The 113,694-nt window shown below is 67.6% G+C and carries 106 protein-coding genes, 1 tRNA gene and 2 pseudogenes (2 of these 109 cut by a window edge); 59 read left to right on the top strand and 50 right to left on the bottom strand.

Annotation, left to right across the window (positions count from 1 at the left end; all coding sequences use genetic code 11):
- From V1457_RS23330 to V1457_RS23315, 4 genes are all read left to right on the top strand, one after another.
- Positions 1-574: the final stretch of a proton-conducting transporter membrane subunit gene (locus V1457_RS23330; protein ID WP_338596834.1), read on the top strand. Its footprint begins 1,292 nt before the window's first position; 574 of the gene's 1,866 nt are visible here — the last part of the coding sequence; its start codon lies off the left edge, out of view; the stop codon is at positions 572-574.
- 3 nt (positions 575-577) lie between these two features.
- Positions 578-2,083: an NADH-quinone oxidoreductase subunit M gene (locus V1457_RS23325; protein WP_338596833.1), complete on the top strand. Its 1,506-nt coding sequence runs from the start codon at positions 578-580 to the stop codon at positions 2,081-2,083.
- 5 nt (positions 2,084-2,088) lie between these two features.
- Positions 2,089-3,504: an NADH-quinone oxidoreductase subunit N gene (locus V1457_RS23320; RefSeq protein WP_338596831.1), complete on the top strand. Its 1,416-nt coding sequence runs from the start codon at positions 2,089-2,091 to the stop codon at positions 3,502-3,504.
- A 62-nt stretch (positions 3,505-3,566) separates the two neighbouring features.
- On the top strand, positions 3,567-4,166 hold the full coding sequence (locus V1457_RS23315; RefSeq protein WP_338596830.1) for a methyltransferase domain-containing protein: 600 nt from the start codon (positions 3,567-3,569) through the stop codon (positions 4,164-4,166).
- Positions 4,167-4,322: 156 nt separating this feature from the next.
- On the opposite strand, the gene V1457_RS23310 is transcribed toward V1457_RS23315, so the two are convergent.
- The 4 genes from V1457_RS23310 to V1457_RS23295 all read right to left on the bottom strand — a co-directional run bounded on the left by V1457_RS23310 (position 4,323) and on the right by V1457_RS23295 (position 7,912).
- Complete coding sequence (locus V1457_RS23310) at positions 4,323-5,699, bottom strand: MFS transporter (protein WP_338596828.1); 1,377 nt, start codon at positions 5,697-5,699, stop codon at positions 4,323-4,325.
- On the bottom strand, positions 5,696-6,676 hold the full coding sequence (sbnA, locus tag V1457_RS23305) for a 2,3-diaminopropionate biosynthesis protein SbnA (RefSeq protein WP_338596827.1): 981 nt from the start codon (positions 6,674-6,676) through the stop codon (positions 5,696-5,698). The genes V1457_RS23310 and sbnA overlap by 4 nt, the downstream gene beginning before the upstream one ends.
- Positions 6,677-6,917: 241 nt before the next feature.
- Positions 6,918-7,400, bottom strand: coding sequence for a hypothetical protein (locus tag V1457_RS23300; protein WP_338596826.1), 483 nt, complete (start codon positions 7,398-7,400; stop codon positions 6,918-6,920).
- 272 nt (positions 7,401-7,672) lie between these two features.
- A complete protein-coding gene (locus V1457_RS23295) occupies positions 7,673-7,912 on the bottom strand; it encodes an SHOCT domain-containing protein (RefSeq protein WP_338596825.1) in 240 nt (79 codons plus the stop codon).
- Positions 7,913-8,450: 538 nt separating this feature from the next.
- Here V1457_RS23295 and V1457_RS23290 point away from each other — a divergent pair.
- The 3 genes from V1457_RS23290 to V1457_RS23280 all read left to right on the top strand — a co-directional run bounded on the left by V1457_RS23290 (position 8,451) and on the right by V1457_RS23280 (position 10,956).
- On the top strand, positions 8,451-9,407 hold the full coding sequence (locus tag V1457_RS23290; RefSeq protein ID WP_338596824.1) for an NlpC/P60 family protein: 957 nt from the start codon (positions 8,451-8,453) through the stop codon (positions 9,405-9,407).
- A 104-nt stretch (positions 9,408-9,511) separates the two neighbouring features.
- A complete protein-coding gene (locus V1457_RS23285; RefSeq protein ID WP_338596823.1) occupies positions 9,512-10,294 on the top strand; it encodes a DUF3105 domain-containing protein in 783 nt (260 codons plus the stop codon).
- Between the two features lie 8 nt (positions 10,295-10,302).
- Entirely contained in the window at positions 10,303-10,956 is a 654-nt protein-coding gene (locus tag V1457_RS23280; RefSeq protein WP_338596822.1) for a DUF305 domain-containing protein, read from the top strand.
- A gap of 39 nt (positions 10,957-10,995) precedes the next feature.
- Here V1457_RS23280 and V1457_RS23275 read toward each other — a convergent pair whose 3' ends face one another.
- Both V1457_RS23275 and V1457_RS23270 read right to left on the bottom strand, forming a co-directional pair.
- The gene (locus tag V1457_RS23275; RefSeq protein ID WP_338596820.1) at positions 10,996-11,970 is read right to left on the bottom strand and encodes a M48 family metalloprotease; all 975 of its coding nucleotides are present in this window, start codon (positions 11,968-11,970) and stop codon (positions 10,996-10,998) included.
- Positions 11,967-12,326, bottom strand: a complete 360-nt coding sequence (locus tag V1457_RS23270; protein ID WP_338596818.1) for a BlaI/MecI/CopY family transcriptional regulator — start codon at positions 12,324-12,326, stop codon at positions 11,967-11,969. Before V1457_RS23270 ends, V1457_RS23275 begins: the two co-directional genes overlap by 4 nt.
- A gap of 557 nt (positions 12,327-12,883) precedes the next feature.
- Here V1457_RS23270 and V1457_RS23265 point away from each other — a divergent pair.
- A pseudogene (locus V1457_RS23265) lies at positions 12,884-14,002 on the top strand (IS701 family transposase); the annotation flags it as partial.
- Between the two features lie 374 nt (positions 14,003-14,376).
- Here the strand turns inward: V1457_RS23265 and V1457_RS23260 are convergent.
- A complete protein-coding gene (locus V1457_RS23260) occupies positions 14,377-14,511 on the bottom strand; it encodes a hypothetical protein (RefSeq protein WP_338596817.1) in 135 nt (44 codons plus the stop codon).
- 469 nt (positions 14,512-14,980) lie between these two features.
- Between V1457_RS23260 and V1457_RS23255 the strand changes: the two genes are divergently transcribed.
- On the top strand, positions 14,981-15,754 hold the full coding sequence (locus V1457_RS23255; RefSeq protein WP_338596815.1) for an enoyl-CoA hydratase-related protein: 774 nt from the start codon (positions 14,981-14,983) through the stop codon (positions 15,752-15,754).
- 145 nt (positions 15,755-15,899) lie between these two features.
- Here V1457_RS23255 and V1457_RS23250 read toward each other — a convergent pair whose 3' ends face one another.
- From V1457_RS23250 to V1457_RS23225, 6 genes are all read right to left on the bottom strand, one after another.
- Positions 15,900-16,808, bottom strand: a complete 909-nt coding sequence (locus tag V1457_RS23250) for a M48 family metalloprotease (RefSeq protein ID WP_338596814.1) — start codon at positions 16,806-16,808, stop codon at positions 15,900-15,902.
- Positions 16,809-16,846: 38 nt separating this feature from the next.
- Positions 16,847-17,221, bottom strand: coding sequence for a BlaI/MecI/CopY family transcriptional regulator (locus tag V1457_RS23245; RefSeq protein ID WP_338596812.1), 375 nt, complete (start codon positions 17,219-17,221; stop codon positions 16,847-16,849).
- Between the two features lie 68 nt (positions 17,222-17,289).
- Positions 17,290-18,084 (bottom strand): cytochrome c biogenesis CcdA family protein, encoded by a 795-nt coding sequence (locus tag V1457_RS23240; protein ID WP_338596810.1) that lies wholly within the window; start codon positions 18,082-18,084, stop codon positions 17,290-17,292.
- Complete coding sequence (locus tag V1457_RS23235) at positions 18,081-18,683, bottom strand: TlpA disulfide reductase family protein (protein ID WP_407074715.1); 603 nt, start codon at positions 18,681-18,683, stop codon at positions 18,081-18,083. Before V1457_RS23235 ends, V1457_RS23240 begins: the two co-directional genes overlap by 4 nt.
- 627 nt (positions 18,684-19,310) lie before the next feature.
- The gene (locus V1457_RS23230; protein WP_338596806.1) at positions 19,311-21,317 is read right to left on the bottom strand and encodes a cation-translocating P-type ATPase; all 2,007 of its coding nucleotides are present in this window, start codon (positions 21,315-21,317) and stop codon (positions 19,311-19,313) included.
- Complete coding sequence (locus tag V1457_RS23225) at positions 21,314-21,715, bottom strand: metalloregulator ArsR/SmtB family transcription factor (protein WP_338596804.1); 402 nt, start codon at positions 21,713-21,715, stop codon at positions 21,314-21,316. The genes V1457_RS23230 and V1457_RS23225 overlap by 4 nt, the downstream gene beginning before the upstream one ends.
- A gap of 469 nt (positions 21,716-22,184) precedes the next feature.
- Between V1457_RS23225 and V1457_RS23220 the strand changes: the two genes are divergently transcribed.
- Positions 22,185-22,400, top strand: a complete 216-nt coding sequence (locus V1457_RS23220) for a hypothetical protein (protein WP_338596802.1) — start codon at positions 22,185-22,187, stop codon at positions 22,398-22,400.
- Between the two features lie 137 nt (positions 22,401-22,537).
- On the opposite strand, the gene V1457_RS23215 is transcribed toward V1457_RS23220, so the two are convergent.
- On the bottom strand, positions 22,538-23,269 hold the full coding sequence (locus V1457_RS23215) for a class I SAM-dependent methyltransferase (RefSeq protein WP_338596800.1): 732 nt from the start codon (positions 23,267-23,269) through the stop codon (positions 22,538-22,540).
- 403 nt (positions 23,270-23,672) lie between these two features.
- On the opposite strand from V1457_RS23215, the gene V1457_RS23210 reads away from it, so the two are divergent.
- The gene (locus V1457_RS23210; protein WP_338596798.1) at positions 23,673-24,980 is read left to right on the top strand and encodes an aminotransferase class V-fold PLP-dependent enzyme; all 1,308 of its coding nucleotides are present in this window, start codon (positions 23,673-23,675) and stop codon (positions 24,978-24,980) included.
- Between the two features lie 432 nt (positions 24,981-25,412).
- Here the strand turns inward: V1457_RS23210 and V1457_RS23205 are convergent, their stop codons facing one another.
- The gene (locus tag V1457_RS23205) at positions 25,413-26,252 is read right to left on the bottom strand and encodes a metalloregulator ArsR/SmtB family transcription factor (protein ID WP_338596796.1); all 840 of its coding nucleotides are present in this window, start codon (positions 26,250-26,252) and stop codon (positions 25,413-25,415) included.
- 104 nt (positions 26,253-26,356) lie between these two features.
- Between V1457_RS23205 and V1457_RS23200 the strand changes: the two genes are divergently transcribed.
- From V1457_RS23200 to V1457_RS30665, 3 genes and pseudogenes are all read left to right on the top strand, one after another.
- Positions 26,357-27,691 carry an NAD(P)-binding domain-containing protein gene (locus V1457_RS23200; protein ID WP_338596794.1) on the top strand — a complete coding sequence of 445 codons (1,335 nt, stop codon included), beginning with the start codon at positions 26,357-26,359 and terminating at the stop codon, positions 27,689-27,691.
- Between the two features lie 42 nt (positions 27,692-27,733).
- Positions 27,734-28,918: an MFS transporter gene (locus V1457_RS23195; protein ID WP_407074794.1), complete on the top strand. Its 1,185-nt coding sequence runs from the start codon at positions 27,734-27,736 to the stop codon at positions 28,916-28,918.
- A 124-nt stretch (positions 28,919-29,042) separates the two neighbouring features.
- A pseudogene (locus V1457_RS30665) lies at positions 29,043-29,183 on the top strand (Tn3 family transposase); the annotation flags it as partial.
- A 44-nt stretch (positions 29,184-29,227) separates the two neighbouring features.
- Here V1457_RS30665 and V1457_RS23190 read toward each other — a convergent pair.
- From V1457_RS23190 to V1457_RS23180, 3 genes are all read right to left on the bottom strand, one after another.
- Positions 29,228-30,448, bottom strand: a complete 1,221-nt coding sequence (locus tag V1457_RS23190) for an MFS transporter (protein WP_338596789.1) — start codon at positions 30,446-30,448, stop codon at positions 29,228-29,230.
- A 112-nt stretch (positions 30,449-30,560) separates the two neighbouring features.
- Positions 30,561-33,020, bottom strand: a complete 2,460-nt coding sequence (locus tag V1457_RS23185) for a cation-translocating P-type ATPase (protein ID WP_338596787.1) — start codon at positions 33,018-33,020, stop codon at positions 30,561-30,563.
- Entirely contained in the window at positions 33,017-33,238 is a 222-nt protein-coding gene (locus tag V1457_RS23180; protein ID WP_338596785.1) for a heavy metal-associated domain-containing protein, read from the bottom strand. Before V1457_RS23180 ends, V1457_RS23185 begins: the two co-directional genes overlap by 4 nt.
- A 112-nt stretch (positions 33,239-33,350) precedes the next feature.
- Between V1457_RS23180 and V1457_RS23175 the strand changes: the two genes are divergently transcribed.
- Positions 33,351-33,785: a heavy metal-responsive transcriptional regulator gene (locus tag V1457_RS23175; protein ID WP_338596783.1), complete on the top strand. Its 435-nt coding sequence runs from the start codon at positions 33,351-33,353 to the stop codon at positions 33,783-33,785.
- A 93-nt stretch (positions 33,786-33,878) separates the two neighbouring features.
- Here V1457_RS23175 and V1457_RS23170 read toward each other — a convergent pair whose 3' ends face one another.
- The 5 genes from V1457_RS23170 to arsD form a co-directional block, all read right to left on the bottom strand.
- Positions 33,879-34,949, bottom strand: a complete 1,071-nt coding sequence (locus tag V1457_RS23170) for an ArsO family NAD(P)H-dependent flavin-containing monooxygenase (protein ID WP_338596781.1) — start codon at positions 34,947-34,949, stop codon at positions 33,879-33,881.
- Between the two features lie 47 nt (positions 34,950-34,996).
- The gene (locus tag V1457_RS23165; protein ID WP_338596779.1) at positions 34,997-35,245 is read right to left on the bottom strand and encodes a DUF2180 family protein; all 249 of its coding nucleotides are present in this window, start codon (positions 35,243-35,245) and stop codon (positions 34,997-34,999) included.
- Between the two features lie 55 nt (positions 35,246-35,300).
- The gene (locus V1457_RS23160; protein ID WP_338596778.1) at positions 35,301-36,767 is read right to left on the bottom strand and encodes an arsenic transporter; all 1,467 of its coding nucleotides are present in this window, start codon (positions 36,765-36,767) and stop codon (positions 35,301-35,303) included.
- Between the two features lie 75 nt (positions 36,768-36,842).
- Positions 36,843-38,642, bottom strand: coding sequence for an arsenical pump-driving ATPase (arsA, locus tag V1457_RS23155; protein ID WP_338596777.1), 1,800 nt, complete (start codon positions 38,640-38,642; stop codon positions 36,843-36,845).
- Between the two features lie 2 nt (positions 38,643-38,644).
- The gene (gene arsD / locus V1457_RS23150) at positions 38,645-39,022 is read right to left on the bottom strand and encodes an arsenite efflux transporter metallochaperone ArsD (RefSeq protein WP_407074713.1); all 378 of its coding nucleotides are present in this window, start codon (positions 39,020-39,022) and stop codon (positions 38,645-38,647) included.
- A 202-nt stretch (positions 39,023-39,224) separates the two neighbouring features.
- Here arsD and V1457_RS23145 point away from each other — a divergent pair, with 202 nt between their 5' ends.
- From V1457_RS23145 to trxB, 3 genes are all read left to right on the top strand, one after another.
- A complete protein-coding gene (locus V1457_RS23145) occupies positions 39,225-39,590 on the top strand; it encodes a metalloregulator ArsR/SmtB family transcription factor (RefSeq protein WP_338596775.1) in 366 nt (121 codons plus the stop codon).
- A 97-nt stretch (positions 39,591-39,687) separates the two neighbouring features.
- Positions 39,688-40,365: an arsenate reductase ArsC gene (locus V1457_RS23140; protein ID WP_338596773.1), complete on the top strand. Its 678-nt coding sequence runs from the start codon at positions 39,688-39,690 to the stop codon at positions 40,363-40,365.
- Positions 40,362-41,366, top strand: coding sequence for a thioredoxin-disulfide reductase (trxB, locus tag V1457_RS23135; RefSeq protein WP_338596771.1), 1,005 nt, complete (start codon positions 40,362-40,364; stop codon positions 41,364-41,366). Before V1457_RS23140 ends, trxB begins: the two co-directional genes overlap by 4 nt.
- A 329-nt stretch (positions 41,367-41,695) precedes the next feature.
- On the opposite strand, the gene V1457_RS23130 is transcribed toward trxB, so the two are convergent.
- The 4 genes from V1457_RS23130 to V1457_RS23115 all read right to left on the bottom strand — a co-directional run bounded on the left by V1457_RS23130 (position 41,696) and on the right by V1457_RS23115 (position 45,212).
- Positions 41,696-42,136, bottom strand: a complete 441-nt coding sequence (locus V1457_RS23130; protein ID WP_338596770.1) for an NUDIX domain-containing protein — start codon at positions 42,134-42,136, stop codon at positions 41,696-41,698.
- Positions 42,133-43,389: a DegT/DnrJ/EryC1/StrS family aminotransferase gene (locus V1457_RS23125; protein WP_338596768.1), complete on the bottom strand. Its 1,257-nt coding sequence runs from the start codon at positions 43,387-43,389 to the stop codon at positions 42,133-42,135. Before V1457_RS23125 ends, V1457_RS23130 begins: the two co-directional genes overlap by 4 nt.
- On the bottom strand, positions 43,386-44,378 hold the full coding sequence (locus V1457_RS23120) for a Gfo/Idh/MocA family oxidoreductase (protein ID WP_338596766.1): 993 nt from the start codon (positions 44,376-44,378) through the stop codon (positions 43,386-43,388). Before V1457_RS23120 ends, V1457_RS23125 begins: the two co-directional genes overlap by 4 nt.
- Positions 44,379-44,777: 399 nt before the next feature.
- On the bottom strand, positions 44,778-45,212 hold the full coding sequence (locus tag V1457_RS23115) for a hypothetical protein (protein ID WP_338596764.1): 435 nt from the start codon (positions 45,210-45,212) through the stop codon (positions 44,778-44,780).
- A 518-nt stretch (positions 45,213-45,730) separates the two neighbouring features.
- Between V1457_RS23115 and V1457_RS23110 the strand changes: the two genes are divergently transcribed.
- From V1457_RS23110 to V1457_RS23080, 7 genes are all read left to right on the top strand, one after another.
- Positions 45,731-46,924: a hypothetical protein gene (locus tag V1457_RS23110; RefSeq protein ID WP_338596762.1), complete on the top strand. Its 1,194-nt coding sequence runs from the start codon at positions 45,731-45,733 to the stop codon at positions 46,922-46,924.
- Positions 46,925-46,977: 53 nt separating this feature from the next.
- Positions 46,978-47,394, top strand: coding sequence for a hypothetical protein (locus V1457_RS23105; protein ID WP_338596760.1), 417 nt, complete (start codon positions 46,978-46,980; stop codon positions 47,392-47,394).
- A gap of 167 nt (positions 47,395-47,561) precedes the next feature.
- Positions 47,562-47,894, top strand: a complete 333-nt coding sequence (locus V1457_RS23100) for a hypothetical protein (RefSeq protein WP_338596759.1) — start codon at positions 47,562-47,564, stop codon at positions 47,892-47,894.
- 18 nt (positions 47,895-47,912) lie between these two features.
- Positions 47,913-48,218: a pore-forming ESAT-6 family protein gene (locus V1457_RS23095; protein ID WP_338596758.1), complete on the top strand. Its 306-nt coding sequence runs from the start codon at positions 47,913-47,915 to the stop codon at positions 48,216-48,218.
- A 60-nt stretch (positions 48,219-48,278) separates the two neighbouring features.
- Positions 48,279-48,620: a DUF6507 family protein gene (locus V1457_RS23090; RefSeq protein ID WP_338596756.1), complete on the top strand. Its 342-nt coding sequence runs from the start codon at positions 48,279-48,281 to the stop codon at positions 48,618-48,620.
- 164 nt (positions 48,621-48,784) lie between these two features.
- On the top strand, positions 48,785-49,918 hold the full coding sequence (locus V1457_RS23085; protein WP_338596755.1) for a hypothetical protein: 1,134 nt from the start codon (positions 48,785-48,787) through the stop codon (positions 49,916-49,918).
- A gap of 27 nt (positions 49,919-49,945) precedes the next feature.
- Entirely contained in the window at positions 49,946-50,500 is a 555-nt protein-coding gene (locus tag V1457_RS23080; protein WP_338596753.1) for an SMI1/KNR4 family protein, read from the top strand.
- Between the two features lie 72 nt (positions 50,501-50,572).
- Here the strand turns inward: V1457_RS23080 and V1457_RS23075 are convergent, their stop codons facing one another.
- From V1457_RS23075 to V1457_RS23065, 3 genes are all read right to left on the bottom strand, one after another.
- Complete coding sequence (locus tag V1457_RS23075) at positions 50,573-50,881, bottom strand: hypothetical protein (RefSeq protein WP_338596752.1); 309 nt, start codon at positions 50,879-50,881, stop codon at positions 50,573-50,575.
- 123 nt (positions 50,882-51,004) lie between these two features.
- On the bottom strand, positions 51,005-51,412 hold the full coding sequence (locus V1457_RS23070; protein ID WP_338596750.1) for a helix-turn-helix transcriptional regulator: 408 nt from the start codon (positions 51,410-51,412) through the stop codon (positions 51,005-51,007).
- 245 nt (positions 51,413-51,657) lie between these two features.
- Positions 51,658-52,092: a helix-turn-helix transcriptional regulator gene (locus tag V1457_RS23065; protein WP_338605083.1), complete on the bottom strand. Its 435-nt coding sequence runs from the start codon at positions 52,090-52,092 to the stop codon at positions 51,658-51,660.
- Between the two features lie 197 nt (positions 52,093-52,289).
- Between V1457_RS23065 and V1457_RS23060 the strand changes: the two genes are divergently transcribed.
- The 14 genes from V1457_RS23060 to V1457_RS22995 all read left to right on the top strand — a co-directional run bounded on the left by V1457_RS23060 (position 52,290) and on the right by V1457_RS22995 (position 65,844).
- Entirely contained in the window at positions 52,290-52,517 is a 228-nt protein-coding gene (locus tag V1457_RS23060) for a hypothetical protein (protein WP_338596748.1), read from the top strand.
- Positions 52,518-52,778: 261 nt separating this feature from the next.
- Complete coding sequence (locus V1457_RS23055) at positions 52,779-53,855, top strand: hypothetical protein (protein WP_338596746.1); 1,077 nt, start codon at positions 52,779-52,781, stop codon at positions 53,853-53,855.
- Positions 53,855-54,157, top strand: a complete 303-nt coding sequence (locus V1457_RS23050; protein WP_338596744.1) for a hypothetical protein — start codon at positions 53,855-53,857, stop codon at positions 54,155-54,157. The genes V1457_RS23055 and V1457_RS23050 overlap by 1 nt, the downstream gene beginning before the upstream one ends.
- Complete coding sequence (locus V1457_RS23045) at positions 54,154-54,969, top strand: hypothetical protein (protein ID WP_338596742.1); 816 nt, start codon at positions 54,154-54,156, stop codon at positions 54,967-54,969. Before V1457_RS23050 ends, V1457_RS23045 begins: the two co-directional genes overlap by 4 nt.
- Before the next feature lie 3 nt (positions 54,970-54,972).
- Positions 54,973-56,376 carry a hypothetical protein gene (locus V1457_RS23040; RefSeq protein WP_338596740.1) on the top strand — a complete coding sequence of 468 codons (1,404 nt, stop codon included), beginning with the start codon at positions 54,973-54,975 and terminating at the stop codon, positions 56,374-56,376.
- Positions 56,376-57,884 (top strand): SCO6880 family protein, encoded by a 1,509-nt coding sequence (locus V1457_RS23035; RefSeq protein ID WP_338596738.1) that lies wholly within the window; start codon positions 56,376-56,378, stop codon positions 57,882-57,884. The genes V1457_RS23040 and V1457_RS23035 overlap by 1 nt, the downstream gene beginning before the upstream one ends.
- 185 nt (positions 57,885-58,069) lie before the next feature.
- Entirely contained in the window at positions 58,070-59,392 is a 1,323-nt protein-coding gene (locus V1457_RS23030) for an ATP-binding protein (protein WP_338596735.1), read from the top strand.
- On the top strand, positions 59,392-60,489 hold the full coding sequence (locus V1457_RS23025; protein ID WP_338596734.1) for a C40 family peptidase: 1,098 nt from the start codon (positions 59,392-59,394) through the stop codon (positions 60,487-60,489). The genes V1457_RS23030 and V1457_RS23025 overlap by 1 nt, the downstream gene beginning before the upstream one ends.
- Complete coding sequence (locus V1457_RS23020) at positions 60,486-62,360, top strand: TraM recognition domain-containing protein (protein ID WP_338596732.1); 1,875 nt, start codon at positions 60,486-60,488, stop codon at positions 62,358-62,360. Before V1457_RS23025 ends, V1457_RS23020 begins: the two co-directional genes overlap by 4 nt.
- Positions 62,357-63,007: a hypothetical protein gene (locus V1457_RS23015; RefSeq protein WP_338596730.1), complete on the top strand. Its 651-nt coding sequence runs from the start codon at positions 62,357-62,359 to the stop codon at positions 63,005-63,007. The genes V1457_RS23020 and V1457_RS23015 overlap by 4 nt, the downstream gene beginning before the upstream one ends.
- Positions 63,004-63,690 (top strand): GGDEF domain-containing protein, encoded by a 687-nt coding sequence (locus V1457_RS23010; RefSeq protein ID WP_338596728.1) that lies wholly within the window; start codon positions 63,004-63,006, stop codon positions 63,688-63,690. The genes V1457_RS23015 and V1457_RS23010 overlap by 4 nt, the downstream gene beginning before the upstream one ends.
- A complete protein-coding gene (locus tag V1457_RS23005) occupies positions 63,687-64,049 on the top strand; it encodes a WhiB family transcriptional regulator (RefSeq protein ID WP_338596726.1) in 363 nt (120 codons plus the stop codon). The genes V1457_RS23010 and V1457_RS23005 overlap by 4 nt, the downstream gene beginning before the upstream one ends.
- A gap of 152 nt (positions 64,050-64,201) precedes the next feature.
- Positions 64,202-64,756, top strand: a complete 555-nt coding sequence (locus V1457_RS23000) for a hypothetical protein (protein WP_338596724.1) — start codon at positions 64,202-64,204, stop codon at positions 64,754-64,756.
- Positions 64,753-65,844, top strand: coding sequence for an MAB_1171c family putative transporter (locus V1457_RS22995; protein WP_338596723.1), 1,092 nt, complete (start codon positions 64,753-64,755; stop codon positions 65,842-65,844). Before V1457_RS23000 ends, V1457_RS22995 begins: the two co-directional genes overlap by 4 nt.
- A gap of 159 nt (positions 65,845-66,003) precedes the next feature.
- Here V1457_RS22995 and V1457_RS22990 read toward each other — a convergent pair whose 3' ends face one another.
- The 3 genes from V1457_RS22990 to V1457_RS22980 all read right to left on the bottom strand — a co-directional run bounded on the left by V1457_RS22990 (position 66,004) and on the right by V1457_RS22980 (position 74,457).
- Positions 66,004-67,962, bottom strand: coding sequence for a hypothetical protein (locus V1457_RS22990; protein ID WP_338596721.1), 1,959 nt, complete (start codon positions 67,960-67,962; stop codon positions 66,004-66,006).
- Positions 67,963-68,132: 170 nt separating this feature from the next.
- The gene (gene mobF / locus V1457_RS22985) at positions 68,133-73,172 is read right to left on the bottom strand and encodes a MobF family relaxase (protein ID WP_338596720.1); all 5,040 of its coding nucleotides are present in this window, start codon (positions 73,170-73,172) and stop codon (positions 68,133-68,135) included.
- A 349-nt stretch (positions 73,173-73,521) separates the two neighbouring features.
- Positions 73,522-74,457, bottom strand: coding sequence for a hypothetical protein (locus V1457_RS22980; protein WP_338596718.1), 936 nt, complete (start codon positions 74,455-74,457; stop codon positions 73,522-73,524).
- Between the two features lie 836 nt (positions 74,458-75,293).
- Here V1457_RS22980 and V1457_RS22975 point away from each other — a divergent pair.
- Complete coding sequence (locus V1457_RS22975; RefSeq protein WP_338596716.1) at positions 75,294-75,899, top strand: hypothetical protein; 606 nt, start codon at positions 75,294-75,296, stop codon at positions 75,897-75,899.
- A 60-nt stretch (positions 75,900-75,959) separates the two neighbouring features.
- Here the strand turns inward: V1457_RS22975 and V1457_RS22970 are convergent, their stop codons facing one another.
- The 8 genes from V1457_RS22970 to V1457_RS22935 form a co-directional block, all read right to left on the bottom strand.
- Entirely contained in the window at positions 75,960-76,385 is a 426-nt protein-coding gene (locus V1457_RS22970) for a hypothetical protein (RefSeq protein WP_338596714.1), read from the bottom strand.
- Positions 76,386-76,635: 250 nt separating this feature from the next.
- The gene (locus V1457_RS22965; protein ID WP_338596713.1) at positions 76,636-77,133 is read right to left on the bottom strand and encodes a hypothetical protein; all 498 of its coding nucleotides are present in this window, start codon (positions 77,131-77,133) and stop codon (positions 76,636-76,638) included.
- A 90-nt stretch (positions 77,134-77,223) separates the two neighbouring features.
- Entirely contained in the window at positions 77,224-77,691 is a 468-nt protein-coding gene (locus V1457_RS22960) for a single-stranded DNA-binding protein (protein ID WP_338596712.1), read from the bottom strand.
- A 121-nt stretch (positions 77,692-77,812) separates the two neighbouring features.
- The gene (locus V1457_RS22955) at positions 77,813-78,718 is read right to left on the bottom strand and encodes a bifunctional DNA primase/polymerase (RefSeq protein ID WP_338596710.1); all 906 of its coding nucleotides are present in this window, start codon (positions 78,716-78,718) and stop codon (positions 77,813-77,815) included.
- Between the two features lie 136 nt (positions 78,719-78,854).
- Complete coding sequence (locus tag V1457_RS22950) at positions 78,855-80,417, bottom strand: hypothetical protein (RefSeq protein ID WP_338596709.1); 1,563 nt, start codon at positions 80,415-80,417, stop codon at positions 78,855-78,857.
- Positions 80,418-80,501: 84 nt separating this feature from the next.
- The gene (locus V1457_RS22945) at positions 80,502-81,491 is read right to left on the bottom strand and encodes a DUF4192 domain-containing protein (RefSeq protein WP_338596707.1); all 990 of its coding nucleotides are present in this window, start codon (positions 81,489-81,491) and stop codon (positions 80,502-80,504) included.
- A gap of 389 nt (positions 81,492-81,880) precedes the next feature.
- Entirely contained in the window at positions 81,881-82,465 is a 585-nt protein-coding gene (locus V1457_RS22940; RefSeq protein ID WP_338596705.1) for a hypothetical protein, read from the bottom strand.
- Positions 82,466-82,507: 42 nt separating this feature from the next.
- Positions 82,508-83,077: a hypothetical protein gene (locus V1457_RS22935; RefSeq protein ID WP_338596702.1), complete on the bottom strand. Its 570-nt coding sequence runs from the start codon at positions 83,075-83,077 to the stop codon at positions 82,508-82,510.
- A 289-nt stretch (positions 83,078-83,366) separates the two neighbouring features.
- Here V1457_RS22935 and V1457_RS22930 point away from each other — a divergent pair, with 289 nt between their 5' ends.
- From V1457_RS22930 to V1457_RS22905, 6 genes are all read left to right on the top strand, one after another.
- On the top strand, positions 83,367-86,573 hold the full coding sequence (locus V1457_RS22930; protein ID WP_338596700.1) for a hypothetical protein: 3,207 nt from the start codon (positions 83,367-83,369) through the stop codon (positions 86,571-86,573).
- A 243-nt stretch (positions 86,574-86,816) separates the two neighbouring features.
- A complete protein-coding gene (locus tag V1457_RS22925; protein WP_338596699.1) occupies positions 86,817-87,593 on the top strand; it encodes a Crp/Fnr family transcriptional regulator in 777 nt (258 codons plus the stop codon).
- Positions 87,594-87,644: 51 nt separating this feature from the next.
- Positions 87,645-88,610 (top strand): hypothetical protein, encoded by a 966-nt coding sequence (locus V1457_RS22920; RefSeq protein WP_338596698.1) that lies wholly within the window; start codon positions 87,645-87,647, stop codon positions 88,608-88,610.
- Between the two features lie 6 nt (positions 88,611-88,616).
- A complete protein-coding gene (locus V1457_RS22915; protein ID WP_338596696.1) occupies positions 88,617-90,866 on the top strand; it encodes a hypothetical protein in 2,250 nt (749 codons plus the stop codon).
- A gap of 296 nt (positions 90,867-91,162) precedes the next feature.
- A complete protein-coding gene (locus V1457_RS22910) occupies positions 91,163-91,639 on the top strand; it encodes a hypothetical protein (protein ID WP_338596694.1) in 477 nt (158 codons plus the stop codon).
- Positions 91,640-92,428: 789 nt separating this feature from the next.
- A complete protein-coding gene (locus tag V1457_RS22905; protein WP_338596693.1) occupies positions 92,429-93,478 on the top strand; it encodes a site-specific integrase in 1,050 nt (349 codons plus the stop codon).
- A 191-nt stretch (positions 93,479-93,669) separates the two neighbouring features.
- Here V1457_RS22905 and V1457_RS22900 read toward each other — a convergent pair whose 3' ends face one another.
- From V1457_RS22900 to V1457_RS22890, 3 genes are all read right to left on the bottom strand, one after another.
- A complete protein-coding gene (locus V1457_RS22900) occupies positions 93,670-94,725 on the bottom strand; it encodes a site-specific integrase (RefSeq protein WP_338596691.1) in 1,056 nt (351 codons plus the stop codon).
- Entirely contained in the window at positions 94,722-95,189 is a 468-nt protein-coding gene (locus tag V1457_RS22895; RefSeq protein WP_338596689.1) for an AbrB/MazE/SpoVT family DNA-binding domain-containing protein, read from the bottom strand. The genes V1457_RS22900 and V1457_RS22895 overlap by 4 nt, the downstream gene beginning before the upstream one ends.
- A 125-nt stretch (positions 95,190-95,314) precedes the next feature.
- Positions 95,315-95,400: transfer RNA gene (locus V1457_RS22890), tRNA-Leu, on the bottom strand.
- Between the two features lie 120 nt (positions 95,401-95,520).
- On the opposite strand from V1457_RS22890, the gene V1457_RS22885 reads away from it, so the two are divergent.
- The 4 genes from V1457_RS22885 to V1457_RS22870 all read left to right on the top strand — a co-directional run bounded on the left by V1457_RS22885 (position 95,521) and on the right by V1457_RS22870 (position 99,303).
- Complete coding sequence (locus V1457_RS22885) at positions 95,521-96,873, top strand: M20/M25/M40 family metallo-hydrolase (protein ID WP_338596687.1); 1,353 nt, start codon at positions 95,521-95,523, stop codon at positions 96,871-96,873.
- Between the two features lie 49 nt (positions 96,874-96,922).
- Positions 96,923-97,933, top strand: coding sequence for a tyrosine-type recombinase/integrase (locus tag V1457_RS22880; protein WP_200072577.1), 1,011 nt, complete (start codon positions 96,923-96,925; stop codon positions 97,931-97,933).
- Positions 97,934-98,090: 157 nt separating this feature from the next.
- Complete coding sequence (locus V1457_RS22875) at positions 98,091-98,270, top strand: hypothetical protein (protein WP_200072576.1); 180 nt, start codon at positions 98,091-98,093, stop codon at positions 98,268-98,270.
- Positions 98,271-98,319: 49 nt separating this feature from the next.
- A complete protein-coding gene (locus tag V1457_RS22870; RefSeq protein WP_338596684.1) occupies positions 98,320-99,303 on the top strand; it encodes an MsnO8 family LLM class oxidoreductase in 984 nt (327 codons plus the stop codon).
- Positions 99,304-99,313: 10 nt separating this feature from the next.
- Here V1457_RS22870 and V1457_RS22865 read toward each other — a convergent pair whose 3' ends face one another.
- From V1457_RS22865 to V1457_RS22850, 4 genes are all read right to left on the bottom strand, one after another.
- On the bottom strand, positions 99,314-100,621 hold the full coding sequence (locus V1457_RS22865; RefSeq protein WP_338596682.1) for a BTAD domain-containing putative transcriptional regulator: 1,308 nt from the start codon (positions 100,619-100,621) through the stop codon (positions 99,314-99,316).
- Complete coding sequence (locus V1457_RS22860; protein WP_338596680.1) at positions 100,612-101,079, bottom strand: winged helix-turn-helix domain-containing protein; 468 nt, start codon at positions 101,077-101,079, stop codon at positions 100,612-100,614. The genes V1457_RS22865 and V1457_RS22860 overlap by 10 nt, the downstream gene beginning before the upstream one ends.
- 271 nt (positions 101,080-101,350) lie before the next feature.
- Positions 101,351-102,505, bottom strand: coding sequence for a M20 family metallopeptidase (locus V1457_RS22855; protein ID WP_338596678.1), 1,155 nt, complete (start codon positions 102,503-102,505; stop codon positions 101,351-101,353).
- Between the two features lie 116 nt (positions 102,506-102,621).
- Entirely contained in the window at positions 102,622-104,076 is a 1,455-nt protein-coding gene (locus V1457_RS22850; protein ID WP_338596676.1) for a carotenoid oxygenase family protein, read from the bottom strand.
- A 70-nt stretch (positions 104,077-104,146) separates the two neighbouring features.
- Here V1457_RS22850 and V1457_RS22845 point away from each other — a divergent pair, with 70 nt between their 5' ends.
- The 4 genes from V1457_RS22845 to V1457_RS22830 all read left to right on the top strand — a co-directional run bounded on the left by V1457_RS22845 (position 104,147) and on the right by V1457_RS22830 (position 106,297).
- Positions 104,147-104,827, top strand: coding sequence for a TetR-like C-terminal domain-containing protein (locus V1457_RS22845; RefSeq protein ID WP_295143187.1), 681 nt, complete (start codon positions 104,147-104,149; stop codon positions 104,825-104,827).
- Positions 104,828-105,033: 206 nt separating this feature from the next.
- Entirely contained in the window at positions 105,034-105,249 is a 216-nt protein-coding gene (locus V1457_RS22840) for a hypothetical protein (RefSeq protein WP_200072572.1), read from the top strand.
- Between the two features lie 103 nt (positions 105,250-105,352).
- Positions 105,353-106,057, top strand: coding sequence for a DsbA family protein (locus tag V1457_RS22835; RefSeq protein ID WP_295143182.1), 705 nt, complete (start codon positions 105,353-105,355; stop codon positions 106,055-106,057).
- A 66-nt stretch (positions 106,058-106,123) separates the two neighbouring features.
- Positions 106,124-106,297 (top strand): hypothetical protein, encoded by a 174-nt coding sequence (locus V1457_RS22830; protein WP_200072570.1) that lies wholly within the window; start codon positions 106,124-106,126, stop codon positions 106,295-106,297.
- A gap of 29 nt (positions 106,298-106,326) precedes the next feature.
- Here V1457_RS22830 and V1457_RS22825 read toward each other — a convergent pair whose 3' ends face one another.
- Positions 106,327-107,208 carry an NAD(P)H-binding protein gene (locus tag V1457_RS22825; protein WP_338596672.1) on the bottom strand — a complete coding sequence of 294 codons (882 nt, stop codon included), beginning with the start codon at positions 107,206-107,208 and terminating at the stop codon, positions 106,327-106,329.
- A 337-nt stretch (positions 107,209-107,545) separates the two neighbouring features.
- On the opposite strand from V1457_RS22825, the gene V1457_RS22820 reads away from it, so the two are divergent.
- The 5 genes from V1457_RS22820 to V1457_RS22800 all read left to right on the top strand — a co-directional run bounded on the left by V1457_RS22820 (position 107,546) and on the right by V1457_RS22800 (position 113,288).
- Complete coding sequence (locus V1457_RS22820; protein ID WP_338596670.1) at positions 107,546-108,793, top strand: EAL domain-containing protein; 1,248 nt, start codon at positions 107,546-107,548, stop codon at positions 108,791-108,793.
- A gap of 56 nt (positions 108,794-108,849) precedes the next feature.
- Complete coding sequence (locus V1457_RS22815; protein ID WP_338596668.1) at positions 108,850-110,214, top strand: glutamine synthetase family protein; 1,365 nt, start codon at positions 108,850-108,852, stop codon at positions 110,212-110,214.
- A 6-nt stretch (positions 110,215-110,220) separates the two neighbouring features.
- On the top strand, positions 110,221-111,348 hold the full coding sequence (locus V1457_RS22810; RefSeq protein WP_338596666.1) for an amidohydrolase family protein: 1,128 nt from the start codon (positions 110,221-110,223) through the stop codon (positions 111,346-111,348).
- Between the two features lie 81 nt (positions 111,349-111,429).
- Positions 111,430-112,845: an ATP-binding protein gene (locus V1457_RS22805; RefSeq protein ID WP_338596664.1), complete on the top strand. Its 1,416-nt coding sequence runs from the start codon at positions 111,430-111,432 to the stop codon at positions 112,843-112,845.
- Positions 112,846-113,021: 176 nt separating this feature from the next.
- Positions 113,022-113,288: a hypothetical protein gene (locus V1457_RS22800; protein ID WP_338596663.1), complete on the top strand. Its 267-nt coding sequence runs from the start codon at positions 113,022-113,024 to the stop codon at positions 113,286-113,288.
- An 11-nt stretch (positions 113,289-113,299) separates the two neighbouring features.
- On the opposite strand, the gene V1457_RS22795 is transcribed toward V1457_RS22800, so the two are convergent.
- A protein-coding gene (locus V1457_RS22795; RefSeq protein ID WP_200072563.1) for a LysR family substrate-binding domain-containing protein crosses the window boundary here: on the bottom strand, positions 113,300-113,694 show its 3' portion. The gene runs 358 nt beyond the window's last position; the window shows 395 of its 753 coding nt (coding positions 359-753); the start codon falls outside the window, past its right edge; its stop codon occupies positions 113,300-113,302.

Genomic DNA, 113,694 nt, shown 5'->3' with positions numbered 1-113,694 from the left:
CACGCGCGAAATTCCCGCCGTCACCCCGCCGGTTCTGATCGCCCTTTCGGCTTTCGCCGCCGTGCTGGGCCTTTTCGGCGTTCCCCCGGGGATCCACGCCGTCGTAGCGTTGCTCGGCCAACCGTGGACCCCGGTCCCGGCCGCCTGGGAACTCGGCCTGTCGGTGGTGGTGGCCGTGGCCGCCGCGAGCGCGACGTGGTGGTGGGGAAACCGCCGCACGGCGACACCCGCTGTTGTGCACCAAGGGCTGGCCGAATGGCTGTGGATCGAGCGTGCTGCGCGGCTGCTGGTCGTGCGGCCGACGATGGCGCTAGCACGTGGTTTGGCGGTCTTCGACGACCGGGTGTTGGACCGGGCCGTGCGGGCCGTCCCGGCGGCGGCTTTGGACCTGGCCCGGTTTGCTGCCCGTCGCGCAGAGCATCCGATCGACGGTGCGGTGCAGGCCGTGGCCCACTCGGCCAGGAGGCTCGGGGCGCTCGCCCGTCGACCACAGACCGGACAACTGCACCAGTACTACGCCCAGACCGCCGTCGCGGTGGCGGTGCTCGCCCTGATCATTGTGCTGGTGAGGTGACCCGTGCTCACACTGATCGTCTTCCTGCCGCTGGTAGCCGCCGTGGTGCTGGCTGCGGTCCCGGAATCCGCCGGGCGCCGCCCGTTCCTGGTCGGCTGGATCGGTATCACGGCGATCGACGCGGTGCTGGTCGTGCTCGCCTGGATCGCCTCCGACACCGGCGGTGGCATGAGCTACGAACAGAACGTGCGCTGGATCCCCAGCGCCGGGGTCGCCTACCACGTCGGTGTCGACGGCCTGTCGCTACCGCTGGTGGCGATGACAGCATTGCTGTTTTTGGCGTGTGCGGTGTATTCGCTGCGTCAAACTCATCGGGTCAAGAGCTTCGTGCTGCTGTTCCTGTTCCTCCAGACGGTGAGCCTGGGACTGTTCACGGCACTGGACCTGATCCTGTTCTTCGTCTACTTCGATCTGTCCATTGTGGGCATGTACTTCGTCATCGCGGGGTGGGGACACGGGCAGGCGAAACGCTCGGCGCTGACGTTCTTCCTGTACACCTTCGTCGGATCGTTGGCGCTGTTGCTGGGATTCATCGGTCTCTACCTCGCCGCCGAGCCGCACACGTTCGACATCATCGCGCTCGCCACGGCAAATCCGTTGGCGGGCCGCGGGGCCTACGCGGCCTTGGTGCTGCTGGCCATCGGCATCGGGCTCGCGGTCAAGACACCGACCGTGCCGTTTCACACCTGGCTGCCGCCCGCCCATACCGACGCTCCCGCCGCAGGCTCAGCGATCCTGGCGGGAGTTCTGCTGAAGATGGGCACTTACGGCTTCGTGCGCATCGCCATGCCGCTGCTGCCCGAGACTTGGCGCCAGTACGCCGGTGCCGTGGTGGTGATCGGGGTGGTCTCGGTGCTCTACGGTGCCCTGGTCGCGCTGGCGCAACAGGATTTCAAGCGCATGGTCGCCTACACCTCGGTCAACCACATGGGATACGTCGTACTCGCGGTCGGTGCCACAGGGCTGTGGGCCGGAAGCGACGCGCAGGCTCGTTCGCTGGCCGTGACCGGTGCGGTGACCCAGATGGTCAGCCACGGGTTGATCACCGCCGCGCTGTTCCTGCTGGCCGGAGTGTTCTACGACCGCCGCGGCACCTATGACATGGGCGCGTACTCGGGAGTGGCTGGTCCGGCACCGCTGTTCGCCGCCGCGACCGGGGTCGCCGCGTTCGCCTCGCTCGGGTTGCCCGGCTTTTCCGGGTTCATCGCTGAGTTTCAGATCTTCACCGGCAGCTTGGCCTCTGCCACGATCGGCACTGCGCTGGCCGTGCTGGGCATTCTGATCACCGCCGGGCTGTTCCTGCGAGTCCTGCATCGGGTCTTCCTCGGAACGCTGCGGCTTCCGGACGCGCCCGGCGCCGGACGTGACTTCGCGGACTTGCACCGCAGCGAGGTCGTCTCGGTGCTGCCGTTGCTCGCCCTTGCGGTCGTGATCGGTGTGGTGCCGAGATTCCTGCTCGAGGTGATCGAACCGGCCTCGGCGACGCTGATCGGGCTCGTGGGCCGATGACGGGCATGAACGAGAACCCTGCCGCCCTGATACCCGAACTGACCCTGGTCGCCGGAGCCGTGCTGGGCCTGCTGCTGGGGTCCTGGCTGCCGCGCCGCAGGCAGTGGTGGGTGCGCGTGGTCACGGCCTGTGCCTGCCTGGCGGGGATCGTGGCCACGGGTGCCGCGATGGCCGGCGAGCCGCAGAAGGTCTTCGGCGACAGCTACGCCATCGACACCGCCACGAACGCCGGACGGCTCATCGTGCTGGTCGCGGTCCTGCTCGTGATCTGCCTGTCGAGCGAGGAGATCGGCGCCCACCCTCGGGAGACCGAATTTCACGTGCTGATGCAACTCGGGGCCCTGGGCACGATCATGCTCGCCGGCGCATCGGACGTGCTGCTGCTCGTGGCCGCCTACCTGCTGGCCTCGATTCCGCTGTATGCGCTGGCCGGTTTCGCCAAGGACGCATCGGGAACCGAGGCATCGCTGAAGTACTACCTCATGGGCGCCTTCCTCGGGATCGCCCTGCTCGGCGGTACCACGATCCTCTACGGCAGCGGCGGCGCCACCAATTACGCCGCACTCGCCCGGAACCTGCCGACGGCGCCACCACCGGTGGTCGGGATCGCGTTGGTGGCGGTGCTGGGCGGGCTACTGTTCAAGATCGGCGCGGTGCCCGCGCACTTCTGGGTCCCCGACGTGACCGAAGGCGCCGCCACATCGGTCGCCGCGTTCGTGACCACCGTGCCCAAAATCGGCGGGCTCATCGCCGCCTACCGACTTCTCGTCGACAGCATACCCGCGGTGAGTCTCAATTGGCCGCTGCTGGTGGCCATCCTGGCGGCTGCGTCGATGACGCTGGGCAATCTCGCCGCGTTCTTCCAGGACAATGTACGGCGCCTGCTGGCCTACTCCACGATCAGCCAAGTCGGGTACATCCTCATGGCCATCGCCGTAGCGGGGAAAAGTGCCCTCGCACTGCCCGGAACGCTGTTCTATCTCGGCGCCTACGCCGTCACCAACCTCGGGGCATTCGCCGTAGTCGCCGCAGTACCTCGCACGACCCGGCTCGAGGACTACCGCGGACTTGGTCGCGCGCACCCGATGCTCGCGGGCGGCCTCGTCGTGTGCCTGCTGGGTTTGGTCGGCACGCCACCGACATCGGTATTCCTCGGCAAGCTGGAGGTGTTCACCGCCGCCATCGATGGTGACTTCGTCTGGCTGGCCGTGCTGGCGGTGCTCAACACCGTAGCCAGCCTGTTCTACTACCTGCGTTGGATCCTGCCGGTGTTCTCGCCGGCATCCGAGAGCACCAAGGTCATGGTCCTGAAGGGACGGTGGGCGGCCGCAACCGCCTACCTGGCCGCAGCAGCCTCGCTCCTGCTCGGTATGGCTGGGGGAGCGGTGCTCCCGCTGACCGCGGGCCCGCTCGTCCCGTAGCTGGCCGGAATCGGGGATTCTCCCGGATGCGCAGGTCTGACCAGCGGTGGTGAGCTGTGCCCATGGCGAGGTTGTTGATGCGGTGGCTCGATCCTGCCTTCGGCCATCCCCGCGGCGTCTTGGGGCGGGTCGGCGGCGCGATGATGCTGCGAGGCAACGCCGAGCAGGAACACCGCGCCGTCGAACAGGCAGTATTGCGCCCTGGCGAGCACGTGTTGGTGCTCGGGCACGGCCCCGGCCTCGGGCTCGCTCTGGCCGCGGCGGCCGTCGACCCGGGTGGTCACGTCGTCGGTGTCGATCCGTCCGAGCCGATGCGGCGCATGGCCGCAGCGCGCTGTGCCGACCAGATCGCGCGCGGCGTGGTCGAGGTACGCCCCGGCCGAGCGGAGAACACCGGGTGCAGCGGTGCCAGCATCGACGTCGCGATCTCGGTCAACAACATCATGCTTTGGGACCGCGAGGCGGGGTTCAACGAACTGGCCCGAGTGCTCCGTCGGGGAGGCCGCCTCGTGGCCACCGTGCACCGCCACGTTCTCGACATCTCACCCGACCAGCTCCGAGACGATGCCAGGCACGCTGGCTTCACCGACATCACGGTGACCAGCAGGCCCCGCCGCTTCACCAGCTCAGCGGTGGAACTGCTGGCGAGCCTCCCCAACTGAGCATAGCCTTCCCAATACCCCGTAGGGGTACGCGCGCCAACCGGTGTTCCGACGCGCACGGTCGTGCTGATCGTGCGATTTCCGGGTGTCGATGGTTTCGGCAGGCGATCGGTACCGGGCATGGGCGGAGCCCTACCCGGTACCGCGCGTGCTCCGCTACGAGCGGAGTTGGCTCACTCCGTCACGACGGCGGTCGCTCGTCGTCGTGACAGTGCCGGTGATCGGTGGAAGCGGCGATGTCTGTTCGGCCGGGAGGTCGAGCGTGCCGCTCATCTTTCGCAGCACGGGCGGTTGTCCGCTGTCACAGGCCGATCCCCTGGTCGGCTCGGCGTGCTCATTTTCGGCCCGGGTGGCCCCCAGACAGCACACGAACGCCACGCCGCAGGCGGCACCCATCAGCGCGATCGAGATCGGGCTCGGGAACAGGATGGCCATGGGGCCGGCCAGCAACGGTCCGGCCGACTGCCCGGCGAGCAGGAAGCTGTTGGCCGCACCGACGTAGCCGCTTCGGCGGTCCTCCGGTGCGTGTCGGCTGAAGTGGAAGAACAACGACTGGGCCAAGGCGGCGAAACTCGCTCCCTGCAGCAGCCGCAACACGATCAGTCCGACCGCGCCCAAGGGGAGGGCTTGCGCGGTGATGCTGACGGCGCAGACGCCCGAGGCGAGCGCCAGGGACCGCACCGGGCGTTGGCCCCGGTCGTTGTGCCGACCCCACCAGAAGGAGGTGATCAGGGTCGCTCCCCAGGTCAGCGACTGAAAGATCCCGACCCACAAACCGGCTTGTCCGGCGGGGAAGGTCTGCTGCACCTGTTCGGCGAACACCGGGATCAGCCCGTAGACGCCGAAGTACGCGCCGACCGCGGCCACCGCCAGGGGCGCCGCGCCGGGCACGCGCCAGAAGCCCGAACGCCGACGACCTCCTTGAACCCCGGCGTGCACCGATGCGGGCTCGGAAACAGGGGACGAACGTGGTTCCCGGAGTCCGACAGCGCAGGCTGCGGCGAGCAGGCCCGCCAGGGCGGCGATGCCCACCATGAGGTTGCTCAGGCCCCCGGCTCCGACGAGCACGCCGCCGGCGATGGGACCGGCCAGCGAGCCTGCGGCGGTGGCGCTGAAGGACTTGCCCAACGCTGAGCCGCGCTTGTTCCCGGGCCCGGCGGCGCCGGCGAAGGCTTGTGCGGCTTCGACGACGCCGCCGAGGCTTCCTTGCAGCAATCGCCCGAGCACCAGCATGATCGGGTTGCCCGCCACGGCCATGACCAGCATCGACAAGGCCAATCCGACCAGTGCGCGCACGACCATCCAGTGCCGTCCGACCCGGTCGCCGAGGCGACCCCACAACGGGGTCGCCACGGTCAGGGCCAGCGCCGGGGCCGCGATCGCCACCCCGGCCCAGGTCTGGATCGCGGCTGTGCCGGTGATGCCCATGCCTTCGACGTAGAACGGCATGATCGGCACCAGCATCATCAGCCCCGCGGTGTTGATGAACTGGCTCGCCCACAGCAAGACGAGGTTGCGCCGCTGGGTGCTCACGGAGCCTCCGCCAGATCGTCTTGGCTCGCGTGTTCCTTCAAGCTCTCAGCCCAGTCATCGTCGAAGACCGTGTCGAGGTAGCGCTCCCCGCGGTCGGGCAGCCACGTGACCATTCGGGCGGGGCCGGAGATGCGCTCGAGCAGCTCGTCCAGCGCGGCGATCACGGCGCCCGACGAACCGCCGGCCAGCACGCCCTCGGTCTCGACCAGTCGACGACAGCCGGCCGTGGAACCGGGATCGGCGACGTGGACGACTTCGTCGATCTCGTGCGGGCTGAAGATCTCCGGGACGCGGCTGGCACCGAAGCCCGGGATGCGGCGCTTCGCGGGCGGCCCGCCGAAGATCACCGACCCCACTGCGTCGACGGCCACCACCTTCAGATTCGGATTCTCCTCACGCAGTCGTCGTGCCGTGCCCTGCAACGAGCCTGTCGTGGACACCGGGGCGACCAGGTAGTCGATCGGCCCGCCGGCCTGCTGCAAGATCTCCGCGCCGAGCGTGTCGTAGTAGGCCCGCCAGTTGCGCTGGTTCGCGTACTGGTTGATCCAGACCACCCCAGGATCGGCCTCGGCGTAGGACTGCGCGCGCCGCACTCGCGTGTGCAAGTAGCCACCCGCCTCGTCCGGCTCGGTGACCATGTCCACATCGGCGCCGAACAGTTCCAGCAGCCGCAGGTTCGTCGGCGAGGTGTTGGGATCGACCACCGCGGTGAACGACAACCCGTGCATCCGGGCGGCGGCCGCCAAGGCCACACCGAGGTTTCCCGAGGTGCTTTCGACCAGGCGCATCCCCGGGTACAGGGATCCCTCGCGAATGCCCTGCTCCACGATGTAGCGCGCGGGGCGGTCCTTCATGCTCCCGCACGGGTTGAGCATCTCCAGCTTGGCCAGGACCTCGATCTCGGGGTAGGGGAAGCAGCGCCGCAACCGCACCAGCGGCGTCGAGCCGACACAATCCAGAACAGAGTCGTACGTCATTGCGAACCTCCTGGCAGCCCACCGCAGCGTGAGTGGGCACAGCCGTGTGCGCGGGTATGAGACCGGCCGCCACCCACGGCGGGCCGGTGAACGACAAGAGACCCCTGACGGAAAAGGGTGCGCGAGAACACGCCGACGCGTTCCGCGGCGAAGTCAGAGGAAAATGAGAACGAACAGTAATGCCTCTCAGGAAATGTTCACCTGATGTTCAGTGAGGCATCAGTGCGCGCGTATACCCGAATCAGGTTCGCGAAATTCCGAGTGAGATCAGTAGCGGAACCCCGGCGAGCGGCCGTGACGGTCGCGTCGCCCACCATTGAGCACGGACCTGCGTCCCCAAACGCAAGCCGCCCAGGCACGCGACCAGCAGCACTGCGACAAGTCCGAGGACGTCGCCTGGAGAGGACGGCACGAAGCGGTTCACGACGTCCATGACGTGCGAGTTCACGACGTGACAGTGGGGGGCGGAGTCCGAGTCGTGGCCGTGCCCGCCGTGCGACTGAGCGCCGACGGCGTCCGCACCCGGTGGTGTTCCTGGCACCGAGGAACCCGCGTCCGTGCCCGTCGCCGAGGTCGCAGCAACGGCCGACTTCGCACTGCCGGACGCGGCCGCCATCTCGGCTTTGGCATGGTGTGCCGGCAACGTGCACAGAAGAAAAGCTGAAAGGGCGAACAGCGCGAGAAGCACGCGGCTGCCGCGCGCACGCTTGAGCACCTTCAGCATGTCGGCCACTCTACTGAAAGCTGCTGGCTTTCATCGACCGAGGCGTTCCTCGTCATCCCGACAGGCGCTTCTCAGGTTTTGTCGATCGTGGCGCGTGCCGTGAACAGCGCTGATCTGTTGTTCCTGGATGTGCAGGGACTAAGCGCTCGGTCGTGTCCCTCGAACGCAACGCCGCAGTCGGTCGCAGACAGACGTCCTGACGACGAAACCTGCCGTCCAAGTGAGCATCCCCACACCTTGTTGGTGCTCGGGGAGCGAGTACTGGTGGCGCCCTACTGGCCGCGGAGCGTGCTGCGCCGGCGCTGGTATTCCTCTTCGTCGATCTCGCCTGCGGCGTAGCGGCGGCGGAGAACCTCTTCGGCGTGGTCCTGATGCTCGGCCGTGCGAGCGTTGGGGCGGGTCATCGCGCGGACCAACCAGATAATGGCGAGCACGATGAGGATCAGCATCGCCACGGAAATCAGGCCCCACAAGGCCATCCACAGACCCATCGCGGGGTACATGTCACTCATCATCGTCATCACCTCCCGCTCGGTGCTCCGTTAGGACTACCCAGGTGTGGGCCGTGTCAGGGGCATATGAAGCCGATGACTGAGGGGGCAGGGGCCGGGGGCAGGCAGCTCCGAGTGCGTGCTCACGAAGCTGCGCCTGCTCGACAGCACCAAACACGGCCGCGGTGTCATGCCCGTCGTTCTCACAGAGATATCGGCCGACCAGGTCTCGCCTCGGACTGCTGTGGCCGCTCCGGTGGGAACAACCGCGAGCCCGCTCTCGCGTGCAGTGAGTGTCCTTGAGGCCAGACGTCCTGCCGGGGTCGACACCCAAGGCTTCAACCCCACTACGGCTTCCCTGGCGGTTCTCCCAGGTCAAACCGACTTGGAGGTAATACTATGTGACATAGTACTTGCCTGTATAGTACTCGCTATGCGCTCGTTCGAGCTACGAACGTGAGGGGCGGGCAGGGTGTTTCAGCGTCGTCGACCTGGCAGTGGTGTGTGTGGAGTAGCAGCGGCGACGGCCGTGGCCGCAGCCGTGGGGATGCCCTCCGGGATGGCTGTGGCGGACCCGCGGGTGCCAGACACCGCCTCGGATGCGGCCAAGCAGTTCCGGGACCTGTCCCACCAGGCCGAGGTGCTCACCGAAGACTTCAAGAAGGCCGAAGACGACCACGCGGCGCGGCAAGCCGACCTTGCCCGGGCGACCGGCGAGAGCGCGCAGGCCGAACAGGTCGCCGGACTGGCTCGGCAGGACGAAGAGACGTTTCGGCAGCAGGTCGATCAGTTCACGGGTGCCTCCTACAAGGGTGCGCGGATGAACAAGCTGTCGGCATTGCTGGTCAGCGAGTCGCCGAATGATTTCTTGGACCGTTCCTCTGCGCTTGACGTGCTCGCGAAGGACAACAACGAGGCGATTCGCTCGCTGGCGAACGCGACCGATCAGGCCGAGCGTGCAGAGCGTCGGGCGCAGGAGGCGCGGGATCGGGCGGCGAAGGCCGAGTCCGATGCGGCCCGGTTGAAGGACGAGATCGCGGCAAAGAAGTCGGCGATGGACAAGCAGGTCGCGGCCGTCAAGCAGCAGTACGGCCGACTCAGCTCCGAAGAACAGGGGTCGTTGTCGGGCGGCAGTACGAATGTCGGTCAGCTCGCGGGCTCCGGTGTGGCCATCCAAGCGGTCAATGCGGCGTTGGGCAAACAGGGTTCCCCTTACGTCTACGGCGCGAAAGGCCCCAGCCAGTTCGACTGCTCGGGGTTGGTGCAGTGGTCGTACAAGCAGGCAGGTCTGTCGTTGCCCGCTTCGACGAAGACCCAAGCAACCGAGGGTCAGAGCGTTTCGGAAAGCGAGCTCAAGCCGGGCGACGTGATCTTCTTCTACAGCCCGATCAGCCACAACGGGATCTACATCGGTGGCGGCAACGTCGTGCATGCCCCCACGGAGGGGCAAGACGTGAAGGTCGAGTCGTACAAGGAAATCGGCGACGTGAACACGATCCGCCGCTTCGCGGGTTGATCGCGGACCGGCTGGTTCTTTGAGTGCGGGGTCGGCCGAGGCGGTGCCCCCTCGGGGTATCTACTAAGTAGTTTAGTACTAAGAGTGGCGTTGAGCGGAGCAGCATGGCCGGAAAGCAGAGACCGTCGTCCCGGAAGACGCAGAACACCCTGGCCGGGAGCGGTGTTCCCTGGATCACGGTCGTAGCCGTCGCGGCCGTGGTGGTGTTCGCGGGTGGCATCTTCGGCTACGTTTTCGTGCTGTATAGCGACAAAACTGAGCGTGCTGCTGCCGTCGCGCCGTGGACGCCGTCCGAGACGAACCGCGATCCCTCGCGAGCTATCCCCGGCGTCGTGGTCAAAAACTACGAGGCCGGTCAGCATGTTCAAGGTGCTCAACGCGTGGCCTACGAGGCTCGTCCCGGGTTTGGCGGTCCGCACGACGGCGTGTGGGCAGCGTGCAACGGGCAGGTATATGAGACCGCAGTGCGCACGGAGAATCTCGTTCATTCCCTCGAGCACGGCGCGGTGTGGATCGCCTACAACCCGGATCGACTCGACGATGCGGGTGTTGCGGTGTTGCGCAAGCGGGTCGATGGTCAGCAGTACATGACCATGTCGCCGTATCCGGGGCTCGACGGCGCGATCTCGCTGCAGTCCTGGGGGCATCAACTCAAGCTCAACGATCCGAATGACCCGCGAATCGATCAGTTCATCCGTGCACTGCGGACCAACCAGTACACGTATCCGGAAGTCGGCGCGTCGTGCGAGGCACTTGGGCCTGGCACCTTCGACCCGGCCGCGCCGCCACCGTTCAATCCCAGCCCGCCCGGTCCGGGTGCAGTGCCCGCGTCTGCCGCGAACGCGGGTGGTGGCGACGCGCCCTCGAGCGATCGACAGGGAGCATGAGGATGTCTATGAGCGAACGGCACCAGCCGGCGTGGCTGCGATGGGTGCTCGCGTTCGCGGTGCTCGTAGCCGTCGCCTTGCTCGCATCCGCGGCCACACTGTTCTTGGTTTCCCGGGACATGTCGGAGTCGACCTCTCCGGATGCCGTGGACATCGGATTCTCGCAGGACATGAGCACCCACCACCTACAGGCTGTCGAGATGGCCAATGTGGCCCGCGAACGCAGCCGAGATCCGTTGATTCGACAGCTCGGTTTCGACATCGAGACGGGACAACTGGAACAGGTCGGACGGATGAAGGGCTGGCTGAGCATGTGGAATCAGCCTCCGATCCCCGCCGGGACGCCCATGGGGTGGATGGGCACTTCCGGCGGGCACGCCGCTCATGGGCAGCGCATGACGATGCCCGGGATGGCCTCGGACCAAGACCTCGATCGTTTGCGGTCGCTGTCCGGGGTCGAGTTCGACAAGTTCTTCCTGCAGCTGATGATCCGGCATCATCAAGGCGGTGCGGCTATGGCGGCGGAGGCCGCCGAGCGGGCGACATTACCGCCGGTACGCAACCTGGCCCAGCAGATCTTGCGCGCGCAGCGAGCCGAAACCGAGACCATGACCCGGTTGCTGGTCGACCGAGGAGGGCACTTGCTTCCAGCGCACAACTGATTTGATCGGCGTGCTATCGCCAGGTTGAAGGCTGCTCATTCATCCGTCCACTAAGCGCATCAGCACAGGGCACAACGCGAGAGTGCCGAGAAGGAACACGGCCGCGCTGAAGGCCAGCGGGGTCACCGTCGCGGTCACGGCGGCAAGCGAGGTGTTGAGTCCGCGCGTGACTCGGCCACGGTGGCGTTTCTGTTGGGCGAGGCGTTGCACGCGCAGCTGCACATGGCCGCTTGCGACGCCGAGCGCGAGTGGAGGGGGTGAGGGTGCGCCCTCGCTGAGCGCGGCCAACGCGGACAGCACGGTCCGAGGGCCATGCCGCCGTGCGGCATGCTCGTCGGCCGCGATTTCCACCATGGTGCTGACAAAGTGGGGTGAGCACTGGGTCAGTGGGATCCAGGGCAGTGCTGTGGCGAGGACCTTGGCCAGTCCGACCAGCGCGTGATGCCTGCCTCGGAGGTGTGCGCGTTCGTGTTCGAGCACGGACGCGAGTTCCGTATCCGGCAGCCTCTCCCGGAGTCCCCGAGTCGCGACGATGGCCGGGTTCGTTCCGCCGATGCTGTAGGCGAACGGTTGTGGATGGTCGAGCCACATCGTCGTATACGCGCCAGCTTCGGGGTGTGCCGCGACCCGCAGCAGGTTGGTCTGGCGGCGGTGACTGCGTCGTTGATGACGCGTATGGCGAGCGTAGGTATGGATCAGCCGACCTGCGATCAGCATCCCGGTCGCCATGCTGGCGACGCTGATGATCTCGTGAAGCTGCGGAACGGAACCGTCCTTGAGCATGAGCCAGCACTCATGCAGCAAGTCGACGATCTGCGGGGCGAGGCCATGGCCTGGGAGGAAGGCGAAGGCCAGTCCGGTGGCGCCGGTCAGCAGGCAACCGATCACCAGCATGGTCCAACCGGCCAGAGCGGCGGTCGGGTCGACACGGCGCTCAAGCATGGCGTGGAGCAACCTCGGGCTCAGCCAGCCCACGAGAACGGCGCCCAGCAGCAACGACAGCGCGACCGTCATGTGTCCCGGCGCTCCCGCAGAGCCTTGCGGAGCAAGGCCGACTCATGATCAGACGTCGAACGCGCGAAGTGCAGCAAAACCGCGTCAGGGTCACTGGTCGAGCCGAGCAGTTCGCGCAATGCATGCGTCGCTGCTTCCTCGTGGCTCATGCAGGGCCGATAGCAGTAGGCGCGTCCCACCATCTCGCGCTCCACCCACCCCTTGCGGTGCAAATTATCCAACACGGTCATCACCGTGGTGTACGCGAGCTTCCGGTCGGCGCTGAGCGCGTCCAACGCAGCGCGCACGGTCATCGGCTCGTCGGTCTGCCACAGCACGTCCATCACTGCGGATTCCAGATCACCCAGACCTTGCATGAGACCTCCCTGTGACGAGCATAATGCCCAACCCGGCGAGCGGCGTGTGCGCCTGGCCCTCGTTCCGCCGCCGTCATCGGCAACGCATGTGCACGTCGTGATGTCGAGGATCGCCGATGCGGTAGGTAAGGCGCCGACGGAGGCGTCCCATTACGGACGATCCGGACCATTTACGATCAATCACGAAAATGCGATGATCGCTGCTCGCGGACCGCCACCATCCGACCGGATATTCGTGGTTCGGATGCTCGAAGTAAACCCTATTTCCGTCGTGCAGAGGTCAGGTATTGATCTTGCCGTTGAGCAGAGCGCTATGTGCAACAAGGGACGCGGGCTCGAACTTGAATTACGTGCCCGCGTCATCCTCATCGTATAACGATTCGCAAGTTTCGGCGTGTAGGTAATTTAAAAGAAAATGGCTGCTGTTTCAATGACTGTGACGCGAACCCGGGCACGGCCGGGCTGGGGCGTACAAGCTGTGTGGGTGCATCATATAGTGTCGTCCGCGGTTAGTACTGCAACGGCACTCGCCTGAGCCGTAGTGGATCATGGTGGGCGTGGTTGTGGAGCTGGTGGCGGCGGAGCTGGAGCGGGTGCACGAGCGAATCGCTGGGCGGTTCGTGCGTTCAGAGCCACGTGCGCGGGTGCGTGAATACGTGTCGGGCCTGGTCGCGGGCTTGGAACGCAAGAACGGGTGGACGATCGCTGAGCAGGCCGGTGAGGTCAGTCCGGATGGGATGCAGCGGCTGCTGCGGCGGGCGGACTGGGACATCGCCGGGGTCCGCGACGACGTGCGTGACTACGTCATCGAGCACCTCGGTGACCGCGAGGGTGTGTTGATCGTCGATGAGACCGGGTTTTTGAAGAAGGGGACTCGCTCGGCCGGGGTGCAGCGCCAGTACTCCGGCACGGCCGGTCGCACGGAAAACTGCCAGATCGGGACCTTCCTGGCGTATGCGTCCTCGGCTGGGCACGCGCTGATCGACCGGGAGCTGTATTTACCGACCAGCTGGACCGATGATCGGGACCGCTGCCGAGCGGCCGGGGTGCCCGACGAGGTCGACTTTGCCACCAAACCTGCGCAGGCCCAAGCGATGCTGGCTCGGGCGTTCGAAGCCGGGGTGCCGTTCTCGTGGGTCACCGCCGATGAGGCCTACGGGCAGGCCCACTACCTGCGGGACTGGCTCGAAGCCCAGGACGCGGCCTACGTGCTGGCCACCAAACGCAACGACACCCTGACCACCCTCTCCAGTGACACGAGCCGGGCCGACGAGCTCATCGCCGGGCTGTCCGAGCAATCGTGGCGACGACTGTCGGTCGGCGCCGGTGCCCACGGCCCGCGCATCTATGACTGGGCCCGCATCCCGCTCGGCGCCGATTGGCCGCCCGGGCGGGGACGCTGGCTGCTGGCGCGGCGCTCGACGAGCAATCCCAGCGAGATCGCCTACTACGTCGCCTACGGACCCCGCCGATCCCGACTGCTCGATCTCGCCTGGACCGCCGGATCTCGCTGGCATGTCGAGGAGTGCTTCCAACAGGCCAAGAACGAGGCCGGGCTCGACCACTACCAAGCACGCTCCTGGCGAGCCTGGTACGCCCACACCACCCTGTCGCTGCTCGCCCTCGCGTGGCTAGCCGTGGCGAAAACCCAGGCCACACAAGCAAATTCAACGCCCGAGAACCGGGTATGATCGACTACACCTTAGCAGAGCTCCGCCGACTGTTGATCAACCTCATCACCCGGACACCACACCCCGCCAAGCACGTCTGGTCCTGGTCACGCTGGCGCCGACGACGCCAACACCAAGCCCGCCACTGCCACTACCGACAACGCGGACACCCACTCTGAGTGCCGTTGCAGTATTAGAAGTGCGGCGTCCGATGCAGTTGGCCACTGGCGCAGGTGAAAGACGCACGGAATCAGCTTGTCCGTAGAGCAGCTCTCACCCGCAGTGGCCTGGGGCGCCACCATGCGGATGAGAGCCGCTTCAGCAATGCAGAATAATTCTTAGACTGACCTAGGTGCTGTTAGGTAAAGGAAGCACGAGGCTTATTTGCCCCACCTTCCCCAGCCCCAGCCGCCTCCGCGGCCCCAGCCCCAGCCGCCGCCGTGGCCCCAGCCCCAGCCTCCGTGGCCCCAGCCCCAGCCACCGGAGCCGAAGCGGAAAATGCTCTTGACGCGCATGATCTTCCTCTTTCGCGCGGATACTCGAACACGGCATCTGTCATGCCCGTAACGCTCATGCTCAACAAGGCGTGAGAGAACGATGCGGACTGGTAGTCGGCTCGGTGACCTGCCCATACGCGCTCGGCGGATGCCCCTTCAGCTCTCGCGCTGCACGAGTACTGCCCACGGTAGGAGGCTCATGGCGGGGCAGCTAAGGAACTTCGTCCTGGCCACGCACTGCGGCGACCGCTTAATCGATGGCAAGTCGAGCTAACGGTTGCTGATCACGATATTGGTGCGGCTCCAGCTGCTCTGTCGGCGGGGTGGTCCTGACATGGATCATCCTGCGGGCTTCGCTCGGCTGTGCAGGCCGGACCGTCGGAGACCGGACGATCCCGTCGCCGACCGCTCGCGGGTGGGCAGCAGTGCGTTGCTGCGCCACCCTAACCGGGTGGGGCCGCCGCGCCACGGGGAAAGGAGTACGTGCATGAGCGACTACGAACATCTCCAGGTCGCCAGCGATGCCGACACTGTCCGGATCACCATGAACCGCCCGGCCCGACGCAATTCGCTGACCGGGGACCACCTGCGCGAACTCGTGGAGGCGTTCGAGGCGGCTGGTCGGTCGGGGGCCTCCGGGATCGTGTTGGCGGGCAACGGCAAGGCATTCTCGGCGGGGCACGATTTCGGCGATGTCGCCGAGCGCGACCTCGCCGAGGTGCGTGAGCTGCTGCAGCTGTGCCAGCGGCTGATGCGCACCGTGCAGGAGGTTCCGCAGGTCGTGATCGCTCGCGTGCACGCGATCGCCACCGCGGCGGGATGCCAGTTGGTCGCGTCCTGCGACTTGGCCGTGGCCGCGGCTTCGGCGGCGTTCGCGCTGCCCGGTGGCAATGGCGGTTGGTTCTGCCACACACCGGCGGTGCCGGTGGCCCGCAGCGTCGGCCGCAAGCGCTTGATGGAGCTGGCGCTGACCGGCGATCCGATCGACGCGGTCACCGCCGCCGAATGGGGGCTGGTGAACTACGCGGTGCCCGACGAGCGGCTGGATGCCGCGGTCGATGACCTGCTCGCTCGGGCCACCCGTGGAAGCAGTTTCTCCAAAGGGATCGGCAAGCAGACGCTCTACGCCCAACTCGACCGCCCCGAGACCGACGCCTACGCGATAGCCACCGAGGTCATGACCGCGACGTCGCAGAGTCCCCCGGCCCGAGAGGGAATGGCCTCGTTCCTGGAGAAACGCGCTCCGGAATGGACCGACTAGCGTGTCCCGGACGGCTTCGGGCCGTGGAGTTGAGCACGGACTGCTGAGAGCGGTCTCGCTCGCTGCATCCCAGCGTTACCGCGGCGCGTAGCTGAGCGAAGATGGGCATGTTCCGCCACAGCTCGACCGGTGTGGTGAGGAAGCTTTACCAAGCGGTCGGAGCGATCGGGCAGTGATCGGCGCCGGCTGCTGCGACTGCGGGGCCTGCGGCTACGGCGAGTGGCAGTAGGAGTGCGAGTACGACCGCGGCGACGCCGGCGAGTGCAGCGAAGCGCCGCGGGGGAGCGGGCGTGTTGAGTAGTCGTCGCACCCGGACGGCGGAGGCGGTGGTGCCGGCCGCGAGCGTTGTCGCAGGGCTCCGGTTCTCGGCCAGGGTGAGTAGCGCTTCAGCGAGTTCGAGGTGGTCGGTGTGGCCGGCTGCCGCATCGTCGGCGGCCAGTTCGACCAGCCTGGTGGTTTCGGCGTGGGCGGTGCGCATGGACGGGAGGGGAAGCGCGGCTGCGATGGCAGCGCTGCTGAGCAGTAGCAGGTGGTGCCTGCGGCGGAGATGGGCGTGCTCGTGTGCGAGCACGGCGCCGAGTTGGTGCGCGTCGAGCGCGGTGAGGGCGGCGCTGGTGGCGACGATGCGCGCGTGACGGCCGGGCAGGCAGTAAACGACCGGCGTAGCGGCCTCCAGCACGGTGATGCCGGCCGGACCGGTATGCCCGGTCAACTCCAACCTCTGCCGATGATCACGGCGGTGCCGATGCGTGTTCAGGCTGATGCGAGCGAGGTGGACAGCTGTGCGGGCGAGCAATGTCAGTGCGAGGGCGAGGCTGGTACCGGCCACGATGGCGCCGCCGGGTGTGGCGTACTGCTGGCGGATGACCATCACGCAGGTGTGCACGAATTCGGCGATGCTCGAACTGACCGGCACCGTCGGGATCACCAGGACGAGCCCGGCGAGCACCAACGACAGCACGGTGGATACCTGCAGCACTTGCCAGGCGAGGATGCCGAGGTTGGGTGCGCGGTCGAACAGGCTGCAGCGGCGCATCAGCGGCGCGGCGACCATGGTGAGCAGGCTCGTGTAGACGAGCAGCGCGAACGTGATCATTGCGACCGGTTCTTGGCGGTCTTGGCGGAGTTCAGCGCGGCGCGTAGCTCGGCGACTTCGCCGGGGTCGAGGTGATCGAACAGCCTCACTAGCGCCGCGGCGCGGTCCGGCGTTGCGGATAGGGCCTCGGCGACGAGACCGGCGGTGTAGTCCGCACGACTCCTGGTGGGCCAGTACTGGTAGGCGCGCCGGACCTTGGAGCGTTGCAGCCAACCTTTGCGGAACAAGATTTCGGCGACGGTCTGCACGGTGGTGTATGCGACCGCGCGCTGCTCGTTGAGCCGGTCGACGACGTGGCGCACGGTCACCGGCTCATCCGTCGACCAGACCACGTCCATGATCTCGGCTTCCAAGTCCCCGAACGCGGGCATCGTGCCTCCTCCGAACGCGGGCGCCGCGCCCGACGTCATGGTAATCGAGGTGCCGGGGGCCTTTGCGATCACAGGGGCAACGTGAACCCGCTGATCGGGCCGCGCATCCAGGAAATCCATTCTGCCCACAGGCCGGTGACGAGTGCGAGACCGATGGCGATCAGCAGTGCTCCGCCGAGCTGCTGGATGCGCCGGGTGTGGCGACGCAGCCACGCGGTGACCCGCACCGTGCGCCGAGCGCCCAGCGCGATCGCGACGAAGGGCAGCCCGAGTCCCAGACAGTAGGCGATCACCAGCAGCAGCCCGCGAAAAGTCGCCGGGCCGATGTCGGTGGCGCTGGCAAGGGCGATCACCCCGGTCAACGTGGGACCCAGGCATGGAGTCCAGCCGAGGCCATAGACCGCGCCGAGCAGTGGAGCGGCCCATAGCCCGTCCCGGCGGGGTGTGTGCCGAATTCGCTTGGTGAACTGCAGCGACGGTACGAACCCGACGAACACCAGGCCCATGGCGACGGTGACGACGCCGCCGATGCGCTGCAACAGCTGCTCGTTCGCGAGGACCGCGTCGGACACGCCGAGCACGGCGACCGTCGCCGCGGCGAACACGGCCGTGAATCCGGCGACGAACAACAGCGCCGCTCCGGCGACGCGCCACCTGTCACCGAAGGTTGAGGCGGGCGCTGATGTGACGTCGGAGGACTCGACCGGTGGCGGTGGGGCACCAACGAGTCCGCCGAGGTACCCGAGATAGCCGGGGACCAGCGGCAAGCAGCACGGCGAGGCGAAGGAGACCGCTCCCGCCGCCACGGCGAGCAGCATTGCCACCAGGAGCGGACCGGAGATGGCTACTTCGGTCAGGTTCACGCAGGTCCTTGATCAGGTTCGGCGGCGATTCGTCGCACTACGGGCAGGAGTTGGCTGTCGTCGACTTGGGTCAGAAAGATGGCCGCAACGCGGTGGCGCCGGTCGAGCACGACGGTCGATGGCACGACGCTGCGCGGGTAGCCCTTCAGCGCCAGCAGCGCTCGGCCCGATGGGTCGTAGATCGACGGGTAGGTGATTCCGATGTCGCGGACGAAATCCACCGGGGCGCTGCGCGCACCGTCGCGCACGTCGACCCCCAGCACCTGAACACCGGAGCGCGCGGTCTGCTCCTGAACTCGCTGCAGGTGAGGCATTTCTTCACGACAGGGTCCGCACCATGAACCCCACACGTTGAGCACGACGACGGCGTTCCGGAAGTCGGCCAGAGAGATCTTGCGGCCAGGGCGGAGCAGATCGTCTCCGGCGAGTGCGGTGATTCTGCCGCGGGTGTGGGGCGGGTCGTAGAAGATCCGGGTCTGCCCGCCCGGGGAGACGAAGGTGAACTCGTCGCCGGCGGAGCTATTCGTGCCCACCGTGCAGGCCGACACGAGCAGCGCGGCCACGATCGGCAGGGTGCTCCAGAGCCGTTTGCTTCTCATGACGTTGCCTTGCCGTGCGGGGAGTCGAGGACCATCAGCGGCGATCTCCGTCGGCCGGGGGTGTTCGGCAGCTAAAAAACTAAGTTACTTAGGAGGGTAGGTTATGCTGCCGGTGGGGCTCCGTTTCGGTGCTCCCGTTGGCCGATCCGATGTCGAGGGAGTTGGTGCGTGTGCGACGCCACGGTGTTTTTTCGCTGGTCATCTCGGGTCTCGCGGTGGGGGCCGGGATGCTCGTCGCGCCGGTTGCCGTGGCCGAGGGTGGTCCGGCGGCACCAAGTCCGGTAGTGCAAGGCATGTCGGACAAGTGCCCGGAGTGCATGCACGGCAAGTGTCAGCAGTGCATGAAGGGCAAATGCAAGCAGTGTGCCAAGCAGTGTGTGCAGGGAAAATGTCGGCAGTGCATGTCCGCGATGGCGGGAATGCCTGATCAGATGGGGGACACGCTGCACATGCAGGCCCGATAACCGACTCCTGCGGTGATTGCCGAGGGCGCTGCGAGGCTGGTGCCCTCGGCAATCCTATGTCCACTCGGCGACACCGCTTGCTCACCGCGAAGCGGTTGGTGGTGGAAAGCGAGTTTCGCTCAGGCTGCCGGCGACGTGCGGGCTGCGGGGTTGCCGATGCGTGTCAGCAGGCGTCGCAGCATCCGCTGCTGTCCGGGCGGCCGGTGGGTTTGCCGGTGACGGAAGGTTCTCGCTTGCCCGGCGCCGCGACCGGCGCGGTGTCGGGAAGGGGTCGGGCGCGGGCTGCTCGGACGGCGTTGCCGATGACGAGGACCTCGGCGAGTTCGTGCACGAACACCACGGTGGCCAGTCCCAGGACGCCGAAGGCGGCCAGGGGGATCAGCACGATGATGATCGCTAGCGAGAGGCCGATGTTCTGCAGCATCACGGTGCGGGCGTGCCGGGCGTGTTCGAGGACTTGCGGGAGGTGTCGGAGGTCTTCGCCCATCAGCGCGACGTCGGCTGTTTCGATCGCGACGTCGGTGCCCATCGCGCCCATGGCGATGCCAACGTCGGCGGTGGCGAGGGCGGGGGCGTCGTTGATGCCGTCGCCGACCATGGCGATCTTGCGTCCGTTGCGCAGCTCGTCGAGGCGGCGGGCCTTGTCCTCGGGGCGCAGCTCGGCGTGCACGGTGCCGATCCCGGCCTGCTGGGCCAGTTCCGTGGCGGTGCGGGTGTTGTCGCCGGTGAGCATCGCCGCGTCGATGCCCTGCCCGCGCAGCCGTCGGATCGTTTCGGGGGCTTCGGCGCGGAGGTCGTCGCGGACCCCGACCGCCCCGAGCAGGGCGCCGTCGCGTTCGACGAGCACGACGGTTGCGCCGTCGTGTTGCAACCGCGCCACGTCGTCGGCGATCGCGTCGGCGTTGATCCATCCGGGTTTGCCCAGGCGGAGTGGGATTCCGTCGAGGTGCCCGTGCAGGCCGTGCCCGGGTGTCGCGGTGACCTCGTCGGCAGCGGTGGGCGCCTCGACGGCCGACAGGATCGCCCGGGCGAGCGGATGTTCGCTGCGGGCCTCGAGTGCGGCGGCGGTCGTGAGCACGTCGTGCTCGGTGGCGCCGCCGGTCGTGACAACTTCGACGACCCGCGGCTCGTTGCGGGTGAGGGTGCCGGTCTTGTCGACCGCCACGGTCTTGATGCGCCCGAGTTCCTCCAGCGCGGCGCCCCCTTTGACGAGTGCGCCCGTGCGGCTGGCGGCGCCGACCGCCGCGACGACCGTCAACGGCACGGAGATTGCCAACGCGCAGGGGGAAGCGGCCACGAGTACGACCAAGGCGCGTTCGATCCACACCAGTGGCTCGCCCAGGACGAGTCCCAGTGCGGCGATCACCGCGGCGAGGGCCATGATGCCGGGTACCAGCGGCCTGGCGATGCGGTCGGCGAGCCGTTGCCCGCGGCCCTTGCGATCTTGGGCCTGCTCGACGATGTGCACGATGCGTGCCAGTGAGGAGTCCGAAGCCGGGGCGCTCACTTCGATTTCGACGGCGCCGCCACCGTTGATCGCTCCAGCGTGGGCGATGTCGCCGGGACCGGCTTCGACCGGTACGGATTCGCCGGTGATCGCCGAGAGGTCCAGGCTGGTGCGGCCGGAGCTGATCACGCCGTCGGTGGCCGCACGCTCGCCGGGGCGCAGCAGCAGCCGATCACCAACGACGAGGTCATCGGGGGAGACTCGGTTTTCCACGCCGTTGCGCAGGACGGTGGCGGTGGGCGGCACCAGGCCCAGCAGCGATCGCAATCCGCGGCGGGTGCGGGCGATCGCGTAGTGCTCCAGCCCTTCGGCGATCGAGAACAGCACCCCGAGCAGGGCGGCTTCGGCGAATTGCCCGAGTGCCACTGCACCGACGGCGGCGATGGTCATCAACGTGCCGACACCGACCCGGCGGCGCAGCACGTTGCGCACCGCTTCCGGCGCGAACGTGGCCGCTCCGACGACGGCGGCAGCGAGTTCGACCCCGAGCCCGACCTGCTTGGCCCCCGTTAGTCCGATCAACCATCCCGCGGCCAGTAACAGGGCGGCCGCGGCAGCCAACTGCAGTTCGCGCACCTGCCAGAGCCGTTCGGCGCTGTGCCGGTCGTGGCCCGGTTCGTGCGAGGAACCGGATTCGTCGGGTCCGCAGCACTCGGCGCTCATCGTCGGTCTTCCAATGCCCGTCCTGTCGTCACCGCGCTCGTGGGGGCGGATGTGCCGAGGACGGCGTAGGTCAGCGTGCGACCTTGTTCGGTCAGCCCGTACATCACGAGCTTGCCGTCCCGGCGCGAAGTCACCAGCCCCGCGACCTTGAGCTGGCGCAGGTGGTGCGACACGAGATTCTTGGCATGGCCGGCCACCCACGAGACATCGCACACGCACAGCTCTCCGCCGGTGTGCAGCGCTGCGGCGATGGTCAGCCGCGTCGGATCCCCCAATGCTCGCGCCGCTGCCGCAGCGGGTTCCACGTCCGAGAGCTCGGGCAGGCCGGCCCTGATCTCTTCGGCGTGCGGGAGGTCCAGGCACAGCAGGCCGCAGCTGTCATCGCGTTCCACGGTCATATCAACATACTAACGTGTATTGAACTGAAAGGATGGCGTCGGTGTACGACAGCTGCGGCGGGGTGAGCGAGCTCTGGCCTGCGGTGGGGACCCCGGCGTAGCTCGACGGTTGCGTGGGCTGGACATGGTCCTCGTCGTCATGCCGTTCCACCGGGTGTTCGCCGTAATCGTGCTGAGCATGAACGCAGCGACCGCCGGGCTCTGTTACCGAGCTATCGACCTGCAGTGATTCACCGACGTGCTCGCCGATCAGCGGCTGGGCGGTTGGTTTCCTCGGTTGCTGGTGAGCGGGTCCTGGTGGCTCGGACGACTTCCCGGGCAACGCCCTCGACGGCGCGGTCGCACATCGTGCGATGCTCGACAAGCTCAAGCAGCACCGCGGCGGCGCCGGGACTGCCTGAAGAGTCGGCGGATCCGGACCGGCCGGACAACGGGCCCGACGACAGCCGGTTGGGGAGGAGCGGTTGCGATGAGTTCGCGAAGCATGGCGTTGTTCTTGGTCAGAACGCTGGCGTTCCTCGCGGTGGCGTTGGTCGTCGGCGTGATCTTCGGCTGGTCGTGGCCGGCCGTGCTGATGGTCGGGCTCATCGGCGCTGCCGCAGCCGTGCAGTTGGGGCTGGTGCTGCGGCAACGGCGGAAAGAACGGGCGGCTCGTCCCAGTGGCGAGGGAACATCCCAGCGCTGAGGTCGTGGCGACTTCCGCTGTGTGCAAAGTGGACGCGGCCGGACCATCGGTGGTGTGGGCGCGTGTCCCGAGATTTGCGATGCGGGAAACCGAGGTCCAGGCTCGGCGCGGCCCGGATCTCGTCGTGGTGAACATGGTTACCCGCGAGCCCGTACTCCACTGTGGACGGATGTGGAGGAGGGGCTCGCCAGGTGCAGTTCCTTCCTGGTGCGCTTACCGAGCGTGCGCCGATGCCCCGGTTCTGACGGTGCCTGCGGGCACCGGGGGAATGGGCTGCGTTCGTTCTGCACGTAGGTGAAGCGATCCAGTTCGTCGATCTCGAAACCCGTCGCCTGCAAGGCCGACGCCGTGTCGCGGTTGAGGCGGCACCCTCCGGCCGCGCGGGACCACACGGGCGTGATGACGTCCTGCACGCGGCCGGTCCAAGGGTTCGCCGACCGCACGTGCTCGTAGAACCGCAGATCGCCGCCAGGCCGAAGCACCCGTCGGAGTTCGGCCAAGGTCCCCGCGAGGTTCGGTACCGAACACAGGACGAGAGAAGCGACCGCGGCGTCGCACGAGCCGTCCTCGGCAGGCAGGGCTTCGGCATGCCCGTTGGTCACCCGGATCGGTACGGCAGCGGATTCGGCTGCCTTATCGGCCAAAGCGCGCAGGCGGTCCTCCGGCTCGACCGCGATGACTTCGGTGACGGTATGCGGGTAGTGCCGGAAGTTCAGCCCATTTCCCGCGCCGACCTCGATCACCCGCCCGGACAGCTCCGCCAGCACCCGCTCGCGGTGCTGCGCACCGCCGCGCCGCTCGGACTCAGCGCTGATCCGCTCGTACATCCGCGCGAACCGCGGGTGCTGGAACGTCGACTCGTCCGGCATCGCTTGCCCTCCTGGGATCGGGATCTCATACAGCGTGCTCCGGAGCGGGCGAGTCCACCACACCAATGCTGTGTCGCTTCGTTGGCCAGCTGCCACCGGTTGCCGTCAGCGTTCCGGGAACGATTCGGTGAACCATGCGCTGCAGCGCGGAGGCCACCTGCTGTCTGCCGCAGTGGGGTTGCGCGCTCGTCGACCGATCGTTCTAACAATAGCTCGTGGCCAGGCGGTCTCCGAAAAGCGAGCTCAAGCCCCGACGCTTCGTCCGCAGCCCGATGCCACAACGGTGAGTCAACCCGGCGGATAGCCGCCGACTGTTCTGGACACTACTTCCGTCCGGTACGTCGCTACGTCTGTGTGATCTACTATGGCCGATAGTTCGTACCATCCCTCGAGGAGCCGTTCAATGCACCTGTCTCGCCGCAGTCTCGCCGTGGGTATCGGGACCTTGGCCTCCACCTCTGTGGTCGGCTCTGCTCGGGCGGACACCCGCGCGCCGCGCTTCCCGGGCGGCAGCGCCCCTGACGACGTCGCTCGGGACGAATCGTATTGGCGTCGGGTCGCGCGGCAGTACCGTGTCAGCGGGGACTTCCTCAACTTGGAGAACGGCTACTACGGAATCATGTCGGACCCGGTTCGGCGCACTTATCACGACAACGTTGACCGGCTCAACGAGCTGAACTCATATCTTCTGCGCACTACCTACAAGCCGGACGCGGACAAGATCCGAGCACGGATCGCTGCCATGCTAGGTGCGCGCGACGAAGAGATCGCGTTGACTCAAAGTGGAACCGAAGCGCTGCAGAACCTCATCAGCGGCTACAACGATCTCCGCGCCGGTGACACGGTGATGTACGCCGACCTCGACTACCCGGACATGCAAGACGCCATGGACTGGCTGAAGCAGCGCCGCGGCGTCGAGGTGGCGACTTTCGCGCTCCCCGAGCCGCCCACCCGGCAAGCCGTCCTGGATGCCTACGATGCGGCTTTGCGCAAGAACCCGAAAACCAAGTTGCTGTTGCTAAGCCACGTGAACAACCGCACGGGCCTTGCGACGCCGGTTCGCGAGATCGTGAGCATGGCACGTGCCCACGGTGTCGATGTCATCGTCGATGCCGCTCATTCGTGGGGACAACTGGACTTCCGCGTCGAGGACCTCGGCGCCGACTTCGTTGGATTTTCGCTGCACAAGTGGATTGGTGCGCCTCTCGGCACCGGCTTCCTCTACATTCGCAAAGAACGTCTGGGCTCGATCGATGTCCTTTTCGAAGACGAGTCCAACCCGGCCGACGACATCAAGTCCCGCGTGGTTTCCGGAACCCGCGACGTGGCGTCGATGCTCTCGGTCCCGGCTGCCCTGGACTACCACGACGACCTCGGCGGTGCCGCTGTCAAGCAAGCACGACTCCAGTACCTGCGGGACTGCTGGGTCGAGGCGGCCGCTGACCTCTCCAACGTGGAAGTTCTGACCCCCGCAGACGCGAAGATGCACGGTGGAATCACGAGCTTCCGCATCACCGGGCGCACCTCCACCGAAGACAATGAAAAGATCGCGAAGTACCTCTTCGACAGGTACCAGATCTTCGTCGTGGACAAGGACGGCCCGGCCCGGGGCGGATGCGTCCGAGTCACGCCCGGTCTGTACACATTGCGCGAGCACGTGGACCGCTTTGGTGCCGCGTTGCGTGACGTTGCGGAGGCGTTTCGCCGCTGACCTCGTGAAAGAACGACTAGGTATGCCGCACTCGCCGAGCAGCGTGCTGACATTGCCCATCACGCCGGCCGGTCCGGGTGCTCCAGCAGCAGCACGTTGCCCTCGGCGCGTAGGTCGAAGTTCCTGCCGTTGGCCTCGACCATCTCCCGAAGGTTCAGATCAGTGAGCGCACTTGGGCACGCCTCGCTGTGACGGCCGCAATGCCGAATTCGACCTGTCCTGGGCCGAGAAGTTGGCTGCTTGAGCCTGTTCACCAAGACTGGGGCGCCACCAGAGAACCATGAGCCGCGAAGCGCCATGCTCCCGGCCGCAAGCAGTAAGCGCGACTACTGGTTGAGAGCACAAGTAGCGTGCCGGACTAGTGTTCAAATTTCCTGCAAGTGTCTGGGTCGTGGGCGACACAGTCAGTGTGATCTTGTCCGCGCTGGTGGGTCAGTTGATGGGTGAGCGGCGTTCGAGGAAGACGGTGTCGTGCCAGGTGCCGTCGCGTTGGGCGATGCGTTCGCGGAGGCCGACGGTGCGGTAGCCGGCGGCGTGGTGCAGGGCGATGCTGGCGCGGTTTTCGGTGAAGATCGAGGTTTGCAAGGTCCAGAGTCCGGCGGTGTCGGCTTCGGTGACCTGCTTGTACAGCAACGCTTTGCCCACGCCGCGTCCGCGGTACTTTTCGGCGACGTAGACGGCTGTTTCGGCGACTCCGGCGTAGCACTTGCGCGGAGACACGGGGCTGGCTGCGGTCCAGCCGACGACGTCGCCGTCGATGTCGGCGACCCAGCGGTGCTCGGGGAGCCATGTGGCGTCGAGGCTGGTCTTGCTGGGCACGGTGGTCTCGAAGGTGGCGATGTCGGTGTTGATGCCTTCGCCGTAGATGCGGCGGACGGCTGGCCAGTCGTCGGAGTGGAGAGCGCGCACGGTCACGTCGGCGGGCAGGTTGTCGGGGCAGCAGGGTTGGGGGCCGAGGAGTCCCATGACGGCGTCGGCGGCGTGCGGGAGGCCGGTGCAGCACGCTTCGTTGATCGTGACGATCGTGGCGGTGCCTTCCTTGTGTGTGCGCACGAAGCCGACCTCGGCGAGCTTGCGCAGGTGGAAGGAGCATGTCGACTGGCTGGTGCCCAGGATGTCGGTGAGTGCGCCCACGGTGATGCCCTTGGGGCTGGTCGCGACCGCGTGCAGCAGCCGTACTCGGACCGGTTCAGCGAGGCAGGCGAACCAGTCGGCGTAGGTGGCCGCATCAGCGGTGGGCAGGATCTGGGCTTGCCGGAGCGCGATCGCCATGCCGCCAGTGTATCGACGGGAATCGATGGTTGCGAGCATCGAGCGCGGTCGATACATTCAAGTTAGCTCGATCGAGCTGAGTCGATGGAGGGGATGGGGTGACGATGCGCGAGCTTCCGGTGGTTGTGGTGGGCGCCGGGCCGGTGGGTCTGGCCGCGGCGGCCGAGCTTGTCGAGCGGGGAGTGGAACCGCTGGTCCTGGAGCGTGCCGAGCGGGCGGGCGCGGCGGTGGTGCAGTGGCACCATGTGCGGCTGTTCTCCCGGTGGGCCGAGCTGGTCGATCCGGCGGCCAGGCGGTTGCTGGACGGGCAAGGTTGGCGGCATCCGGATGAGGATGCCTACCCGACCGGTCGGGAATGGGCCGAGCACTACTTGGTGCCCTTGGCTGAGGCTCTGGGCCGGCGGGTGCGGTTCGGCACGGAGGTGATCGGCGTCGCTCGCCGGGGCCGGGACCGGGTTGTCGACGCGGGCCGCGACAGCGAGCCGTTGACCGTGCACCTGCGCACCTCCTCGGGTGCCGAGGAGCGTGTGACGGCCAGGGCTGTGATCGATGCCTCGGGTACTTGGGGCAACCCGAACCCGCTCGGTGGAAACGGGTTGCCTGCGGCGGGCGAGCAGGCCGTCGCTGAGCAGGTCACTTACCAGGTGCCCGATCTGGCTGATGCGGCTGTCCGGGACCGATATGCGGGTCGGCACGTGGTCGTGGTGGGCAGCGGGCATTCGGCGTTGACGGCCCTGGTCGCCTTCGACGAGCTGGCCGCCCAGCAGCCGGGAACGGAGATCACGTGGTTGCTGCGGCGCGGAGAGGTAGGGGACACCTTCGGTGGTGGCCAAGCCGATCAGTTGCCCGCGCGGGGCGCTCTCGGGCAGCGGGCCGAGGCCGCGGTCGAGGCTGGACGGATCGCGGTCGTCACGGGGTTCCGCACCGAGCAGGTGGACCGCGACGCGCGGCACCGGCTGGCGCTGATCTCTGACGCTGGTGAACGGGTCGAGGCAGTCGATGAGGTCGTAGTGCTCACCGGGTTCCGCCCGGACATGTCGTGGTTGTCGGAGGTCCGGCTTGGCCTGGATGCGACATTGCAGGCTCCGGTCGCGCTGGCGCCGTTGATCGACCCGAACGTGCACTCCTGCGGCACGGTCTACCCGCATGGAGCCCGCGAGTTGTCCCATCCGGAGCCTGGCGTGTTCCTGGCCGGGATGAAGAGCTATGGCCGCGCGCCGACCTTCCTGGCCATGACCGGCTACGAGCAGGTCCGTTCGATCGCCGCGGCATTGGCCGGTGACCATGAATCCGCCGAGCGGGTCGAGCTGGTGTTGCCGGAGACGGGCGTGTGCGGTGGTGCCGGGGTGTTCGACGCATCCGCCGAGGAGCAGGCGGACGGCTGTTGCGGCGCTTCGGGAGAGCCAGCAGCTACCGCGTCCGCGTCTTCCGCGCATTAAGCGGGCTACGGGGTGACCTTCGGTGCGCTCGCGCACTCGGGTGTGGTGAGCCAGGCAGGGTTGCGGCGGGTGTTGGTGACCTTGTGCGTCACCGAGATCACCAGTTGGGGCGTGCTCTACTACGCCTTTCCCGTCTTGGCCGGCGACATCACCGCCACGACGGGCTGGCCGACCGCAGCGATCACCGCGGCGTTGTCGGCCAGCCAACTCGTCGCCGCACTGGTCGGCATCCCGGTCGGCCGGTGGCTGGATCGACATGGTCCGCGCGGGGTCATGACGGCGGGCTCGGCGCTGGCGGCGCCCGCCATGATCGCGGTGGCCACGGCGCCGAACCTGGCGTGGTTTCTCGCCGCATGGCTGCTTGCCGGCGTGGCGATGGGCGCGGTGCTGTATCCGCCCGCATTCGCCGCCCTGACCCGCTGGCACGGACCCGACCGCGTCCGCGCGCTGACCATCCTGACGCTGGCCGCCGGACTGGCCAGCACCGTGTTCGCCCCGCTGACCGCCGCGCTTGCCGCGATTCTGGACTGGCGGGGCACCTACCTCGTGCTGGCCGCCATCCTCGCGCTGATCACGATCCCCGGGCACTGGTTCGGACTCGCGCTCCCGTGGCCAGCACACCCGGAGACCGAAAACGAGCAGGACAAGGTCGATCCCGGGGCGGTGGCGAGAAGTCGCTCGTTTCTCACGCTCATCGTTGCGTTGAGCCTGGCCGCGTTCGCCACCTTCGCTGTTGTGATCAACCTGGTGCCGCTGCTAGCCGAACGGGGCATCGGAACCGGCACCGCCGCGGTCGCGCTCGGCCTGGGCGGCGCCGGCCAGGTCCTCGGCAGGCTCGGCTACACCACCCTGACCCGGCGCACCACCGTGCGGGCACGCACCGCGTTGATCCTGCTGGCGATGGCGGTCACCACCGCGCTGCTCGGGGTGCTCACCTCGGTGGCCGCGTTGACCGTCGCGGCGATCCTGGCGGGCACGGCCCGCGGGGTGTTCACGCTGCTGCAGGCCACCGCCGTCACCGACCGATGGGGACCCCGGTACTACGGGCAGCTGACCGGGCTGCTGTCCGCGCCGTTGACGATCACGATGGCGCTCGCTCCGTTCGCCGGTGCCGGCTTGGCCGGCCTGCTCGGCGGCTACGCCACCACATTCCTCGTCCTGGGCGCGGTCGCCGTCGCCGCGGCCCTGCTCTCCCTCGCCACGAAGCCTGGAAGGAACGTCCCGTAACTGATGTCGCTGTCCAGGTGATCGGCGGTGGGCAGTCCGGAACTCACTGCCGCCCCCGGCCTTCGACCCTTCGGGAGGCAATGCCGCCCTCGTCAACCACCATCACCGGCTGCCGCCGTCGGCGGTGTGGGGCGGCGGCACTATGTCCACATCGGATGGTCAGCGGTTCCCGATGCGCGGTAAATCCCTAATCGCACGAGCCATGAGCAGGTACTTCGTCGACGAAGACGTGGCGTCCTACATGCACGTGTCCGACCGTCACTCCACCTACGGCATTAAGGTCATCCCGGTCACCGACGGCGAAGCCGTCTACGTGCTCGATGACATCCCTCGGCGTTTCCCGGGGCGCTGGTGGGGCCGCTCGTGGCGGAATACCGGTACGGCGAAGGCAGCGGCGAGCAGGGCTCCGGCTCCGAACACGCTCAAGGCCACACCGAAGCCGGTGGGTAGCAGGAGGGCTTGGAAGACGAGGCTGCCCAGGCCCATGCCGGTGAACAGGGTGAACACGTTCAGTCCCATGGCCAGTCCGCCGTGGCCGTGGAGGTTGGTGACGATGCCGCCCAGGGGTGGTTGGGTCATGTCGTAGCCGAGGGACAGGGCGACGATGCTGGCTTGCACGGCCACCAGCGGCAGTGGGCTGGCCAACAGCAGCGCGCACACTCCGCCGAGGGCGATGCCGGCGGGGATGATGCGGGCGCGGCCGTAGCGATCGGCTAGCCGCCCGATGACCGGGCCCAGCAGTAGCCCGGGGATGCCGTAGCCGAGCAGGGTCAGTCCGATGCCGAATTCACCCAGGCCGAACTGTTGGTGCAGGTACACCCCGAGCCAGGTGTAGACCCCGGAATGCAGCACGGCGTTGAGCAAGACGTAGCCGTAGGTGCGCCGCCCGCGGGCCTGGCGGAGCAGGGCCGTATAGCCGGCCGCGACGGTGCGCAGCCTGGGTGGGGTTGCTACCCGCGGGGTTTGGGGCAACAGGCCCAGGGCGGCGATCAGCAACACCAGCCCGGCAGCAGCCGCGGCCAGGAACAGCCCGGACCAGCCGATCAGCGGCTCGCCTAGCGCTCCGGCGGTGGCGCCCATGGCCATACCGCCGGCCATGCCTCCGAACAGCCAGCCCAGCGCGTACCCGCGCCCCTGGTACGGGTACAGGTCGCCGATCAGGGCCAGCGAGATCGGCACGACGCCGCTGGCACCGATCGCGGTGGCCAGCCGCATCCCGATGAACGTCCCGGAGCTGCCGGTCAGCGCGGTCACGCCGACCAAGACGGTGAACGCGGCCAGCGAGGCGAGGATCACCGGCCGGCGTCCGAGGTGTTCGGAGGCCGGCCCCCACACCAGGACCATCGCCCCGTAGGGGATCAGGTAAGCGGGCACGGCCAATCCGACCAAGCCCGGCTCGGCACGGAAGACCTCGGCCAGCCGCGGCAAGATCGGCGCGACCATGAAAATCTGCGCGAAGATCACGAACGCGGCGGCGGTCAGCAGTGCCAGCAGGCCGCGTGGGGCAGCCGGGGGCGATTGCTCAGACACGTCAACTTCCTTGTGCGGCGGTTTCAGGACGAGTTCGCGGAGTGGCGCGACTTGATGTCGGCGCTACAGAGCTTCCGGCCGAGGTGGCGACCGATTGGTGCTCGGTGATCGGTCAGGTGGCGGTCGGCTCAGGGAGTTGGTGGCCCGCTGCGCTGCGTGCGCGGCCGACGCTGGCGATGGCGTTGATCAGCAGCGCCGGTCGAGTGCCGAAGGAGTTGATGAAAATCGTGGTCACCGAGGCGGCCATGGCCACCATCGCCCACGCTGGGGAGATCAGTCCGGTGGTGGCCAGGGGGATGCCGAGGCCGTTGAAGGCGAACGCCAGGCCCACGTTGGTGCGGGTGCGCCGGTAGGCCCGGGTGCTGATCTCGCAGGCGTCGAGCACCGCGGCGATGTCCTCGCGTAGCAGCACGATGTCGGCGGATTCCACGGCGACGTCGGTTCCGCCACCGGCGGCGATGCCCACATCGGCCTGCATCAGCGCGGGGGCGTCGTTGATGCCGTCGCCGACCATGGCCACCCGGGTGTCATCGGCCTGCTGCTCACGCACGATCGTGGCCTTGCCGTCCGGGCGGACGCCGGCATGCACTTGATCGATGCCGAGTTCGTCGGCGACGTGGGCGGCGGCGCGCTGGTTGTCGCCGGTGACCAGCACTGGGTCCATCCCCGCCTCGCGCATGGCCGCGACCGCGGTCGTGGCGTCGGGGCGCAGCTGGTCGCCGAGGGCTATCGCACCTCGCAGCATCTCGCCGGCGGCCACGGCGACGACGGTGTGCCCGGTAGCCTCCTGAGCCTCGATCCACTCCGCGAGTTCAGCCACGTCGATGCCGGCGTCGGTGAGCAGTCCTGGCCGTCCGATGAGGACTCGGTGTCCGTCGAGGATCGCGCGCACGCCCGAGCCGGTCATCGACTCGAATTCGTCCACTGTGTCCACTGCCAGCCCCTTCTCCTGGGCGGCGGCCACGATGGCACCGGCCAGGGGGTGCTCGGAGTGGTTCTCGGCCGCGGCGGCCAAGGCCAGCAGCTCGGCGGTGTCGCCGTCGACGGCTTCGACGGCCCGCACAGCGGGGCGGCCTTCGGTGAGCGTGCCGGTCTTGTCCAGCACGATGCGGCGCACCAGCCGGAAGGTTTGGAATGCCTCGCCGGTGCGCATGACGATGCCGGCATCGGCGGCGTGGCCGGTGCCGCGCACGATCGCCAGGGGCGCGGCGATGCCCACGGCGCAGGGATAGCCCATCACCAGCACGCCCAGGGAGGCGAACACCGCTCGGTGCACGTCTGGCTGGCCGGTGGCCAGCCAACTGCCGGTCAACCAGGCGAGCAGCGCTAGCGCCGAGACGCTGAGCACGGTGGGGGTATAGACCCGCAGCACCTTATCGACCAAGTGCAGGATGCCGGGCTTGAGTGCGCGGGCGTCCTCGACGTGGCGCACGACCTGGGCGAGGAACCCTTCGGCGCCGGTGGCGGTGACCTCCACCAGCAGGCTGCCGGTGCCGTTGATCGCCCCGCCGACGACCTCCTCGCCCGGTCCGCGCTCGGCCGGTACGGGCTCGCCGGTGACCAGCGCGACGTCAATGGCCGAGGAGCCGTCGCGGATGCGCCCATCCAGCGGGATGCGTTCACCGGGGCGTACCCGCACGTGCTGGCCCACCGCGATGTCCTCGACCGGCACCTCGAACGCACCGGTCTCGGTCACGAGCCGGGCTAGGTCGGGCTGGAGGTTCAGCAGTTTCTTGATCGACTGGCCCGAGCGGGTCTTGACCAGCAGTGAGAGCCACTCCGAGAAGATGTGGTACGTAGCCACGATCGCGGCGACCGCGAAGAACTCCGCCGTAGGGTAGTTCTCCAGCAGCCCGGTCAGGCCGATGATGCCGCCGGTGATGCCGGCGAACGCGCCGGTCTCCAGCAGCACGTGCTGGTTGAGGATCCCGCGCCGGGCGGACTGATAGGCCATGCGCAGGATGTGCGGGGCCACGGCGAAGACCATCACCCCGGCCAGCACCGCAGCGATCCAGCCATTGATCGGAGGTGTCAGCCACCCGGCGAAGCGGGCGGCCAACGCGACCGCACCCGGTGCGGCCACCGCCGCGGCCCACCCGGCCGCGCGCCATTGACCGGTGGGGCGCAGGATGCCGAAGATCAACCCGAGTGCCGCCATGAGCAGGGTGGCGCACAGCAGCGTCCACCAGCCTTCGGCGATCTGGACCATGGCGGTCAAGCTGAGCCCGATCGCGGTGAACAACCGCTTACCTTCGGCCAGCAGGTCGGCTTCTTCGTCCTCGAAGCTGCGCAGCTTGCGCGGGTCGTAGAGCTCGTAGCCGATATCGCGCAGCGTGGACAGGATCCGCTCGGGCTCGACAATCTTGGGGTCGTAGTCGACCAGGGCCTGCTCGTGGGTCAGGCTCACCGACACCGTGCCCACCCCGTCCAGCCGACCCAGGGCCTTCTCGATCGTGCCCGTGCACAGCGAGCAGTGCAGCCCCGCGATACGCGCCCGGATCCGCTGCTGGCCTTCAGTCGTGCCCGGCTCCGAAGCCCACAGTTGCGAACTTTCGTCAACAGCGGTAGTCACCGACTCGCTCCTTCGACGACCTCGAAGCCCGCCGCCTCGATACGCTCAGCCAGCACGGCACGGTCGGCCAGCGCCGGACCGACACGTACCCGCACGTGGCCGGTACTGTGATCGGCACTCACGTCTCGCACGCCCTCCACACGGCCCAACACCGTGGCGATGCGCTGCTCACACCCCGCACACGACATGCCCTGCACCTGCAACTCCAGCGTGTCCACTTCTGACTCCTCATGTCCCTCTGACCTGCTTGTCCACCGCTGAACGACACGCTAGAACCTTGCCCCTGGGGTAAGGTCAAGGGTGAAGGTTCGGCCACCACAGGAGGATCTGATGGGCATGACCGTCGGAACGGCGGCCACCACCGCCGGAGTCAGCGCCAAGGCGGTACGACTCTGGGAGTCCAAGGGGCTACTACCCCCAGCTGAGCGCACCGAGGCCGGCTACCGCGTCTTCACCGACGACGATCTCGACGTGCTGCGCTTCATCCGTCAGGCCAAGACCCTGGGCCTGACCCTGCCCGAGATCAAAAACATCATCGACCTGCAACGCGACGGCGTCACCCCGTGTGGGCGGGTCACCGAACTACTCGATACCCACATCGCCGAGATCGACCGCACCCTGGCCGACCTGCGAACACTCCGCCGCTCACTGGCCTCCGCCCGGCGAGCAGCCCGCGAGGGCCAACGCCGCGGCGAAGGCGCCGTGGTCTGCCGCATCATCGAAAACCACACCGGCCGCGACCACAGTGCGCACACCGAGGGGTAGGTCACGGCGGACCTTCCCCCTCTGCGGCCCCGGTGATGCGGTCTCAGGCGGAGACCGTAGCCATCGCCCGGCACTTGCAGAGGCTCACTGGCTTCACTCTGCCCGCTCGTGAGAGCGCAAGCGATCGGCAATGTCGGCGACCGTGGACTTCGCGGTGCGGCCCGCACCGATCAGGGTGGCCGAGGCGGCACCGGTCCAGTCTCCGTAGCCGAGCAGGTACAGGCGCGGTTCGTCGACCGATCGCGCGCCCACCGTCTTCGACACACCGTTCTGGTACCCCAACCCGAGGGGGTCGAGGTGGTGCAGGCTCGGGCGGAACCCGGTGCACCAGATGATCGCGTCACAGCGTTGCTCGGTTCCGTCGTTCCAGGCGACGCCGTCGCGAGTGAGGCGATCGAACATGGGTTGGGCGTGCAGCACGCCGCGGTCGCGGGCCTCGCGGACGCTGGGAACCATGACGATGTCGCCCAACCCCGAGACGCCCTCGGCGTCCGTACCTTCCCTGCGGGCGGCTTCGCGCTGGGTGGCGACGTCGAACAGGACGCGGCCATCGACGTCGTCGGGCATGAACCGCGGCGGGCGCTGCGTGACCCAGGTGGTGTCGGCGACGGTGGAGACTTCGGCCAGGATCTGGGCCGCGGAGTTACCTCCGCCCACGATCACCACGCTCCGGCCGCGGAACCGTTCGGGACAGCGGTAGGAGACAGTGTGCAGGTGCTGTCCCGCGAACTCGTCGCTGCCAGGGGAGTCCGGCAGGTACGGCGAATCCCACGTGCCGGTCGCGCTGATGACCATTTGAGCGCGCCAGGCACCGTGGTCGGTGTCGACGGCCAGCCAGGCGCCCGCGTCGTGGACGCCGTGCACGCGGACGGGCCGGTGGACCGGAAGTTCGTAGCGCTGCTCGTAGTCGCGGAGGTAGCCGACGACGTGGTCGGCGGTAGGGAAGGTCTCGCCGTCCTGGCGCGGCATCCACCAGCCAGGAAGCGGGCTGTACTCGGCTGGGGAGAACAGCCGCAGCGATTCCCACCCGTGCCGCCACGCGGCGCCCGGCTGGTCTTGGGCGTCCAGGATGACGAAACTTTGCCGGGCTCGGCGGAGGAAGTAGCCGGCGGCCAAGCCGGCTTGACCGCCGCCGATCACAACTACGTCCGTGGTGGTGGCCATGTCCTACCTTCGTTGTCGCACCGTGCCGTCGACGTTCCGCGGCATCACTAGCAGTCCCGGCCGCCCTGTGTTTCGCAGGCGGCGACCGCGGCGCGAACCTGGGTACAGGAGGGGCAGCGGAGGATACGGGCTGGCAGTCGGGTCGGATGCTCGACGACCGTCAGACCGACCATTCGACACGTGACGGGGCGGTGGTCGGCGTGGGCGTGCTGAGCGCACACGCCCGCGCCGCAATCCATACAGGCCCCCACCGCAGGCTGCTCTACGTTTCGTCCGGCGCAGTCGAAGCAGTGCATGACGGTCTCCTTCCGTGCCCGCCCGGGCGGCGCAAGCGTCGTCCCGGGACCTGGTTTAGGTGCCGATGACGGTGAGCCACCCGGCCAACGCGGCGAGCGTGACCAGCAGGACCGGGATGGTCAGCACGATGCCGGTGCGGAAGTAGCGGCCCCACCCGATGTGCATCCCCTTGCGGTCGAGCACGTGCAGCCACAGCAGGGTCGCCAGACTCCCGATCGGGGTGATCTTGGGTCCGAGATCGGAGCCGATGACGTTGGCGTAGACCATCGCCTCGTGGGTGAGCCCGGTCGCGCCGACGGCGCCGACGGCCAGGGCGGCAATGAGCACCGTGGGCATGTTGTTCATGATCGACGACAGCACCGCCACCACCACGCCGACGCCGAGGGCCGCGGCGAGGACCCCGTGGTCGGCGAAGAACCCGAACAGCTTGGCCAGTTCGCCGGTCAATCCCTGGTTGCGCAGGCCGTAGACGACGAGATACATGCCGATGGAAAACAGCACGATCTGCCAGGGCGCTTCGCGGATGACCTTGCCGACCGGGATCTGCCGCGGGCCTCCCGCGCGGTCGTCGTCGTGCGTGACCGGGGTGGTGGCGAGATCGGTCGCGGTGGCGGTGTTGTGCGGAGGGTCCACCGGGTGCTGTGCCTCGGTGTCCGTGCTGCTTGCACCCACGGGCGCCGGCAGTGGTTGCCGGGCTGACCGCGGAAAGGCGAAGGCGGGCTTGCGTGCGGCGACGGCGATCAGGATGAGGGCTCCGGCACCGGCCACGACCGACAGCGGCACGCCCGTCGGGTCGGCACCGAAGTAGCCCACCAGCAACAGGGCGAGCACGACCCACCCGGCCCGGAAGGTCACCTGGTCGCTGATGGCCTCAGCGGGCTGCCGCAGCGCGCTCACGTCGTAGGTCTTCGGGATCGAGCGGCGGAAGTACAGCAGTAGCATCCCGAGGCTGGCGGCGACCGAGACGATGCCGACCGGGACCATGACCGCGGCGAAGCGGGCGAAGTCGATGCCGAAGAAGTCGGCGGAGACGATGTTGACCAAATTGGACACGACCAGCGGCAGACTGCCGGTGTCGGCGATGAACCCGGTCGCCATGACGAACCCGAGCGACGCCTTCGGGGAGAACCGCAGCGCGAGCATGATCTGCATGACGATCGGGGTCAGGATCAGCGCGGCGCCGTCGTTCGCGAACACCGCGGCGATCGCGGCCCCGAGCAGCACGATCAACACGAACAACGCGCGGCCGTGGCCGCGTCCCCACCGGGCCACATGCAGCGCGGCCCACTCGAAGAACCCGCACTCGTCGAGGATCAGCGAAATGATGATCACGGCGACGAAGGCCAGGGTCGCGTTCCACACGATGCCCACCACGGTCGGCACGTCGGAGAGATGGACGACCGTGGTGGCCAGGGCGACGACGGCGCCGCCGAGCGCGCTCCAGCCGATGCCGAGCCCTTTGGGCTGCCAGATCACCAAGGTGAGCGTGGCGAGGAAGATCAGGATTGCGGCCACTGTCATGGCGTCGTCGTTTCTCCTGTGCTGGTGAGTCGGAACGGAACCGGTGGCCAGGTCCTAACCTGGCCACCGGTCGGGCTAGTGATCGCCGTGCGCGAGCCGCGCCAGCCGGTCGGCGCCGATCGGTGCTGCGGCGTGCCAGGGCAGCACGGCGGTGCGTTCGGCGTGTTCGGTGGCGACCTCGGCGAGGTAGCGGTGCTCGGACGCGGCTCGAGCGAGCAGCAGCGGCTCGGTCGGGCAAGCGGCTGCCAGGCTCTGGTTGATCACCCATGCGAAGGGCTTGATGCCCGCCCGCGCGAGATCGTTCTGCAACGCGGCGGCCTCGTGCACCGGTGTCGCCTCCGGCAGGCTCACCAGCATGATCCGGGTGTAATCCGGGTTGGTCAGGCGGTCAAGGAGTTCCACCGCCTCCGCGGGCGGGGCCTGGCCGGTCTGCTGGGACAACTGGCGCTGGTAGCTGCGCGAGGCATCAAGCAGCAACAACGTGTGCCCGGTCGGCGCGGTGTCGACCACCACGATTCGGTCACTTGCCGCCGCCACGGTGCGCGCGAAGGCGTGGAAGACCGCGATCTCCTCGGTGCACGGCGAGCGCAGGTCCTCGACCAGCAACGCTCGGCCCTGCTCATCGAGGTTCGCCCCGGCCTCGGCGAGCACCGACTCGGTGTAGGCGGCCGTCTCGGCGACGGGATCGATGCGCGTGACCTCCAGATCACCGACGCCCTCACCGAGGGTGGTGTCGAGGTGCGCGGCCGGGTCGGTCGTGGTCAACGTGACCGCAAGTCCCCGACGCGCCAGCGCCACGGCCACGGCCGAGGCGACCGTGGTCTTGCCGACGCCGCCCTTGCCCAGCGCCATCACCAGCCCGCGGCCGCTGGCGGCGACCTCGTCGACCAGCGCCCGCAAGTCGGTGGCAGCACCGACGGGCAGCGGCACCGGCACCGTCGAGGCGGACTGCGTCACGGGTTCGGGATGGAGCATGGCGCGCAGCCCCTGCACCCCCAGCGGCAGCTCCGGCAGCAGGGGCACTGTCTCGATCTCGGTCACCTCCGCCAGCGACTCGGGCATGGCCTCCAGCGCGTCCTGCGCGCGCTGCTGCCAGGCCCGCGCGAGCGGGTCGTCGTCGCAGGTGGGCGTGAACATCCCGTTGACGATCAGACGCTGGTTGCGGATGCCGAGGTCGCGCAGTTCGGCCGACGCCCGTCCGGCCTCGACCAGCGCTCCGTGCTCCGGGCGGCTCACCAGGGCCAGCGTGGTCTGCTCCGGGTCGGCCAGCGCCTGCATCGCCGCGGCGTAGCGTTCCTGTTGCGCGCCCATCTCCGCCAGCGGTCCGATGCAGGAGGCGCCGCCGGGGTTGGTGGCCAGGAAATCCGACCACGCGCTGGGCAGGCTCAGCAGCCGCAGCGTGTGCCCGGTCGGCGCGGTATCGAACACGACGTAGGCGAACCGCTCACGGATTTCCGGATCGGTCAGCAACGCGACGAACTCGTTGAACGCGGCGATCTCGACCGTGCACGCCCCGGAGAGCTGTTCTTCGATCTGCTCGACCGCGGAGGCGGGCAGGGCATCCCGATAGGGCCCGAGGACCTTGTCGCGATACTGGGATGCCGCCTGGTTCGGATCGATGTTCATCACGAACAATCCGGGCACACCGCTCACCGGCTGCGGGTCCCGGCCCGCGCGGGTCTCCAGGACTTCATCGAGGTTCGAGGCAGGGTCGGTGCTGACCACCAGCACCCGGTGCCCAGCCTCGGCCAGACCGATCGCGGTCGCCGAGGCCGTCGAGGTCTTGCCCACACCGCCCTTGCCGGTGAAGAACACGAACGGCGTGCTCACCCGGAGCAGACCGCCGAGAACCTGCTCGCCTGGCGCGGTCCCCACGCTCAGCACTCCCCGCCGCCGCAACACCCACCGCCGGACTCGGCCTGTTCGACCACCGGCAGGCCGGGGCGCTCGGTGGGCACCCCCGTCCACTGGGCCAGCTCCAACCGCGTCGGGTACCGCCCCGTCGTGCGCAGCGCTCCGTCCACGAACACGGCAGGCAGCGCGTGCTCACCCTGGTCCTTCAGCAGCGCGCCCACCTCGGCGTTGGCCACGAACTTGCCCGGCTCCGAGGACAACCCGAACCGGTGGACCTCCACGCCCGCAGCGCCCAGCCAGTCCACGTCAGCAGCGAACTGAGCCAACGCCGGCTCCACCGATGGCCCACACACCCCGGTCGAACAGCACATCGCCGGGTCATAAATCTCGACAGAAGCCATCACAGACCCCTTCCCTCCGGGAGCAGCACTCAGTCGACGTTACATCGACCCAAGCTGATGAATCAACCGAAGCTGATGCAACCAGTCGTCGCGGCAAGGTTGACCAAGTGGTTCCGATCCGTCGAAATCGCAGTTCATCTGTATCCTGCGCCACCAGCTACACCGCTTGACGGAGCCCTCAAGCCGGTGCTTTCATCGACTCATGTTGATGTCACCCGTTGCTGGGGCTGACGAAGACGCTCCCGGGCAGGCTGCGGACGCGCAACCAGACCTCGCCGAGGCTGCGGTGAAGCTGTTCGGTGATCCGTTGCGCGCGGAGATCGTGCGCCTGCTCGCACGTGAGCAGATGTGCACCTGCCACCTGGTCGACGACACCGGAGCACGGCAATCGACCATCAGTCACCACCTGCGGGTTCTCCGCGAAGCAGGCTTCGTCGCCGCCGAGCCGCGCGGCCGGTACACCTACTACCGGCTGCGCCCGGAAGCGCTGAGCCTGCTCACGGTCGGGATCGCGAACCTCACCGCACAGGCACACCACGCCCAGGCCATCCGCCGCCCCTGCGCCTAAACCCGTCGCGACATCCCATCAACATCACTCGATCGGAGACCTGGCCCCGCCAAAGCAAGCCCGCAAGGCTCGCCCTACCGAACTCCAGGCGGCCGACATGTCCACGCCACCCCACCACCATCACGACGCCGAGGAATACCGGCTGACCGACCCCCACGTCACCGAACTCCTCGACCACGCCACCACCGACCTGCAACCCCAGTTCCGCGGGATCTTTGGCCCAGAAACCATCCGCGCGGTCGTCAACGAGACCTACGCACAGCTCAACGCCACCGCCCGGATACACACCCACCTGGCCACCCTCGCGACGCGGTTCGCCCGCGAACGCCTCACCTCGACCGCCAAGAACCAAGGAGCCCTCGTGTCCTCGACCCCCGAAGTGCTGTTCGTCTGCGTGCACAACGCAGGCCGCTCCCAGATGGCCGCCGCGCTGCTGCACCACCGCGCCCAAGGTCGGGTCACCGTCCGCTCCGCCGGCTCCGCCCCGGCCGAGACCATCAACCCGGCGGTCGTACGCGCGATGGCCGAACTCGACCTCGACCTGTCCCAAGAGTTCCCCAAGCCCTTGACCACCGAGGCGGTCGAGGCCGCAGACGTCGTGATCACCATGGGGTGCGGAGACGCCTGCCCGGTCTTCCCCGGCAAGCGCTACCTCGACTGGGAACTCGACGACCCCGCCGGAAAGTCCGTCGACGAAGTCCGCGCGATCCGGGACGAGATCGACCGCCGCGTCACCGGGCTGCTGGGCGAGCTGGCACCGGAGGCCGCGCGGTGACCGGCGAGGTCCACAACCTGATCATCGTGGGTTCCGGCCCAGCCGGATACACCGCCGCGGTGTATGCCGCTCGCGCTGAACTCGAACCGCTCATCTTCGAAGGCACCCAGTTCGGCGGTGCGCTGATGACCACCACCGAGGTCGAAAACTACCCCGGCTTCCGCGACGGCATCATGGGTCCCGACCTCATGGCGCAGATGCGCACCCAAGCCCAACGCTTCGGTGCCGACCTCCGAACCGCAGACGTCGAGAAGATCGACCTCGCCGGAGACACGAAGACCGTCGTGGCCAACGGCGTCGAGTACCGGGCCAAGACCATCATCCTCGCGATGGGCGCCGCCGCCCGCTACGTGGGCGTGCCCGGCGAGGAACGCCTACTCGGACGCGGCGTTTCCTCCTGCGCTACCTGCGACGGATTCTTCTTCCGCGACCAGGACATCGCCGTCATCGGCGGTGGGGACTCGGCGATGGAAGAAGCGACCTTCCTCACCCGGTTCGCCAACTCGGTCACGATCATCCACCGCCGCGACGAGTTCCGCGCCTCCAAGATCATGCTGGAACGCGCCCGCGCCAACGAGAAGATCAAATGGCGAACCAATGCCGTTGTCACCGAGGTCGTCGGTGACAACGCCGTCACTGGGTTGAAGCTGCAGGACACGGTCAATGGTGCCGCCTCCGAGCTGCCGGTCAGCGGCATGTTCGTCGCGATCGGGCACGACCCCCGCAGCGAACTGGTCCGCGACCAACTCGACGTCGACGACGAGAAATACGTTCTCGTGCAACAACCCACCACGCACACCGCCATCCCCGGCGTCTTCGCCGCAGGCGACCTGGTGGACAAGACCTACCGACAGGCCGTCACCGCGGCCGGATCCGGCTGCGCGACAGCCATCGACGCTGAACGCTGGCTCGCCGAACACGAAGCGACCACCACCGCGCACGTCACACCCGAACACGCAGGCGGTGGATACGCCGCCGAGGTCGGAGCCTCCGGGCACTGACCCCACACCCGGGACCGTGGCCCTTGACGATGTCCCTTCACCGCTCTTCGACCCGGTCCCCATTGCGGCGCGTGCGACCAGTCCAGAGCGACGCGTTCGCCGCCGCAGGCTGTCACCGGCTCTCCGATCCGGTTCCGGTCTAATCTCGCTGACTGACAGCCAGACCACCTTGGCTGTCTGTGGCGTCGATAAGGCGTCCGGGACGGCGCGGCTGTGGGGCCCAGAGGGTGGGATTCTCCGTCCGTGGAGACGTTGCTATGCAGCCGCGCAGGAGCCTCCGTGTCGAGCGGAAACGACTTGGGCGGCACGGAGGCTCGTTACGCCGCGTATCAGTCGTTCTGCTCTGCCTTCGCGAGAAGCGCACGAACCTCAGTGCTCACCGGGTATTCGCTGGCGGTGGAGGCCCACTCGTAGGCGTCGTGCTCGGTCAGCCTCACTCCTTCGGAACTGGTGACGGTGACCATCCAGGTGTGTTGGCGGGTGTGCTTGCCGCTGCCCGAGAGGTAGTCGAACGCTCCCAGATAGCCGGATACTCGCTCGATGGTTAGGCCGGTTTCCTCGGTCACCTCGCGGTGCAGCGCGTCGAGCAGGTCTTCCCCCGCCTCGACCTTGCCGGACGGCAGCTCCCAGGTTCCTCCGCGGAAGTCGTCGGCGGGTCGTTTCAACACCAGGAAGGCCCCGCTGTCGTTGATCACCGCGCCGACTACCTGCTGTTGGATCCCGTCGCGGGAGTCCTGTGCGGTCAAGAAATCGGTGCCAGGTTCGGTCATTGGGTGCAAGCCTCCGTGAGGTGGTGTCGATGGTGGATCACTTTGCCGAACGCATCCGGGTAGAGGTTCAGGGCGGTGCCGTCATCGTGTGGAACGGGCATCTTCACGGTGCTTCGGTAAAGGCTCACCGCACGAGGAAAGTCGCCCCAAGGTTGACGCCTCGACGGGACAGGCAACAACGACGAGGCGTCCGTACTGAACAGCGCGTGTTCGTGCAGGGGGCGCGTGGAACCTGGTTGATCCACCTCGAGGCAGCCTTCCGCGTGTAGCGCACTGACCAGCGCGGCGATCGACAGGCCGTCCGCTTCCTCCGGTCGGAACACCAACGGCAGCGCGTACCAGGACGGTTCGATACTTGCGGGAATCTCCGGCACGACGACTCCAGGCAAGTCACGTAACCGGTGGATCATCTGCTTGGCGCTGCTGCGGCGGTGCTCCAGCCACGTGTCCAGCGAGTGCAACTGATCGATAGCGATCGCTGCGGCCAGCGGGTGAATGCGCAGTTTCAGTCCTGTTCCGGTGATCGCGAAACGGCGCAACGGATGGCCAACCGGGATCTCGGTGCGGCACCGTTTGTTGTACTGGCCGTGCAGGAGGACTCGGTAGTAGATCTCGTCATCGTCGGTCAGGACGAACCCGCCCTCTCCAGCTGACAGAGACTTGGGGCCGTTCATGCTGAACGCCGAGACCTGGCCGAAGGTGCCCACCTTGCGGCCGTTGACGCTGGCGCCGTGGGCGTGTGAGCCGTCCTCGATGAGGTGGAGGCCGTGATTCCCCGCGATGGTCTCGAGCAGTTCGATCTGTGCGGGCAGACCCCACATGTGCGTGACCGCAATCGCCTTGGTCGCGCTGGTGATCGCTGCTTCCACCTGGTCCGGGTCGAGGTTGCCCTCCGCGTCGCAATCAACGAGTACCGGAACAACCCCGAGGTGCAACAGCGGTGACGCGGTTGCGTGGAACGTGTAGGCAGGCACGATGACCTCGTCCCCGGCGCCGAGTCGAACTCCCGCATAGGCAGAGTGCAGAGCCGCAGTGCCCGAGCTGGTTAGTACGGCGTGCCGCACGCCGAAGTAGTCCGCGAGCCGGTCTTCCAACTCGGCGATCACCCCGGACCTGTCGGGAATTGACACGGCGCGATGAAGCTGCTCCATGACTGCTGCGGTCGTGGCCTCTGTGATGGGCGGCCAGTGAAGGTGCGGAGCGGGCTGGTCGATGAGTGGGGTACCGCCGTGGATCGCCAGTGGACTGCTCATGCCATCAGCTCCTTGGGGTCGACGAAGCATCCCCGCTCGGCGGATGCGTAAGCGGCCTCGATGAACGCCGCGTGGGCGAGGTGAGTTTCCGGCGTAGCGAGGTTGGCGCGCTCACCGCGGATCACGCGGCAGAAGTGGTCCACCTGCACCGTGGCCGCCGACGGCCACGACTGTTCCCTAGACAACGACTCGATCACTTGACCGTCCGGGTGGATGCGCTGAATCCGGCCGCGCTGGAGCTCGACCACGCCACGCGTACCCATGACGCGGATGCTCTCGGTCTTCGGCGCGATGCAACGTGACAGCAGGACGCTGCCGAATAGGCCCGAGTCGTAGCTGAGACTGATACAGGCGGTGTCTTCCGCGTCGTAGTCGAGATCAGGGCGGGCGGTGGCCGAGCACTGCGCGAACACGCGCGTGGGAAGCCCGAAGTACCACAGCAGCATGTCGATGACGTGGTAGCCCATGTCGATGATGCAGCCACCACCTGCCAACCTCAGTTGGCCACGCCACCCGGCAGCCGGGTCGACGTGCATGGTGTAGCGGGCGTCGACGAGGAAGGGTTCGCCAATTTGGTCGTAGAGCTGATGGAAGGTGGTGTAGATCGGGTTGAACCGCCGCTGCATCGTGATCATCAGCTCGACTCCGGCGTCGGCACACACCTTCGCCAGATCACGCGCCTCATCAAGCGATGTGGCGAACGGCTTCTCTTTGAGGACGTGGACGCCGTGCTGGGCCGCCACGCTGACCACGGCAGCTCCGGCGTGGTGCGGCACGGCGATCACCACGAAGTCAAGCGACTCGGCTGCGATCATGTCCGCAAAACTGCGGTAGGCGTTGACCCCGTACTGCGCACCGATCTCGTGGGCGCTGTCCTCGTCGACGTCGCAGACGGCCACCAGGTCGGCGTACTCGCTCGCGGACACGGCCGGAATGTGGTCATTACGGGCCTGCCTGCCCAAACCGACTATGCCGCAGCGCAAGTGCATCCGTGACCCGCTGTTGTGTGGGTGCGTCCAGCATGCGGTGTATAAGCGGGAGGGCGTTTCCGATGCAATCTTGGATGGCATTTTCCTCAACCTTCGTGCGTGTCGGACAATCTCTCCAGGCCAGCGAGGACAGCTCGGAGTAGGTCCGCCGTCGGCGCAGCCCACTGGGTATCGCTGAAATCCAGCACAGGAGCGTGCTTGTTGTCGGTCGGCTCCTCGCCCTCGATCTGGCCAGTTAGGACGGTCACGTAGCCCGTGTTCATGCTGAACGCGGGACGTCTAGTGCTCGGATGAATAGGTACGGCTCCGTTGGTTTTGGATGGAACCGGCCCGCCGCCTCTGCGTCGGGGAAGGCAGTGGGCAGCGGGCCGGAGCTACTGGCGCGAGAACGCGCCAAGGTCAATTGGCCGCGGGGCACTGGGGGCAACGTGCATAGCGCTCGGGCGGGGTGCCGAACACCAGGAAGGCGATGCAGCCGCACTCCGTGATGACCACTTCGCGGCCCTGGTAGAGCTGCATGACGGGGTGTTCAGGTACGTCGTGCCAGACGAACTCGCCACGTAAGCCCACGGCGTAGGTGTGTGCGCTGTCCTCGTCATCGCTCGGGAGCACTTCGGCCGCGACTGCCTCCCGCGTTGGCCTCAGCTGGTCGTCTGGCGCGTCGCGGATGCACAGCTCGCACGGCAGGACACCGCTGAGATTCTGCAACTGCACGAGTTCGCCAGCGCCACACGCGAACCCGCATAGTGCCTTGCGGTCGTCGCCGTTCTGCTGCTCGACATCGAAAAAGTGAGCGGCCGAACCGGCTCGATGCCTCGCGATGATCAACGGCATGGCGCGCCCCCTCGGCCCCCGACGACCTCTCCCACCGGCATCCGTGTCGTCGGGGGCATGGCCCACCCGCAGCGCCCGGAGGACAGCGCGGCGGGTGGGTGTTCGTACGCGGGCACCGGTCGCGTTTCGGGGTGTCGCGCCCAGGTGGCTCGTGTAGTGCGCCGCGTCCAGCGCCTAGCACGCCATTCACGTACGAACGGAAGCTTCACAACTAACCAGGTCGCGAGCGGACTCAACGTTGCGGCAAGCAACGCAACCAGTGCGGGTGTCTGCATGGCCCCCGACCTCTCTGCCTCGTTCCCAGTGACATGACGAGCTTCTGCCGATGCGGCTCGGAATGGGAGGGAGTCGAGTCGGGAGCGCAAGGGGAGAGTTTCGGGAGAGTTTGATTTCTCTGCCGGTAGTCAGTCCGTTACTGTCGGGCCGAACTGATCAGAGGAGCAGGTGTGCCGGAGCCCAACGACGCCCTACGCGCTGCCCGACAGCGCCTGGGCTCACCCTCATCACCAGGGCAGCCGATGACACGCCAGGAACTCGCCGAGGCTGTGAACGCGCAGGTCTATCGCCTGACGGAGAAGCTCACCGAGATCGACGCCAACCACATCGGCAAATGGGAGCGTGGCGACTTCCGTTGGCCGGCGGCCCATTACCGGCAGGCGCTGCGGCACGTTCTGAACGTCGACTCGGACCTCGAACTCGGGTTTAAGCGTCGCGGCGACGGGTGTACCACTGAGAATGTGGATCGAAGGACCTACCTTGGAACGACCCTCGGGCTTGGGGTCGGCGTCGCGCTGGCACGGAGTCGCCGCGCAGAGGCAGCGGGAGAGCACGTTGACGAACTCGTCGCGTCGATCGCCGCACCGACCGAGTCCTACCGGCGCATGGAGGCGTCGGTCTCCTCGCAATACCTCGCACCCGCCGCCGAAGGACACCTCCGCTTGGTCAAGCAGGTCGTCCGGGACAAGCTTCACGACGCGCGGGGCTTCGCCGCCCTGAGCGAGATCGCCGGCTTCTCCGCATGGCTCGCGGCGGACAGAGGCGACACCGCCGCAGCCCGTGCTCGGTACCAGGAGAGCATTCGCTTCGCGGAGTCGGCTCGGAACCCGTTGCTGGTCTCGTACATGATCGGCAGTCTTGGACACTTCGCCGTGGAGATTGGTGATCCTCACCAGGGCGCGCTGCTGCTCGACAAGGCAGCGCGTCAGCTCGACAACAGGAGCCCGGCCGCAGCCCGAGCATGGCTGGCCTCGCTGCGCGCGGTCGCCTTCGGCGCCTTGCGCGATCGGCGAGCGATGACCGAGTCGCTGGCCACCGCGGAACGCCTCGCTGACCGGCGTCCGGGTGAGGCGCAGTGGCCGTGGGTGTTCACGTTCACCTCGGCGAAGGTAGCCCGCTATCAGTCCAGCGCCCTGGTGAAGTTCGGCGACCTTGCAGCGGCGAGGAACGTCTACGCGACCGCCATCCCAGCCATGACCGCGCCGAAGCAGCAGTCGCTAGCGAAGATCGAATATGCTCTGCTGCTGGCGGGCACGGGTCACCAGGACGAAGCGGCCAAGCTCGGCGTGGAAGCGTTGCGGGTCGGCAAGCAGTACGGCTCCGAGCGGATCGTCTCGAACGTCCGCACGTTGCGCGCCAAGCTGCCGCAGCACAGCCGCGAGGTGGAGGACCTCGATCACATGTTGATCACGCTTTACGATGAGGACCAGCGGTGACGAGGCTAGCGATCACCGGACACCGAGGACTTCCTCGCGAGACCGAACAGCTCGTGGACACCGCCCTTCGAGAGGAGATCGCTGGTACGCCCGCCGTCGTCGGGTTGAGCTGCCTCGCTGACGGCGCCGACAGTCTGTTCGCTCAGGCGGTTCTCGACCAGCGCGGAGAGCTCGTCGTCATCGTGCCGGCAGCTCGCTACCGAGAGGGGCTTCCCGAGGAACACCATCCGGTCTACGACGCCCTCTTGGCACGTGCGTCCGACGTTGTGCGGCTCGACCACGTCGAGTCCACGTCGCAGTCTCATATGGACGCCAGCATCGACATGATCGAGCGAGCCGATCGCCTCGTCGCGGTATGGGACGGAAAACCGGCACGAGGCTACGGCGGCACAGCCGACATCGTGGACGCGGCGAGAGACCGCGGTCTTCCGGTCACCGTGATCTGGCCGGAAGGCGCCCGGCGCGACTAATGGCTGCAACCTGCGGACGTCCTCACGGTTGGCGACGCGAGTTGCCTGGTTGAAGCCGTGGCGAGCGGCAGAGTGATGGCAATCGGGTGCTTATGACCCATGGTGTCGTGCCTGATCGTTATGGTGCTCGCGAGGTGTGTTGTTCTCGCGTTGGAGGGTGGGCGTCGATGAAGTTCGATATGGGGTCGTCGACGTTGTCGGCGTTGACGAAGCAGACGCAGGGTTCCAGCGATGACCTGGGCGCGTTGATCCGCCAGCTCATCGCCGCCGCGGAACCCCTGGAAGGCAGGTTCAACGGGGCCGGGCGGGGCGCGTTCGACTCGTTCAAGGCACGCGCCGATGAGATCACCGGCGAGCTCAACGGGTCGTTGTCGGCGATCTTGGGCGGGCAATCCGGCATGGACCAGTCGTTCGGCCAAGGCGATACCGAAATGGCCGACAACGCCTCGGCGAACCAGGGCTCGGCCAACTTCGACGCGGCCCGCTTCGGCGCCCGCTGACCACCGGGGGAAATTGTCATGAGCATGGACCGGCGCAGCTTCGACACCGGCATTTCGCAGTCGGTGCAGGGCGACATCCAGGGCATCATCGGACGGCTGGAGTCGGTGATCTCCCAGCGCGACCAGGCCGTGGCCGCCGCGATGGCCGACTTCCAGGCCGACGGCGTCTCGGACGACTACCACCACGTCGAACAACGCTGGAAGTCCGCGGCCACCGAAGTCCGCCAGATCATCAACCTGCTCAAGCAGACCATGACCCAAAACGACGACTCCGCCAACACCGCCATCTCGCGAGCGCGTTCGTCGGTGCAAGGCATCGGCTGAGTCGTCGGTTCTCGCCGGTTCGGCCGGTGGGGTTGGTTGTGTCGTAGGGGGATTGCAGGCGTGGAGTGGGACATTCACCCGGAGCAGGTGCGCGGTGTGCTGGCGCGCACCGCGAGTACCGCGTCGGAGTTCGAGGGGCACGTGACCGCGATGCGCTCCGAGATCGAGGGCGCGGCCGGGCAGGCGTCGTCCGGAATCATCGGCCAAGCGTTGGCCGGGTTCGCCGAGGCCCGCGGGCCGGACATGCAGTTCGTGTTCTCCCGCATCCAATCCGCGATCGGCGGCGCCTCGAGCGCGGTCGGCGCGTATCTGCAGGGTGATCACGAGATGGTCCTCAACGCCCAGCGCGGCGTCGCCTCGGCGCCGGACCCGCGTGACCACATGCCGGGAGGCCGCCGGTGATCAATCCGGGTGCGATCCCGCAGATCCCCGGCAACATGGACACCCTCGCGGCACACGCGCAGGGACTGCGTACGGCCGGGACGGGTTTCGCCGATACCGGCGCGGACGTGCACTCCACCTGGCAAGGCTTGGCACCCGCCTACCTGGCACCAGAATCCGAGCAGTTGTTGCAGGCGACCCGCCCGGTCACCGAGACCGCCGACAACGTCGGCCGCGATGTCGAAGCCGTCGCGGGCGCGTTGCAGCACTACGCCGACGAAGTCCGCCCCCTCCAGCAACGGCTGCGTGATTTGAGGTCGCAGGCCGAGCAGCTCGTCGCCGACATCCACTCCTACGAAAACCAAAAACCGTCGACCTCGGAGATGGCCGCCTCGGCCAAGACCGGGATCGTGCCGGACAAGGACTGGACCGACGACTCCGGTCTCACCGACCGCGACGCCCAGTTGATGTCCGCGGTCAACCAGGCCATCGCCGACTGGATGGCCGCCCAACGCCGCTGCGCCAACACCATCACCGGGCTCTACGGCGGCCAGCACTACACCGCCGACAACGCCGACGGGAACCGCTCCGCGGGCGAGTACGGCTACTCGGCCGACCAACTCACCGCCGCCGCAGGCAGCGACCAAGGACTGCCCTGGGGACGCACCGAGGACACCAGCAACCCACTGGCCGACATCGGCCACGCCGCACTCGACCTCGGCGGCCTCATCCCCGGCGTCGGCGAATTCGCCGACGGCGCCAACGCCGCCTGGTACGCCGCCGAAGGCGACCACCTCAACGCCGGACTCTCCGCCGCCGCCATGATCCCCTTCGCCGGATGGGGCGCCACCGGCGGCAAATTCCTCGGCAAAGGCACCAAAGCCGCCACCGAAGGCGGCGAAGAAGCCGCCGAAACCACCGCCAAGAACCTCGACGAGGCTGATGGTCCTGTGGTGTTCCGCGGGCGCACCAACTGGACCGCTGAAGAGCACGAGCAACTGCGTCGCTATGTTGAATCCAGCGAGCAAGCTCGGCAAAATGGGCATCTGGCCGAGACCGGCCGCGTCTCCACACAGGGCGAGTTGCGGCGCGAGGCCAACCGGGCGGCGATGGCAGAACGCCTGCGTGCGAAGAATGCTGGTGAGCCGTACCAGGGCCAGGTGGGGCATGTTCCGGACACGACCTGGACCGGCCGTCCGGACGGGTACGAGTGGCATGACCAGACGAGCAGGGTAAACGCGTCGTTGGGCTCGCAGGCGCGACAATATCCGGAGGGACACCGTCCAAGTGAATTCCGATTAGGTGAACCGCGTGATTAACGTTGAAGCGTCTGCCACAATGGAGCAATGTCGATGAACCCGCCAGAAAACGAGTTGCCTGCGGACTGGGCTGAGCTGATCGGCTACTCAGCGACGCTGCGCAGCCGCCTGGCCGAGGTCGACCCGCAACTGAGCCCGATGACCATGCCACGGCTGGCAGCCAGCGAGGAACAGCTCGCCAAGGCCGAACAACGGCTCGGCACGCAGCTGGATGCCCAACACCGCGCCCTGCTCCGGCACGGCAACGGATGGCCACTGTTTTTCACCTACACCGATCTGCTTAGCACCGACGAACTCGGAGCAGGACCGCTGTGGGACAAAGCGCAAGAACTGCTTGACCTGTTCTTCTCCGAAGCGCCGACGCCCGCAGATTTTCCCGCCCGCGAGACACTACTCCCGGTCGCCGCGGGCGAAGACGTCACCGACGTATTCGCACTCTGGACCACCGGCCCGCAGACACGTCACGGCCGCCCCATCCTGTGGCTCGCAGGAGAAGAAGTCGACCGCTGGCCCAACATGCGTGAATGGCTACTCTCCATCAACCAATACCTCAACAACGACCTGGCCAAGCTCGCACGCTAAACGAGCGACCGCTGAGTCGTCGCCCCAACGCGAAAGTTCAGTGGTCGGCTCAGGGGCCGTGTTGCCGTCGGGCTAGCGTCGGTACTGCTTGGCGAGGTGGTCGCGGAGCTGCGCGTGACGGAACTGGTAAACGGCACCCGTCCTGCGCAGCACGCCGCGCTCGTAGGCGTCCTCGAGGAACATCTTCGGTCGCCACGGCAACCGTCGGGTCAGCGGCAACCATAGCCGCGCGAACAGCACCCATTGCCCCCATGCTGACAGCGCAAACCGAACAACCCCGATGACAAGCCCTACGAAAATCCCCGAGAAGATCTGAGCGCTCTCGGTCACGAAGCGGGTAACGGCTCGCAACTCGTCTATGGTCAGCACTAAATCGCCCAAGACAACCCTAACGCACAGACTCTGGTCATTGCTCTGAACCATCCTCGTTGGGATGTTACTGAGACTGTCGGATCCGCGTGCGAGAATTTTTGGTGAGCAGCTCCGGCTCTTGTTCCTCCGGGCTCAGCGGCTGGTGCCGTCTTGGTTCTGCTCGAACTCGATGTAGCGGAGGACCCGGCTCAGTGCCTCGGGGCTCAAGCCGCGGGCGCGGTGGGCGATTTGGCGTACGTTGTTCGCGCCAAGGTCGGCCAGCATCGCGTACTGCTCATCTAGCCGCTGGCCACGCTCGGAGTCAGAGAAGTACTCGACCTCCACGTCGAAGTGCTTGGCGAGTGCGACGACCACGGCGTGGCTTGGCTCGTTCTTGCCGGCGAGGAGGTCGTAGAGGTAGCCGCGGGAGACCCCGACCGCTGCGGCCACATCGGGCTTGCGGTGTTGGGTGCCGTCTTCGCGGAGGACGGTCGTGAACAGCTGTTGCAGCTTGGCGCCGAACGACGTGCCCGCGTCAGCTTCCGCTGCGTCGTCGGCCACGATCGCTACCTCCATGCGTCTTCTTCAGCGGACTCTCGATGTCGATTGTCTGGGTAAGTTGACAGCTGGCCTACTATGCGTAGTCCAGTATATCGGACAGCTCCTACAGTTGATACCGGCGGAGACGGGATCGACCGGAACTTCGGGCTGTTCGGGATCGAAGCCTGCTGCTCAGATAGCGCTCATGTGAGCAGCCGGCGCCCGGGCCACAGGGTGATCGCCAACTGCGGCATCCGGCTTGGGGGTCATATGTCCGGGTGGTCGGTGTCGGCGTCGTCCCTGGTCGTTCGCACGAAATCCACGTACTGCAGGACGCTGCGCAGCTGGTCGGGGGAGAGGTCGCGAGCGCGTTGGGCGATCTGGCGTACGTCCGCATCCGCCAGGGCTGCGACCGTCTCGTACTGGCGGTTGAGGTCGCGGCCGCGCTCGTCGTCGGCGAAGTAGTCGAGATTGACCTCGAAGAACTCCGCGAGGGCTTGCACGAGCGTCAGACTCGGCGAGGTCTTCTGCCCCTTGAGTAGCTCGTAGAGGTAGCTCTTCGAGACTTGCACCCGTCCGCGGTAGGAGATCTCGTCGGCGACCTCCTTGGCGGTGTACCGCTTGCCGTCCTCCCTGCGGTAGCTGTCGAAAAGCCGCTGGAGCTGCGCGGCGAAGCTCATGTCGATGTTGTTGTCGGCCATCTCGGCCACCCACTTCCTTGGTCCACTAAAGCGGACCTCGGAACCGACTGTCCGCTATAGTTGACACCCCAGTGTGCTCCGGCTTACCTTGGAGTCATCCGGTCCACTATAGCGGAACAAGGGGCGGGGTGGAGATCCACCACTCGGGCGAGTAAGCAATCTTCGCGCCGAGCTCTCGGAGCCAGTGGGGCGCCCGGGTGCCCCGACGCAGCCACATCGGACGGGGCGATCTTCGGTCGGTCGTCATCGACGGCGAAAAGATCTCGGCAAAAGGAGCTTCACATGAATCGTTTTGCACCACAGAGCTGATTCCGCGCTTCCGGGCCGCCATTCAGTGGCCCATCGTCCGCGGCACGCTGTTTAGTTTCGTGTCGGGCGTCTGCGTTTTCACGAAAATTCCCGTGCTTCCCCGCCAGCAGCGCTGAGCGTTGCTCGGCCGATGCCGCGCGTCGGTTGGCAGCGGCAGGAACACCGCATCCATTCCGTCAAAAAGTGCCCGGATCTCCAGGTCTCGGGCGATGGGGCCGCGCGTCCGAAGTCGCGCGTGTTTCCGCAGATCACGTCAAGACTGTCCTATCTGGAGAGCACTCATGTCTCATCTGCCGCACACAAAACCGACAACGGGCAGCACGCCCTCCTCGCCGCGCCAGGACGGAGCAACGGCTTCCTGCGCTATGCGGCCGTGCGTGTCGCCATCGGCCGTGCACAAGTCCCATGCGTCGGTTGAAGTAGCGGATGCCGCCGCAGATCTCGACCAGCGCGACCGCCGGTTGGCAGGCGCTGCCACTGCTCTGCGCGGAAACCTTCCCAGCCCAGATGTTGTCGGTGCGGTCGAAGCCGGTCGGCTCGCTGCGGCGGCCTCTACTGGCTCGGCCGGTGTCGACGGAGACGACGTCGCGCACCGCACCGCTGCGGCCACCGGACAAGCCGCCGCCGCAGTGCAACATCAGGGGTTCGCGCCGGCGGCTCTTGGAGCTGCTGACTGGGCCGGTTTCGGGGCGGTGGTCCCGGTACTGGCGGCCTCGCCAGGTGCGGGCGCGTCGGTGGTGTCCACTGTGCTCGCTGACGCCTTGCAGGTTGCTGGACACCGCGTCCTGATGGTGGACACCGCCGACCCGGCTCGCTCGGGTCTGGCTACTGCGTCCCGTTCGGACGGACCGGTCTTCGACGGCCCGCATCCGGCAGTGCGTATTCGAGCCTCGTGGCGGGCTCAGGCGGTCGTGGCGCGTATCGAAACCACGTTGCCGGTCATCACCCCCGGCATGGTGCCGTCGCCCCGGTTTTTCAAACCGGCCGCCCATTCGGTGCAGGCCACTGTGATCGACATCGGGCACGACCCGTGGCGGGTGGCCGCTCACCCGCTAGCCGGGGCAGGTGCCTGGTTGCGCACCGGGACTCCGGCGCCCGTGCCGCTACTGGTGTGCCGGCCGACTCGACCGTCGCTGCTGCACGCCGAGCAGGTCCTGGCGCGGTTGGCCGCATGGGATCAGACCGGTACCACCACGCGCCCGGCCCAGCTGGTTGTGCTCGGTGCGAAGAAATGGCCTGTAGGGGTCCCGGGCGCGGCAGGACGGCGCACGGCGGCGCTGCTCGAGAGCGCGCTTTTCCTGCCCCACGACAACGAGTTGGCCCGAAGCGGAATCACCGCGGAAATCACTCCAGCACGTCTGCGAGGGGCCATGAATCCACTGCTGCAGCACCTGTCGCTGCAGCCCAACACCCGCTCCGCCGTCCCCGCTGCACCCCGAAAGGCGGCCCGCTGATGATCCAGCACGTAACCGACTTCGCATTGCCGATCCTGTCTCAGATCCCCAACCCAGCCCCCGTAGCACCTCCCGGTGCCGACAAGGTCACCGAAGTCGCCGGCACGTTCAAATGGGGCGCAGGAATCGCCTTGGTGGTGGGCTTTTTCGCCGGGCTGGCCGTGTGGGCCGGTGGCCGGTGGGTCGATCACCACCGCGCGGGCAAGGTCGGCGTGGTCATGATGCTCTGCGGTGTCGCGGGCGGCTTGCTGTACGCCGTCGGCTACCCGCTGATCAACCACTTCGCCGGGGGCGGCGCATGAGGCCCCCGGATTTCGACAAGCGCCGTTACCGCCTCAGTCCGGAGCTTTGCGAGGCCGCGATCACCCTTGGAGTGCTGGCGCTGCTGGCTGTGGTGGTCGCCGTTCTGATCTCCCGGATAACCCCCGACGACGTTCCGGCGCCACCGCCCAGCCCGCAGCCTCTGATCGGAGCCATCCCCGAAGACCCCGACCGGGACAGCTTGGAGCTGGTGCGTCGGCCGATGTTGCAGCTCCCGCCGCAAGCAGTGCAGCCGCAACCACTGAGCACTGACTCGGCCGGACCCGTGATCACGATCCCCCGGACTCAGCAGCAGGCAGGGCGGTGGATTCCTTCGAGCACGCCCGGGACACCAGAGGGAGCGCTCGCGCAACTGGCGTCCCTGGACGAAACAGCTCTGCGCGGTGCGGACCCCGCCACCTACACGCGCGGATTCACCGAGCAGTCCGAATCGGGAGCACCACCGGCCGACGACACCGGGCTGCATGCGCTGCTGCGATCACTGCGCACGTCGGCGGGACTGAACCCGGCCGGGATGGTTCCTGGACTGACCGCTGATTACGACGTGGTCCAAGGGCAGATCAAAGGTACCGCCGAACGCGGAAACGTGGTGGTGGCCTGCGTCCTAGGGCAGTACTCGGTCGACTACCGCGGGCAGACGGTCACCGCCGGGATCGGAGATTGCCAAGCGCTGCGCTGGAACGGCCGCGAATGGCGCATCGCCGCAACACCGCTGGCCGCACCGGCACCGAACGCGTGGCCAGGCAGCGCTGACGCCGTGGCCGCGGGCTACCGCGAACTGCGGGAGGGCTGAACCATGTGGCCCTTCGACGACATCGGCAGCGCTCTCGGCGGCAGACTTGCCGAACTCGCGGCATCTGCGTTCGAGGGGGCCATGCGGATGCTGTGGGACGGCAGCCTGGCGTTGCTTCGCGCCGCGTTCTCCCTCGCCGACAGGTTCTCGGTGTTCGTAGTCGACGTCCACAGTGGACCAGTCGGGGTGCTGTGGCCGATGATGCTGTGGATCTCCGGCGTCCTGGCGCTGGGGCTCTTCTTCTGGCAGCTGACCATGACTTCATTGCGCGGAGGCCGCGGGTTCCTACGGCTCGCGACCGGCCCGATGCAGTACGGCATCGCGCTCGCGGTGACCACCGGCCTGGTCGGCACGTTCCTCGTAGCCGCCGATGGGCTCACGGAAGGCATCCTCAACCACGGGTTGCAATCGGCGAACTTCCAAGAAGCGCTGCACCACACCGGATTCGCTGATGGAGCGGCGGACGGGGTCAAAGCCGTCGTGCTCGGGATCTGTGCCGTCATCGGCGTCGTTCCCGCGGCTATCGGCTACTGCCTGGAGATGCTCTTCCGCGAAGCGGCCGTGTACCTGCTGGTCGCCACGATCCCGATCACTGCCGCCGGTCTGCTGGCCAACGTCAGCAAGTCGTGGTTTTGGAAGACCGCGCGATGGCTGCTGGCCTGCATCGCTATGAAGCCGGTTCTGGCGCTGGCACTGGCGTTGGGCGTCGCTCTCGTCGGCGGTTCGCAGGGGTTGTCGGGGTTGCTCGCCGGAATCGGGGTCCTGGTGGTGAGCGTGTTCACCCCGTTCGTGCTGTTCCGGCTGTTTGCGTTCGTCGACCCCAACACCGACGCGGGTGGTGCATTCCGCGACGCGCTCTCCAGCGCTGGGATGGACAGCTACGGCTCCGGAAACCCCGCCATGCAAGCTGCCGATGCCCTCACCGGCATCGGAGGCGGGTCTGGTGGCGGCTCCGATGGCGGCGGTGGCTCGACGCAGGAGGACGTGCATTCCGGCCGCTTCGATGCGGCAGCGGCCGACTACGGCAACCAGGAGATGGACACCTACGGAATCGGCAACGGTTCTGGCTCGTCCTTCGGCGACTCCTCCTCGGACGACTCGTCCCAGCCAGGGGAGGGCGAGCAGAACTCCGATGAGGCCGATGCCGAGGACACCCAACCCCCGGCGGCCAACCGCGGTTCGGTAACCAGCAGCGACGGGGTCGGTCCGCAGCACAGCGACGGCAGCGGCAGTTCCGGTGGAGACGAACCACCTCCCCCCGAACCTCCCGACCACGGCGGTCAGGAACCGCCCGACGACAGCGGCGGCCCTCGCGGTGGCGGCGGCGGATCCGGCCCCAAGACCAGTGGCGGAGGCGGCGCTGGCGCCTCCAGCAGTGAAGCAGCGGAAGCAGCGGTGATTGTCTGATGAGCCATCACGTTCGGATCTATCGAGGCTTGTCCCGGCGCGAACGTGCCGGATGGATCATGGGCCTTACCCCGGTGCAGGCGGTGACCTGCCTGGTGTTGGCAGTGCCGGTGTTGTGGACCGTGTCGGCTGGCCAGTTCACCGACGCACTACTTCTGCTCGTCGTCTGTGGCGGGATCGCCACTCTGGTCGTGGTGCCGATACGCGGACGACCGGCGCTGCGGTGGCTGGCGCACCTGCTGCTGCACCAGCTCGGTGCTGCCACCGGCTGGTCGCGGTGGCAATCCGCGGCCGCGGCTGGAAATCCAATTACCCCTGACGAGCCTGACCTACCTGGCGTCCTGCAACGGATCGCGCTGCCGGATGGCCCACCGCTGCGGGACCGGGGGCGGGTGTGCCTTATCCACGACACCGGCGACGGCCGGTGGGGCGCGACCGCGCGGCTTACTCACTCCGGAGTCGGGCTGCTGTCCGCGGAACAGTGCGAACGACTGGCTTCCCGGTTGGGAACCCTGCTGCTGTCCATTGGGCACCGCGACGTCGTCGACCGGCTCAGCTTGCTCGTACGCACCGTGCCCGACGACGGCACCGAGCACGACATCTGGCGTCGCGAACACGAAGTTCACAACGCTCCCGATCTCGCACGCCGGGCAGCCGACGAACTCGACCACACCATCGGCAACGCGAGCGTCCGGCACGAGGTGTTCGTAACCATTGCCGGGTCCGAGGACGCGCTGCGAAAACCAGCGGCGGCCGCGGGCGGCGGCATCGAAGGCCGAGCTCGGGTTCTCTACCGGGTGATCGACGGCTTGGAAGATCCACTCAAATCGCTGGGAGCGACCTCGGTGGAATGGCTGTCCGGCAGCGCGCTCGCCGAGGCCATCCGCACTGGGTTCAACCCTGACTCCAGCGCAGTGCTGCGGGCCGGGCACATCAGCGGGGAACCCGAAGACGGGCTGCCGAAGGCTGCCGCCGGACCGGTCGCCGCACCGCCGTCGTCGATGCGCCGCTACGACCACGATGCTTACTCGACGGTGTCGTACTCGGTGCTGATGCCCGAAGCGGGCACCGTGTTCGGTTCGTTGTCGCCGCTGCTGGCAGTGCGCACAGCCGGCGAGCGGCGAACGCTGGCAATCCATTACGAGGTCTTGGACTCTCGCAAGGCTTCGCGCGAAGTGCAGAGCCTGCGGTTCCGCACCGGGGTGCTGCGCGACTACAAGTCCGCGAAGGGGTTTTCCGCCTCCGCATCGGAGGATCGCGAGGCCAGCGGTGCGCAGGCGCAAGAGCGCGCGGTCGCAGCAGGCCACAGCCTGGTCAGGTTCTCCGCCGTGTCCTCGGTGACCGTCCCCGCGAACTGGACGGTCGAGGACCACGCGGCACGCCTGGAAAACGACAGCGCTGGCCGGTTCCGCCTGCTGCGGCTCGATCTCGCGCAGGACTCGGCGTTCGTCGCCGCCTGCCTCCCGCTGGGCATCGGCCTGCCCCGCTCCCGAGGAGGTCTGCTTTGACGCGAAACTCGGCACGCGACACCGCACAGCTGCTAAGCCAGTTCGGCGCTCCGCCCCCGACACGGGCTCGGCCGACAGCACCGCCAACTCGCCGTGACCAGCGGGGGCAGCGCATCAATCGGCTGCAAGCTCCGCGCCGCGGACGTACCGCGGTCGGATACGGCTGGGCTCCAGTGGAAGCGCCGTTGCCGACCTTCTTGGCGGCCACGCATGAGATCGGCGGGTTGTTCCCACTGCTGGCGGCGAACGCGAATCCCGCGATGGGTGCCCGCATCGGCTACGACACCTTGAGCGGCGGCGCCTTCTACTGCTCGCCGATCGACTGGGTGCTCAACGGGCTGGTGACCAACCCGAACCTGGTCGTGTTCGGCGAGCCCGGCCGCGGCAAGTCGTCCACAGTGGTCGCACTTCTGCTGCGGATGATGCTGTTCGGCACCCGCACCCTGATTTCCGGTGACGTCAAGGGCGAATACTCGCCCCTGCTGCGAGCGCTGGGAATCGAACCCATCGCGCTCGGGCGAGGCTCACCGGCTCGACTCAACGCGCTGGACCTGGGGCCGTTGGCCACCAGATGGGATTCCTGGTCAGTCGGGCGTCAGCGTGACGAACTCGATGGCGTGCTCGGGCGGTGGACGAAACTGCTGGTCGCTCTCGCCGAAGCACAGGGCTACCCGGCCACCGTCAGCGATGAAGCCGTGCTCTCGCAGGTACTGCGGCGTCTGGTCGGGGCTGCCGACGGCAACGACCGGGTACGTCCGGTGACCATCCCCGAGGTTCACCGCGCGCTGGCCGACCCTGCACCGGAGCTGGTGGAGATCGCACGCTTCGCCGACCGGCGTCAGTTCCTCGACACATTGCGTCCGATCACTGATGCGCTCGGCAATCTCATCTCCGGACCGCTCAGTGGCTTGTTCGACGAGCCCACCAACTTCGAACTGGATTGGAACGCGCCGATCCAGTCGATGGACCTGTCCCTGTTGCGTTCTCGCGGGGATCAGGCCGTTGCGGTGGCGCTGACCGTTCTGGGCTCCTGGGCCAGCTTGATCACCGATCTGCAAGAGGACGGCGAAATCCGGATCGTCGTACGCGACGAGGTTTGGCGGCAGATGAGGCTGGGCGTCAAGACCGTCCAAGCCGTCGACTCAGACCTGCGGCTCTCACGCACCGAACGCAAGATCCAAGTCCTGGTCGGACACAAGCCGTCGGACTTCCTCTCCGTCGGGAGTGCCGGCTCGCAAGAAGTGGCGATCGCCAAGGATCTGCTCGCGTTGTGCAGCACGAGAATCCTGTTCGGACAGTCCACAAGGGTCGCTGACGAACTCGCCGACGATCTCGGGCTCGGTGAACCCGAGCAGGATGTCACCACGGGCTGGTGCATGGAACGCCAAGGTCGGGCGCTGTGGAAGTTGGAGAACCAGCCCGGCTACAAGGTCCAAACCGTGCTCTCCAGCTGCGAGAAAGCCGTGTTCGACACCAACGCGCAGCTGCGTGCGGACGGAGGCCGGTGATGCCGAACTCCTCGCGCACTCTTCTGGCATTCGCCGCCGCCACAGCAGTTCTCGTCGTGCTGCCACTGCTCTTGGTCGGTATCGCAGTCATGGCCGTGGCCACAGCAACGGGTGCCGCGCTCAACTGCGGCGCCGGTAGCGGGCCTGGCGGTGGCGGTCAGCAGGTCGGCGACCGGCAGTGGAACGGCGAGCAGATGACCAACGCACAGACCATCACCGCGATCACGCAGCAACGGCGGCTGCCGCAACGTGCCGCGGTCATCGCCATCTCTACTGCGATCGTTGAGTCGGACCTGACCAACGTCAGTCACGGCGACCGCGACAGCCTCGGGCTTTTCCAACAGCGGCCGTCGATGGGATGGGGAACTCCGGAACAGGTGACCAACCCGGTCTACGCGACTGGCACGTTCCTGGACCACCTAACGGCCCTTGATGGGTGGTGGGACATGCCGCCCGGCGTGGCCCAGCAGACGGTGCAGGCATCCGCTTACCCGGACCGCTACGCCCCGCAGGAAGCCGCCGCTAGCGCTTTGATGAGCAAGTTCTGGACCGGGCTGGACAATCCGCTTCCGCCCGGAGGCGGGTCTCAAGCCGACTTGGCGCAGCAGGCCACGGCGAGCTGCCCAGACCAGGGGCAGGGCGGCCCGAATACACCGCTCGATCCGCAAAGTTTGCCGCCTGGTTTCCAGCTGCCGGCCGACCCTGCTCAACGAGCCGCCGTCGAATACGCGCTGGCACAGCGCGGAAAGCCGTACGTCTATGGAGCCAAGGGGCCGGATGCCTTCGACTGTTCCGGGCTAATGCAAGCCGCCTGGGCGCACGCTGGGGTACCTGTCTCCGCGGGCACCGTCAGCCAGGTCCATGACGGCCGGGCCGTCAGCTCCCTCGACCAGATCCAACCAGGTGACCTGGTGTTCATCCCCGGATCTCTCGGATCACCCAGCAACCCGCGGCACGTCGGGATGTACGTCGGCTACGGGCACATCGTCAACGCCTACGACGAGAAAACCGGGGTAGTGGTCGCAAAACTCGACGACTGGGCTGGGCAAGTCGTCGCCATCCGGCGCGTCGCCGAACCCCGAGGAGAACGGGCATGAGCCGAGCACCGACCTTCTCACCGACCGCTGATCGCGACATGGTCCTGATGGGGCTCCTTATCGCCGTGCTGTCGTTGACACTGGCCGTAGCCGGTCTGTTCATGCTCGGTGCGGCGGCCGCAACCGTGCTCGAAGGCGGGCCGTGGCGGATGCCCGCGTTCGAGTCCTGGATTCCTGGCGTGCTCTCCGTGCTAGGTCATCCCGCAGAGCCAGCCGCGGACCTGGGCGACCCATGGACTGCCGCGTTGGCCGAGAAACCGAGGTCGTACTGGTCGATCACCGGCGCTTTTCTGGGGACCTGTGCTGCCGTCGTAGCCGTCGTGGGAATGGCTGCATGGTCCCGCTTCGGACCCACCCAGCCGGGACATGCCAGCCGCCGCGATATCCGCGGTGAGCTGTCGCTGGAGGCGGCACGGCGAGCTGCCGAATGGACTCGACCGAGCTTGACTCCGCGAGAGCGCCGCCGCGCGCCGCTTGAGCAGGTCGCCGCGCCGTTGCACCGATGTCCTCATCGGCAAATCCTGGGCACACCTTTGGAAAACCCGACAGGTGCGTTCGCGCCGACTCAGTCCGGCAAGTCCCGCACCGATGTCGTGCACAAAGCTCTGGCAGCGCCCGGCGCGTTGTTGTGCAGCACGACGAAACCGGACTTGGTCGAGTTCGCGGCCCTGGCCCGTTCGCGTCGGCCCGGGGCGGGCCCGGTGATGGTGTTCGACACCACCGGCAAAGTGCAGTGGCCGGCCCAGATCCGGCCTTCACCGATCCCCGGATGCAAGGACTTCGCCGTGGCGAGGCGGCGTGCCGAAACCCTCGTCGACGCCTCCGCTGTTGGCCTGTCCGAGGTCGGCGGCAACGACAAGATCTTCCGCGAGAGAGCGAAGACCGTCGTGCAGGCGTACCTGCTGGCCGCCGCCCACGACGGCAGGGGAGTCGGCGACCTGGTCAGCTGGTCGATCACAAAGCCACCGGACCAGGAACCCGTCGAGTTGCTGCGTCGACGCGGGTTCGTCGAGCTGGCCGACAACCTGGCCGCCGAGATCGGCATGGTCGCGGAGACCTCCGATGCCGTGTGGTTGAGCGTACGGCGCGTGATCGAGCCATGGCTGGACCCGCACCTCCGAGAACTCTGCTCACCGAAAGCAGGGGAGGAGTTCGACGCCCACGCCTTCGTGGCTAACCAGGGCTCGTTGTTCCTCGTCGCCGACAAGCACCAAGCCGCGCAGGTTCGTCCGGTGCTCACAGCGCTGGTCGAGGACATCCTCACCACCGAGCAGGAGATGGCGCTGTCGTACCCGTCCCGGCGTCTCGATCCGCCTGCGACCAACGACCTTGACGAGCTCTACGACGCCACGCCGATTCCGAAGCTGCCCGAAATCCTCGCCGACTCGGCAGGACGAGGCGTGATCATCCACTGGGCAGCCCAATCCATGGCACACCTGGAAGATCTCTACGGGGAATCGGGAAGACGCCAGCTGCTCGACAACACCACGACGCTGACGTTCTGGGGCGGCATCAAGGACACCAAGACCCTCGAACTGGTCTCGACGCTGTCCTCGTACCACGAACGGCGCCGATACCAGCAGCAGAGCGACGGACTGCTCGGGATCGGTCGCACCAGCGTCGGTACCGAGGACGTGCCTACCTATCGCGCTGGTGCGGTTCGCACCTTGCCCCGCGGTCGTGTGCTCGTCTTCCACCGCCACCTGCGGCCGATTCTGGCCCGGACTGTTGACGTTTCCCGTCGTGGCGACTGGCCGCAGCTGCGCACAGACCAAGCAGCGGTGCGCGACGGAACCGCCGCGATCACTCCGGACGGCTACACCACTACGACCCAACCGACACCGCGAGCACCGGAGGTGGATGCCCGGTGAGCGATGAGGAAATAACGCCGCGACGCTCCCAGAACTCTGCTGAACCGAGTGACGGCGGCACCTCGCCGCTGGAGGCACAGGTCGAGGCACTCACCGAGATCGTCGGCGGCCTCACTTCCAAACTCACTGCTCTGCGGGGGCGGATCGAGACCCTGGAGAACGGGGATCCCGACGAACCCGACGGTGCCGAGGACGAACCCGCCGACCGACCCGCTCCGTGGGTGTTGTTCGCGCCCCCGGCCGCGGCCGAGGATCGGCTACACCGTTCCGACAACCACACACCACTGTGGACTGTGCAGAACTTCGTCGGTTGGTACAACACCACGTTCCTAGGCATCGCGGGATCTCAGGCGAGAGCGATCCCTGTTTGCTGGGCAGAGCATCCCGGTTTGGCTCAAGAGGTCGCAGTCCTGGCCTACTCGTGGCGTCGCGCCCACATAGGAACGACAGCGAACGTGCGCGACGCCCAGCTCTGGCTCCAGCAAACCCGGCCCGGATTCGCGGCACGCCTGGCCGAGTGGGTCCACCCGCACTGCCTCGACGGGCGCCACCGCGAGGTCGGCGCGGTCTACCGCGCGAACCGCTTCGCTGCCGCCGAATCCGAGCAGCGCTCCGATGCCACACCGTCTCGAAAGGAATCTCAATGAGCAGCATTCGGTTTCACCAGACCTGTGCGGCCGCCGCGGGCGCCGGAGCTGTAGCTGCCGGCGTTGGCTGGGCCAGTACGGCTCGCCGCCTGCACCACCGCACACGCGAACTCCGCCACGCCCGCCGCGACCCCGCCACCGGACTGCTCACTCGCGCCGGGTGGGAGATCACTGCGCCTGCGCTACTCCGCCGGACCGATTTGTGCGGAATGGTGGATCTCGACGAATTCAAGCACGTGAACGACACCTTCGGCCATTCCACCGGCGATCGGGTGCTCCGTGCGATAGCCACGCGCCTGCGTGCCGCGCTGCCCGCGGACGCGTTGCTGGCACGGCTTGGGGGAGACGAGTTCGTGTTTCTCGCAAAACTTCCGGTGGAGACGCTCGCCAGCGCGGCCGACACGTTGCTGGATGGCTTGACAGCCCGTTTGCGGATTCGGGGCCATGCCATGCACATCGGGGCGTCGATTGGACTCGCAGTCCTGACCGACTTGCCCACGGCTCAGCTTCGCGAAGCTGTCGCCGCAGCGGACGACGCCATGTATGACGCGAAGGTCTTCCGTACGGGCTGGTGCCGCTACGATCCCGATCTGCACTCCACTCCGCCTGTGCGCCCGGTTCGGAGTCCGTCAGCTCCGTGCGTGGACGATCACGGAAGCGTCCAAGTCGGGACGGCCCCATGACTCTCCACGACTACCGCGCCCCCTGGGAACGCCACGCTGCATGTGCAGGAACCGACCCACATCTCTGGTACGGACGCGACGACGTATACGAACCTGGCTGGCAAGCACACCAACGTCGTCAGAGCGCAAAGGCGGTTTGCCGGAGCTGCCCGGTGCAGACCGAGTGTCTCCTGGACGAACTCACTCGCCCGCGCAGCGAACAGCACGGCATTCGCGGAGCCACCACGGCCGGAGAAAGGGCACGCCTGCTGGCCCACTGGCGCGCGATCGGGTCCATTCCACAGCACACCCCGCCTTCAGATACGGACATTATGCGCAACTTGCTCGAAGGGGAAGCGCAAGAACGAGCTGCGTCATGAACTTGCGATGACGACACGCGCGTACACCCGGATGGGTTACTTCTGTCGCTGTACTCGCCCCACCGCGGGATCTATTGGCTCATCCCGACGCGTTATCGGTCTTGCGATGCGACGATGCGACCGGATGGAACAGGACAAACAGGGGGCACACCGTGAGCACGAATCGGAGGCAGAACGCGCTTCGCCGCTACCGGAGTGAACAAGCCCTACGGCGGCGTCTGCGCGGCGAACTCGCTGCACTGCACATCACCCGCCCGGTCAGCATGGAAGAAGTGTGCGAGCGGCTTGCGGAACGCCGCGGGAAACCCATCCAGCTGCTGTCCTACCCGCTCGAGGTGCCCGGCCCGTTCGGACTGTGGTTGTCCACCACGTCGGCGGAAATCATCCTCTACCAGTCGGAGACGACCCGGCTCCACCAGCAGCACATCATCGCGCACGAGTTGGGCCACGTACTGGCCAACCATAATTCGGACGACGGCGAGGACGCGGTGTGGCATGAGCTGATGCCCGACATCCCACCCGATGTCATCCGTCGAGCATTGCGGCGCACCAGCTACGACCGGGACGAGGAACGCCAGGCCGAGATCGTCGCGACGATGCTAGAGGAGAAAGCGGCCGTCGACGAGGCGATCGCACGTCCGGCGGCCACCGGGCGTGCGAATCGCGTGCAGCACGCTTTGGGCGACCAGCAGGAATCCTGGCTATGAGCCTCACATCCTTCCTTGCGTTCATCGTTGCTCCTGCCTGGTTCATCTACCGGCTGGCGCGCAATCCGGGCAGCGCGGCGTTGCGTGCGGTGGTCGCTTGCTTGATCCTGCGAGCCGCAGACAGTCCTGCGGTTATGGCCGCGATCCGCAACACGTTCAACCTCGGCCCCACGGCCGAAAACCTGGTCAAGAACTATGCGCTGGCAAGCAGCTGGTGCTGCTTGATGCTGTTCTTCCTGTTCGCCGCCGGTGCCGGTGCGCGCAGGGCGTGGCGGGAAGCGGCGATTCTCGCCAGCGTGCTGGTGATCATGACGGTGGCCGTAGCGCTAACCCCGAACCCGGACGCCTTGCTTCAAAGCAGCGCGACTGTGGCTTCTGAACGCTACCCAACGGTGTTGGTGTTCTACGTGCTCGGCAACGCCTACTTCGCTTACGCGACCGGGGCAGCGGCACTGTGGGCGGTGCGCTATGCCCGCGAGTCCACGCGCCGGACCCGGTTCGGGTTGCTGGTGGCGTCGGTGGGCTTGGCTGGCTTCGCTGGGCTCTCGGCTGTACGTACTGTGCTGATGGTGCTTCCGCATTCGCCGGCGTTGTCCGGCCTGGTGAACGACTTGATCGGCCCATTCCTGTTGCTGTTCGTGATCGGGGTATGCATGGTCGGTGCTGTGGAGCGCGTAGTCGCCGCCTGCGTGTGGTGGCGGCACCGCCGCGTCTACTCCGAGCTGCGGCCCTTGTGGCAAGCACTGCACGACGTTTTCCCGTCCAACGCGCTCGAACGTCGACGTCCTCTTATCCCGTGGCTTGACCGCCTCGTGCCGGTGCGGCTGCACCGTCGCTACTGGCGGCGGCTGATCGAATGCCGGGACGGGCTCGTGAAGCTTTCTCCGCACCTCGTCGACATCGGACTCGATTCGCAGCGGCCGGACCGCATCACGGCCGAGCAGTTCCGCGAAGCGCTACGACGCGAGAAGGCCGGGGTCGTGCCCGGCTCGCGGCACGCAACACTGGTCGCAGCTCCTCCGGAGGACGACGGCGCCGACGCCGACGCCGACGAGTTGCGCCGCCTGTCCCGGTCTCTCGAATACTGAACGTCCGCGGACTTCGAGGCTTTAAGCTGCGACGTATACCCACCGCCCGCACCTTGTTGTGCACACCAATCGATGCGCAGTTAGCCGATGTACCAGGCGAGCCGTGTTCCGAGCCAGCATGAGACCGCTTGAGAGTGCGCGACCAGCAATTACGGGTTATTAGAGCCCGTCGTGGTCGAGTTCGTCGTCGAGTGCAAGCTGCTCGTATCCAGCGGGTTCGCCGTGCGGATGGTCCAGGTCGCGGATGAACCCGTGGGGGTCCTTGAACTGGATCAGCGTGTCGAACCCGCTGCGGACGGCGGTGGGGATGTTGTTGTCCACGATGACGAGCTGAAAGGTCTCGTACCTCCCGCCAAGTGCCTCGCGGCGGACTTCGAAGTAGTCGATGATCCATCGATAGATCCGGGTTGCCAGATCCTGATCATGATCATTGCGCCCGAGGTTCTTCTGCGGAGAGTCGAGGATCAGCATTTGTGGAAGCTGAAACCTTGTCGGATCCTCCAACGCATACATCATCAAGGTGAGGCTGTAAGCCACTGAGACCGCAGTGCGCGAGCCGCCACCTCGCTGGTCAAAGTCCTGATCGTCGACCATCGGCAAAAGCGTGTCCCGATCCAACCGAGCGCGGCCGGTAGCCCAAGGAAGCCTGAACTCGGACACGACCCGCCCGAAGAGGTTGTTGAGTCGCTGAAGCACGTCGTCCGGCTCGTTCAACTCCGCGCCGACCCGGACTTGCTGTTCACGAGCCTGGTCTAGTTCCTCGGAGAGACGGTTGATCTCCTCCTGCCGCTCGGAGAGTCGACGGTGCGGTTCCTTAAGGCGCTCAAGCGTGGTGATCTCGCTCCTCAGCGCTTCCAGCTCGGTCGCCGCGGCAGTGATCGCGTCGACGTAAGGGGTAACGGCATCAGCGGTGTCCTCGTCCACGGCACGGCGTGCGAGGGCGAGCTGCTCGCGAGCAAGATCTGCTGCGTGGCGGGCCCTGGTGACATTCTGCTCGAGCTCTGCGACCTCGGGCACCAGACGTTCGCGAGCCCGCTGAAGCTGTTGCTTCTCCTTGTGTTGTGCCGCTCCCGGAAGTGTTTCGGTGCACAGACTGCACCGCCCGGTCGGAACCGCACGGCTGCTGAGGTCTGTTTCGCAGGCAGGGCACGCGTCGTACAGCAAAGCCAGGCGTTCACGGTCTTCCGACGAGGCAGCAGCGACTTCACCAAGTTCGGCAAGCGAAGCGTCGATCTGGGCTAACGCGGTGGCCTTCTCGCGATGTCGGCGCAACGCCCAATCGACACCGTCTTCCGCCGTGGCGAGACGTTGACGTGCCCGATCCACCTGCTGCTGACGCTGTTCGGCGAACTGTGTGGCGGCGCGGGCCCGGTCGCGCAGACTCTTGAGCCTCTGGGCGGCCTGAGTCTCGTCGTCTCGTAGCCGGTCCAGGTCGGCATCGAGCGTGCCGGAGTTGGTTTCCGGTGAGGCGTTGAGGAAGTCTCGGACCTGGTCAGCTTTGCGCTGCTTGTTGCGGATTTCGTTGTTCAGGTCGTGTATCCGGGCTCCCAGCCGCTCCGATGCCGGGTTGATCAACTCCAATAGCAGTTTGGCCACCGCCAAGCGGGCGGCGTCATCCGCGGAGGTCTGCGGCCGGATCACGAACCGGTCGATGTCTTCCTGCCGGACATGCAGGTAGGGCAGCAGGTCGGAGGCGAACGAGAGCCGCCTGTCATGGGGCAACCGAACCGACGCGAATGCATCGTCGAGACCGAGCCGCGCCAACAGCCAGTCCGACAGCTCTTGCTGGTCCCCGCTGGCGTTGATGGGCACGGTTGCGATCTCGTCGCCAGCCAAGTCTTCGACCCGGACGACTCCAAGCCGGCGACGGGAGCGGTGCAGGAACACTTCCTCGTCACCGATCTGCATCCCTGCTTTGACGGCAACCAGCTGGTCGTCGACGGCGCCCTTGAACCGCACGCTGCGTCCGAGGACAAAGTCGATGCAGTCGACCATCGAGCTCTTGCCGCGATCGATCGGTCCGATGATCCCGACCAATCGACCAGTCAGCTCGTACGGCTTCTGCCATCCTCGCCGATCTTGGATCGCGAGCGAGTTGACCCGCAGAGTTCCACCCACCTGGCCACTCCCGTCGTGCGGTTCTCCGCGCAGGAGCTTGGCGCAGGCGGTGCAGGAAGTGGGTCAAGATGTCCGGAGATCACTCCGTCGCGCCAGCAAGATCACTCGGCGAGAGCAGTCAGGCCACATCGAGTCCTCGCTCGCCTCCCGGCGCCAGTGTTTAACCGTCGCTAAAGACCCAGGCCGTTTCCGGTGCTGTGGCTGTGCGAACGGTCCTGGTCTTCTTGTTCGGCTCGGCGGCGGTCCAGTTCATGATCTTCGGCGTCCGTGCGGTGCTCGATGTGGTCGTCGCCGAGGTCTTGCCGGGCGTCGACTACCTCGTCGCGGAGCGAGTCGAGCCGGTATTGCGTGCGGGCGCGCTGTTCGGGGCTCATTGGCGGTTTCCAATCCTGAATGATCGTGCGCCAGGCGTCGGCGCGGGCGGTGTTGCCGGTGGGTTCTGGGCCCAGCGGGACTTCCGGGTTTGTGGTGCGGACGTTGTAGGTCTCGCGCCAGGCTGCGGCCAGCGCGGCGAGTTCGTCCCAGCGTCGCGCCGCGGTCGGGTCGTGTTCGGGGCGTTCGCCGAGTCCACCGGTCCATTGTGGCGGGTCAGTGGCGACATCGGTACGAAGCTCGTGTAGCCGGGTTCGGGCGGCGTCGTTGTGCTGATGCAGTTGCTCGGTGATCTCGGGGTATTGGCGGCGTAGCTGCACCGGCGGCAGGGTCATCCACGGTAGTGCTGGTTGGTCGCCGGATCCGGCATCGCGTTGTGCGGCAAGCTGATCGACCAAGTGCTGCGCGACTTCGCCCGGGTCGAGCTGGGCGTGCTGATCGAGGGTTGCGGCGGTGCGGGTGAGCGCGGTTTCGACGTTGAGGCCGTCGAGTTCGGCGGCTGCGGCGTGGCGCCATACCACTGGCCAGTCTGTCCAGCTCGGTTCGGCTCGTTCGGTGGTTGTGGTGATGAGCTGTTGCCATCGAGCGAGCTGTTCGTCGGTGGGGGCAGCGGTTGGTGCGGGTGGTTCGTGGGCGGCGAGGTGGCGTTGCAGCTGCCAGGTCAGCAGTGCTGCGGGGTCGCGGGCTCCGTGGAGGTCGGCAACCTGCGGGATCAGCCGGTCCATTTGCCATCCCGCGCGCACCGCGCCGCGAAGGGTGGTCAGTAGTGCTTCTTCTGCTGGTGCGCCAAGCGTTTGGGGCACGTGCTCGGTGAGCACGGTGTGAGCCGCGCTGTCGAGGAGTTGGCGAGCGAGGTCTTCCTGGGCATGCACGGTTTCCGACAACGGCCGTTCGGTGCGGGTCTCGGTGAGTGGATCGGTGTCGTTAAGCCCGGCGAATAGGGGTTCGCCGAATTCTGTCCGGAGACGTTCGGTGCCTGCGTTTTCGGGACTGGCGGTAGGCGCGGGGAGATCGGGGTTCCATCGGTCGATCAGCTCGTGCCAAGCACGCGCGCGCAAGCTCTGGCCGTCGGGCGGAGCGCCGAGCGGGTGGGCGGGATCGGCAGTGTCGATGCCGTAGGTTTCGCGGAACGCCGCGCCCAAACCTGCGAGTTCGTCCCACCGTGCGGCGGCCTCGTTGTCCTCGCGGGGGCGGTCGCCGAGTCCAGCGGTCCAGTGTGGAGGATCAGCGGCCACTGCGGCGCGCAGTTCGATAGTTCGGCTTTGGATCGCGGTTTGCAAGCGGTGCAGGTAGCCGATCTCATCGGCGGTGAGGCTGCTGTGGTCGGGGCGTGCGAGCCATGGCAGCGGCGGATGCCAACCGCCTCCGGCGGCATGTTGGTCGTCGCAGCCGGCGGTAACCGCGTCGTTGACGAAGGCCGCGGCAGACATCGGGTCGGCGTCCGGGCGGGTGGCCAACCCGTGTGCGGCGCGGCGCACTGCGGCGTCGGCATCGAGACCGTCGAGGGCGGCTGCGGCGGCGCGTTCCCATACCGGCATCCACTCGGGATCTTCTGGCGCAGCGGTTGAATCGTGTCGCTCGATGATGCTGCGCCAGCGGTTCAGCTGCGTGTAGGTGGGGGAGGCGGTGCGCGCGGGCGGTTGCTCGTGTTCGAGGACGTTGCCGATGCGCCAGGTCAGCAACGCGGCTGGATCGTCGGCGTCGTCGAGCGCCGAAGCCAATGCGGGGACCACCCGCTCGACTTGCCAGCCCAGGTGTTCGGCACTGCGCAGCTGCTGACGCAGAGCTCCGGCGACCGGTAGGTCTCGAAAGTCGGGGACGTGCTCCGCCAGCACCGTTTCGATGCGCTCTTCGGAACCGATGTCGGCGACGTAGGTGTGCCGGGAGACCAGGGTGTGCAGCGACTCCTCGGCACCGAGCGAACCGCGCAGTTCCTCGGTCGCGGAGGTCTCCGCTGACGACCGTTGCAACGCGGTCTCCAGGACGCCGCGCGGGGTGCTCTCCAGCGGCGTCTCTTGATGCGAATCGAGGGTGTGCTCGTGGGTTTCGACGAACAGCCGGTTCTCGCCGCGGGCACGGGTGAGCAGGGTGTAGAGCTGTTCGCGCGACAGCCCGCGGGTAACGATGCCGTGAGCGGTGTACTTGGAGGTCATGCCCTGCACGCGGTTGACCGTGGCGGCGTAGGCGAGTTCGACGTGTTCGCGCACGTACTCTGCGGGCAGCACCAATGTGCCGCCGTTGGCTTGGTGGCGCAGTCTCAGAGCGCCGTCACGGTGCACTCGCTGGACTGTCCAGGTGTCTCCATTCTTCACGAAGTCGGTGCCACGGAACAGGGTTTTCAACCTGTCGTTGTGGCGCGTGACGATCCAGTCGCCTGCGCTGGCGGCGGTGCCGTCGTGCAGCCGCACTGACTGCTGCGGGTCGACATCGCCCCGGGACAGACGCAATTCCCGGGCTTGCAGGTTGAGGTCGACGACGTCCTCGTTGGTCGGCACGATCAGCAGCGACTGGCGTCCGTTGTCCAAGTCGGATCGCCATGCGAGGTGGGCGGCTTCGCGCATCGATTCTCGCGAGCCGCCCTGCACCCAGTCGCGCTCGAAGTAGTAGTCCAACCCGGCCGGATCGGCCGAGTGCAGCAGCAGTGAGGCTTGGGCCTGCCCTCGGTCGTGGAACCGCACGACTTCGCGGAGTCGCAGCACCGAATCGGGGTTCTGGAGCGAAAACCATCGCACCGCCCCGCCTGCCTCGACAGCCGAAAGCTGGCGATCGTCGCCGACCAGGCGCACGTCCGCGCCGCGTTCCAGTGCATAGCGCGTGACCGCGTGGAGCGTGTGCGTTCCAGCCATCGCGGCCTCATCGATGATGAGAACGTCTCCGCGGGCGAAATCGAAGGACCGCTCGACGGTGCCCAGCTGCTGAGCTGTCGTGACCTGGTGCAGGGTATGCGGGCGGGCGTCGATGGCGTGCCCGAGCTCCTGGGCCGCCCGCGCCGACGGGCCGAAGGCGAAGACTCGACCCCCTGCGCTGCGCCAAGAATCGGCGAACACCCGCATCGTCGTGGTCTTGCCGGAGCCCGCTGGAGCGAGTAGTAGCTGCACCCGGCGTCCGGAGGTTGCGAAGCCGGTTACCGCAGCCTGCTGGCCGGTGTTGAGGCGCGCTTTCCGTACCGCGTTCTCGACGGTCTCCGGGGTGATGCGCTGTCCGTCGCGGCGCTGTCCCCAAGCGGCGAGCGCGGCTTCCTCACGCAGCGTCTGGTGCGTGGTCCAGCGTTGCGAGCGGTGCTCGATGAACACGCTCTCCCCGTCGGCGCGGCGCAGCGAGTCCGGTTCTTCAACCAACGCAGGTGCTTGCAGCGGCACCGTTTCCGCCTCGTCGAGCACGGTTTGCACGATTCGATCCACCAGTTGCTCGCGCTCGGCGGTGGGAACGACCAGGCGCGCGGATTGCCGGTGCGCCTCGGCGAGCAAGTTCCACTGGTTGAAGTGCGCGTAGTGCTCGGAGACCTCCGCCAAGGTCGCGGCTGCCAAGGACGGAAGGTCGACTTCGGACTGCTTCTCGCGCTGGGAGCTGAAGACCCGCTTGCCGAGCCCGGATACTGCTGCGTCGCCGATGATTTCCGCGGCTTGGGCCCGCCACCGCGCCACGTGTTGCGACAGCGACTGCGCGGGCTGCTTGGCGTGCCGTGTGGCGTACTGCGCACGGCGGCCGATCTCGAGCAGCTCCTTCGAAGTCGGCTCGCGACCGGTTTCGCGGCGGTGGTCCACGATGCCTCGTGCGCGTTCGCGCTCCACCGCGGCCGCCCGTTGGGAGAACCCGTCCAGCAGCTCCGAAGGCACACCGTCGAGCTCCCAGACGGGGCGTTTCAGGTCGATGCCGTGTTGCGGGCGTTCGCTGAAGTTCGCGCCGTGCTCCCGCATCAGGTCCCGGACGCGGGAGTTGTAGAACTCGCTGAGCGTGACCGAGGCGGCCAGCAGAGTGCGCCCGTCCAGCGATGTCCATTTCCCATCCGGGCTCTGAACCTTGGTGCTGACGGGCACGTGGGTGTGCAGGTGGGGGTCACCGCTGCGGCTGTCCCAGTGCTCGAAGAGCGTCGCGGCGATCCCGCCGGCGTTGAGCTGGGCCAGCCCACCCGCGCCTTTGCGCGTGAACGCCGCGTGCTGTTCCAGATGCTTGAGGGTGTCGCGCACGGCTTGGCGGTGTACGTCGGCGATGCGTTCTCGGGTCGGGGTGTTGCCCAAGGCCCACGCAGTGCTCACCGACTTCGGTGGCGCGAAGACGAGTTCGTACCCGGCGGTGGCCGTCTTGAGCATCCGGCGCTGCTCGGCCAGCCACGCATCCAGCTCTTCGTGGCTGCTTGGAGCTGCGCCGTGAACCTCGGTGAAGGCCCGGCCTTGTACGTCACGCCGGATGCGGGCGCGGTCGATCTCGTTGATCGGCGCGTTGGCCTTGCGCCCCCGTTCGGTGTTGTAGGCGGTGTACGCCTCGCGGATCTTCGTTCGCAGATCGTCGATGTTGCCGAATCGCGGGAACCGGTTGCCGAGCTTCGTTGCCTCCAGCGCCTTCGCGGGACTCATCCCTGCGGCGATGGCACGGGCTTCGATCCCGTCAGCGTCGGGGTGCCTTCCCTCGCCGAACAGCGCCTGCATCTGCGCGGCGGTGACCTCGCCGGTCATGCCCAGATTGGCCGCTGCCGCACCGAACCACTGGCCCGGTGGATAGCCGTGCCGGAAGTAGTAGTCCGCCAGCGTCTCACCGGCGTCCAGGTCCCGGTCACCGCAGGCGACGTTGCCGACGAGGTACTCGTGACCTCCCGGCGTGATCTTGCGGATTCCCATCATGCGAAGCACCCACGCAGGACCTGCTCGGTGACCGATTCCTGTGTTCATGCTCGCTGCAGGCCGCCGTCGCACCCGTGCGACCGCAATCGATACAGAACCGGGGAGCACTCCGAGTGCAAGAGGTGCTGTGGCCGTAGGCGCATGGCGCCGGAGGCCGGCCGACAGGCCGGTGTGGTCGGGGTGTGGTCGGCGAGGGGGGAAGGCGGCGTGCGGTGATGTTCCGGGTTCGGAGCACGGCAGGGATGCGGTGCGCGGCGGCTGAAAGTGCCATGTGTGTGCGCACCCGGCGCGCACACACAAAACGCGGGTGCCCTCCGAACTCGGAGGGCACCCGCGCAGCGAGCGGTGATCAAGCAGCGACGCGCATTGGAGCGACGTCGTCGTAAACCGCACGAGGAGCGGGCAACGCGACGGGCTCAGCAGCAGCGGCGGCACGCCGCTCGACGGGCGGAACGTTGCGACTGACCCAGTCCTCCACGATGAGCTGATCCTCACTGCGGGAGTACCGCGCCCACTCGGTTCGCAGCGCCGCAACCGGGTGCGGCGCGTTGGCGTAGCGGTAGGCGCAAACGGCGCGGATCCGGTCGGCGCGCGAAGCATCTACCGGGAGCACCTGCAAGCCGGGACGGCCGCGCTCTCGGCACTCCTCGCACAACCCGTCACGCTGGCGACGGTCGGTCTCCGACGGCTCCACGTTGCAGGACACGCACCGCCCGCGCGCCGGGTGCTTGGCCGCGTCGTCGTAGTCGAGACCGGATGCGTACACCCTGGGAGAGTCCGGACGGGCACGCGCGGTGTCTACCCGGGCAGGTTCGGCAGGCGCGTCGTCGTCGATTCCCAGTCGCGTAGCGGCGTACTTCTCCATCAGCTCGTGGGCGCGCTTGGCGCGCCTTACCTCGGTGCGGTCAGCACCCAGGCGCCGCAGGGTGCGGCCGGTGGTGAAGTCGCGCGGGGCCTCGTGCCGGTTGGCCGCGTGCCAACGCGGAACACGGTCGGCACCGTTGTGCGTGTCGAGAACCGACGTAGGGCGGTGTTGGTCCCAGTCGGCAGGCGTGCAAGCCGCGATCAGGTCGCCCACGTCGTTAGCGGCACGTTGTTGCAAGGCTTCCAGCTTCGGCCGCGCCACCTTTGCCGGGCGCTGCAGCACCCGCGCGCACTCCAGCAGCGCGGACAGCTCCCGATCGGACGGGCGCATGGAGCCGAACAGCTCTACCGCACCGCGGTAGTCACGCGCATCCAACAGCGCCGATACTTCGGTGAGTACTTCGGAAACGGGACGGAGCAACGCAGAAATATGCATGATGTGAACCCCTGTTTTGTATCCTCCGCCGGGCTTGGCCTTCCCAGCGTCGTTACAACTACCATTTTACCGTTGGGGCGCCCCGAAAGGCAACTCTATAATCCGCTATTATCGTGCTTTTTCTGAAACCTAGAACTATTGGTGTTGGCCTTGTGAGCTGTGGTGACTCGGTGATCAACCGGCGGCCGGATGGCCGGGTGGTCGCCGTTAGGCAGCATGGCTCGGGCCGCTTCTTTTGAGGGCGCAGCCCGCCCCTGCCCTTCTTTTTCCGCTGGCAGCTCAATTCCTGCCCGTAGGCGGGTCGGGTCAAGCCGCGTTAGGAAAAAAGTTTTTGGGTGGGGCTCGGGGTCCCCGCCCAAAAAGTTTTTTCCTGCGGCTTGATGCGGCCCGCCGGAGGGCTATGCTCCGCTGCCCGTCAGCGGAAAAAGACGGGCAGGTCCAGGTGAGACGGCAACACGAGCCGTCGCCGTCAGGCAGCATCACCGGGACCGCCTCAGTAGTCCGGACGTGAGTGGGCGAGGTGAGTCAGGGCCCGTAAACGCTTCCCCGCGCCGATGGTGCCGGTATGCGCGGTAACCTGACCACGCACTGCGTGCGCGGATCGAGGTGAACCCCTTCCGTGCCCGGTGCCTGGGTGGGTGCGTTCTTGGCCGAGCCGTCCTCGCGGCGGTAAGCCTCTCGAGGCTTGCGCGCCCTGCCCGCCGGGGGTGTGTCGGCGCAACGCCGGACACACCCCCGGATCTTCTAGACGCGGCGCGGGAGCATCGCTCCGCGTTCGCGCCAACCCGGCCGCCGTAGAGCATTCGCCGGAGACCGACACCTTGCTCGACAGCGTTCCTAGCCTGGCCACACCAACGCACCGAAACTCCTGTCGAGAAGGGATGACCGAGATGACCGACAACGCGACCAAGAGGATGCACCGACCCCGTCGATCCACCAAGATCAGCCAGCAACTGGAAGCGGCGCGGCGCCGCAACGCTGAGCAACTCGCCGAACAGCGCCGCCGCGAACAGGAAGTCGACGCGGCTCTGGCCGAATACGTCGAGGCCGGCGAGGACATCGCCACCGCGGAGCAGACGGCCGAGAACAAGATCAACACACTGCAGCACAAGATCGACAGTGTGCGCGACGACCTATGTGCTTCCACTGCGGCTGCGCATGATCGACAAGCGCAGGCGGCGCTGCGGATCCACCAGGCCGGCGGCCGTACCGTCGAGCAGATCTCCCAGCTGCTGGAGATCGACTCGGTCAAGGAAACCCGCCGAATCTTGGCCGTAGCTCGCACTGGAGGCGAACCGTCCGAAGACCGCTCGAGTGTGCAGCCTCCGCCGGAGCAGAAGGCGAAACGGCATCTCGACGGCCAGCAGCACGAGCCGACGTTGACCGACGGCGAACCAACTCGCTCGTCCTGGTTGGACCTGCCGTAGCGGTCGTTGCAGAACTCTCGGAAGGACAAAGCCTCTGTTGAACGGAGGCCGTGCAGCGCCTCAGTACAGCTGGCCTGGGCGAAGCTGCTGTCGGAGCAGTTCGGTCTCCCGGCGGTAGCCCCGAATCCACAGCGTCGTGGTGATCGCCGCGCCAGCCAGTACAGCTGGGACAGCTATCCCGAGGTGTGGCTCCGCAGTCGCCAAGCCGTTCGTGGCAAGGGGGACCGCGATCGCGCCGGTGATCGTTCCGAGCAGGCGTCGTCGCCGAGCACTGGGAACTAGCCAAAGCCGGGTGAGAGTCGCGGCGACGAGGCCGACAAGTGCGCCGAGCGCGACCAGTACCGGCGTGGCAAGGAGCCAGTCCCCGGTGACCGGCACCCAGCCGAACAGGAGATGCAGAGCGCCCATGATCGCGCACCCGAGCAGGACGCCGATCCCGGCGGCGCCGCTGATGCGCAGAAATACGACGTAGGACCGGAAACGCATGTCGGGAGGGTAGCGAGACCGTCCGACATCTCCCGAACGGCGATGTGGTTGAGTCGATGCGAAGTGCGAGTGGTGGGGACCTACCTTCACGGGTGCAGCGCTCCTTCGGAGAACCTGGCCCGGGTGGATACCGCGGGGTTCGGGCCGGATACCCGGTTGGGACGCATAAGCAGCAGTGCCACGGACGGAGCGGGGGCGGCGGTCGTTCGACTCGGCCAGATGGTCACGATCTCTCCGGGCCCGGGGCAACTCAGCTATGCGCGCAGTGCAGCGCGCCGTTGGTGGCACGAGTGTCGTGGCGGACAAGCTCGCTGTGCAGGTTGGCGCCATAGACGGCGGCAACGTGCTCGGCCAGCCAATCTTCCACGTCGCCGAGCATCCGACGTAGCCAGCAGGCGGCTCGGAACCAGTACGACGGAGGCGGTGTCGGGATCAGTACGCCATCGTCCCAGGGAAACAGGAGGTCGCCGAGTTTGTCGGCGACCCAGTCTGCGAAACGCGTGCGATACACCGGGTACCGGTTCGCGGTGGCATAGGCGAGAGCCACGAGATCCGTCTCGGGCACGGGCGTTTCGACCTCGTCGACGATGTTGAACCCAGTCAACTCACCGAGGAAGCCACGGGTCGCCTTCCGGATCAGTTCAAGTGCCTGAAACTGATCCACTCCTATATGGATGGTCCGCCATACAACGTCTGGATCAGGGCGGAGCGTGTTCTCGTAGCGGGTGATTGCGACCTGAAAGGGCATCGTTGCCTCCTGGCGGGAAGCGCATGGCGTCGGGCGGAAGCGAGCAAATGCGCTGGTATCGGCCGGGGTAGCTGGGTGAGTGCCTCGCGGTTAGAACGGCGCCTCGTGTGCCTGCTCGCCCGAGCCCTCCGACGCGGGTACGACCCACGGGTCATCGCCGGGTGCGGTGCTCCCGGCGAAGCCGTTCGAGCTGCGGCTGACCTTGTTCACCTTGGCCGTGGCGTACCGCAGGGACGCAGCGACCTCGTCGGCTTCCATCTGGACGACGCTGCGCTTCTCGCCCTCCTTCGTCTCGAACGAGCGCTGCCGCAGCCGGCCCTGGACCATCACCCGCATGCCGCGGGTCAGGGTCTCGGCGACGTTTTCGGCGGCCTGGCGCCAGATGCTGCAGCGCAAGAACAGCGTTTCCTGGTCCTTCCACTCGCCGGTCTGGCGGTCGAACGTCCGCGGCGTGGACGCCACGGTGAAGTTCACGACCGGCGTTCCTGACGAGGTGAAGCGCAGATCGGGATCGGCGGTGAGGTTGCCGACGATGGTGATCACGGTTTCGGCGGACATAGGTGCCTCCTCAAAGGACAGTCAAGAACACGTGGATGCGCCCCGCAGGTCGAATGCGCGAGCAGATTCGCCCGGTATGGCCGAACGTCTCGGGCAACCGGTACGTGGTCGATCGCGTAGATCAGGAAGTTCGTACGGAGCGAGGAAGTAGGGTGCGCGGGCGCTGGATGCCGTAGACCAGCCCGTCTTCGACCGTGCGGTGGATTTCGCGAGCGGGGAAGTCGTCGCCGAGACCCGCTGCTGCGTTGTGCAGTGCGATACGGGCGTGGTCGTAATCGAGAACCTCGGCACCGACCAGGGTGCCGAGCGAGATCGCCGCGTGAAGCAACGTCGTGTGCCGGGTTCCGGACGGGGCGGTGGCCACAGCGCTGGACTCCGCGGTGACGGCAGCCTCGATATAAGCGTCCAGGTGGCCAGCGTCGATTGTGACCGGTGACGGCTCCGGAGCGGGCGGCGGCGTCAGCGCGGCTACGAGCCATTGCGGCAGCGGAGCGATCGGTTGACGGCGTAGCACCCGGTAAGCCCCTCCAGCACGGATAGAGCCGGGTGCGACGACGAAACCGCCGTCGCCGCGGGTGTCGATCCGCCAGCCCAGCCGTCCGACCGAGGACCGCAGTGTGGGAGTTTCCGGCGCCTGGAAGTACAAGTGGTAGCCGGTCGGCGTGGCTACCGTGTAGGTCCCGTCAGGGAATGGCTCTCCGTTCGCGGCGGCGAGACGGGCCAGCACGTCGTAGCCGTGCTTGGCTCCTTCCCACTGCGGCGGCGCACGGTGCCCGTCGGCGTCGTCCAAATCGATCACTAGCAGGCGCGAAGGTCCGCAGGCGATTCCGATGTTGTACGGGGTAGCCGACCATTGGTCGCGGATCCACTGCGAATCGGTCGTAGCGGCCGATTCCCAGCCTTCGAATACGGGCCGCTTCGACCGCGGCCACAGCGGGAACACGGCGTGCCCGGCGGAGGCGGCGGTCAGGGCGGCCCGCATCAAGGGCGGCAAGCTGCCAGGATCGGTGAGCGACGTGTTCGGCATGGGCACACTCATCAGCGCGGCTCCTGGTTCATCTCGACGGTAAGACCGATGTCGCCCGGAATCGGTGCCATGTCGTGTACTTCGGTTGAACCGCTGGTCCCCGCACGATCGTGTGCGGGGACCAGCGAAGGCGTGCTCACGAAGCGAGGTCGTCGTCGAGCCAGGAGTCGGCGTGCGACTCCAAGGCTTCGTTCTCGATCCCGGACTGACCGTCCGAGTGCTCGGTCGGCTTGTCCTCCGTGGTGACCAGCGTTTCGACCGGCGCGGCCTCGTAGCCCCACTTCTGGATCTGCGCGAAGTACTTGCGCTGAAGGTCAGTGGGGTCTTCCCACGTATGGCGCCGGTCGGTGCTGGCCTCGATGGCGGCCATGGCCAGCACTGCCGTGATCACATTCGCCCGGGAGGGAGTGCTCTGCGACGCTGCTTCCGCGATTGATCCGTGTTCGCCGGAAAACCCGAGCATCTCGGCTGCGAGGGCGTGCCCGCTTTCCAGCGCTTTGCGCAGGCAGTGATCGCCACTCGACCAGATCTGTGCAGTCCACACTGGAGTGTCTTTCGGAGCTGACTTCCTTGCGGCGAACTTGCGCAGCCAGTCCCGCCGCACGGTCGTAGCTGAGTCCCATTCCTTCCCTCGGGCGATGACACTACGGCGGTATGCCTTGTCGGCCTCGCTCATCGGGCCGCCGGGACTGCGCTCGCTGGTGAGCGACCCGGTGGTCTGCCCGGTGCCGGCCCAGCGCTCGGCGTGCCCATGGTCGAGATAGGCCGTGCAGACTCCGCTTGCGTTGACGTGGCCGGAATTCCGGTCGTAACTCAAGGACACGGCGTGTCCGGGGCATTCGGCGTGGGCGCCGTCGGTGAGTTCGGTGCCTGGCTCGTCGTCCGGGCTCGGCCGCAGGTTGGTGAGTCGCCGCATGTCACCTTGCCCGAAGTAGGGAAGGTCGACGACGCGGACGCCTTGGCTGGCGAGCGCGTTGGCTTCGGCGGCGACAGCGGCTTCTTCGGCGCGCTGGTCGCGCCAGCGCTGGGCGACGTGCGGAAGCTGTGGCGGGCGCAGGGTGGCGGTATCCCGCAACTCGGCTTGAGCCTCGTCGTCGCCGTCGAACTCGGCGAGGACACCGGCCTGCATCAGGTCGAGCCCCGACTGGCTCACCGCCTCGGACGCTACGGACGAGCGCGCGATCGTGGCGGTGTTCTCCGACCGCTTGCGCGAAATCGATCGTTTCGTCGCGATCTGGCGCGCGGACAGGCCAAGGTCGAGCAGTTCCTGGGTGGCACCGAGCTCGTCACGTTCGCTGAGCGAGTCCCGGTGCTCGTTTTCCCCGAGTTGGTCGACGATCCTGTCAATGGTGGCCTGGTCGTCTTCGTCCGGGTCCTGGGCACCGGTGAGCAGAACGGGGACCACTGCCCGCTGTGCCTCAATGGCGCCGAGGGCGCGCCGCTGGCCCTTGCGAACGACCAACTCACCGTCCGCTCCACGGCGGGCCGTGATGGGCTCCTGCACCCCGCGCCGCCTGATGTCGGCGACGAAATGCCGGTCGAGGTGGACCTCTTTCCGTGCGTTGACTCCGATGATCAAGTCGTGAGGGTCTACCCACAGCAGGCAGAAGTCGGGCTCGGCGGCGTCCGCTGCGTCGTAACCGTCGGTGTCCTCTTCTGCATCAGCCGAAATGTCCTTAATGGACTCATCAGTAGTCAAGGAATTCTCCTTCCTGGAAAGCAAAAAGCCGCACCCCGTCCTGGGATGCGGCGACAGACGGCGCACTACCGGCGCGCGTGCGGATCAGTCCAGCTGCAGGTCAGGCTTACTGGCAACGTCGTCGATGATCCTGCGCAGCTCTTGCGGCGGGAACTGCAGCACCTGGTCCAGCATGATCGCGAGCGGATGCGTGGGCGAGGCGGCGAGCGCTCGCTCCACGGCGATGTTGGCCAAACCACCGTCGCCGCGCAGCTGGGCGCCGGCCGCGGACAGGACGGCTACGTTGGGCACATAAGCGTCCGGAGCCTTCCGCAAGAGGATCGTCCACAGTTGCGCCGACACCGTGTCGTGGATGGTGAACATCAAGTCCCGTACGCGAACATCCCCGTTAAGAGCTCCGAGCGCGGCCACGATCTGGTCGGTCTCGAGCGGCTCGCCGGCCCGCAAGCGCTCCATCGCGTTGAAAACCGGAGCGGCTGCTTCGCGCAGCGATTCGGCGGGCCCAGTTCGGAATAGCCACTCCTCCAGCTGACGCTGCACCTCATCGCGCTCGGCGTCCGAGGCGGGCGCGATCGTCTCCGCGATCTCTTCCCGGCTGCCGTAGGTGTGGAAACCAGCGGCGGCGGTCGCCGCGGCCAGCGGTGACGCACTGGTGTCGTGCACGTAGCCCGCGCAGGCGGCGTCTTGGTAACAGATCCACTTGTTTCCTGCGCGGAGCGCGGGTGTCCACATCGCGTGCAGCTCGATGCCGTGCCAGTGGGAGTCGGCTTCCAGCGCGTCGATGAGCCCGCGCTGTTCTCCCTGGTCGCTACCGACCACCAGCGCGATGACGAACTCGGCCTGAACCTTGCTGAACACCTGCGGCACGAGGTAGGCAACCAACGCCTGGCAGTTCTCGGCAGGCGGCAGATCGGTCCGCACCGTCACTGGCGCCGAGGCTGGGTTTTCCCCGGCGTGCTCGAAGCAGAGGAGTACGAGCGAGTCGGCGGGGACGAACCCGAGCAAGTTGGGGACTTCGCTGATCAGGGAGTCGAGCCCGTAGATCCGGGTCGTGTTGTCGTCGAATGTGGACAAGGCGGATTCCTTCCATGTCGGGCTGGGACGAATTGGGTTTGAAAGCGGTGTGCCCAGCGGTACGAACGCAGAGCCCGTTGACGCTCGGCGGAGTACCTCGAGCCGCAGGGCGTTTTCAGCGCGGGAGAGCGGTTCAGCCCGCCTGCGCCGGTGGGGGAGAAGCCGCCGTGAGCGAAGATGCCCGGACCAGGTCCGTTTCGGCTGGGCAGGAAGGAAACCCGTCTATGTGGACGAAGACGGGCGGTTCTGGGCGGAACTTCGCGATACGCCCACAATGCGGACACGGGCCGGGCGGCGGAGACGGTGCTTCGGGAGCAGCCAACGCTCCTCCTCATGAGATCGCGGTCAATGCCGGGCCGTTGGCGTATGGCCCCAGGACTTCGCTTCGTTCACAGCTCGGAGCCGTGGTGCAGCGGCGTCGTGCCCCGCGTAGCCCGGTGGACCAGCACGGGTGGGTCGATCGACTGCCACCCGGCTTGCTCGACAGCCCAATAGCGCTGATCGACCGCGATCACGTCACCAACCGCCAGCGGCCGGTTGCCGCGACGCCGGTAGTCGGCGACCCGCTGGTGCAACTCCGGCGACACGTCACCGGCGTAAGCGGCGCCGAGAGTGAAAGCCAGGAGCGCTTGCCGAAGAAGCACCTGAGCCTCGGTGATCCCCGGCGAGATGACGCTGTAGTTGTCGACCTCGACCACCTCATCGGAGCCGTCGTAGCTCACACCCGGTGCCGAGCTGACGTTGTGGAAGATCCGGAGGTGATACGTCTGCGACCCGGCATCGACAGGGGCGTCGTCTTGCAACGAGCGCGCGAGCAGGCCGGCCTGAAGGTGAGCGACAGCGGCGACGAGCTTGTTCGCAACCTCGGCGTCGTCGAAGTGATGCGCACGGTTCAAGAACTCCATACCGCGCGCGATGTGATCCTGCGGAGAGCCCAGATCGTCGCGATCGGGAATCAATCCATAGATACTCACCAAAATCTCCTTTGTTCAGCTGATAAACCTCAGTTGCTCGCCTTACCGCTGGCTGGGCGCGTAACGGCACGCGACTTCTTCGCCGTGATGCCATCCCGCGCAGGTGATGTCCGTGAGCGTCCGGTCACCGACTGCGGCTTTGCGGCGCGCAACGGATTCCAGGTCATCAATCCTGGAACCCTCCAGCGCTTCGTGATGAGTGCCTGACTCCCAGAACATGGGCTTGTCCGGAAAGGCCATCGCCCACATACGGCAGTACAGCCCGGAAGCGGCAGAGCTAAGCGGGGCGACCTGGCTGATAGCGCACAGCAAGCAGCACACCTCCGAGGCTGTGCCCAGCCTGGTGTCTCCGTCACCCGCGACTCGCTCCAGTAGCTCGGCGGCGTGGGACCGATACACGAACTCGGTGGACAGCAGCTCGCTGCTCGGCCGGAGCAACGAGAAGCTGTGATACAGCGTGTCCGCCATGCCGGGATTGCTATTCCTGGCGGATTCGATCTCCTCTTCCGCCCAGTCCATGGTTTCGAGTGCCTCGTTGACGCTATTCTTGGTGTCCTGTAGGAGTCTGGAGATGGACCGCTCTGTTTTATGGCGTACTTCTCCGTAAAGCATGTTTCTCTCCCGGATAAAGAGGCGAACGATGAGCGCGCGTCGAATTTGCGTCGAGCGGATAGATGGACTGCGCCGCGGTGTTGCCCTCGGTTGCCCTCAGCGCGGTCAGGAGCGCTGGGGTTTGAGGAAGCCAGCCGGAGACGGTGGGTGGTGGCGGATGTCGTTACGTGGAGGTCGCCCTGCGAGAGGCCCGACGGTCGCCGACATCGGCGGCCTTGCTGGGCGAGAAGAGCCCGGCCGTTGTGTGAAAACGCTGTGCGCGTCGGGGCGCGCGCGAGATGATCAGCGGGTGGTGTCGAACTCGGCGTCCGGGACGTTTCATGCCGCGCTGGTGCAGGCCGGGACCGTGCACGGGGGAGTCCACGTGCACGGGCAGGGGCTTGTGCGCAGCCACTATCGCCATCTTGTCGAGCAGCGCTTCGCGCCGGCCGAGCTCGTCGGCCGGGCGCGGGAGTTAGCTGAACTGGCCGATTTCTGCACCGCTGCGGATGTGTCGAGCCGGTACATGTGGTGGCGCGCTGAGATGTGGGCGGGCAAGACTGCTCTGCTGGCCACGTTCGTACTCGATCCGCCTGCCGGGGTTCGGGTGGTGTCGTTCTTCGTCACCGCCACCAGGGCAGGGCATAGTGATCGGCAAGCGTTCGTGGAGGTCGTGCTAGAGCAGCTGTGGGAGCTGATCGAGCAGCCTGCACCGCCGGATATGGGCTCAGCTAATAGGGAGGGACACCTACTGGGCTTGTGGGAGCAGGCCGAACGTGTCTGCCGACAGCGCGGAGAACGCCTCGTGCTTGTCGTTGATGGGCTTGACGAGGACCGCGGCTGGGACGCTTCCCCGGAAGCGCGCAGCATCGCTGCGATGCTGCCCAATTCAATTCCAGGTTCGATGCGAGTGATCGTCTCCGGTCGACACCACCCGCCCGTACCCAATGATGTGCCCGATGAGCATCCGTTAAAGAGTCCGCAGATCGTACGGTCGCTGGTCCCGTCGCCAGCTGCTAGCGCAGTGAGGAAGGACATGGAACGTGACCTGAAGCGGTTGCTCGGTGGCAGCCCGTTGCAACGGGATCTGCTCGGGTTGCTGACCGCGGCGGGAGGAGAGCTGTCCATATTGGACCTTGCCGAACTGGCCGAGGTCTCTCCCTGGCAAATCGAGGACCGCCTACACAGTGCTGACGGGCGCAACTTCGAGGCTGCCGGCCCGCACCACGATCACTCCAACCGCACCGTGGTGCTTGCGCACTACGGACTTCAAACGCTGGCGCGGTCCATGCTGGAACCGCAGCTGAGCAGCTACCGCGACCGCCTGCACGCCTGGGCCCAGGGTTACGCCGAACAGCGTTGGCCCGCCTCGAGCCCGGACTGGCTGTTCGCTGGCTATTTCAGAATGCTCCTGGAATCCGGCGATCTCGACCGAATCCTCGCCTGTGCGACCGATTCCCGGCGGCATCGCGCGTGGCGGTTCCGTACCGGCGCCGACAGCGCGGCACTGACTGAGATCAGCACGGCCCAGACTGTCGTGCGTCACCATCGGCCTGAGCCCGATCTAGTCGCACTGGCACGGTTGGCGGTCCATCGCGTGCACCTGCGGCGCGCTGTGCACCGCATTCCGCCGACCCTGCCGGCCGGCTGGGCCCGTCTCGGCCAGGTCGACCGTGCTGAGGCCATGCTCGATGCGATCACCGATCCGATCGACCGCATCGACGCCACGCTGAACGTCGCGCGCGTCTGCCACAACGACGAGGACTGGCACCGGGCGTTGGCGTTGCTCGAGCAGGCCGACGCCTACGCGCGAGTTTTCGACCAGTCCGTTAGTGCCCGGCCAGTCGCGTCAGTCGCCCCTTATTGGGCACGCGTTGGCCAGCACGAGCGTGCGCACGGTCTCGTGGCCTGTATTGCAGATCCGCGCGAGAAAACCCAAGCGCTGGCGGCGATGGCACGCCAAGCCGCCAGCACCGGTGACCACGATCGGGCCGCTGTTCTGCTGGCGCAGGCGGAAGAAACGTTCAGCGAGGGCGGCGGCACCCTGCCCGGCCCTGCATTGAGTGCCATCGCCGTAGCCGCGTGGCAAGTCGGCCAACGCGACCGCGCTCACCAGGCGCTCGCGGCCGCCGAGCGAACACTGTTGCGCGAGGACGCCCTTTTCGTCGATGTGCAAGCCGACTCCATCGCGCGGGACGCGGCCCTGATCGACGACACGGACGCGGCGTTGCGGGTCGTGGCGATGATCAGCAAGATCGGGTCTCGTGAGAGCCTGATGCACCAGATCGTGGAGATCATCGCCGCACGGGACGGTGAGAAGGCCGAGGAAATGGCCCGGGCCATCGACGACCCGGCGTCGTTATGCCAGCGGCTGGCTGCCGTCGCTGAACACACCCGCGACCGGGAACGCGCCGACCGGCTGATCGCCGAAGCCGATTCTCTCGTCGCAGAATGCTCACCTTCTGCTCGACCGCGGGCACAGATCGCGGTTGCTCAGGCCGCCGCGGTTGCCGGTGACCTCGACCGTGCGCTGGAACTGGCTCGGGCCTATGCCGAGCACGGCACCGACGCGGACGCGGTGCTGGGCATCGCTCAAGCCGCTGTGGCCGCCGATGCTTTTGAACAGGGCGCTGACATGATCGCCTTGGCCGAGTATGTCGCCCGCGCCGCAACGGCGCCGGACGACGAACGCCGCTTGCTGCTGTGGATCCGAGCGATGGGTGATGCCGACGATCTCGATCGTGCCGAACGCTGGGCCGCCTCGTTCCACGATGACCAGGCCCGTTCGGCGGCATGGGCGTTGATCGCTGAGGCCGCACTGGCGGCAGGACAGCTCAAGCGAGCCGACCAGGCGCTGACGGAGGTGGCCGACCCCGCCCTACAGCGTCGAGCACGTCTTGATGTTATCCGCGGCCTCGTCATCCACGGCCAGAGCACGCGGGCGGTCACCCTCGCACGCGGCGCGGCCGATCCCGCTCACCGCGTCCGTGCGATCCTCGTGATCGCGGAGCACGGCCCCGATTCCAACTTGCTCGATGAAGCCGCCGACAGCGCGGAACTCGTGGATGACCCCGACGAACGGATGCGGGCGTTGCTGGCCATCATCGAGACGTCCGCACGTCTATACCTGCGGGACCGCACCAGCAGACTGCTGGCCAGACTGCGCACGTGGGCTGAAGAGATCGCCGAATCGGAACAGGGACGTCAGGACCCGATGCGCACTCGCGACATTCTGCGGGTGTGCCGGCTCCCGATGCGTACCCTCACCGAGATCGCCGAGGCTGCTGCACTGCTGAAACACAAGCCCGCCAGCCTGTTCCAGGCACACCAGGATCTACTGCTGACCCTCGTGCCCGCCGACCGCAGCAGGTTCGACACCACCGCACCGCCCCGTAATGCCGATCTCGCCGTGCGGCTGTGCCGGCAGGATTGGTGCTATGCCGTCGATGAGCTTCTGACCAGGTTCCCGGAGGCGTACTCGGCGATCACCGCTGAGCTGGATGCACTGACCCAGTAACTGGCCGGAGCATCTCCAGTGAGTCGGTGCTGGGCCCACGAAAGTCTTCGACCTGCTGGGCACGACCTCCAGCCGGCGATAGTGGCCGCCTCTCCCGGGTGTTGCCTGCTCAAGGCGCGGCGAGCGGACTAACAGGCCCTGGCCCCGCGCAGGTACCTGGTGCGAGGAACAACCGACGCGCGGTAACCAGCGACGGTAGGAATGCACTGAAGGGGCCATCTCACCAGGTCGGGAACACCCCACGTGATCGTCTGCGAGGCTCATCGAGTGATCTCTGTGCTGATGTCCCACAGGAGCTTTCGCACCTACTACACAGGATTTGTGCGAGAAGACGAGGCATCCCGGTTCCCGCGCGGCTTTCGTTCCCTGGTGCCTGCCCCGGCTTGGGCGGCGTTGGCGCAACGCGGTGTTCGCAGTCGGCACCGTGGCGGTGAGCAGCTGCTACGCCAGGGGGATTTCGGTGGCTGGGTGTTGTTGTGCTTGTCCGGCCGTCTCAAGGTGGTCTACTCCGAGCCCGACGGGCGCGAAGTCCTGCTCGCGGTTCGCGGGCCTGGTGACGTGCTAGGGGAGTTTTCCGGACGAGACGGGCAACCGCGGTCGGCCACCGTGCAGGCGGTCGAGCCCGGCATCACCTCGAAGCTCTCGGACGAGCGGTTCCGCGAGCTGGTGGCGCAGTTGGGGGTAGGCGAACAGCTCAACGCCTACATCCTGGGCAAGATGCGGGAGAGTGCATCGCACGCTTGGCAGCTCGCGTACCGCACCACCGCTACTCGCCTCGCGGAGCTGATCGGAGACCTCATCGAGGCAGCCGGGCCGGATCATTCGTACCCGCGCACCATCGCGATGTCCCAGGAGGAACTCGCGTCAGCGCTCGGGCTCGCCCGGTCGGCGATCACACCGGTGCTCGCGGCGTGGAAGGCCGCGGGACTCATCCGCACCGGCAGAGGCAAGTTGCAAGTTGTCGATCTCGCGAAGATCAAGACCACCGATGTGTCCAGTACTGGACAGAACAGTGAGTGACCACCCGGCAGCTTGGATCCCGCCAACGCACAACAGCTTTGAGGAGCACTGGTGGATCAAACAGGACTCGGCCAGTACACGGGGATCCTTGCGGTCGACGTGCACGGATTCAGCCGACACAACGACGCGCAGCAGAGAAAGATCGCACAGGGACTGCTGGACGTTCTTCAGCGAGCGTCCGATCGTGCCGATACCGCCCAACTCATGGTGGACAACGTGTTCCGGGCGTACCGCGGCGATGGTTACCTCATCGGCTTCGACCCGGACCTCGTCGTGGACGTGGTGGACAACTTCTTCGACTCGTTGCAGGCAGAACTCCGCCGGCTGCGGCCGCGACTACGACAGGATGCGATCGAGCTGCGCCTGCGCAGCAGCCTGCACCTCGGTCCGTTGCAGTCGTTCGACGCGCTCAAGACGGACTCTCCCGCGGGCACGACCATGGTCGAGACCGGGCGGATGGTCGACGCGGAACCGGTCAAAGCACTGCTCGACCACTCCGACCCGAACGTCACGCTGGTGGCAGTGGTCTTGTCCGACGACGTCATGAAGCACGCTGTCGAAGCGGGTCGTACCGGACGGCAACCGAGCGAATTCGTGGCAGCGCCGTTGCGCGTCGAGTCCAAAGAGTACTCCGGGACCGGATACTTGAGAGTGCCCGTGCCGTCCGGAGAACTACTCGGATCGGGCTTGCTGCACGGCCAGCCGGAAACTCCTGCCGACGGGACCACTACGCAATCACCCGCGCCCGCGGCGATCAACTCCAGCACGGCGGGTGACTCTACGGACAAGGTCACCCAAGCTCATACCGTGCACGGAGGTATTCGGGACCACTCGGTGCGAGCGGACCAAGGTGCGATCGTGACGTCAGGTTCGGGCAACGTGGTCGCACGACACGATGTCGACCAGTCGGTGAACAAGCAGGAGTTTTCCGGGCAGTTCCACACTCAAGGAGATTCCAACTTCGGCCCGTCCAGCGGCCGCCGCTTGGAGAACCACGACGACAGCAGGGATGGGTGAGGCTCTGTGAGTTCTCACGACATCGACGGTTTCGGGCTGATCGACTCGTCCGAAACGGCGGCTGACCCTGTACCAGAGCTGCTCCCGGAACCGCCCGAGGAGCAACCGCATGATCAGCGCGATACGACGGGGGACGTGCACAACACCGGCGGGCCAACCGCCCAGGAGACACCAACCGGCGATGGACTTTCCGCGCACAGCGGTGGAATCGCGACGGATGGCAACGGCAACATCATTGCCGGCGCTGTCGACCAGTCGCACGGCAAGAATGACTTGCGCGGTGCCATCGCCATCTTCACGGGGAACTCCGAGGACGCGACCGATCTCGCGCGCGCAGTTGTGCAAGGACGTAGTGGCCGGGGTACGCAGGATCCGGAGGCGTTGCGCAAGCTGGCGGAGAAGTTCGTGCCACCGGTCGGGCTGCTGGGTCTCGCTGAGGCAGGGGAGCAGGAGACTGCGTATCAGGTTCTCCGTGACTGGCGAGTCGTCCTGTTGAGCGCGCCAGAGCGGGACTGCGGGCAGTTCTCCGCCGGACTGCGCCTCGGCCGCGAGCTGCAACAGCGGCAGGATGGGGAGCTCGTCGTCCGCGAAGAACTCATGGACCCGAACGTCCTGCGACCCGACGAGTTGCTGGTCGCAGACGAGCCTTCTGCGGTGATGATCGACCTCCGCGGTGCAGCTGCGGTGGATCTGGACGTGGTTCGCCGCGGCGTGGTCGACCTGATCAACAAGCTTGAGAAGTTCCGGAGCTATTTGATCCTGATCCTTCCGCCGGGACACGAGAACGAGTTCGAAGACGTCCTCCCGCGTCGGGTCCATCGACTAGGCAAACCCGACTCCGTCGATGTCCTCGCGAGCTACATCGAGGGGGTCGACGTCGACGAGCTCGTCGAGGTCACCGGAACAGCGGATGACCTGCGAGCGCTCTGGCCGCCGAAGGTCAAGGCCGTGGCGGACAGCGTCCGCGGAGCCGACTCCCGTGGAGGGGACCTTCAGCAAGCTCTGCGCAGCGCGCTGCAGAGGGAATCGACAGGGCTGTTGTCCGAACTTCAGACGAAGGTCAGGACCAAGCAGCTGGCTGACGAGCATGAGTGGCTTGCGCTGTTGATTGCGGGTGCGGCGTTGGAAGGTGCTTCTGCCCACCACATCGCGCGGGCTGCCGATCAACTGCTGTCCCACAACGACATCGAAGTGTCGGCCGAACCGGCACCCCTGCTACGGCCGAGCCCGACCATGAGATTGGAGAACCTCTCCGGTGAGCGGGACAGCTGGTTCGATGCCCGCAGCCGGGAGTTTCTCCCCCGCGGGTTCGGAAGCGAGGTGCTCCGGTACTTCTGGCTGGAACATCCAGACTTGCGTGAACCGCTGCTCAAATGGCTCGGTGATCTCCCGGAGAAGAACCGAGACCTGGAACGCGGCGAGCTGGAGCAGATCGCCGACCACGCCGCGGAGCTGGCGGGGGAGAGCAATGCGAAGGTCGCGCTCGTGCTGGCGGCAAGCTGGGCGAAGACCAAGGTCGGCACGGAAACCGGCGGTGCCCGGACCTCGACCGGCGGGACCGCCAGCTACCGCAGGTCAGTTGCGGTGAGGTTGCTTGCCACGGTCGCCACCGACTCGTCTTTGGGCAAGGACGTGCGGAGCAAGCTATGGGAGTGGTCACGCGGCAAGAACGCCGACCTGCAACTGCTGACCGCGCAGGTTTGCGGTGAGATCGGGAGGTCCTTCCCACGAAACGCTCTTACCCGGCTGAAACATCTGGCGAGTACGGATAGTCCGGAAGTGCGGGGTGCAGTGGTGAACGCGGTGCGGCAGCTCGGAAGCGAGCTCAGCGTGTCCCGCTTCTTGAGGTACGCGTCGGAGTGGTTCGACGACGCCACAGCGGCACGCTTGAGCGTGTTGTCGGACAGCATCAGCGAAGTCCTCGAGGCCCGCTCCGAGAACATCGATCCGGACGCGGCGCGCGGGTTCTGGCAGCGTGCGCTCGACGCGATGCCGCCGGATCAGTTGCAGCCACTCGTCGAGAAATGGCTGCGTGCCGCAGCGCGAACGAGCGCCGACCAGCGTGCCGACATGGTCGAGCCGCTCGTGCAAGCAACCGGAAGCGATTCGTACCGGATCGCGCACCTCGAACGGGCCAGCAAGTTCGGTCCTCTCGCACCGGACTTGAGCGCGCTTGGAAACGATCCGGTGGCCGGGGTGCTGGAGCAGTTGCTGACGCGGCTGAACGAAGTCGACCCGATCTTGACTCAGGAGTGAGGCACATGGGGGAGTTGGGACGACGGCACCCACGCTACCGGCGGTATGCACGGGAGATCCGCGAACAGCTGGCGGACGGAGCCAGCGGCGGTCGGCCGCACGTCAATCGTTCATCCGTACAGCTGTCGGTTCCGAGCGCGGACGAGGCCTTGCACTTCGGGGTCAACGTGACCTTCTCCGCACGGTGGGAGGGTGCCGCTCCGGCACCGCCGGCGCTGCTGGAGATCGCCGAAGCGGGCATCGCCCGCCGCGCTGAGCGGATCAGCGCCGGATACCGGCTCACCGCGTCCAACCGGATGAAGGTCGAGCTGAACGCCGCACTGGTCAACTGGGAACCGGTGACCGGAACCCACGCTTCGGCCTGGGGCCACTGTGAGTCGGTCGAGGTCGATCCGGAGCTGTTGACAGCTGTCGAGGAGCACGAGGAAGCGGTGCGTCGGCAGGTCGTGATGTCTTGGGATTCCGAGCGTCGCAGGCAGCAGGCGGAACAGATGTCCTCGGTGATCCTCGACCCGCTCCGGGCAACCGCGTGGTGGATGCTCGACAACCAGAACAAGCCGCTTGAGGCGGTGGAGGCCGCGCAGCAGTTCCAGCGGTTGCGTACCGTCCTGGAACCCGAAGAACAACCGAACTCGGTCGGGACGCTCGTCGATCAGCTGCTCGCTACGGCGGACGGCGCCGTCCGCAACCGCATGATGTCGATTTTGCGGAACAGCTTCCACACGTATCAGCGAGACGATCTGGCAGCTCGGTTGGACAGCCCGGCCCGGTGAAGCCTCGTTAGGGCCGAACTTCGGATGAGCTCGGCCCCGGGCTACCTCTGGCCTTACCAGTTGATCAGGTGCTTACGCGGATGGTGTCGAGGTCGACGACGGACTCTGCAGAGCACTTGTGCGCCCACCCACCGTCGCTGAGCGACGGCGAAATCACCTGACCTGAAGTCGAGTATCCTTGACAGTGCGACCCGGCCGGCTTAGTGTTCTGACCTGTAGTCAGGTATACACGACACCGGTTGAAGCTGAGGCGGCATAGCTGGGCACTGCTGGAGAGCTCCCGCCGACAGCTTATTGCAAGGTTGGTGGGTAGTCCGTTTTGAGTGTTGACGATTCGTTTCGGGATGCTGGCGGCAGGCTGCTCGAGGCCGTGATTCCGACGTCTATTCAGGGGTCCTTGACGGTCGTGGAGCCGCTTCCGATGGTGGGTTTGGGGAACCTGCCTCGTGAATCGTCGTTGGAACATCAAATTGCGGCGGTCGACGGTCGGGGTCGTGTCTCGGGCAAGCATCTTGTGGAGCTGCTCGGGTGGCGTGCGAGTGAGCCGGTATCGATCGAGTTGACGGAAACGTCCGTCGCGGTGGTCCGCCGTTGCGGGGAGTGTCGGTGCAAGCTCACTGCCGAAAGTTACCTCCGTTTGCCGGTTGTTGTTCGACGGCGTCTCGGGATCTCTGCGGGAGATCGGGTCTTCCTTGCGGCTGCGCCAGCATACGATCTTCTCGTCGTGCATCACATGTCCGCTCTTGACGAGATGGTGTTGGCCTACCATTCACCTTCCTCTGAGGAGGGTTGACTGCTCAGCGGGAAACGGAGGTTGAGGCGGTCATGGAAAATACTGAAGTGGAGGCATTGCGTACGCTCATAGCAAAGATGGGAATCTCGTGGGACGAGTTGACCGGAGTCGCGAAGGAACGAAGGTCGACCACCTTTGCTGAGTATGTTCCGAAGGTGGCAGAGGCTGTTTCGGCTGCGACGGCACGTGCCTACGGTCCTTACTGGCGCCGGGTCGTGGCGGAGTGGGGGGATCGGTGCTTGCACGAGCTGAGTGCCTCGGATATCAAGCACTTCGCGTGGTCGATGAAACAGCAAGCGGTCACGCGCCGAAACTCCCGTGCGGGGCGCAGTGCCGTCGAGCATTGCATTTCGGCGCTGCGTTGCGTCTATGCGCACGCGGTGGCCGATGGATTGATAGAGGAAGGGAACAACCCGGCGCGTCGTGTTGCCAAGCCTCGTCGGCAGGTGACGACACGTCGTGCCTTGTCCGACAGTCAGCTGGCTGAATTGAACAGGGTCGCTGCTTCTACGGGGAATGATCCGATGCTGGACACTTTGATTCTGCGGCTGCACACGGAAACCGCGTGTCGAAGGGGTGGTGCGTTGTCGCTTCGGCGGCGTGATCTTGATGTGGAGCAGTCCTTGTTGCTACTTCGGGAGAAAGGGGAGACCGTGCGGTGGCAGCCGGTTTCGCCTACGTTGATGGCGCATTTGCTGGCGCATTCGGAGGAGCGTGGTGATGGTGCCGCGGAGGGGCAGGTGCTTCGCTATGCGAGCGGTGTGCCGATAACGCAGCGGCGTTATGATCATGTGTGGTTTCGGTTGGGGCGCTATTTGTCCTGGGTGCACACTCAGCAGGTGACCACGCATTGGCTTCGCCATACCACGTTGACGTGGGTGGAGCGGCATTTCGGCTATGCCGTGGCTCGGGAGTTTGCCGGGCATTGCAGCGGTAGCGGTGAAACGGGGGCGACGGCTACCTATGTTCGTGCGGGTTTGGGCGAGGTGGCTAGAGCGTTGGCGGCGTTGACGGGCGAGGCGCATCCATTGGCTGCTGGGCGGTGACCGAGGTGTCTCGCGTCTCGGTGGAGTTCTCGGGTCTTCTCATGCGCGGTCGGGTGTGGAGGGCACCGTCCGGAGGGCGACCAGGCCGTGCACACGCTTGAGGTGCGTGTGCACGGCCTGGGTTTGCTCGGCTGGACAGTGATGTGGCTAGTTGCGTTGGGCTCGGCACGTTGCAGGGGCGCGGGCGGCTGTCATGGGTCGTTTCTTTGGCGCCGTGCGAGGGGGTGTGGTTCGCCGGTGAGTGCTGCCAGGGCGGTGGCGATTTCGTCGATGCTGGCGCGGATGTAGGTGGTGGTCGTGCCTCCGTCGCCTCCGGTGCTGTCGGTGTGGCCGGCGTAGGCGCGGGCGACGGCGTAGCCGAAGTGTCGTTCGACCCAGGTCAGGGTGGTGTGGCGGAGCCAGTGGGTGCTGATTTGTTGGGTGGCTGTCCAGGGCAGGTGTTGTCCGATGCGGGTCCAGAGGTGGTCGTAGCGGCGTGTGGTGAGAGGACGTCCGTCTCGATAGCGCAGTAGGTGTCCGCCGGACGTGGCCGCGCCGCGCTCGTGGGCGTGTTCGTGGAGGTGCTGCATCAAGGTCGGCGACACGGGTTGCCATCGGGTCGTGTCGCCCTTTTCTCGCAGCAACACGAGGCATTGGGCCGTGTCGAGGTCCTGCGGCCGCAGTGTGAGTGCACCTCCGCGGCGGCAGGCGGTTTCGGTGTGCAGGCGTAGCAGCAGTGCGTCCAGCGCTGGGTCGTTGCCGGTCGAGGCGGCGATCCGGTTGATTTCGTCGAGTCCGGATTCGGGCAGCCCGCGGCGGGTTGTGGGCAGCCGGCGTGGCTTGGCCACGCGCCGGGCTGGATTGTCCGTTTCGGTGATGAGGCCGTCGTCGATGGCGTGGTTGTAGACGCACCGCAGTGCGGCGATGAGGTGCTCGGCCGCCCCACGGCCGCCGCGGGCGTTGCGGCGTGGCACGACCTGGCTGCGCATGTGTTCGGCGAGGTGTTTGATCTCCGAGGCGGTCGGCTCGTCCAGCGAGCGTTCGCCCCACTGCTGCACGATCCGGTTCCAGTACGAGCCGTACACGCGGCGCGTGCCTGCCGTGACGGCCGCGGCGACTTTCGGGATGTAGTCGGCGAATGTCGGTGCCGGGGCACGTCGGGTTGTTTCGCCGACGAGGTCCTCGGGCGCCACACCCATGCGTTCCAGCACCAGCCGGGCGGCCTCGAGTTCGGCGCTGGTCGCTGACCGAGTGTCATGAGTGGTCATGCGGTCTCACCCCCGAACATCCGGGCGTGGGAGTCGACCAGAAGGGCCTGCAGGGTCGGCATGGTGTGCACCGCCACCGCGTCGCGGGCGGGTTCGGCCGCCACCAGCACTCGATCCCCTGAGGACAAGCCGCACCAGTGCCGCACCGTGGCCGGCAGCCGCAGATACGCCTGCGTGGTAAGTGAGAACACTCCGTCGTCGCGGCGGGCCACCAGCACCGAGCCGCCCACGGCGCGGATCTCCAGGCGCTGACCCGCGCGCCAACCCAGTGATCGCACCACGGACCGATCCGAGACCCGGCCCCGTGCATCCACCGACGCGACCGCACACACCGGCGCCACCGGCCCGGCCGTGGGCGCGAGCTCGGGCAATGGCACCGTGCGGAGCCCGTGATCGTCCACAGCGTATTGCCGGTCGGCGTGCCCGGCCCGCGGCACGACCGCCGCGATCGCCCGCTCAGCCACGGTGACCACCCCCGAGCAGAGCGGTGGTCACACACGACAACGAGGCGGCAGCGCATCCAGCGCTTGCCGCCTCGTCAGCGTCGCAATAAGATCCAGATCCGTGTAGCGAATCCGCCACGTATACGTGTCCGAGGGGGGACTTGAACCCCCACGCCCATTAGTAGGGCACTAGCACCTCAAGCTAGCGCGTCTGCCATTCCGCCACTCGGACGCCTCAGCGCCGCCTGTGTTGCCCGGCGGCCTCTGCTGTGTTGTGCCCATAGATTAGCTGATCGTTTTCAGGGCTCGGAACCCACCCCCCATCGCCGCGACGGGATGGTAGAAAAGCCTGGTGAGTGAGCAGATCGAGAGCGCATCCGGTGGGGCGGACACCGGGCTGCGGCTGGCCGAGGACGAGGTCGTCGGGCTGGCGAGTGAGTTGATCCGGATCGACACGACGAACACCGGTGACCCGGCGACCCTGGCCGGGGAGCGGGCGGGTGCGGAGTACGTCGCCGAGAAGCTCGCCGAGGTCGGGTACGAGACCACCTACGTCGAGTCCGGGGATCACCCTGGCCGGGGCAACGTGGTCGCGCGGTTGCCCGGTGCCGATTCGCAGCGGGGCGGGCTGCTGGTGCACGGGCACTTGGACGTGGTGCCTGCGGATCCCACCGAGTGGTCGGTGCACCCGCTGTCGGGGGCCGTGCAGGACGGTTACCTGTGGGGGCGCGGGGCGGTCGACATGAAGGACATGCTCGCGATGAGCCTCGCGGTGGCGCGGCGGTTCAAGCGGGACGGGATCACGCCGCCGCGGGACATCGTGTTCGCGTTCCTCGCCGACGAGGAAGCCGGCGGGTTGCAGGGCGCGCAGTGGCTGGCCGATCACCGGCCGGAGTTGTTCGAGGGCTGCACCGAGGCGATTAGCGAGGTCGGCGGGTATTCCGTCACCTTCGACGACGGGGTGCGCGCCTATCTCGTGCAGACCGCGGAGAAGGGCATCCGCTGGCTGAAGCTGCGGGCGCGGGCGCGTGCCGGGCACGGGTCGATGGTGCACGACGACAACGCAGTGACCCAGCTCGCCGAGGCCGTGGCCAAGCTCGGCAGGCACCGGTTTCCGCTGGTGCTCAACGATTCCGTGCGGGAGTTCCTGGCGGGGGTCAGCGAGCTGACCGGCTGGGACTTCCCGGCCGACGACCTCGATGGCGCGGTCGCCAAGCTCGGCGGGCTTTCGCGCATCGTGGGCGCGACGCTGCGCGACACCGCGAACCCGACGATGCTCACCGCCGGCTACAAGCACAACGTGATCCCGTCGGTGGCCGAGGCTGCGGTGGACTGCCGGATCCTGCCGGGTCGTGAGGAGGCGTTCGACCGGGAGCTCGCGGACCTGCTGGGGCCGGACGTGGAGCGGGAGTGGGTCGGGCTGCCGCCGGTGGAAACCCGCTTCGAGGGCCGCTTGGTGGACAACATGCAGGCTTCGCTGCTGGCCGAGGACCCGGCCGCGAAGACGCTGCCGTACATGATGTCCGGCGGCACGGACGCGAAGTCGTTCAGCAGGCTCGGCATGAACTGCTACGGGTTCGCCCCGCTGCGACTGCCCGCGGACCTGGACTTCTCGGCGCTGTTCCACGGCGTGGACGAGCGGGTGCCGGTGGATGCGCTGCGCTTCGGGGTCCGGGTGCTGGACCGGTTCCTGCGCACTGCCTGAGCGCGTTGTCGGTGCCTTCTGGTTCCATCGGCGTGGAGATGATCACCCGATGGTCGAGGAGGTGCCTGCGGTGCGGGAGGCCGGTGGTTCGGTGGCGTACTGGACCGAGGTGTACTTGGAGCACCTGCAGGCCCGGAAGCTGGCCGCGAACTCGCTGCGCGCCTACCGCCGCGACCTCGGCTCGGTCGGTGCCGAGCTGGCGGAGCTCAGCGGGCTGGCAGTCGATGCGTTGCCGGTCGCCGAGGTCACCGCCACGGTGCTGCGTTCGGCGTTCGCGCGGCACGCCGCGGCCCGGTCGGCGTCCTCGGTGACTCGCGCGTGGTCCACTTGGAACGGCCTGTTCGGGTTCCTCGTCGTCGAAGGCGCCGTGGGCGGCAACCCGATGCAGGTGGTTCCGAAGCCCCGCACCGCGCCGGCGACCCCGAAACCGCTGCAGGGCGAGGAAACTCCGGAACGGCTGTTGCGCTTGGTCTCCGAGGGCGCGCGCCGGGCGCGCAACCCTTGGCCGGAACGGGACCTCGCGGTGCTGGCGGTGCTGCTGTGCACCGGAGTGCGCTCGGCCGAGCTGCTGGAGCTGACCGTCTCGGCACTGGCCGGACGGCCCGGTGACCGCCGGTTGCACGTGCAGGGCAAGGGCGGCAAGAACCGCTCCATCCCGATCGAGGGCGCACTGGACGAGGTCGTCGGCGACTACCTGCGGACCCGCCGGACCCGGTTCGGCGAACGCCTCCCGGGCGGCGCCGCGCTGTTCGTGGACCACCGCGGTGAGCCGTTGCGCCGCGGCGGGCTGCAGTACCTGGTCCGGCAATCGATGCGCGCGGCAGGCATCTCCGATCGGGTGCAGCCCGGTGCGATGGTGCACGCGCTGCGGCACACCTTCGCGACCCGGCTGGCCGAGGACGGGGCGAACGCCGCCGAGATCGCGAAGCTGCTCGGGCACGCCTCCATCAATTCCAGCCAGACCTACATCGACGTGACCGCCCGGGAGCAGCGGCTGTCGGTTCGCGCGAACCGCACGCACCAGGTGCTGGGGGAGTTGTCCCGGCAGGACGGGCGGTGACGGACCAGCGCGTGATCTTGCGGGACGGTCCGGGAAGGACACTCGGCCGATGCCGTTCCGCCCGGGCGGTCCGGTGACGTAGGTTGGCGTGCGATCGTCGCGTGTCCACAGTGGCACGACGAGCGGGCTCGCCGAACCGGTGTGGGAGGTGCGGACCTTGGACCGGAAGACGCTGATCGTGCTGGCCGTCGTCGCCGTGGCCCTGTTCTTGGTGATCCGCGATCCGGTCGGGGCCGCCGCGAACGTCCAGCGCGGATTCGGGCTCCTGGTCCAGGCCATCCAGGGGCTGTGGGCCGCGTTGAACGAATTCCTGGCCGCGGTTTCGCGGGGCGGCTGAGCGGCCACCGCCGGGAATCCGGGCCGCGTGCACCGGCGTTGGTGCCGGTGTGACCAACCCGCTGCGCTTCTCGGTCCTGGACCGCTCGCTGGTGCGGAGCGGCCGTAGCCCGTCGGAGTCGTTGCCGCGCACCGTCCGGTTCGCCGCGGAAGCCGAAGCGCTCGGCTACCACCGGTTCTGGGTTGCCGAGCACCACGGCGTGCCCGGGGCGGCCGGATCGGCGCCGACCGTGCTGGCCGCGGCCGTCGCCGCGGCGACCTCCCGCATCCGGGTCGGCACCGGCGGGGTGATGCTGCCGAACCACCGGCCGCTGGTGGTGGCCGAGCAGTTCGGCGTGCTCGAATCGCTGCATCCGGGCCGGATCGACATGGGGCTGGGCCGGTCGCTCGGGTTCACCGCGTCGGTTCGCCGCGCGCTGGGCTCCGGCCGGGAGTCCGCGGAGCGCTTCGGCGCGCAGCTGGCCGAACTGCTCGACTACTTCGCGGGCGAGTCGGATCAGCCCGCGATTCCGTCCGCGGGGCTGCGCATCCCGGTGTTCGTGCTGGCCACCGGTTCGGGCGTGGAGCACGCGGCGGAGGCGGGGCTGCCGCTGGTGATCGCCGCCGTGCGGGGTGACGAGGCGCTGCTGCGTTCGGTCGAGCGCTACCGCGAGCTGTTCCGGCCGTCGCTGTGGTCATCGCAGCCGCACGTGGTGCTCTCCCGTTCGGTCGCGGTCGCCGAAACCACCGGACGAGCCCGCGAGCTGCTGGTACCGGAAGCGTTCTCGACCGCGTACTCGCGGGTGCACGGCGTCTTCCCGCCGCTGGAAACGGTCGGCGAGATCCGCGCCCGGCGGTTCGGGCGCCGGGAGCAGGAGCAGTTCGAGCGGGCGATGGCGGGCCACGTGTACGGCACCGAGGACGAGGTAGCCGAGCAGTTGCAGTCCCTTGTGGACGACACCGAGGCCGACGAGGTGCTGGTCACCACCAGCGGTCCGGACGAGGACGCGCTGCTCGATTCCTACCGGAGGCTGGCTCGGCTGATCCCCGGCTGAGCGGGACCGGTCACCGTCGCCAGATCTCGATGGGCGGGCCGCACGTGATGTCGACGAGTCGCTCGTGCGTTCCGTCCGCGTTGGATGCGCAAGCCCTTACGCGGATCGAGGTGGTCTCGGCGGGGAAGATGAGCCCGTCCGTGACTGCGCCCCGGTTGCCGCTGATGGGCTCGGCGCTGCCCTTGGAATTGCCGTTGTAGGTGTCCCAGGATTCGGCCGAGCCGTCGGGCCGGTGCGCCTCGACGTAGAGCCTCGCGCCCAGGTAGTTGGCCTTGTCGTCCACGACTTCGCCGGTGAGCTGGATTTCGCCGTGCGCTGCTCGGCTGATCTTTCCGGTGGCCGAGGCGCCTTCGACGCTGGCTCCGGTCGTCCAGCTGCTCTCCGGCCCGCGCTCGGCGAACAGCAGCAGGCTCCCGATGAGCAATCCGCTCGCGATCGCGCCGACCGAGCTCAGCGCCAGCCCGTGCCGCGCAGGCGCCCGTCCTTCACGAGCCAGCTCGGCAACGGTGGAGTGCACGAACAGCGCGGACGCGAACAGCGGCACGCCCCACATGGCGGGGACGCCGAGGTAGTCGACGGTGACCTCGGCGAGCAGCCCGCCGACCGCCAGCAGCGGGAGCATCGTCGCCGCGTTCGCGAGCCGGATCCGCACCAGCGGGATCCCGCGGCGGCGGCGCTCGGCCAGTGCGATGCCTGCCGCGGCGAGCAGGACCGCGGCCATCAGCGACAGGCTCAGGTAGAAGACGGGGTGCGAGTCGAAGACGCCGCCGAAGATCGCCAAGATGATGGCCAGCAGCCAGGCGGCGCTCAGCGGGCCCAAGAGCCGCTGGCGGCGCGATTCCGGGGGCTGCCGGGGCGGTTTCACCGGCTGCGGGTGCTGCTGCTGGGCGAGATCCGCGGAGCTGCCCTCCGCCGGTTGCGGCGTCGGCTCGAAAACGGTCACCGCCGAGCCGCTCGAACCGGGGTCCGGGGACGGGGCCGTGCGGCTGTCGGCCACCTTGGCCCGCGGAGTCCTCGCCGGTTCCAGCGCGGGATCCGCGGTGAGCACCGACTGGTGCAGTTCTTGCAGGTCCTGACCGGGGTCGACGCCGAGTTCGGCGTCCAGCAGTTCCCGCGTCCGCCGGTAGGCCTCCAGCGCGTCGGCTTGCCGCCCGCTGCGGTACAACGCGATCATCAGCTGGGCGCAGAACCGTTCCCGGGTGGGATGTTCGGCGGTCAACGCCTTGAGCTCCGGGACGATCTCGTCGTCGCCGCCGAGTTGCAGTTCGAGGTCGATGCGCCGCTGCACCGCCTGCAGCCGTCGTTCGCTCAGCGCCATGACGGCGTCCCGATGCAGCCATCGGAGTCCACATTGGACAGAACGGGGCCGCGCCACAGCGCGACGGCCTGCCGCAGCACCTGGGCTTCCTCCATCGGGCCCGCCGCGGCGAGCCGGCCCGCCTGGGCCAGCAGATCCTCGAACCGCAGCAGGTCGAGCTCGGCGGGCTCGACCCGGATGCGGTAGCCCTCCGGATGCGTCTCGACGACCACGCCGTCGCCGTCATCGGCACCGAGGGTCCGCCGCAACCGCATGACGTAGGCACGCAGCGTGTTGCGCGCCCCGCGGGGAGGCGCTTCGCCCCATAACCGGTCGGTCAGCTCGTCCAACGGCACGACCTGGTTCGCCCGCAGCAGCAGCGCCGCCAGCAGCACTCGCTGCTGTCCGGAACGCACCGGTATCTCGACCCCGGCACTGCGAACTTCCAGCGGACCCAGGACGAAGAATTCGAGTTCCACAACCGCACATCCTCAACCGCAAGCCCCGGGCCGCCGCGCGCTCCGGCCTCCCCACCTCGCAGGACACCTTGGCAGAACGGCGCAGTCACCGTCGAGTCACCCAGCAGTCACCGCGGGTTGCCAGTGTTCGTCTCACCGCGAGCTCAGTGCTTCGCGGTGCGCGGTCCACTGGGGGAATCTCCGGCATCGTCCACGTGCCGGGGTTGGGCCGGGACCGGCGTGCACGTTCAGGGGGAGCGCGATGGCGCTGCGTGCACGCCGGTCAAAACACTCAGCGTTCGTGCAGCCGGCCGATCAGGTGCGCGAGCAGCGCGATCTGCGCCGGCGACTCGCCCGGCAGCACGTGCTCGTCGCGGGAGTGCGGGCCCGCGCCGACCGCGCCGAGCCCGTCGAGCACCGGGAAGTCCAGCGCGGACACGAAGTTCGCATCGCTCACGCCGCCCACCGAGGTGCCTTCCAGCGTGCGGCCGAGATCGTCCGCAGTGGCGCGGGCCAGCTCGAACAACCGCTCCGAGGCCGGGTTGGGGTTCATCGGTGGCCTGTTCCAGCCGCCCTGCAATTCGACCCCGATCCGCTCGTCGGACACCGCGAGCGCGGCGAGCCCTGCGTCGATCCGCGGCATTTCGGCCGGGTCCTGCACCCGGACGTCGATCTCGCAGCTCGCCCGCCCGGCCACCACGTTGCGGCCGGTGCCGCCGGTGATCGTTCCGACGTTGATGGTGGTTCCCCGGCCGGGCTCGGCGAGCGCGGTGACGGCCGGGATCAGTTCGGCCAGCGCGTGCACGGCGCTGGCCCCGGCGTCCGGATCCAGGCCCGCGTGCGACTCCACGCCGCGCACCACCAGGTCGAACAGGCCGAGCCCCTTGCGGCGCACCTTCACCTTGCCCGCGCGGCTGGGTTCGAGCACCAGCGTCGCGTCGGATGCGCGGCACGCCCGCTCGATGAACTCGCGGGAGGCATGGCTGCCGATCTCCTCATCACCCGTGCAGAGCAACCGCACCGCGGGGTGCGGGATCTCCAGTTCGCGCAGCAACCGCAGCGCCCAGACGCCGTGCACGATGCCGAGCTTCATGTCCAGGCAGCCGGGAGCGGTGATGCGGTCGTCCTCGATGGTGAAGGGCCACTCGGCGAGGGTGCCCACCGGCCAGACCGTGTCGTAGTGGCACAGCAGCAGCACGGTGCCACCGGCGGTGCCGGGGAAGGTGGTGTCCAGGATGTCGCCGTAGGAGCCGCCGTCGTGGCGTTGCCGGGAACCCGGCTCACCGAGGCGTTCGGCGAGCCAGGTTTCGAGGTCGACGAGCCCCGCGTTCAGCGCCTGCTTGTCGTGGCTCGGCGTTTCGGTTTCGACCAACCGGCGCAGGTCGGCCAGCACATCGGGGAGCGCGGTCTCCGCGCGTTCCGCCAGCGCCGCTGCGTCGCTGTCCACTCGCCACCTCCGAGGTCGCACTGCACCAGAACATCTGGGCCCAGCGGCACGCCGCCGATGAACTCCGGTGTCCCAGCTGACCAGATCGGCCGACCGCCCGGCGCAGCGGGCGACGATCACGCGCCAGTGGGCACCCAGTTGCCGTGGAATCCGTTCGGAACCCGGACGGGCAGGTGCACGGCGGCAACGGTCTCCAAGCTCGCCGCGTCGAGGATCATCAGGTCGCTGCGGGCCGCAGCTCTGTCGTAGGCGAAGCCCATGAGCACGCCGTCGTCCTCAGCTGCGTCCGGGGAGCTGGGCTCGAAGACGAACTCACCGACTTCGACGCCCGCCCCGAACCGCCGTTCGGTGGTCCGGCCCTGCTGCAGGTCGTGTTTGAGCAGCGCACCACCTTGCTCGAGACCCCGGCCGACCTCCGGTGCGTAGCCGTAGCGGTGCGCCCGCCCGACGAGGCGCTCGTCGACCCGCGGGAACTCCTGCGCCCGATCGTCGAGCCGTTCCCCGCGCACCCGGCCCGCGGCGAGGTCGACGGTCCAGCGGTCCAGCGTGGGAGTTCCTTCGTTGGGGCCGTGCAGGTCGGTGTCGAACATCTTCGGGTGGCGCACCACGTCGAGCACGACGGTCGCGCCGTCGTCGTAGGCGTTCATCGGGTGGAAGACGTAGCAGGGCTCGACCTCGAACCAGCGCACGTCGGCGTTGCCGCCATCGCGCGGCATGACCCCGATCCGTGCCGGGTAGCGGCGGTTCCAGCGGTACGGGAGGCCGGTGTTGGCGCCGAACCGGCCTGCGGCCATCGCCGCGATCGGGTCGGGCACCCGGACTCTGCCGATCACCGCCGAGAGGACCAGTTTCGCCGGGGTGCGCAACAGCGGTGGCACGGTGGCCCGCGCGACCCGCTCCACGTCGAAGGTGACCGGCAGGTCGTAGAACACCACGTGGTCCCGGGTCAGCGAGAAGTCGTGCATCATCGGCGAACCGGTCACCTCGATGTCCACCGCGCGCCTGCACCGGCCGTCGGTGCCGATCACGGAGTACTGCACGGTGTTGCCGCGGCCGAAGAAGTACGAGACGGCGTGCAGCTCCCCGGTGTCCGGATCCCGCTTGGGGTGCGCGGTGTAGCCGCCGGGCAGGGTGCCGTCGAAGTCGCACGGACCGACGGTGTCCAGCGTGTCGGTGAGCTCGTAGTTGGTCACGCCGCCCTCGATCAGCGCCAGGGTGCGGCCTGCGTGGCCGATCACGTTGGTGTTGGCACCGAGGCTGGGGAGTCCGGCTCGGCGGCTCCGGCCGCCGCGGCGGGGTTCTCCGAGCGCTGCCGCCACGTCGGGAGAGCGGACCCAGCGGTTGCGGTACCACTCCGCGCGGCCTTCCCGGAGCCGGAGTCCGTGCACCATCCCGTCGCCCATGAACCAGTGGTACGCGGCCGGATCGACTTCCCGCATCGGATTGGGGCCGTTGCGCAGATACCGCCCGTCGAGGTGTTGCGGGATCGAGCCGGTGACGGCCGGCTCGGTCAGCGTCCGCTCGTCCTCGACCGGAGCGAAGCTGCCGTTGAGGTAGTCGTTGCTGCTCATGGCGCATCCCCCTGCTGGCTATAACGCGGTTATAGGATTAATGTAACGACGTTATGGGAGGTTGCCAAGGGTGAGCACGACAGGTTCGGCCGGAATGCGTGATCGGCTCGTGCAGGCCGCGGTGGCGCTGCTGGCCGCGGAAGGCCCGGCGGCGTTGCAGGCCCGCCGGTTGGCGCGGGAGGTCGGCGCGTCGACGATGGCGGTCTACCACTACTTCGGCGGCATGCCTCAGCTGCTCAGCACGGTGATCGAGGAAGGGTTCCGGCGGCTGGATGCGCGGCTTGCGGAGGTCGCCGCCACCGACGATCCGGTAGTGGACCTCGGCAGGCTGGCGCTGGCCTACCGCGACGTGGCTCGCGAGAACCCGCACCTCTACGACGTGATGTTCGGGCTGTCGGCCCCCGGCGGTCATCGGCCGGAAGAACACGAGCAGCCGGGGGCGGACGAGCCGAGCGTGTCGCAGCGCGCCTACGGGCACCTCGTCGCCGCGACGGAACGGACGGTCCGCAGCGGCCGCATCCGGGAAGCCGAACCCGCCCACGTCGCCGCGCAGCTCTGGAGTCTGCTGCACGGTTACGTCACGCTCGAGCTGTCCGGGCACTTCGATCAGTTCGACGGACCGGAGCAGGTGTTCATGCCGATGGCGTTCAACCTGCTCGTCGGACTCGGCGACGATCCGGAACGGGCCGCGCGTTCGGGGCGGCGGGCGTTGGCCGCGGCCGGGAGCGTCCGCGCGAACTCCGTCCACTGAGGATGATCGGCCGGCGGCCGATCCCGGCGGATGGATCGCCGGGAATGCACGGGCGCGGTGCGGTGTTGCCCCGCGGCCGGCGGCACTGGCGAGCAGATCATCGGCTCGCTCCAGCGGTTTTGCGAAGCTTCAGCCGTGACCTGGGTGGTGCAGCAGTGAGCGGCCGGTGTTGCGAATTGATTCCCGCCTGAAAGTGCGAGCGCGAAATGCTCTTCCAGTGGCTTGTGCCCGCGCTGGCGCTGGCCATGTGCTTGCTGATCTCGTGGCTGGCGTCGCGCTCGAACCGGACGATGCGCGAGTCCGAACGCGTCCTCGATGATCGCGGTCGGGGCGACCCGGTTTCCGATGAAGACGTGCGTGAACCGCGCGCGGCCGAGCAGCCCGCGCGGGAGGGCGAGCCGGAACGACAACCGGTCGCTTGACCCGAACCGCGGGCCGCGACGGCGAAATTCGCTCGTAGCGGCCGGGTTCTGGTTGCCGCAGCGGTGCGTGTGCACGGCCCGGGGCAGTGGGTAGCCGGTCGGTGTGAGTGCAGATCTCGAGTTCTTCTTCGACCCGCTTTGCCCGTTCTGCTGGGTGACCTCGCGCTGGGTGGTGGAGGTGCAGCGGCAGCGGACGCTCGCAGTGCGCTGGCGTCCGCTGTCGCTGGCGATCCTCAACGAGGACATCAGCTACGAACAGCGCAAGCAGGCCTCACCCGCCTACCCGGACAGCCACGTGCGCGGACTGGAAATGCTGCGGGTGGTGCACGCCGCCCGCGAGCGCGCGGGCCCGGAACGCGTCGGTGATCTCTACACCGCGCTCGGCGAACTGGTTTGGGATTCCGAGGCACCGCAGGGCGACGACTTCGACGCGGTCATGCAGGAGATGGCCCGCCACCGCGATCTGCGCCCGGCGCTCGAACGGGCCGGACTGCCCGCGGACCTCGCCGAGGCGGCCGACGACGCGGACCGCGACGCGGACCTGCGGGCCGAGACGTTCGAAGGCGTGGACCGTTGCGGGGGCGGAGTGGGCACTCCGATCTTGTCCTTCGCGCCGCCCGACGGCCCGGCGCTGTTCGGGCCGGTCGTCGACTCGCCGCCCGCAGGGACGGATGCGCTGCGCCTGTGGTCTGCGGTGGAAACGCTCGCCACCTGGCCCGGCTTCGCCGAGCTCAAGCGGAACCTGCGCAGCTTCCCGGACACCCCGTTGACCGCGAAGCTCGCCCGGACCGGCACCCAGGTGCGGTGAGCCGCGCGGTTTTCGGGTCGCCGAGCGGGGGCATCCGCCGGGTGAGCCGACTCGGGGAGGCACGTCATGACACGGATGAACCAGCCACCGCGAGAGCACAACTCGGACCCGGCCGAAGGGATCCGGCAACCGGAGGTGCTCGCCACACCGGACTCGGATACCGGCGACAAGCAACCGGCTCGCCCGGCCGTTGATCCGGACCGGCGCCCGCACGCGGACACCGCAGCCGAAGGCGAGTAGCCCGCCGATCACGACCGGGGTCCCGCGGATCAGCGCGCCGTCTTCGGCGCGGGCCACCACCCCGCTTCGCGGATGGGTGTGGCAGGCGAGCCGGTGATGCGGGGCACGACGTCGGTCACCTTGTCCAGCTCGCCCCCGGCGATGGCCTGGTACCAGGAGATCCACGCCTCGATCTGGGTGCCGCTGATGCCCAGCCGCCACCGCCGCGCGAACGCCTCCGGCAAGGTCTCCGGCTCGTACCGGTAGGGCTTGCCGGTGGCCTCGGCGATCCGCGGGACGGCTTCGGCGAGGGTGAGCGACTCGGGGCCGGTGACCTCCAGGACGGCGCCGTCGTGCTCGGTGCTCTCGTCGGTGGCCACGCCGGTGATCGTCGCGGCGATGTCGTCGTGGGTGGTGAACGCGACCCTGCCGTCGCCGCCGGGACCGCGGATCGTGAACTCCTCGTCGGCCAGCGCGGCAGGGGTGGAGGCGTAGAAACCGGCGCGGAAGACGGTGTGCCGGACTCCCGCACCCGCCAGGTACTGCTCGGTCAGCCAGTGGTCGCGGGCGTTGCGGTAGGTCGCCGTTGCCGCCGCTCCGATCAGCGACACGTACAGCACCCGGCCGACGCCGACGTCCATCCCGGCCTGCACGGCGGAGGCGTGTTCCTCCAGCCGCTTGCCGGTCGGGTGCGAGGAGATCAGCACGAGCGTGGAGGCGCCGTCGAGCGCGCTGCGCATGGCCGCGGCGTCGTCGTAGGCGGCCGGACCGCGCTTCTCGGCGAAGGGCAGCTCGGGCAGCCGGGACGGATCGCGCCCGATCAGCAGCTGCGGCACCCCGCCGTCGGCGAGCCGTGCGGCGATCCGGCTGCCGAGCGCGCCTGTCGCGCCGGTGACCGCCACGGTGCCGCGGTCCTTCGCTGCGATGGCCAAACCTTGCCTCCAAGCTGCGATGATCGGGAATGCCGCCGCCGACTATAGGAGACGGCGGCGTGCTCGCTGCGTGCACGCGGCGCGGTGGCAAGCCGGACGGCTCGTCGACGCTGGCCAGAGCGTGCGAATCCGCGGAGTGGAAACGATCCTGGTAAGCCGCGGGCGTCGTGCCGGTGCACGTTTGCCGTGCAACGGTCGGCCTTCATACTGCGCCGGTAGCATCGGCGGTGAGCGTTGCGCGTCCGCCGAAAGCGGTACGTGTGTCACCTGCACCTACAGCGACATGGCGACTACGGCACCGGTGCGGTGCCTGCATCGGTCGAACCGGGAGCCTCACGTGAACCAGCAGCCGCCAGCATTCACCGCGGAGTCGGCCGAGCTGTTCCACAGCCTGCCGGTGGCGCTGGCCGCGCTGGATGCGCGGGGGACTGTGCTGGAGGCCAACGCCGCGCTGTGCGCGATCCTGGGCTATACCCGCGCCGAGATCACCGAGCTGACCTGGGCCGACCTGCACGCGCCGCAGGATCCGGACGGTTCCTTCGCCGACTGCGGCGGCCGGGCGGGCCACCTGCACCGCCTGATCGGCAAGCACGGGGAACAAGTGGTCTGCGACATCAGTTCGGCCGCCTCTCCGCAGCAGAACGGCGAGCGGGTGTGGCTGACGACGTTCGTCGATGTCGGTGAGCGGCAGCAGCGGACCGGGCAGTTCGAGCCCGCGGCGCCGCACGCCTCGTTGGAGCAGCAGCTCCGGGAGGCGATCGCGCACGACCAGCTCACCGTGCACTACCAGCCCGTCGTGGACCGGGCGGGGTACATCAGCAGTGCAGAAGCGCTGGTGCGGTGGCCGCACCCGCAGCACGGGCTGCTGTTTCCCAGCAGCATCATGCCCGCCGCACGGCACGCCGGTCTGCTGCCCGAACTCGACGAATGGGTGCTGCGCGCCGCGCTGCAGCAGGCCACGGCCTGGCCTGCGTGCGGGGACCGCCCGGTGGGGATCGCGATCAACCTGGGCAGCCAGCTGCTGCACGACCCGGCGTTCGACGAGCTGCTCGCCGAGATCGTCGCCGCTTGCGGCCTGCCGTGGGACCGCCTGATCCTGGAGATCACCGAGACCGACCTGCTCGACCTCGCCCCGGCCACCCACGGCGCCATCACCGGCCTGGTCGAACGCGGGGTGCGGTTCGCGGTGGACGACTTCGGCACCGGCTACTCCTCGCTGGAGCGGCTCAAGGACCTGCCCGTGCAGGCCATCAAGCTCGACCGCAAGTTCGTCTCCGGCGTCGAGGACGATCCGGTGGACACCGCGATCGCCGGTGCCGCGCTGAGCATCGCCCGCGCCCGCGGCAGCGTCTGCGTCGCCGAAGGGGTGGAAACCGCAGGGCAGCTGCACCGGCTCGCCGGTTTCGGTTACGACAAGTTCCAGGGGTTCCTGTTCTCGCCTGCGGTGCCCGCGCCCGAGTTCCGCGCCCTGATCGGTCGTCCGCTCCCGTCCGGTACGGGCGAGCGGTCGGTCGCCGCTGGATTGGTCAACACCGGCTCCCGCGCGGCTCGTGACTCGCCGCGGCCGACCGGGCACGCCGGGTAAGATCGGCCGCGTCCGGGGCCGGTTCAACGGCCCGCCAGTCGCAGGAGGCCGTGCGGATGACAGCCGATCGCATTCCCGCCGCCGAACCGCCCGGCCTCGGCGGCTTGCTCGCGCGGCTGCGCGCGTCCGGGGTCTCGATGGTCGAACTGTCCTTCGCGGACAACGCCGGAGTGGTCCGGTCGAAGGCGGTTCCGCTGGAGCGGCTCGGCACCGCGTCCCACTACGGGATCGGTGTCTCGCCGTGCTTCGAGACGTTCTGCTTCGACGACGAGATGGTCTACGGCCGTCACCTCGGCGGCCCGGACGGCGACCTGCGGCTGATCCCCGATCTCGGGCGACTGGTGCCGCTGGCCGCGCAGCCCGGCTGGGCATGGGCGCCGGTCGACAAGTTCGTGCAGGAAGGCGGGCGCTTCACCGCCTGCCAGCGGGCGTTCGCCCGGAACCAGGCGGCGGCGCTGCAGAGCTCGGGGCTGTCGGTGCGTGCCGCGGTCGAACACGAGTGGGCGCTCGGTGCGGGCGGAACCGAGGAATTCGTCCCCGCCGTCGTCGGTCCCGCGTACGGCCAGACGCGCCTCGAAGGTGCCGCGGAGTACGCGCGGGAGCTGGTGCACACCCTGCACGCCCAAGGATTGCCGGTAGAGCAGTTCCATCCGGAATACACCTCGGGACAGGTGGAGCTGTCGGTGTCCGCGGCCGATCCGGTGGCCGCGGCCGACGACGCGATCTTGGTGCGGCACACCGCCCGGCAAGTGGCGCGCCGCCACGGCTGGCGGGCGAGCTTCGCGCCGTGCGTGGTGCCGGGGATGCCGGGTTCCGGCGCGCACGTGCACCTGTCCGTCCACGACGACGCGGGCAACCTGTTCACCGGCGGCGACGGGCCGCACGGCCTGCGCCGGGAAGCCGAGGCCTTCCTGGCCGGTGTGCTGGTGGAACTGCCTGCGCTGCTGGCGGTCGGGGCCGGGAACCCGGCGAGCTTCCTGCGGATGGTGCCGTCCCGCTGGGCCGGGGTCTGGCAGGCGTGGGGCCGGGAGGCCAGGGAATCCGCGATCCGCCTCGTCCCCGGTGTGCGCGGAACCGCCGAGTGGGCGGCGAACGCGGAGGTGAAGTGCTTCGACGCCACCGCGAACCCCTACCTGGTGATGGGCAGCGTGCTCGCCGCCGGAGCGGCGGGTGTTCGCCGCGGGTTGCGGCTGCCCGCGGAGACCACCGGTGACCCGGCACTGCTCGAAACGCAAGACGTGCCGCGGCTGCCTGCCACCGGGGCGGACGCGGCCGAGGCGCTGGCGAACTCCGCCGTGCTGGCCGAAGCCATGGGCGAGGTGCTGCACGATGCGGTGGTGACGGTGCGCCGAGCCGAAGCGCGCCGCTTCGGTTCGGCAAGCGCGGACGAGCTGGTGGCCGCCACCCGGTCCCGCTGGTAGGTCGCCGTGCTCACCGACGGGCTCCCGCTGCTCGACCAGCACTGCCACGGCGTGCGCGACGCCGACCTGGACCGGGCCGGCTTCGAACTGCTGCTGACGGAGGCCGACCGGGTGGTGCCGGGCCGCAGCCCGTTCGAGTCGATGCTCGGTGTCACGCTGCGCAGGCTGTGCGCGCCGGTGCTGGACCTGCCGCGGCACGCGCCCGCCGAGGACTACCTGGCCCGGCGGGCCGCGCTGGGCTGGCGCGAGGTCAGCCGTCGCCTGCTGCGCGCCTCGGGAACCACGACCTGGCTGGTCGACACCGGGTTGAACACGCCACCGTTGACCGGCGTCGCCGAGCTCGCCGATCTCGGTGGCGGGCACGCGCGGGAGGTCGTGCGCCTGGAAGCCGTCGCCGAACAGGTCGCGCAACGCGGAGTGTCGGCCGCATGCCTGGCCGCCGAAGTGGAGCGGGAGATCCGCTCGCAGGCGGCGAACGCGATCGGGCTCAAAAGCGTCGTGGCCTACCGCTGCGGCTTGCGGATGCCGGATCGACGCCCGGGCTCCGGGCAGGTGGATTCGCGGGCCGCGGCGTGGTTGTCCGGACCGGACCGCAGGCTGCGGGATCCGGTGCTGCTGGCTTGGCTGGTGCACCTGGGCGCCTCGATCGGGGCCGAGCTGGGTTTGCCGTTGCAGCTGCACACCGGGTTCGGCGACCCGGACTTGCGGTTGCACGAGGCGGATCCGCTGCTGCTGACCGACTTCATTCGATCCACAGTGGATACTGGTCCGACGCTGGTGCTGCTGCACTGCTGGCCGTTTCACCGCAACGCCGCATACCTGGCGCACGCTTACCCGCACGTGCTGGTCGATCTCGGACTGACGATCCCGCACGTGGGTGCGCAGGCCGCCGCGGTGCTGGCCGAAACGCTGGAAATCGCGCCATGGCCCGCAGTCTGCTTCTCATCGGACGGGTTCGGACTGCCCGAGCTGCACCACCTCGGCGCGCTGCTGTGGCGCGAGCGGTTCGGGCGCCTGATCGACCGGTGGCTCGGCGAGGACGTGCTGGCCGCAACCGACGCGGAACGGCTCGTCCGCGGGATCGCCGGCGGCAACGCTGCCCGCGCCTACGGGCTCGGCGGGGAATGGCCGTGAGTTCGTCCACTGTGTCCTGAGAGTTCCGATCCGCGCATTCCGGTTGAGCGCTCTCGCCGAGTTCTGACAGTGTCGATCGCCATGGGCGAAACTGGGGATGACAACGGAAATCCGCTGGACGCCGAGCGCGCGCTGCGGCTGGCGTCGGGGCTGACCGAGCTGGTCGAGGCGGCGCGCTCGCGGGTTCGCGAGCAGCGCTCGTCGGACCTGGTCGACCGGGTGACCGCGCACGTGGGCTGCGAGCTGGGGGAGATGCCGAACGTGTCGTCGTCGTTCGGCGGCTGGGAGCACGCCAACGTGCAGCGCGGTTTCGACGCGCTGCTGGCGCAGCGTTCGCCGCGAGCGGAGTGGTTCGGGATCTCGGCCGGTGTCGGGGTTTCCGGCCATGATCTGCGAAATCTGCTGTCGATGGCCGAGCACCACGGGATGGTGCGACTGGGTGCGGTGGACTACCGGACCGTCGCGATCGGACCGGACGAAGTCACCGAAGCGGTGCAGCTCGGCTTCGTCGCCTCCCGCGCACCGGACGGCTCCCCGGTGGTGTTCGGGCTGCGCGGGCCGCAGGACCACTCGACGTCGTGCCTGGTGCAGGTCTTCGCAGCGAGCCGCGCGGTCGCGACGGCCGCCAGGGACGACCTCGAAGCCAACATCCGGGCGCGGGACGTGCACCGCGGGGCTGTGCTGCAGTTCGACATCGGTGACCACTACGGCAACGAGCTGGTCACCTTCCTGCACCGGCCCCGGCTCGATGCGGCCGACGTGGTGCTTCCGGGCGGAGCGCTGGAGGCGATCGAGCGCCACGTGGTGCGCAGCGCCGGGCACAACGCTCGCCTGGTGGAACTGGGGCAGCACCTCAAGCGCGGGTTGTTGTTGCACGGGCCGCCGGGCACCGGCAAGACCCACACGGTGCGCTACCTGCTGTCCCGCCTGAAGGGAGTCACCGCGGCGGTGTTGTCCGGGCGAGCCCTGACTTCGCTGCTGCCCGCGGCCACCGCGCTGGTGCGCCGGTTGCAGCCAGCGGTGCTGATCATCGAGGACGTGGATCTGATCGCGGAGGACCGCGCGGTGTCGCACGGTGCGACACCGTTGTTGTTCGAGCTGCTCAACCGCATCGACGGCATCGACCCGGACGCCGATGTCACGTTCGTGCTCACCACCAACCGCGTCGACGCGCTGGAGCAGGCGCTGGTCGACCGGCCGGGGCGGGTCGACCTCGCGGTCGAGGTGCCGCGCCCGGACGCCGCCGCCCGCGAGCGGCTGCTGCGCCTGTACGCGGGGCCCACCCGGCTCGACGTGGCCGACCCTGCCGAGTTGATCGCCGCGACCGAGGGCGTGACCGCGTCGTTCGTCCGCGAGTGGGTGCGCCGCACGATCGTCACCCAGCTGTCCGAAGGGGTGGCCGAGCCGGTCCTCGACGAATCCCGCTTGCGCGCCACGCTCGAGGAGCTGACCCGGCAGGGCCACCGGCTCACCGGCCGCCTCCTCGGCGGCACCTGATTCGTCCCTTTAGGACGGAGCGGCTGCTCGGCGGTTTCCCCGCGAGTCGCGGGCGATCCGGGTGACGCCGCCGAGGACGAGCCGGGCGATCAGCGGGTTCGGAACCGGCGCCGAGATCGGGGGACCACGCCGATCGTGCCATGGTCGGCGGCCTCCGGGTTGTTCATGCTGCTCGCATGCGTCGCGTCGTTGCTGTTCACCCGGCCCTGGCCCGCCTGCGGGCGCTGACCGGGCGGCTGGTCGCCAACCTGCGCGAGTTCGGCGCCGTCCAAGCCGAGCTGCACGAGCGGCGGATGCTGGCCGAACAACCGTGGCGGGAGGAGCTGCTGCACTGGTGCCACGACGGCCGTCAGTGGCGGTTGCACGGCGACCGCATACCGGCGACCGCTGTGCGCTCCAGCAGCCGCAGCGGCTGGTGCCCGGTCCGGCATCGCGCCGGGTAGCGCGAGCCGAGTCAGCGGCGGCGAGGTTTGCCGCGCTTGCCGTTCGGCGCGCGAGGACCCGGCCGGGGCTTCGCGGCCGACTTGCGGGCGGCCGGATTGCGGACTGCGGGCTTCTTGCCGTCGCGCTCGGTCTTCTTGCGCTTGGCCGGTGCCTGCTCGTGCTGGCGACCGCGGGTGCTGTTGACCGTGCGGCCGCGGACGATGCCGATGAACTGCTCCATCAGGTCGGTCGTCTCGTCCTCCAGCCAGGACAGCGCCACACCGGACTGCGGAACCTCGGCCAGCGGCCGATAGGTGAGGTCTTTGCGGTGGTGCAGCCGGGCGAGCGACTGCGGCACGACCAGCAGCCCGACACCGGCCGCCACCAGCTGGATCGCGTCCGCGGTCGTGGCCGGGCGCTCGATCG

Source organism: Saccharopolyspora sp. SCSIO 74807 (assembly GCF_037023755.1).
GTDB classification, from domain to species: Bacteria; Actinomycetota; Actinomycetes; order Mycobacteriales; family Pseudonocardiaceae; genus Saccharopolyspora_C; species Saccharopolyspora_C galaxeae.
The sequence above is the reverse complement of the archived record's forward strand: the minus strand, read 5'-3'. Positions and strand labels throughout refer to the sequence as shown.

Excerpts from the sequence above, each read along its gene's own strand:
- V1457_RS23145 (WP_338596775.1), top strand. The coding sequence starts at position 39,225 with ATGTTGATGTCACCCGTTGCTGGGGCTGACGAAGACGCTCCCGGGCAG.
- V1457_RS23010 (WP_338596728.1), top strand. The coding sequence starts at position 63,004 with ATGAGCAGCATTCGGTTTCACCAGACCTGTGCGGCCGCCGCGGGCGCC.
- V1457_RS22955 (WP_338596710.1), bottom strand. The coding sequence starts at position 78,718 with ATGCCGAACACGTCGCTCACCGATCCTGGCAGCTTGCCGCCCTTGATG.
- V1457_RS23300 (WP_338596826.1), bottom strand. The coding sequence starts at position 7,400 with ATGCTGAAGGTGCTCAAGCGTGCGCGCGGCAGCCGCGTGCTTCTCGCG.
- V1457_RS23295 (WP_338596825.1), bottom strand. The coding sequence starts at position 7,912 with ATGAGTGACATGTACCCCGCGATGGGTCTGTGGATGGCCTTGTGGGGC.
- V1457_RS22880 (WP_200072577.1), top strand. The coding sequence starts at position 96,923 with ATGGTCGAGGAGGTGCCTGCGGTGCGGGAGGCCGGTGGTTCGGTGGCG.
- V1457_RS23220 (WP_338596802.1), top strand. The coding sequence starts at position 22,185 with ATGAGTTCGCGAAGCATGGCGTTGTTCTTGGTCAGAACGCTGGCGTTC.
- V1457_RS23320 (WP_338596831.1), top strand. The coding sequence starts at position 2,089 with ATGAACGAGAACCCTGCCGCCCTGATACCCGAACTGACCCTGGTCGCC.
- V1457_RS23125 (WP_338596768.1), bottom strand. The coding sequence starts at position 43,389 with ATGAGCAGTCCACTGGCGATCCACGGCGGTACCCCACTCATCGACCAG.
- V1457_RS23140 (WP_338596773.1), top strand. The coding sequence starts at position 39,688 with ATGTCCACGCCACCCCACCACCATCACGACGCCGAGGAATACCGGCTG.
- V1457_RS23175 (WP_338596783.1), top strand. The coding sequence starts at position 33,351 with ATGGGCATGACCGTCGGAACGGCGGCCACCACCGCCGGAGTCAGCGCC.
- V1457_RS23095 (WP_338596758.1), top strand. The coding sequence starts at position 47,913 with ATGAGCATGGACCGGCGCAGCTTCGACACCGGCATTTCGCAGTCGGTG.
- V1457_RS23025 (WP_338596734.1), top strand. The coding sequence starts at position 59,392 with ATGCCGAACTCCTCGCGCACTCTTCTGGCATTCGCCGCCGCCACAGCA.
- V1457_RS23275 (WP_338596820.1), bottom strand. The coding sequence starts at position 11,970 with ATGACGGTCGCGCTGTCGTTGCTGCTGGGCGCCGTTCTCGTGGGCTGG.
- V1457_RS22805 (WP_338596664.1), top strand. The coding sequence starts at position 111,430 with ATGGGCGAAACTGGGGATGACAACGGAAATCCGCTGGACGCCGAGCGC.
- V1457_RS23170 (WP_338596781.1), bottom strand. The coding sequence starts at position 34,949 with ATGGCCACCACCACGGACGTAGTTGTGATCGGCGGCGGTCAAGCCGGC.
- V1457_RS23200 (WP_338596794.1), top strand. The coding sequence starts at position 26,357 with ATGCGCGAGCTTCCGGTGGTTGTGGTGGGCGCCGGGCCGGTGGGTCTG.
- V1457_RS22850 (WP_338596676.1), bottom strand. The coding sequence starts at position 104,076 with ATGAGCAGCAACGACTACCTCAACGGCAGCTTCGCTCCGGTCGAGGAC.
- V1457_RS23230 (WP_338596806.1), bottom strand. The coding sequence starts at position 21,317 with ATGAGCGCCGAGTGCTGCGGACCCGACGAATCCGGTTCCTCGCACGAA.
- V1457_RS23205 (WP_338596796.1), bottom strand. The coding sequence starts at position 26,252 with ATGGCGATCGCGCTCCGGCAAGCCCAGATCCTGCCCACCGCTGATGCG.
- V1457_RS23255 (WP_338596815.1), top strand. The coding sequence starts at position 14,981 with ATGAGCGACTACGAACATCTCCAGGTCGCCAGCGATGCCGACACTGTC.
- V1457_RS23115 (WP_338596764.1), bottom strand. The coding sequence starts at position 45,212 with ATGCCGTTGATCATCGCGAGGCATCGAGCCGGTTCGGCCGCTCACTTT.
- V1457_RS23160 (WP_338596778.1), bottom strand. The coding sequence starts at position 36,767 with ATGACAGTGGCCGCAATCCTGATCTTCCTCGCCACGCTCACCTTGGTG.
- V1457_RS22865 (WP_338596682.1), bottom strand. The coding sequence starts at position 100,621 with ATGGCGCTGAGCGAACGACGGCTGCAGGCGGTGCAGCGGCGCATCGAC.
- V1457_RS23130 (WP_338596770.1), bottom strand. The coding sequence starts at position 42,136 with ATGACCGAACCTGGCACCGATTTCTTGACCGCACAGGACTCCCGCGAC.
- V1457_RS23040 (WP_338596740.1), top strand. The coding sequence starts at position 54,973 with ATGTGGCCCTTCGACGACATCGGCAGCGCTCTCGGCGGCAGACTTGCC.
- V1457_RS23250 (WP_338596814.1), bottom strand. The coding sequence starts at position 16,808 with ATGGTCGCCGCGCCGCTGATGCGCCGCTGCAGCCTGTTCGACCGCGCA.
- V1457_RS23270 (WP_338596818.1), bottom strand. The coding sequence starts at position 12,326 with ATGCAAGGTCTGGGTGATCTGGAATCCGCAGTGATGGACGTGCTGTGG.
- sbnA (WP_338596827.1), bottom strand. The coding sequence starts at position 6,676 with ATGACGTACGACTCTGTTCTGGATTGTGTCGGCTCGACGCCGCTGGTG.
- V1457_RS23285 (WP_338596823.1), top strand. The coding sequence starts at position 9,512 with ATGGCCGGAAAGCAGAGACCGTCGTCCCGGAAGACGCAGAACACCCTG.
- V1457_RS23050 (WP_338596744.1), top strand. The coding sequence starts at position 53,855 with ATGATCCAGCACGTAACCGACTTCGCATTGCCGATCCTGTCTCAGATC.
- V1457_RS23065 (WP_338605083.1), bottom strand. The coding sequence starts at position 52,092 with ATGGCCGACAACAACATCGACATGAGCTTCGCCGCGCAGCTCCAGCGG.
- V1457_RS22815 (WP_338596668.1), top strand. The coding sequence starts at position 108,850 with ATGACAGCCGATCGCATTCCCGCCGCCGAACCGCCCGGCCTCGGCGGC.
- V1457_RS23280 (WP_338596822.1), top strand. The coding sequence starts at position 10,303 with ATGAGCGAACGGCACCAGCCGGCGTGGCTGCGATGGGTGCTCGCGTTC.
- V1457_RS22965 (WP_338596713.1), bottom strand. The coding sequence starts at position 77,133 with ATGCCCTTTCAGGTCGCAATCACCCGCTACGAGAACACGCTCCGCCCT.
- V1457_RS22800 (WP_338596663.1), top strand. The coding sequence starts at position 113,022 with ATGCGTCGCGTCGTTGCTGTTCACCCGGCCCTGGCCCGCCTGCGGGCG.
- V1457_RS23245 (WP_338596812.1), bottom strand. The coding sequence starts at position 17,221 with ATGCCCGCGTTCGGGGACTTGGAAGCCGAGATCATGGACGTGGTCTGG.
- V1457_RS23080 (WP_338596753.1), top strand. The coding sequence starts at position 49,946 with ATGTCGATGAACCCGCCAGAAAACGAGTTGCCTGCGGACTGGGCTGAG.
- V1457_RS22935 (WP_338596702.1), bottom strand. The coding sequence starts at position 83,077 with ATGCTTTACGGAGAAGTACGCCATAAAACAGAGCGGTCCATCTCCAGA.
- V1457_RS23045 (WP_338596742.1), top strand. The coding sequence starts at position 54,154 with ATGAGGCCCCCGGATTTCGACAAGCGCCGTTACCGCCTCAGTCCGGAG.
- V1457_RS22910 (WP_338596694.1), top strand. The coding sequence starts at position 91,163 with ATGAAGGTCGAGCTGAACGCCGCACTGGTCAACTGGGAACCGGTGACC.
- mobF (WP_338596720.1), bottom strand. The coding sequence starts at position 73,172 with ATGATGGGAATCCGCAAGATCACGCCGGGAGGTCACGAGTACCTCGTC.
- V1457_RS23120 (WP_338596766.1), bottom strand. The coding sequence starts at position 44,378 with ATGCACTTGCGCTGCGGCATAGTCGGTTTGGGCAGGCAGGCCCGTAAT.
- V1457_RS23235 (WP_407074715.1), bottom strand. The coding sequence starts at position 18,683 with ATGAGAAGCAAACGGCTCTGGAGCACCCTGCCGATCGTGGCCGCGCTG.
- V1457_RS23210 (WP_338596798.1), top strand. The coding sequence starts at position 23,673 with ATGCACCTGTCTCGCCGCAGTCTCGCCGTGGGTATCGGGACCTTGGCC.
- V1457_RS22995 (WP_338596723.1), top strand. The coding sequence starts at position 64,753 with ATGAGCCTCACATCCTTCCTTGCGTTCATCGTTGCTCCTGCCTGGTTC.
- V1457_RS22970 (WP_338596714.1), bottom strand. The coding sequence starts at position 76,385 with ATGCGTTTCCGGTCCTACGTCGTATTTCTGCGCATCAGCGGCGCCGCC.
- V1457_RS23100 (WP_338596759.1), top strand. The coding sequence starts at position 47,562 with ATGAAGTTCGATATGGGGTCGTCGACGTTGTCGGCGTTGACGAAGCAG.
- V1457_RS22960 (WP_338596712.1), bottom strand. The coding sequence starts at position 77,691 with ATGTCCGCCGAAACCGTGATCACCATCGTCGGCAACCTCACCGCCGAT.
- V1457_RS23020 (WP_338596732.1), top strand. The coding sequence starts at position 60,486 with ATGAGCCGAGCACCGACCTTCTCACCGACCGCTGATCGCGACATGGTC.
- V1457_RS23165 (WP_338596779.1), bottom strand. The coding sequence starts at position 35,245 with ATGCACTGCTTCGACTGCGCCGGACGAAACGTAGAGCAGCCTGCGGTG.
- V1457_RS23005 (WP_338596726.1), top strand. The coding sequence starts at position 63,687 with ATGACTCTCCACGACTACCGCGCCCCCTGGGAACGCCACGCTGCATGT.
- arsD (WP_407074713.1), bottom strand. The coding sequence starts at position 39,022 with ATGGCTTCTGTCGAGATTTATGACCCGGCGATGTGCTGTTCGACCGGG.
- V1457_RS23035 (WP_338596738.1), top strand. The coding sequence starts at position 56,376 with ATGAGCCATCACGTTCGGATCTATCGAGGCTTGTCCCGGCGCGAACGT.
- V1457_RS23290 (WP_338596824.1), top strand. The coding sequence starts at position 8,451 with ATGGCTGTGGCGGACCCGCGGGTGCCAGACACCGCCTCGGATGCGGCC.
- V1457_RS23215 (WP_338596800.1), bottom strand. The coding sequence starts at position 23,269 with ATGCCGGACGAGTCGACGTTCCAGCACCCGCGGTTCGCGCGGATGTAC.
- V1457_RS23260 (WP_338596817.1), bottom strand. The coding sequence starts at position 14,511 with ATGCGCGTCAAGAGCATTTTCCGCTTCGGCTCCGGTGGCTGGGGCTGG.
- V1457_RS23225 (WP_338596804.1), bottom strand. The coding sequence starts at position 21,715 with ATGACCGTGGAACGCGATGACAGCTGCGGCCTGCTGTGCCTGGACCTC.
- V1457_RS22840 (WP_200072572.1), top strand. The coding sequence starts at position 105,034 with ATGCTCTTCCAGTGGCTTGTGCCCGCGCTGGCGCTGGCCATGTGCTTG.
- V1457_RS23315 (WP_338596830.1), top strand. The coding sequence starts at position 3,567 with ATGGCGAGGTTGTTGATGCGGTGGCTCGATCCTGCCTTCGGCCATCCC.
- V1457_RS22900 (WP_338596691.1), bottom strand. The coding sequence starts at position 94,725 with ATGACCACTCATGACACTCGGTCAGCGACCAGCGCCGAACTCGAGGCC.
- V1457_RS22830 (WP_200072570.1), top strand. The coding sequence starts at position 106,124 with ATGACACGGATGAACCAGCCACCGCGAGAGCACAACTCGGACCCGGCC.
- V1457_RS23110 (WP_338596762.1), top strand. The coding sequence starts at position 45,731 with ATGACACGCCAGGAACTCGCCGAGGCTGTGAACGCGCAGGTCTATCGC.